The organism is Halopenitus salinus (genome assembly GCF_055397165.1).
Genome location: NZ_AP043853.1, coordinates 1,677,288 through 1,789,220, shown reverse-complemented (window position 1 = coordinate 1,789,220; position 111,933 = coordinate 1,677,288). Strand labels below are relative to the sequence as shown.

105 protein-coding genes, 3 tRNA genes and 1 pseudogene (2 of these 109 running past the window's edge) are annotated in these 111,933 nt (G+C 68.5%); 58 read left to right on the top strand and 51 right to left on the bottom strand.

Going from position 1 to position 111,933, the window contains the following annotated elements; translation table 11 throughout:
* Positions 1-72: the 3' portion of a hypothetical protein gene (locus ACZ5YD_RS10715; protein WP_379743260.1), read on the top strand. 150 nt of this gene lie to the left of the window's left edge; 72 of the gene's 222 nt are visible here — the last part of the coding sequence; the start codon falls outside the window, past its left edge; the stop codon is at positions 70-72.
* 1 nt (position 73) lies between these two features.
* On the opposite strand, the gene ACZ5YD_RS10710 is transcribed toward ACZ5YD_RS10715, so the two are convergent.
* From ACZ5YD_RS10710 to ACZ5YD_RS10700, 3 genes are all read right to left on the bottom strand, one after another.
* Positions 74-1,087: a 5,10-methylenetetrahydromethanopterin reductase gene (locus tag ACZ5YD_RS10710; protein ID WP_379743262.1), complete on the bottom strand. Its 1,014-nt coding sequence runs from the start codon at positions 1,085-1,087 to the stop codon at positions 74-76.
* Between the two features lie 41 nt (positions 1,088-1,128).
* The gene (locus tag ACZ5YD_RS10705; RefSeq protein WP_379743265.1) at positions 1,129-1,884 is read right to left on the bottom strand and encodes a coenzyme F420-0:L-glutamate ligase; all 756 of its coding nucleotides are present in this window, start codon (positions 1,882-1,884) and stop codon (positions 1,129-1,131) included.
* A gap of 529 nt (positions 1,885-2,413) precedes the next feature.
* Positions 2,414-3,475, bottom strand: a complete 1,062-nt coding sequence (locus ACZ5YD_RS10700) for an aldo/keto reductase (RefSeq protein ID WP_379743268.1) — start codon at positions 3,473-3,475, stop codon at positions 2,414-2,416.
* Between the two features lie 205 nt (positions 3,476-3,680).
* Here ACZ5YD_RS10700 and ACZ5YD_RS10695 point away from each other — a divergent pair, with 205 nt between their 5' ends.
* Entirely contained in the window at positions 3,681-4,592 is a 912-nt protein-coding gene (locus ACZ5YD_RS10695; RefSeq protein ID WP_379743272.1) for an acyltransferase, read from the top strand.
* Between the two features lie 303 nt (positions 4,593-4,895).
* On the opposite strand, the gene ACZ5YD_RS10690 is transcribed toward ACZ5YD_RS10695, so the two are convergent.
* The 11 genes and pseudogenes from ACZ5YD_RS10690 to ACZ5YD_RS10640 all read right to left on the bottom strand — a co-directional run bounded on the left by ACZ5YD_RS10690 (position 4,896) and on the right by ACZ5YD_RS10640 (position 11,995).
* A tRNA-Gly gene (locus tag ACZ5YD_RS10690) sits at positions 4,896-4,966 on the bottom strand.
* A 121-nt stretch (positions 4,967-5,087) separates the two neighbouring features.
* On the bottom strand, positions 5,088-5,978 hold the full coding sequence (locus tag ACZ5YD_RS10685; protein WP_379743276.1) for an NAD+ synthase: 891 nt from the start codon (positions 5,976-5,978) through the stop codon (positions 5,088-5,090).
* A gap of 187 nt (positions 5,979-6,165) precedes the next feature.
* Positions 6,166-7,092 (bottom strand): tRNA pseudouridine(38-40) synthase TruA, encoded by a 927-nt coding sequence (gene truA / locus ACZ5YD_RS10680; RefSeq protein ID WP_379743279.1) that lies wholly within the window; start codon positions 7,090-7,092, stop codon positions 6,166-6,168.
* Between the two features lie 83 nt (positions 7,093-7,175).
* Positions 7,176-7,622: a universal stress protein gene (locus ACZ5YD_RS10675; RefSeq protein ID WP_379743282.1), complete on the bottom strand. Its 447-nt coding sequence runs from the start codon at positions 7,620-7,622 to the stop codon at positions 7,176-7,178.
* A gap of 91 nt (positions 7,623-7,713) precedes the next feature.
* Positions 7,714-8,052 (bottom strand): AzlD domain-containing protein, encoded by a 339-nt coding sequence (locus ACZ5YD_RS10670; RefSeq protein ID WP_379743285.1) that lies wholly within the window; start codon positions 8,050-8,052, stop codon positions 7,714-7,716.
* Positions 8,049-8,726, bottom strand: coding sequence for an AzlC family ABC transporter permease (locus ACZ5YD_RS10665; protein WP_379743288.1), 678 nt, complete (start codon positions 8,724-8,726; stop codon positions 8,049-8,051). The genes ACZ5YD_RS10670 and ACZ5YD_RS10665 overlap by 4 nt, the downstream gene beginning before the upstream one ends.
* 115 nt (positions 8,727-8,841) lie before the next feature.
* A complete protein-coding gene (locus ACZ5YD_RS10660) occupies positions 8,842-9,210 on the bottom strand; it encodes a DUF8048 family protein (protein ID WP_379743291.1) in 369 nt (122 codons plus the stop codon).
* 11 nt (positions 9,211-9,221) lie between these two features.
* Positions 9,222-9,467 carry a MoaD-like domain-containing protein gene (locus ACZ5YD_RS10655; protein WP_464384472.1) on the bottom strand — a complete coding sequence of 82 codons (246 nt, stop codon included), beginning with the start codon at positions 9,465-9,467 and terminating at the stop codon, positions 9,222-9,224.
* 39 nt (positions 9,468-9,506) lie between these two features.
* A pseudogene (locus ACZ5YD_RS10650) lies at positions 9,507-9,782 on the bottom strand (ubiquitin-like small modifier protein 1); the annotation flags it as partial.
* A 120-nt stretch (positions 9,783-9,902) separates the two neighbouring features.
* Positions 9,903-10,286 (bottom strand): hypothetical protein, encoded by a 384-nt coding sequence (locus ACZ5YD_RS10645; RefSeq protein ID WP_379743294.1) that lies wholly within the window; start codon positions 10,284-10,286, stop codon positions 9,903-9,905.
* 341 nt (positions 10,287-10,627) lie between these two features.
* Positions 10,628-11,995: a tRNA pseudouridine(54/55) synthase Pus10 gene (locus tag ACZ5YD_RS10640; protein ID WP_379743297.1), complete on the bottom strand. Its 1,368-nt coding sequence runs from the start codon at positions 11,993-11,995 to the stop codon at positions 10,628-10,630.
* A gap of 123 nt (positions 11,996-12,118) precedes the next feature.
* Between ACZ5YD_RS10640 and ACZ5YD_RS10635 the strand changes: the two genes are divergently transcribed.
* Together ACZ5YD_RS10635 and ACZ5YD_RS10630 are read left to right on the top strand one after the other, a co-directional pair.
* Positions 12,119-13,225: an ABC transporter ATP-binding protein gene (locus tag ACZ5YD_RS10635; RefSeq protein ID WP_379743300.1), complete on the top strand. Its 1,107-nt coding sequence runs from the start codon at positions 12,119-12,121 to the stop codon at positions 13,223-13,225.
* The gene (locus ACZ5YD_RS10630; protein ID WP_379743303.1) at positions 13,225-14,034 is read left to right on the top strand and encodes an ABC transporter permease; all 810 of its coding nucleotides are present in this window, start codon (positions 13,225-13,227) and stop codon (positions 14,032-14,034) included. The genes ACZ5YD_RS10635 and ACZ5YD_RS10630 overlap by 1 nt, the downstream gene beginning before the upstream one ends.
* Before the next feature lie 248 nt (positions 14,035-14,282).
* Here ACZ5YD_RS10630 and ACZ5YD_RS10625 read toward each other — a convergent pair whose 3' ends face one another.
* Positions 14,283-15,041 carry a hypothetical protein gene (locus tag ACZ5YD_RS10625; protein ID WP_379743306.1) on the bottom strand — a complete coding sequence of 253 codons (759 nt, stop codon included), beginning with the start codon at positions 15,039-15,041 and terminating at the stop codon, positions 14,283-14,285.
* Between the two features lie 142 nt (positions 15,042-15,183).
* Here ACZ5YD_RS10625 and ACZ5YD_RS10620 point away from each other — a divergent pair, with 142 nt between their 5' ends.
* A complete protein-coding gene (locus ACZ5YD_RS10620) occupies positions 15,184-15,525 on the top strand; it encodes a ferredoxin (protein WP_379743309.1) in 342 nt (113 codons plus the stop codon).
* Between the two features lie 120 nt (positions 15,526-15,645).
* Positions 15,646-15,730, top strand: a tRNA-Leu gene (locus ACZ5YD_RS10615).
* Positions 15,731-15,867: 137 nt separating this feature from the next.
* Here ACZ5YD_RS10615 and larC read toward each other — a convergent pair.
* Positions 15,868-17,298: a nickel pincer cofactor biosynthesis protein LarC gene (larC, locus tag ACZ5YD_RS10610; RefSeq protein WP_379743312.1), complete on the bottom strand. Its 1,431-nt coding sequence runs from the start codon at positions 17,296-17,298 to the stop codon at positions 15,868-15,870.
* 281 nt (positions 17,299-17,579) lie between these two features.
* Here larC and ACZ5YD_RS10605 point away from each other — a divergent pair, with 281 nt between their 5' ends.
* Both ACZ5YD_RS10605 and ACZ5YD_RS10600 read left to right on the top strand, forming a co-directional pair.
* The gene (locus ACZ5YD_RS10605) at positions 17,580-19,805 is read left to right on the top strand and encodes a CDC48 family AAA ATPase (protein ID WP_379743315.1); all 2,226 of its coding nucleotides are present in this window, start codon (positions 17,580-17,582) and stop codon (positions 19,803-19,805) included.
* A gap of 296 nt (positions 19,806-20,101) precedes the next feature.
* The gene (locus ACZ5YD_RS10600) at positions 20,102-20,929 is read left to right on the top strand and encodes a COX15/CtaA family protein (protein ID WP_464384471.1); all 828 of its coding nucleotides are present in this window, start codon (positions 20,102-20,104) and stop codon (positions 20,927-20,929) included.
* Positions 20,930-20,960: 31 nt separating this feature from the next.
* Here ACZ5YD_RS10600 and ACZ5YD_RS10595 read toward each other — a convergent pair whose 3' ends face one another.
* From ACZ5YD_RS10595 to ACZ5YD_RS10560, 8 genes are all read right to left on the bottom strand, one after another.
* The gene (locus ACZ5YD_RS10595; protein ID WP_379743321.1) at positions 20,961-22,478 is read right to left on the bottom strand and encodes a replication factor C large subunit; all 1,518 of its coding nucleotides are present in this window, start codon (positions 22,476-22,478) and stop codon (positions 20,961-20,963) included.
* Positions 22,479-22,520: 42 nt separating this feature from the next.
* On the bottom strand, positions 22,521-22,814 hold the full coding sequence (locus ACZ5YD_RS10590) for a transcriptional regulator (RefSeq protein ID WP_379743324.1): 294 nt from the start codon (positions 22,812-22,814) through the stop codon (positions 22,521-22,523).
* A 20-nt stretch (positions 22,815-22,834) separates the two neighbouring features.
* A complete protein-coding gene (locus tag ACZ5YD_RS10585) occupies positions 22,835-25,087 on the bottom strand; it encodes an NADP-dependent malic enzyme (RefSeq protein WP_379743327.1) in 2,253 nt (750 codons plus the stop codon).
* A 75-nt stretch (positions 25,088-25,162) separates the two neighbouring features.
* The gene (locus ACZ5YD_RS10580) at positions 25,163-26,392 is read right to left on the bottom strand and encodes a cation:proton antiporter (RefSeq protein ID WP_379743330.1); all 1,230 of its coding nucleotides are present in this window, start codon (positions 26,390-26,392) and stop codon (positions 25,163-25,165) included.
* A gap of 48 nt (positions 26,393-26,440) precedes the next feature.
* Complete coding sequence (locus ACZ5YD_RS10575) at positions 26,441-26,941, bottom strand: cation:proton antiporter regulatory subunit (protein WP_379743333.1); 501 nt, start codon at positions 26,939-26,941, stop codon at positions 26,441-26,443.
* A gap of 120 nt (positions 26,942-27,061) precedes the next feature.
* Entirely contained in the window at positions 27,062-27,703 is a 642-nt protein-coding gene (locus ACZ5YD_RS10570) for a dolichol kinase (protein ID WP_379743335.1), read from the bottom strand.
* A gap of 10 nt (positions 27,704-27,713) precedes the next feature.
* A complete protein-coding gene (glyS, locus tag ACZ5YD_RS10565) occupies positions 27,714-29,507 on the bottom strand; it encodes a glycine--tRNA ligase (RefSeq protein ID WP_379743338.1) in 1,794 nt (597 codons plus the stop codon).
* Between the two features lie 3 nt (positions 29,508-29,510).
* Positions 29,511-30,359, bottom strand: coding sequence for a CBS domain-containing protein (locus ACZ5YD_RS10560; protein WP_379743341.1), 849 nt, complete (start codon positions 30,357-30,359; stop codon positions 29,511-29,513).
* A 260-nt stretch (positions 30,360-30,619) separates the two neighbouring features.
* Between ACZ5YD_RS10560 and ACZ5YD_RS10555 the strand changes: the two genes are divergently transcribed.
* The gene (locus ACZ5YD_RS10555; RefSeq protein WP_379743344.1) at positions 30,620-30,844 is read left to right on the top strand and encodes a DUF7556 family protein; all 225 of its coding nucleotides are present in this window, start codon (positions 30,620-30,622) and stop codon (positions 30,842-30,844) included.
* Positions 30,845-30,879: 35 nt separating this feature from the next.
* Here the strand turns inward: ACZ5YD_RS10555 and ACZ5YD_RS10550 are convergent, their stop codons facing one another.
* The 4 genes from ACZ5YD_RS10550 to ACZ5YD_RS10535 form a co-directional block, all read right to left on the bottom strand.
* The gene (locus ACZ5YD_RS10550) at positions 30,880-31,776 is read right to left on the bottom strand and encodes a ketopantoate reductase family protein (RefSeq protein ID WP_379743347.1); all 897 of its coding nucleotides are present in this window, start codon (positions 31,774-31,776) and stop codon (positions 30,880-30,882) included.
* A 76-nt stretch (positions 31,777-31,852) separates the two neighbouring features.
* Positions 31,853-32,143: a DUF7130 family rubredoxin-like protein gene (locus ACZ5YD_RS10545; RefSeq protein ID WP_379743350.1), complete on the bottom strand. Its 291-nt coding sequence runs from the start codon at positions 32,141-32,143 to the stop codon at positions 31,853-31,855.
* 68 nt (positions 32,144-32,211) lie between these two features.
* Positions 32,212-36,441: a DNA-directed DNA polymerase II large subunit gene (locus tag ACZ5YD_RS10540; RefSeq protein WP_379743740.1), complete on the bottom strand. Its 4,230-nt coding sequence runs from the start codon at positions 36,439-36,441 to the stop codon at positions 32,212-32,214.
* A gap of 28 nt (positions 36,442-36,469) precedes the next feature.
* On the bottom strand, positions 36,470-36,889 hold the full coding sequence (locus ACZ5YD_RS10535; protein ID WP_379743353.1) for a PPC domain-containing DNA-binding protein: 420 nt from the start codon (positions 36,887-36,889) through the stop codon (positions 36,470-36,472).
* A 603-nt stretch (positions 36,890-37,492) separates the two neighbouring features.
* On the opposite strand from ACZ5YD_RS10535, the gene ACZ5YD_RS10530 reads away from it, so the two are divergent.
* On the top strand, positions 37,493-38,668 hold the full coding sequence (locus ACZ5YD_RS10530; RefSeq protein ID WP_379743356.1) for a mandelate racemase/muconate lactonizing enzyme family protein: 1,176 nt from the start codon (positions 37,493-37,495) through the stop codon (positions 38,666-38,668).
* Between the two features lie 115 nt (positions 38,669-38,783).
* Positions 38,784-39,866 (top strand): D-xylose 1-dehydrogenase Gfo6, encoded by a 1,083-nt coding sequence (gene gfo6 / locus ACZ5YD_RS10525; protein ID WP_379743359.1) that lies wholly within the window; start codon positions 38,784-38,786, stop codon positions 39,864-39,866.
* Positions 39,867-39,954: 88 nt separating this feature from the next.
* On the opposite strand, the gene ACZ5YD_RS10520 is transcribed toward gfo6, so the two are convergent.
* A complete protein-coding gene (locus ACZ5YD_RS10520) occupies positions 39,955-40,722 on the bottom strand; it encodes an HpcH/HpaI aldolase family protein (RefSeq protein ID WP_379743362.1) in 768 nt (255 codons plus the stop codon).
* Positions 40,723-40,862: 140 nt separating this feature from the next.
* Here ACZ5YD_RS10520 and ACZ5YD_RS10515 point away from each other — a divergent pair, with 140 nt between their 5' ends.
* Together ACZ5YD_RS10515 and ACZ5YD_RS10510 are read left to right on the top strand one after the other, a co-directional pair.
* Positions 40,863-41,585, top strand: a complete 723-nt coding sequence (locus ACZ5YD_RS10515; RefSeq protein WP_379743365.1) for a fumarylacetoacetate hydrolase family protein — start codon at positions 40,863-40,865, stop codon at positions 41,583-41,585.
* A gap of 85 nt (positions 41,586-41,670) precedes the next feature.
* On the top strand, positions 41,671-42,702 hold the full coding sequence (locus ACZ5YD_RS10510) for a zinc-dependent alcohol dehydrogenase (protein ID WP_379743368.1): 1,032 nt from the start codon (positions 41,671-41,673) through the stop codon (positions 42,700-42,702).
* 33 nt (positions 42,703-42,735) lie between these two features.
* Here the strand turns inward: ACZ5YD_RS10510 and ACZ5YD_RS10505 are convergent, their stop codons facing one another.
* From ACZ5YD_RS10505 to proC, 4 genes are all read right to left on the bottom strand, one after another.
* Entirely contained in the window at positions 42,736-43,500 is a 765-nt protein-coding gene (locus ACZ5YD_RS10505) for an IclR family transcriptional regulator (RefSeq protein ID WP_379743372.1), read from the bottom strand.
* A gap of 565 nt (positions 43,501-44,065) precedes the next feature.
* Positions 44,066-45,397, bottom strand: coding sequence for a glutamate-5-semialdehyde dehydrogenase (locus tag ACZ5YD_RS10500; RefSeq protein WP_379743743.1), 1,332 nt, complete (start codon positions 45,395-45,397; stop codon positions 44,066-44,068).
* 19 nt (positions 45,398-45,416) lie between these two features.
* On the bottom strand, positions 45,417-46,250 hold the full coding sequence (gene proB, locus ACZ5YD_RS10495; RefSeq protein ID WP_379743375.1) for a glutamate 5-kinase: 834 nt from the start codon (positions 46,248-46,250) through the stop codon (positions 45,417-45,419).
* Complete coding sequence (gene proC, locus ACZ5YD_RS10490; protein WP_379743378.1) at positions 46,243-47,019, bottom strand: pyrroline-5-carboxylate reductase; 777 nt, start codon at positions 47,017-47,019, stop codon at positions 46,243-46,245. Before proC ends, proB begins: the two co-directional genes overlap by 8 nt.
* An 808-nt stretch (positions 47,020-47,827) precedes the next feature.
* Here proC and ACZ5YD_RS10485 point away from each other — a divergent pair.
* From ACZ5YD_RS10485 to ACZ5YD_RS10470, 4 genes are all read left to right on the top strand, one after another.
* Positions 47,828-48,229 carry an ArsR/SmtB family transcription factor gene (locus ACZ5YD_RS10485; protein WP_379743381.1) on the top strand — a complete coding sequence of 134 codons (402 nt, stop codon included), beginning with the start codon at positions 47,828-47,830 and terminating at the stop codon, positions 48,227-48,229.
* Positions 48,222-49,382 carry an ACR3 family arsenite efflux transporter gene (gene arsB, locus ACZ5YD_RS10480; RefSeq protein WP_379743384.1) on the top strand — a complete coding sequence of 387 codons (1,161 nt, stop codon included), beginning with the start codon at positions 48,222-48,224 and terminating at the stop codon, positions 49,380-49,382. The genes ACZ5YD_RS10485 and arsB overlap by 8 nt, the downstream gene beginning before the upstream one ends.
* A 119-nt stretch (positions 49,383-49,501) precedes the next feature.
* Complete coding sequence (locus tag ACZ5YD_RS10475) at positions 49,502-49,990, top strand: low molecular weight phosphatase family protein (protein WP_379743387.1); 489 nt, start codon at positions 49,502-49,504, stop codon at positions 49,988-49,990.
* Positions 49,991-50,063: 73 nt separating this feature from the next.
* Complete coding sequence (locus tag ACZ5YD_RS10470) at positions 50,064-50,765, top strand: TOBE domain-containing protein (protein ID WP_379743390.1); 702 nt, start codon at positions 50,064-50,066, stop codon at positions 50,763-50,765.
* 36 nt (positions 50,766-50,801) lie between these two features.
* Here ACZ5YD_RS10470 and ACZ5YD_RS10465 read toward each other — a convergent pair whose 3' ends face one another.
* Positions 50,802-51,101, bottom strand: coding sequence for a DUF424 domain-containing protein (locus ACZ5YD_RS10465; RefSeq protein WP_379743393.1), 300 nt, complete (start codon positions 51,099-51,101; stop codon positions 50,802-50,804).
* On the bottom strand, positions 51,102-51,920 hold the full coding sequence (locus tag ACZ5YD_RS10460) for a tetratricopeptide repeat protein (RefSeq protein WP_379743396.1): 819 nt from the start codon (positions 51,918-51,920) through the stop codon (positions 51,102-51,104).
* A gap of 147 nt (positions 51,921-52,067) precedes the next feature.
* Between ACZ5YD_RS10460 and thpR the strand changes: the two genes are divergently transcribed.
* Together thpR and serA are read left to right on the top strand one after the other, a co-directional pair.
* Complete coding sequence (gene thpR / locus ACZ5YD_RS10455) at positions 52,068-52,676, top strand: RNA 2',3'-cyclic phosphodiesterase (protein WP_379743399.1); 609 nt, start codon at positions 52,068-52,070, stop codon at positions 52,674-52,676.
* A 132-nt stretch (positions 52,677-52,808) separates the two neighbouring features.
* Positions 52,809-54,416 carry a phosphoglycerate dehydrogenase gene (gene serA / locus ACZ5YD_RS10450; protein ID WP_379743402.1) on the top strand — a complete coding sequence of 536 codons (1,608 nt, stop codon included), beginning with the start codon at positions 52,809-52,811 and terminating at the stop codon, positions 54,414-54,416.
* Positions 54,417-54,515: 99 nt separating this feature from the next.
* Here the strand turns inward: serA and thrC are convergent, their stop codons facing one another.
* Both thrC and ACZ5YD_RS10440 read right to left on the bottom strand, forming a co-directional pair.
* On the bottom strand, positions 54,516-55,793 hold the full coding sequence (gene thrC, locus ACZ5YD_RS10445) for a threonine synthase (protein WP_379743405.1): 1,278 nt from the start codon (positions 55,791-55,793) through the stop codon (positions 54,516-54,518).
* 105 nt (positions 55,794-55,898) lie between these two features.
* Complete coding sequence (locus tag ACZ5YD_RS10440) at positions 55,899-56,585, bottom strand: DUF5828 family protein (protein WP_379743408.1); 687 nt, start codon at positions 56,583-56,585, stop codon at positions 55,899-55,901.
* A gap of 137 nt (positions 56,586-56,722) precedes the next feature.
* On the opposite strand from ACZ5YD_RS10440, the gene ACZ5YD_RS10435 reads away from it, so the two are divergent.
* Positions 56,723-57,109 carry a cupin domain-containing protein gene (locus tag ACZ5YD_RS10435; protein WP_379743411.1) on the top strand — a complete coding sequence of 129 codons (387 nt, stop codon included), beginning with the start codon at positions 56,723-56,725 and terminating at the stop codon, positions 57,107-57,109.
* A gap of 38 nt (positions 57,110-57,147) precedes the next feature.
* Here the strand turns inward: ACZ5YD_RS10435 and ACZ5YD_RS10430 are convergent, their stop codons facing one another.
* Positions 57,148-57,312: a hypothetical protein gene (locus ACZ5YD_RS10430; RefSeq protein WP_379743414.1), complete on the bottom strand. Its 165-nt coding sequence runs from the start codon at positions 57,310-57,312 to the stop codon at positions 57,148-57,150.
* Positions 57,313-57,395: 83 nt separating this feature from the next.
* Between ACZ5YD_RS10430 and ACZ5YD_RS10425 the strand changes: the two genes are divergently transcribed.
* Both ACZ5YD_RS10425 and ACZ5YD_RS10420 read left to right on the top strand, forming a co-directional pair.
* On the top strand, positions 57,396-58,451 hold the full coding sequence (locus ACZ5YD_RS10425; protein ID WP_379743417.1) for a quinone-dependent dihydroorotate dehydrogenase: 1,056 nt from the start codon (positions 57,396-57,398) through the stop codon (positions 58,449-58,451).
* A 123-nt stretch (positions 58,452-58,574) separates the two neighbouring features.
* Entirely contained in the window at positions 58,575-59,513 is a 939-nt protein-coding gene (locus ACZ5YD_RS10420; protein WP_379743420.1) for an acetamidase/formamidase family protein, read from the top strand.
* Between the two features lie 81 nt (positions 59,514-59,594).
* Here the strand turns inward: ACZ5YD_RS10420 and ACZ5YD_RS10415 are convergent, their stop codons facing one another.
* The 9 genes from ACZ5YD_RS10415 to nikR all read right to left on the bottom strand — a co-directional run bounded on the left by ACZ5YD_RS10415 (position 59,595) and on the right by nikR (position 72,188).
* A complete protein-coding gene (locus ACZ5YD_RS10415; RefSeq protein WP_379743423.1) occupies positions 59,595-62,273 on the bottom strand; it encodes a valine--tRNA ligase in 2,679 nt (892 codons plus the stop codon).
* A gap of 144 nt (positions 62,274-62,417) precedes the next feature.
* A complete protein-coding gene (locus ACZ5YD_RS10410) occupies positions 62,418-64,373 on the bottom strand; it encodes a phenylalanine--tRNA ligase subunit beta (protein WP_379743426.1) in 1,956 nt (651 codons plus the stop codon).
* Positions 64,373-65,911, bottom strand: a complete 1,539-nt coding sequence (gene pheS / locus ACZ5YD_RS10405; RefSeq protein ID WP_379743429.1) for a phenylalanine--tRNA ligase subunit alpha — start codon at positions 65,909-65,911, stop codon at positions 64,373-64,375. The genes ACZ5YD_RS10410 and pheS overlap by 1 nt, the downstream gene beginning before the upstream one ends.
* A gap of 477 nt (positions 65,912-66,388) precedes the next feature.
* On the bottom strand, positions 66,389-67,093 hold the full coding sequence (locus ACZ5YD_RS10400; protein ID WP_379743432.1) for an ABC transporter ATP-binding protein: 705 nt from the start codon (positions 67,091-67,093) through the stop codon (positions 66,389-66,391).
* Positions 67,093-67,908 (bottom strand): ABC transporter ATP-binding protein, encoded by an 816-nt coding sequence (locus ACZ5YD_RS10395; protein WP_379743435.1) that lies wholly within the window; start codon positions 67,906-67,908, stop codon positions 67,093-67,095. Before ACZ5YD_RS10395 ends, ACZ5YD_RS10400 begins: the two co-directional genes overlap by 1 nt.
* The gene (locus ACZ5YD_RS10390) at positions 67,905-69,071 is read right to left on the bottom strand and encodes an ABC transporter permease subunit (RefSeq protein WP_379743438.1); all 1,167 of its coding nucleotides are present in this window, start codon (positions 69,069-69,071) and stop codon (positions 67,905-67,907) included. The genes ACZ5YD_RS10395 and ACZ5YD_RS10390 overlap by 4 nt, the downstream gene beginning before the upstream one ends.
* Positions 69,072-70,010: an urea ABC transporter, permease protein UrtB gene (gene urtB, locus ACZ5YD_RS10385; protein ID WP_379743441.1), complete on the bottom strand. Its 939-nt coding sequence runs from the start codon at positions 70,008-70,010 to the stop codon at positions 69,072-69,074.
* Positions 70,011-70,012: 2 nt separating this feature from the next.
* The gene (locus ACZ5YD_RS10380) at positions 70,013-71,350 is read right to left on the bottom strand and encodes an urea ABC transporter substrate-binding protein (protein WP_379743444.1); all 1,338 of its coding nucleotides are present in this window, start codon (positions 71,348-71,350) and stop codon (positions 70,013-70,015) included.
* A gap of 427 nt (positions 71,351-71,777) precedes the next feature.
* The gene (gene nikR, locus ACZ5YD_RS10375; protein ID WP_379743447.1) at positions 71,778-72,188 is read right to left on the bottom strand and encodes a nickel-responsive transcriptional regulator NikR; all 411 of its coding nucleotides are present in this window, start codon (positions 72,186-72,188) and stop codon (positions 71,778-71,780) included.
* Positions 72,189-72,337: 149 nt separating this feature from the next.
* Between nikR and ACZ5YD_RS10370 the strand changes: the two genes are divergently transcribed.
* The 29 genes from ACZ5YD_RS10370 (at position 72,338) to ACZ5YD_RS10230 (ending at position 102,627) form a co-directional block, all read left to right on the top strand.
* Positions 72,338-72,982 carry an energy-coupling factor ABC transporter permease gene (locus ACZ5YD_RS10370; protein ID WP_379743450.1) on the top strand — a complete coding sequence of 215 codons (645 nt, stop codon included), beginning with the start codon at positions 72,338-72,340 and terminating at the stop codon, positions 72,980-72,982.
* Positions 72,983-73,043: 61 nt separating this feature from the next.
* Entirely contained in the window at positions 73,044-73,316 is a 273-nt protein-coding gene (locus tag ACZ5YD_RS10365; protein WP_379801210.1) for a PDGLE domain-containing protein, read from the top strand.
* Positions 73,303-74,178, top strand: a complete 876-nt coding sequence (gene cbiQ, locus ACZ5YD_RS10360; RefSeq protein WP_379743453.1) for a cobalt ECF transporter T component CbiQ — start codon at positions 73,303-73,305, stop codon at positions 74,176-74,178. Before ACZ5YD_RS10365 ends, cbiQ begins: the two co-directional genes overlap by 14 nt.
* On the top strand, positions 74,175-74,984 hold the full coding sequence (locus tag ACZ5YD_RS10355; protein WP_379743456.1) for an energy-coupling factor ABC transporter ATP-binding protein: 810 nt from the start codon (positions 74,175-74,177) through the stop codon (positions 74,982-74,984). Before cbiQ ends, ACZ5YD_RS10355 begins: the two co-directional genes overlap by 4 nt.
* A gap of 191 nt (positions 74,985-75,175) precedes the next feature.
* Positions 75,176-75,607 (top strand): urease subunit beta, encoded by a 432-nt coding sequence (locus ACZ5YD_RS10350; protein ID WP_379743459.1) that lies wholly within the window; start codon positions 75,176-75,178, stop codon positions 75,605-75,607.
* On the top strand, positions 75,604-77,310 hold the full coding sequence (gene ureC, locus ACZ5YD_RS10345) for an urease subunit alpha (RefSeq protein ID WP_379743462.1): 1,707 nt from the start codon (positions 75,604-75,606) through the stop codon (positions 77,308-77,310). The genes ACZ5YD_RS10350 and ureC (ACZ5YD_RS10345) overlap by 4 nt, the downstream gene beginning before the upstream one ends.
* Before the next feature lie 202 nt (positions 77,311-77,512).
* Positions 77,513-77,911 carry an urease subunit beta gene (locus ACZ5YD_RS10340; protein WP_379743465.1) on the top strand — a complete coding sequence of 133 codons (399 nt, stop codon included), beginning with the start codon at positions 77,513-77,515 and terminating at the stop codon, positions 77,909-77,911.
* 2 nt (positions 77,912-77,913) lie between these two features.
* The gene (gene ureC, locus ACZ5YD_RS10335; protein WP_379743468.1) at positions 77,914-79,626 is read left to right on the top strand and encodes an urease subunit alpha; all 1,713 of its coding nucleotides are present in this window, start codon (positions 77,914-77,916) and stop codon (positions 79,624-79,626) included.
* 4 nt (positions 79,627-79,630) lie between these two features.
* A complete protein-coding gene (locus ACZ5YD_RS10330) occupies positions 79,631-80,029 on the top strand; it encodes an urease subunit gamma (protein WP_379743471.1) in 399 nt (132 codons plus the stop codon).
* Positions 80,026-80,649: an urease accessory protein UreG gene (ureG, locus tag ACZ5YD_RS10325; protein WP_379743474.1), complete on the top strand. Its 624-nt coding sequence runs from the start codon at positions 80,026-80,028 to the stop codon at positions 80,647-80,649. Before ACZ5YD_RS10330 ends, ureG begins: the two co-directional genes overlap by 4 nt.
* Positions 80,649-81,737 carry an urease accessory protein UreD gene (locus ACZ5YD_RS10320; protein WP_379743477.1) on the top strand — a complete coding sequence of 363 codons (1,089 nt, stop codon included), beginning with the start codon at positions 80,649-80,651 and terminating at the stop codon, positions 81,735-81,737. The genes ureG and ACZ5YD_RS10320 overlap by 1 nt, the downstream gene beginning before the upstream one ends.
* On the top strand, positions 81,737-82,453 hold the full coding sequence (locus tag ACZ5YD_RS10315; RefSeq protein WP_379743480.1) for an urease accessory protein UreE: 717 nt from the start codon (positions 81,737-81,739) through the stop codon (positions 82,451-82,453). The genes ACZ5YD_RS10320 and ACZ5YD_RS10315 overlap by 1 nt, the downstream gene beginning before the upstream one ends.
* Positions 82,450-83,169, top strand: a complete 720-nt coding sequence (locus ACZ5YD_RS10310) for an urease accessory protein UreF (RefSeq protein WP_379743483.1) — start codon at positions 82,450-82,452, stop codon at positions 83,167-83,169. The genes ACZ5YD_RS10315 and ACZ5YD_RS10310 overlap by 4 nt, the downstream gene beginning before the upstream one ends.
* A 98-nt stretch (positions 83,170-83,267) precedes the next feature.
* Entirely contained in the window at positions 83,268-84,008 is a 741-nt protein-coding gene (hisA, locus tag ACZ5YD_RS10305; protein WP_379743486.1) for a 1-(5-phosphoribosyl)-5-[(5-phosphoribosylamino)methylideneamino]imidazole-4-carboxamide isomerase, read from the top strand.
* 90 nt (positions 84,009-84,098) lie between these two features.
* A complete protein-coding gene (hisB, locus tag ACZ5YD_RS10300; protein WP_379743489.1) occupies positions 84,099-84,689 on the top strand; it encodes an imidazoleglycerol-phosphate dehydratase HisB in 591 nt (196 codons plus the stop codon).
* Between the two features lie 3 nt (positions 84,690-84,692).
* A complete protein-coding gene (locus tag ACZ5YD_RS10295; protein ID WP_379743493.1) occupies positions 84,693-85,193 on the top strand; it encodes an amino acid-binding protein in 501 nt (166 codons plus the stop codon).
* A gap of 58 nt (positions 85,194-85,251) precedes the next feature.
* On the top strand, positions 85,252-85,509 hold the full coding sequence (locus ACZ5YD_RS10290) for a DUF5789 family protein (RefSeq protein WP_379743496.1): 258 nt from the start codon (positions 85,252-85,254) through the stop codon (positions 85,507-85,509).
* 145 nt (positions 85,510-85,654) lie between these two features.
* Positions 85,655-86,686 carry a DNA repair and recombination protein RadA gene (gene radA, locus ACZ5YD_RS10285; RefSeq protein ID WP_379743499.1) on the top strand — a complete coding sequence of 344 codons (1,032 nt, stop codon included), beginning with the start codon at positions 85,655-85,657 and terminating at the stop codon, positions 86,684-86,686.
* A gap of 309 nt (positions 86,687-86,995) precedes the next feature.
* On the top strand, positions 86,996-88,666 hold the full coding sequence (locus ACZ5YD_RS10280) for an ammonium transporter (RefSeq protein WP_379743502.1): 1,671 nt from the start codon (positions 86,996-86,998) through the stop codon (positions 88,664-88,666).
* 113 nt (positions 88,667-88,779) lie between these two features.
* Complete coding sequence (locus tag ACZ5YD_RS10275; RefSeq protein WP_379743505.1) at positions 88,780-91,446, top strand: DUF2298 domain-containing protein; 2,667 nt, start codon at positions 88,780-88,782, stop codon at positions 91,444-91,446.
* Positions 91,447-91,558: 112 nt separating this feature from the next.
* Positions 91,559-92,902, top strand: a complete 1,344-nt coding sequence (gene hemL, locus ACZ5YD_RS10270; protein ID WP_379743508.1) for a glutamate-1-semialdehyde 2,1-aminomutase — start codon at positions 91,559-91,561, stop codon at positions 92,900-92,902.
* Between the two features lie 111 nt (positions 92,903-93,013).
* Positions 93,014-94,198: a hydroxymethylbilane synthase gene (hemC, locus tag ACZ5YD_RS10265; RefSeq protein WP_379743511.1), complete on the top strand. Its 1,185-nt coding sequence runs from the start codon at positions 93,014-93,016 to the stop codon at positions 94,196-94,198.
* On the top strand, positions 94,195-95,058 hold the full coding sequence (gene cobA, locus ACZ5YD_RS10260) for a uroporphyrinogen-III C-methyltransferase (protein WP_379743514.1): 864 nt from the start codon (positions 94,195-94,197) through the stop codon (positions 95,056-95,058). The genes hemC and cobA overlap by 4 nt, the downstream gene beginning before the upstream one ends.
* Positions 95,055-95,801 (top strand): uroporphyrinogen-III synthase, encoded by a 747-nt coding sequence (locus tag ACZ5YD_RS10255; protein WP_379743517.1) that lies wholly within the window; start codon positions 95,055-95,057, stop codon positions 95,799-95,801. Before cobA ends, ACZ5YD_RS10255 begins: the two co-directional genes overlap by 4 nt.
* Positions 95,802-95,881: 80 nt before the next feature.
* A complete protein-coding gene (gene ligA, locus ACZ5YD_RS10250) occupies positions 95,882-98,044 on the top strand; it encodes an NAD-dependent DNA ligase LigA (protein WP_379743520.1) in 2,163 nt (720 codons plus the stop codon).
* A 127-nt stretch (positions 98,045-98,171) separates the two neighbouring features.
* Entirely contained in the window at positions 98,172-99,086 is a 915-nt protein-coding gene (locus tag ACZ5YD_RS10245) for an ABC transporter ATP-binding protein (RefSeq protein ID WP_379743523.1), read from the top strand.
* Positions 99,083-99,976, top strand: coding sequence for an ABC transporter permease (locus ACZ5YD_RS10240; protein ID WP_379743526.1), 894 nt, complete (start codon positions 99,083-99,085; stop codon positions 99,974-99,976). The genes ACZ5YD_RS10245 and ACZ5YD_RS10240 overlap by 4 nt, the downstream gene beginning before the upstream one ends.
* Positions 99,977-100,079: 103 nt before the next feature.
* On the top strand, positions 100,080-100,727 hold the full coding sequence (locus ACZ5YD_RS10235; protein ID WP_379743529.1) for a DUF7474 family protein: 648 nt from the start codon (positions 100,080-100,082) through the stop codon (positions 100,725-100,727).
* Positions 100,728-100,833: 106 nt separating this feature from the next.
* Complete coding sequence (locus tag ACZ5YD_RS10230; RefSeq protein WP_379743531.1) at positions 100,834-102,627, top strand: histidine kinase N-terminal 7TM domain-containing protein; 1,794 nt, start codon at positions 100,834-100,836, stop codon at positions 102,625-102,627.
* 91 nt (positions 102,628-102,718) lie between these two features.
* Here ACZ5YD_RS10230 and ACZ5YD_RS10225 read toward each other — a convergent pair whose 3' ends face one another.
* Together ACZ5YD_RS10225 and ACZ5YD_RS10220 are read right to left on the bottom strand one after the other, a co-directional pair.
* Positions 102,719-103,462, bottom strand: a complete 744-nt coding sequence (locus tag ACZ5YD_RS10225; RefSeq protein ID WP_379743534.1) for a DNA polymerase sliding clamp — start codon at positions 103,460-103,462, stop codon at positions 102,719-102,721.
* Positions 103,463-103,607: 145 nt separating this feature from the next.
* Positions 103,608-104,996: a phosphoglucomutase/phosphomannomutase family protein gene (locus ACZ5YD_RS10220; RefSeq protein ID WP_379743536.1), complete on the bottom strand. Its 1,389-nt coding sequence runs from the start codon at positions 104,994-104,996 to the stop codon at positions 103,608-103,610.
* A 118-nt stretch (positions 104,997-105,114) separates the two neighbouring features.
* Here ACZ5YD_RS10220 and ACZ5YD_RS10215 point away from each other — a divergent pair, with 118 nt between their 5' ends.
* The gene (locus tag ACZ5YD_RS10215) at positions 105,115-105,360 is read left to right on the top strand and encodes a ferredoxin (RefSeq protein WP_379743538.1); all 246 of its coding nucleotides are present in this window, start codon (positions 105,115-105,117) and stop codon (positions 105,358-105,360) included.
* 93 nt (positions 105,361-105,453) lie between these two features.
* On the opposite strand, the gene hemB is transcribed toward ACZ5YD_RS10215, so the two are convergent.
* Positions 105,454-106,434: a porphobilinogen synthase gene (gene hemB / locus ACZ5YD_RS10210; protein WP_379743541.1), complete on the bottom strand. Its 981-nt coding sequence runs from the start codon at positions 106,432-106,434 to the stop codon at positions 105,454-105,456.
* A gap of 125 nt (positions 106,435-106,559) precedes the next feature.
* Between hemB and ACZ5YD_RS10205 the strand changes: the two genes are divergently transcribed.
* The 6 genes from ACZ5YD_RS10205 to ACZ5YD_RS10180 all read left to right on the top strand — a co-directional run bounded on the left by ACZ5YD_RS10205 (position 106,560) and on the right by ACZ5YD_RS10180 (position 110,613).
* Positions 106,560-107,171 carry a VOC family protein gene (locus ACZ5YD_RS10205; RefSeq protein WP_379743544.1) on the top strand — a complete coding sequence of 204 codons (612 nt, stop codon included), beginning with the start codon at positions 106,560-106,562 and terminating at the stop codon, positions 107,169-107,171.
* A 77-nt stretch (positions 107,172-107,248) separates the two neighbouring features.
* Entirely contained in the window at positions 107,249-108,151 is a 903-nt protein-coding gene (gene pyrF / locus ACZ5YD_RS10200; protein WP_379743547.1) for an orotidine-5'-phosphate decarboxylase, read from the top strand.
* A gap of 6 nt (positions 108,152-108,157) precedes the next feature.
* Complete coding sequence (gene trmY / locus ACZ5YD_RS10195) at positions 108,158-108,751, top strand: tRNA (pseudouridine(54)-N(1))-methyltransferase TrmY (RefSeq protein ID WP_379743550.1); 594 nt, start codon at positions 108,158-108,160, stop codon at positions 108,749-108,751.
* Positions 108,752-108,761: 10 nt separating this feature from the next.
* Positions 108,762-109,217, top strand: a complete 456-nt coding sequence (locus tag ACZ5YD_RS10190; RefSeq protein WP_379743553.1) for a CHY zinc finger protein — start codon at positions 108,762-108,764, stop codon at positions 109,215-109,217.
* 88 nt (positions 109,218-109,305) lie between these two features.
* Positions 109,306-109,378, top strand: a tRNA-Pro gene (locus ACZ5YD_RS10185).
* Positions 109,379-109,635: 257 nt separating this feature from the next.
* A complete protein-coding gene (locus ACZ5YD_RS10180) occupies positions 109,636-110,613 on the top strand; it encodes a Gfo/Idh/MocA family protein (RefSeq protein WP_379743556.1) in 978 nt (325 codons plus the stop codon).
* Between the two features lie 27 nt (positions 110,614-110,640).
* Here ACZ5YD_RS10180 and ppc read toward each other — a convergent pair whose 3' ends face one another.
* On the bottom strand, positions 110,641-111,933 hold the final stretch of the coding sequence (gene ppc, locus ACZ5YD_RS10175; protein ID WP_379743559.1) for a phosphoenolpyruvate carboxylase. It continues 1,395 nt past the right edge of the window; only the last 1,293 of its 2,688 coding nucleotides appear in the window; its start codon lies off the right edge, out of view; it ends in the stop codon at positions 110,641-110,643.

Genomic DNA, 111,933 nt, shown 5'->3' with positions numbered 1-111,933 from the left:
GCCATCGCCTACCTGGCCGTCGGCGCGCTGGCGAACGAGGTCGGCATCCAGTTCCCGTCGCTCGGCGAGTGAACTAAGTCGGCGGTTCCGAACCGGACGAGCCATCCACGACGTCCCCGAGCGCCGTCGCCGCGAGATCGACGGCGTCCTCGAGGTCGGGACCGAGCGGCGATCCGACCACGATCCCGTCGGCGTGCTCGAGGATGGCCTCCCCGCGGTCCGCGACGTCCGCCGGCGTCCCCGCGATACAGAAGGCGTCGATCATCGCCGGGGTGACGGCCTCGAACGCCGCGGAGAACTCGCCGGCGCTGATTCGGTCGCCGATCGCCTCGGCCGTGTCGGCGTCGATCCCGTGGCGATCGAGGACGGGCGGCGCGGCGCCGGCGGCGATGAACGCCACGGCAGGACGGGCGGCCTCGCGGGCAGCATCCGCGTTCTCGGCGACGCTGACGCTCGCGTACGCCAGGAGATGGAACCCTCCGCGGGAGTCCGAGCGCTGTGAGAGTCCCTCTTCGACCCGGTCGCGCGCCCAGCCGAGGTCGGCCGGATGCGAACCGTTGAACAGGAGCCCGTCCGCGTGTTTGGCCGCCATCCGACACATGTGCGGTCCCTCCCCGCCGACGAGAACCGGGATGTCGGCTCCCTGTGGCGGCCGGTAATTGAGTCCGGCGTCGGCCGCCTCGAAGGTGCCATCGTGATCGACCCGGTCTCCGTCCCAGAGCCGTCTCGCGATCCGAAAGGCCTCGAGGACGGGACGAAGTCCCCGCCCGTCGGAGAGCCCGAGGTTCCGAAGCGTCGACGGGTCGCCGGGCCCGACCCCGAACAGGGCTCGACCCCCGGAAGCCTCATCCAGGGTCGCGACCCGGGAGGCGAGCGTCACGGGGTGGGTCTCCAGGGGATTCACCACCCCGGGTCCGACCCGCACCGTCTCCGTCTCGAGCGCGAGCCGGGAGAGGAACGCCCAGGGATCACGGTTGTTGTAGTGACACGTCGCGAAGACCGCGTCGTAGCCGGCCGCCTCGGCGGCGACGCCGAGGTCGACCAGTCGATCCAGCTCGTGTTCCGGGGTGAGTTCGATTCCGAACATGTCTGAAGTGTGTGAGTAGCGGTTTCAGCTGCCGCGGGAATTCACGCCTCGGTGGACCACTCGCGGATCGCCCGACGAACGAGGTCGCCGTCGACCTCACGGAAGTGCGCGTCGGATCCCTCGTGGTCGCCGAACTCGAACCCGCGAACGACGACGGCCGGCGTGCCGGCGTCGCCCTCGCCGGCGACCAGGTTCGTGGCCGCGGCCAGCTCGTCTATCACGTTCTCGACCGTGGCACCGAGTTCCCTGCCGTCGCGGTCGGCTTCGCCTCGCCAGTCGCGGCTGGCCGGAAGTCCCGACCACCCGATCGCGACCCCGCGTTGGCCGTGGCGAAACGGTCGCCCGCAGGTGTCCGTGACGATGACGCGGTCCGCGTCGATCCCCGATCGGATCCGTGCCGCGCTCTCGGAGGGACGCTCCGGAAGCAACAGGAGATCGCCGTCCGGGACGTTGGACCGGTCGATCCCGGCGTTGACGCCGACGTGGCCGAAGCGCGTGGCCGTCAGCAGAAACGGCGACTCGAGGAGGATCTCGACCGACTCCTCGAGGACCGCCTGGGCGAAGCGCGGGTCCTTCGGCTCGCCGGTGACCTCCTCCAGGCTCGCCGCGATCTCGCGAGCGCGAGGTCCGGCCGGAAACGCGTCGTAGTCGCAGACGCGTCCCTCGGCCTTCGAGACGACCGTGCTCGCCACACACACGACGTCGTCGGGACGCAGATCGACCCGGTCGGCGATCATGCCGGCGAGGTCGTCGCCCTCGCGGACCTCGGGGAGATCCGGAACCGCGAACAGTTCCATACGGTCCGGTTTCGAGTGCGCGGTCAAAACCCCGACGGTAGCGGAGACGGGAGACGAACACGATCGCGTCAACGGAGACGAGTTCCGAACTCGGTCTCCGACGGATCGGTCGACTGAAGGTCCGCGGATCCCTATCACCACCGGGCGGCGGTGACGAGGGGTTACCCCCACCGAGCCCCGTGTGACGATGGGTTTTTTCCGAGCCGCCCGTTTCCGGTTGGACCGTCGCGAAACGCCGTCATCGAAGAGCGGAGCGAAAGTGGGTTCTCTCCGAGACGATGGACTTCAGTCGTCGGGTTTCGACGGGAACCGGAAAGGTCGACGATCGGACGGAGGGATCCGCGATTCGACGACGGGAGAGCCGGGATCGGACGACGCGAGGTCGACGACTTGACGAAGGTATATATCGGAAGCCAGCACCACTCCCGTCGAGTGATCTGAGCGATCGCCCACGACGGCCGAGGCGGGTGTCCGGCGGCCCGTCGTGGATCGGAAGAAGCGCCGGCTGTTCGCCACTTCCGCCGAGCGGTCAGTACGAGGCGGCTCGCTTGTCCAGCCCCGCAGCCTCGATGTCCTCGCCGTCGACGGAGGTCCGAAGCGCGTCCATGCCGTCGAACCGGTCGATCTCGAAGTTCGAGGCGTACAGCTCCTGGACGCGGTCGTACTCCTGCGCGGAGAGCGGCGGCACCTCGCTGGCCTCGGCCCACTCGTCAATGTCGGCCGTCGTCCGGAACGTCGGCGTCACCGAGGCGACCTCGTCGTTGTGAAGCAACCACCGGATCGCCGCCTGGCCCATCGTGCGATCGCCGTCACGCTCGAGGAATCGGAGCGCTTCGACCTTCTCCCACCCGGTCTCGTACCACTCGGTCGGTCGATGGGACCGATGGTCGTCGTCGCCGAGTTCCGTCTCCGGCGTGACCTGCTCGTTGAGTAGCCCCGACGAGTGGGGAACCCGCGCCAGGATCGAGGTGTCGGAATCGAGCTCGCGAACCGTCTCGAGAAAGTGCATGCCGGGGTCCTGCTCGAGGAGGTTGAAGACCGTCTGGACGGCGTCGAAGACGTCGTCCTCGATCGCGGCGTCACCCTCGGCGAGCCAGCCGATCGACGGACCGAGCGCCCACCCGATCGCCTCGGCGCGCCCGTCGGCTTTGAACTCGCGGAGGACGTCGCGCACCTCGGGCGTCACCTCGTCGACGTTGGCGTTGTGTAGCTGGAGGAACTCGACGTGGTCGGTGCCGAGCCGATCGAGGGATCGATCGAGGGCCTCACGGAGGTATTCGGGGGTCAGCTCCTTCGGGAGTTCGCCGTGGCCGGCCTGCGGATTGTCGTAGAAGTCGTAGCCGATCTTCGTCGCGAGCGTGACCTCGTCGCGGTGTTCCGCCAGCGCCTTCCCGACGAGCTCCTCGGAGTCGCCGTGGCCGTAGACGTCGCCGGTATCGAAGTAGGTGATCCCTCGATCGAGGGCGTGACGCACCATGTCGATCGCCTGCTGCTCGCTGCGGTCGCCCCACCAATCGGTACCGACGACCCAGGCACCGAAGCCGACCTCGCTGACCTCGACGCCGGAGTCTCCGAGCTCGCGGTAGTGCATGCGCGTTCGTAGGGGATCGACCCACTTAGCGCGTGTGGTTCGATCGTGAGGAGCGACCGAAGCGTGGTGGATCACGAGAGGGCGACGCGAACCGCATCGGCCACGAGAGCACCGGGATTGCGGGTTCAAAAACACGCGAGTGATCGGTGTGTCGAGATCGTCGCACAACCGAATTCCTTTGTGGATCGGTGTCGAACAGTCGGCGATGACAAAGCGACACGTGTCCCTCCCCGACGCGGCCGAGGCCGGCGTTCAGGCCCTCATCGACGAGGTCGACGAACGCCTCTCCTCGGAGGAGGACACCTGTGAGGTCGTCAGGGACGTCCTGATCGATCTCCACGGGGATCGCGAGGCGTGGGAGGCGTGGCAGGCCGGCGAGCGCGTCTCCCCGGCCGAGCAGGTTCGCCTCCAGAGTTACGATCCCTGCAACGCCACGCTGGAGTCGGAGTACTACGCCGAAAAGGACGAGGAGGCGTTCCGCCGATCGAAGTACCTCCAGTGGCTCTGGCGGCAGTTCGACGCGACGCCCATGGCCGACAACATCCACTTCGCGTTGCGGTTCCGACAGATGCTCGGCAAACACCTCTTCGCCGAGTGCGGCGACGACTGTCGGTTCTTCAAGGGGATCACCTTCACCTACGGACACAACATCGAGATCGGCGACAACGTCGTGATCCACGACGACGTCCACCTCGACGACCGGGGCCGGCTGACGATCGGCGATCGGGTGTCGATCTCCGACGGCGCACACGTCTACAGCCACGACCACGACATCGTCGACCAGACCGCGATCCGGAACTTCCACACGGAGATCGGCGACGACGCGCGCGTCACCTACGACTCCATGGTCCGTGCAGGCTGTCGGATCGGGAAAAACAGCGTCGTCGGTGCGCGCGCCGTGGTCCAAGGCGACGTGCCGGACCACCACATCGTCGTCGGGATGCCCGCAAAGAGCATTCGGGTGAAGCCGGGATGGGAATCCGAGGCGAAGGACCTCGAGGACGGCCGACTGCAGAGCCGACAGGAGGAGCGGGAGATCGAGTTCGACCTTCCCGACGATCTGGACCCGTTCGACGAGTTCAAACGCGACCTCACCCGGCCCGACGAGCAGGACTGACCGAACGAGTTCGAGACGGGGACGCCGTCACGGGCAGATCGGCCGTTCCGGGCCCGCGTCTCCCGGGGTTCAGTTCCCGTTGGCGAATTTCCTCACTCCGTTCGGAAAATGCGCCGTCCGGGAGTCCCGTGAGCGAAGCGAGCGGGACGTCGGACGGGACACGACCGCAAGGAGTGCGCCGTCCGGGAATTGAACCAGAGGGAGGCGGTCCGGGCGTGCGGCCTCGCTCCGCTCAGCCGTTCCGGGACTGCGACTCCCAGGGTTCAATTCCCGTTGGCGAATTTCCTCACTCCGTTCGGAAAATGCGCCGTCCGGGAATTGAACCCGGGCTAGAGCCTTGGGAAGGCTCTGTCCTACCACTGGACCAACGGCGCGTGCATCGAGGTGTATCGACCGATCGCACTTGAACGTAGCGCTTCACCGGACGTTCGAGCCGATCGGGAACCGCGAGGTGAACGAGCGTCCGGGCGGCCGAGCGTCCGGGCGGCCGGGTAGCTACCGCGAGGGGATGGGCGGCGTCGACCGCTTGTGGTCGGTCGAGTCGTGGCGGTCGAGCAGTCTCGAGACGACCTCCTCGTTGACGTCGATCCGATCGGCGATCGCGTCCGCATCCATCCCGGCATCGACGGCGAGCGCCAACACCGCGTCGACCGTGTCGTAGGGGGCGCCGAGATCGTCGCGATCGTAGTGTCCCGGCAGGAATCCCGCCGTCGGACGCTTTTCGGTGACGAATTCGGGGACGTCGAGGGAGTCGGCAAGCGCACGAACGTCGGTCTTGTAGAGGTGGCCGATCGGCAGCAGATCGGCGGCGCCGTCGCCGTGTTTCGTGAGGTACCCGAGGAGCCGTTCGCTCCGGTTCGTCGTACCGATCACGAGACGATCCGTCGCGTTGGCGGCGAGGTAGGCCATCGACATCCGGAGTCGAGCGATGAGGTTTCCCGTGAGCGCCGGCTCGTCGTGCAGATCGAATCGGTCGGGAACGAGGCTTCCGAACTGGGCGAAAAGCGGCTGGAGGTGTACGGTGTCGTGCTCGATCCCGAGCGCCTCGGCGAGGCCCTCCGCGTCCCGAGCGTTGACCGCACCGGTCTTGTTACAGGGGAAGATCAGCCCGTAGACGTGCTCGGGCCCGAGCGCGGCCGTCGCGAGCGCCGCGGTCACCGTGGAGTCGAGTCCGCCGCTCATGTTCACGACGACGCCGTCGGCGTTCGCCTCCCGAACCCGATCGGCGATGAAGCCGACGATCAGGTCACGTTGGGCGTCGGGAGCGTCGAGGGTCGCGACGTCGAGGACGTCGCCAACCCTCCCGGGGTCCGCGAGTTCGGAGCGTCCTCCGCGGCCATCCCCGATCGGAACGGGACCGGCGTCCGTCATCCTGAAGTCACCCATCCGGGACCTCCGATGAGTCCGCGTGTTCTGGATCGCCAATCACCGACTTGGACGAGAATATAACGAACATACACAGTATTTTTAGTCGTTTCTGGATCTTATTGAACATGAATAAGGAAGTATCTCGGACGAACGTATAAAGAATCTTCGTGGAAAGTGTATAAGGAGATCCCGGATCCGCGCCCGGTCACGTGTCGACGAGGTCCCCGTCGATCCGGTCGCGAACCGAATCGAGCGCCGCCGCAGTCCGGCGGGCCTCGAGGGATTCCTCGCGAAAGGCGGTGAATGCGCTCTCCGCGGCTTCCTGATCGACCTCGAATCGAACGGTCCCGTCGAGATCGGCCGTCTCGCAGTCGTACTCCACGTTCCACAACACGAGGGGCGTCGCCGGCGCGGGGGCGATACCGCGAGGACCATCGAGCGGTTCCGAAGCGAGCACGCGGTCGATGCGTGAGGGCGGGGCGTCACCGATTCCGATGGCGCGAACGAGCGTGACGAGGCGACGAACGAACTCGCGAGGGAATCCGTCGGCGCGCGCGCGGACGACGAGCAGATCGCCCTCGCGCCGTGCGGACGCATCGAGCGTCCGTTCCGTTCCCCCGTCGTCGGGCGTGAGGTTGTGGAAGTCGTGGGTGCCGGAGAGACGTTCGAGCGCGTCGTGAACTCGACCGTCGTCGAGGGACGAGACCGCCGCGGGCGAGTCGTCGATCGCCGCCGTCGGAGCGTAGAGGTGGTAGCGGTAGGTCCGGGCGCTCGCGTCGTGTCTCGCGTGAAAATCGTCGGGGACATCGGCGGCCGCCCACGCCCGGACGTGTTTCGGGAGCTGACCGTTGAACGCCCGCGGCGTGAGCCAGTCGGGCACATCGAGGGCGATCGTCTGGGCCGCGGCGGAGACGCCGGCGTCGGTTCGGCCGGCGGCGGCGTACCCCGGCGGTCGAGGACGGCCCCCGTCCGGGGTGCGAGGGAGATCCGCGACGCCGAGGGCCTCGAGCGCGTCGAAGATCGCGTCCTCGACGGTCGGCACGTCCGGCTGCCGCTGGAACCCGGAGAACGGACGACCGTCGTAGGCGATCCGGAACGCGCGCACGGACGGGTCTGGTCGGGGAAGGTACATATCCCCGTCGGCCGGGAACGATCGTCGGGGCGGTAGGTCCAGGGGGACGATCGTCGTCGCGTTCGATCCTCGAGGACGGTCGATCAGTCGTCGTTGTCGTCGTCCATCGGAACCGAGATCACGGGAACCGGCGACTCCCGGATGACGCGTTCGGTGATCGAGCCGAGCAGCACGCGCTCGAGTCCCTGTCGCGTGTGCGTCGGCATCACCACGAGGTCGGCGTCGATGGACTCGACGACCGAACGGATGGTCTCGTGGGGCGTTCCGCGCTCGACGTGGGTGACGACATCGATGTCGGCGTCGGTCGCCTCGAGCGCCTCGGCCACGTCGTGAACGCGGTCGTAGGCCGCCGTCTCGAGGCGGTCCGCGAGCGTGCCGATTCGGGGGTCGTTGAGCACCTCCTCCATCGAGTCGACCACGGAGAGAACGTGAACCGTCGCGCCGTATCGCTCGGCCAGGGTCGCGACGTGGGGGACCGCTCGCATCGTGTCGCCATCGGGAGCGACGGGCAACAGGATCCGATCGTACATGCGTGTCCGTTCGAGCGAAGGGACCAAAACGATGGTGGGTGGCGAAGGAGACGACGGCGGACTCCGGTCGACCGGCTCGACGGGGACCCGTTCAAAGGATCAGGAACCGAAGGAGCCACAACACGCCCATCCCCGCGGCGATCGTCGCGAGGACGTTCCCGGTTCGCCAGGCCACGACGCCCGCGGCGAGCCCGGCGATCAGACGCGCGTCGAGGAGGGTCGCCCGGGCGGTCGCCTCGATCGAGACGAGCTGGGGCACGACGAGGGCGGCGAGCACCGCGGGCGGGACGTACCGGAGCGTCCGCTCCAGCTTCGGCGGCACGTCGTCGATCCGGCCGAACAGGTGGATGAACGAGAACCGGAGGCCGTAGGTTGCGATCCCTATCGCGACGGTGGCGAGCCAGATCGCGGGGGCGCCGTACTCCGTCATCGGTTCCCCACCGCCTCGGAGACGAGTCCGGCCGCGACCCCGGCGACCGCGCCGATCGGGAGCGAGAGGTTGAACGGCGCGCCCGCGGCGAGGACCGCGACCGCGCCGCCGACCAGGGCGGCCACGATCCGGGGACGATCCGTCATCACGGGGACGAGGATCGCGAGAAAGACGAGCGGGACGGCGAAGGAGAGTCCCCACTCCTGGGGGACGCTGGTGCCGACGACGACGCCGAGGGCGGTACAGACGATCCACGTGATCCAGAGGGTCAACGCGACGCCGAGGTAGTACGACCGGATGTCGTCGACCTCGCCGGTCTCCTGTTTCGTGAGCGAGAGCGCGTACGCCTGGTCGGTGAGCAGATACGCGAGCGCGGCGCGGGTCCGCCGCGAGTAGTCGGCGAGGTGTGGAGCGATGGAGGCCGAGTACATGAGCAGCCGGAGGTTGATCACGACCGCGGTGAAGACGACCACCGCGAGCGGCGCGGTCTCGCCGAGCAGGTCGACCGCGGCGATCTGGGAGGCGCCCGCGTAGACGACCGCCGACATGCCGACCGCCTGAACGGGCGTCAAGCCGGCGTCGATCGCCGCGATTCCGGTCACCATCGCGAAGGGAACGACGCCGAGGAGAAGCGGAAGGCAGTCGCGAACGCCCGAGCGGAGATCCGCGTTCATACCTCCGAGTGAGCGGGGGGTGCATCAAAGCGGTATCGGAGTCGCGGCGATGGACACGGACCCACGCCGGGACACGCCAACCGACGGTGGGACACCTCAGTCGATGGCGGAGACATCAGGCGACGCCGATCACGACCGCGGATCGGATCTCCAGGGCGGACTCGAACTCCTCGCGGCGGTCGTGGGCGGAGCCGGAGCGTTCGAGCTGCGTCTCGTGGGTCCGTCGGACGGCCTTTCGGGTCCGATCGTCGAACCCGAGCGCGTCGCCGATCTCGAGCCAGTGGTCGGATTCGACGAGAAACACCTCCCGATCGGCCTCCACGAGGACGCGTTCGTACTCGCGGCGGTATTCCCCGGTCCGAGCCGAGAGATGGCGTTGAACGGCCGACAACGCGTCCGGAAGCGTGGAGAGGGGAACGCTCGCGAGCGCGCCGGCGGTCACAAGGACCGGGCCGTCGAACGGGAGGTCGACGTCGGCGTCCATCCGCCCGGGCGCTATCCGCCGGCGCGCATCGCTTTTTGTGCGAAGCGATCGATGAGGTCGTCGAGAACGCCCGGCTCCCCCGTGAACGCGATCCGGACCTCGGTCAGCTGCAGCGACCCTCCAACCGTCACCTTTCCGGCGTCGAGGTCGGCGGCCCAGCCGTCGCCCTCGATCCGGGTCGCGTCCTCGGGGTCGTCGGCGTCGACGAACGAGCCGCCGAGGTTGCGGAGGTAGTGGGCGGCGAGCCGCCTCGAGATCCCGCGGTAGGATCGCTCGCGGCGGTCGGTGTCCGTAGCTCCGCCGGCGACGGGCGGGAAGATGGAGAGGGTGTCTCCCGGCGAAAGCGCCGTGTCGAGGCCCTCCATGTGCAACACCTCGCGGCCGTTCAAGAGGACGTTGATCTGGGGGGCGAGCCCGCCGTCCTCGATCAGGTTGCCGCGGAGTCCGTCGTATTCGTCCTCGAGCGCCGAGAGCACGTCCTCGACGGCGGCGTCGGAGGCGACCTCGATGGAGGTCGTCTTCGACCCCACGGCCTCCCGAAAGGTGGCGAAAAAGCGCAACTCGATCTCCATACGCCAGCAAGGGGCGGGGGACGCTTAAATGCGGTCGGTGAGAGATCGGTAACCGGTCCGCGACGGACGGAAGCCGGTCAGTCGTCGAACCGGGCCCCGTCCTCGACAAGCGGAAACCGTTTACCCGCCGAACCGTATCCCGTCCTCGACGATCCGGTAGTTGCGCTCCCGGTCGAGCTCCTCGGCGAGCCACTCGTGATCGTACAGCTGGGCGATCAGTTCGGCATAGAGGTTCCGCCAGGTGATCGCGTAGATCGGCGACTGCCCCCACGCGCGCAGCTCCGGGACGAACTCGTCGTATCGCTCCATGCGCTCCTCGAGGAACTCGATGGCGTCAACGACGATCTCCGCCGCCTGGGAAACGCCGTCCGCCTCGTCGATCTCGCGGTTGATCCGCGACTCGATACCGGCGACCGCGCGTTCGACGTCGCGTTTCGTCGTCTCGCCATCGTCGGGTAGCCCGTCCACGACGCCCTGGGGGATCGCCAGTGAGATCTCGCTCATACGCGGAGTGGTGGCCGCAGCCGAAAAAACGTCTCGACGATCGGCGAGTCCATGTGTGCCGACGTCCAACGGAATCCAGAACAGATTCCATCGGTTCGATGGACCCACACGCGGAGACCCGAGAGATGGTCGACCGCGGGACGGGGGAGTCGTTGCACCTGGTGGGACGAACCGCCAAGTGGACACCCTGCTCGATGACGGATGAAAGCTGATCGCTCACTGGGGGCGCTGGCGTTCGAGGAGGACGAGTGGCGATCACCGAGTGAAGCTGGAGGACCGAGGACGGGCCGTCGATTCGGAGGGAACCACGAGGCGACGAGGATCGAACGAACGATCGGGAGCTACTCGTCGGGATCGAGGAAGTACGACTCGTCCTCGAACAGTTCGTCCTCGCCCTCGACGGAGCGAACGTCGAGGTGGATGACGGTCGCATCGACGCCCAACAGCCCGGCGAGGCTCGGCTCCGTCCGTCCCTCGTCGCTCGAGACGAGCTCCTTGATGTAGAGGCCCCCCTCTCCGTGGACGTCGACGATCACGTGACGCGGATCGTCCGGATCGAAGTCGGGTGCTGTGTCCGCGAGAGTCATCTCGGCCGACGACGCATCCTCCGACGCCACTTCCACCGACTCGACGATCGCCGCGTCGTACACCTCGCGCTCGCGCGTGAGGTTCGCGCGCCGGTGATCGACGCGGTTCGGCGTGTACTGTTCGATCGTCGCCCCCTCGAGCTCCTCGACCGCGTCCCGCAGGTCGTCGCGGTCCACGGCCTCGGCGAGCTCGACGAACGCCCGGTACCGCTTGGATGCGTCGAGCCGCTTGACGCGCTCGACCATCTCGTGGGTCGCGAGGCGGAGCCCCTCGACCTCGACGGCTCCGTCGGCGAGCGCGTTGACGTCGGCCTCGAGGCGCTCGACGTCCACTCGACGGCGGCGTGGCTCCTCGACCTCGACGACGAACGGCCGGCCGGTCCCGAGCATCCGCGCGTCGACGTCCTCGCGGCCGGCCCCGTGGAAGACGCTCTCGGTGCCGTCCATCACGTCCTCGACCACGGGCGCGACGAACCCCTCGACGCTGTCCTCATAGAGGTAGCCGGTCCCCCCACAGTGGTCACACGGCTCCCGGCCGTCGCGACCGGATCCGTGACACTCCCGACAGGGCCACTCGGTCTGCGGGATGTCGCGTTCGATCTTCCGGTAGCGTCCGTAGACGAACGCCGAGTTCACCTTGGCGTCGATCCGCTCCTCGGCGAGGTCGATCGTGAACTGGACGTGCGGGCGGTCGAAGGAGACCTCCGTGCCGGTGAGCCGGCCGACGCGCTTTCCGACCTCGCGGTTGAACTCGGATTTGAACGCCTCGCCGGCGTCGGGATCGAGTCCGCACTCCTCGCGCAGTAGCCGCCCGTTTTCCTCGATGAGCGGCGGCGGTCGCGTGCCGACGTTGTAGGTGTCGAAGTCGACGTCCGCGACCGCCGCGGCGGCGCGTTCGGCCCACTCGTCGAACTCGGTGCACCGACCCTCACACACCCAGCAGTCGGCCGGCTCGGGAGGTTCGAAGGGCTCGTCGCGGGAGAGCGTGAGCGTGGTTCGCATGGATCGACCGCGTTCCGCGTTCGAGAGCCCGAAGCTCCGGTCGGCGACGAGCCGGCCGAGGCAGGGATCACACACCGGCCCGGTCGCGATCGCGTCCGCGGCGACCTCGAGTACGTCCATGGGCGAGCCAGGCGCCGCCGCCGCTAAAGCGTGCGGATCCGCGCCGTCGTGTCGGGTGTCGTCCATCGACACGGGGTTCGCCCTTCGCGGCGTTTAACCACGCGCGCGGCGTCGATACGAAACATGACGAACGCGCTGGAGATCCGCGATCTCCGCAAACGCTACGGGGACGTGGAGGCGCTGAAGGGGGTGTCGCTTTCCGTCCCGGAGGGGTCGTTCTTCGGGCTGTTGGGTCCCAACGGGGCCGGGAAGACGACGTTCATCAACGTCCTCGTCGGGCTGGTTCGCGCCTCGGGAGGATCGGCGTCCGTCTTCGGGTACGACGTCGAGGACGACTACCGGGAGGCGCGAGACCGGATCGGGCTCGCCCCCCAGGAGTTCAACGTCGACCGCTTTTTCCCGATCCGCGAGGTCCTCGAGCACAAGGCGGGCTACCACGGCGTCCCGCCCGAGGAGGCGAGCCGGCGGGCCGACGAGGCGCTGAAACAGGTCGGGATCTGGGAGAAACGCGACACGCGATTCGACTGGCTCTCCGGCGGGATGAAACGCCGGTTCATGCTCGCTCGCGCGCTCGTCACCGACCCGGACCTGCTCATCCTCGACGAGCCGACCGCGGGCGTCGACGTCCAGTTGCGCCGGGACCTGTGGGAGCTCGTCACCGATCTCAACGACCGGGGGACGACGATCCTGCTCACCACCCACTACATCGAGGAGGCCGAACGGCTGTGCGACGAGGTCGCCATCCTCGATTCGGGGGAGATCGTGACGGTCGCTTCCCCGGAGGATCTGATGGACCAGGGCAGCGACCGGATCGTGGTCACCCTCCGAGACGACGACGCGGACGCGGCCACGATCGCCGAGTCGATCCGCGACGGGGACGACCGCGTCGAATCGGTGACGGGCGAGGGCGACCGCCTCGTCGTGACCGCGCGCCAGGGCGGACTCGTGGCCCCCGATCTGGTCCGCGAGCTGGACCGGGCGGGCCACGCCATCCTCGATCTGGAGATCAAGCGGACGTCCTTGGAGGAGGTGTTCGTCGACCTCACCCGGCGCGAGGAGACGACGGACGGCGAAAACGGCGAGGCTGGCCGGGAGGAGACGGAGCGCGAGGACGAGGAGCCGACCGACGACGCGGCGGCGGCGGACGAACTCGAGGCGATGGCCACGGACGGCGGCACCCGCGGGACGGGTTCACATTACGGGGACGATCGTACGCAGGGAGGCCGATGATGGGTACCGACGAGTCGAACACGAGCACGTCGGTGGATCTCACCGGGTTCCTCACCCTGACGAAACGCGAGATCCTCCGGTTCGTGCGCCGGCCGCGCAACACGTTCGCGCCGCCGTTCATCACGAACGTGCTCTACTTCTCCGTCTTCGGGGTCATCCTCGGCCAGCGTGTGGGAACGATCGCCGACGTGCCCTACATCCTCTTCATCCTCCCGGGGCTGATCGTCCTCGGAGCGGTCTCGAACAGCTTCGAGAACGCGTCGTTTTCGATCTTCCACGGGCGCTGGAACGAGTACATCCACGAGGTACTCACCTCGCCGCTGTCCTACACGGGGATGGTCTGGGCGTACATCCTCTCGGCGGCGACCCGCGGGCTGCTCGTCGGCGGGCTGATCGCGGTCATCGGCTGGGGGATCATCTCCGGGCTGTATCGGCCCGTGCCGGTCGAGGAGCCCGTCTACCTCCTCGCGTTCATGATCACCATCACGCTGTTGTTCGCGAGCTTCGGCGTGATCGGCGGACTGCTCGCGACCGACTTCGACGACCTGACCGTGATGAACCAGTTCATCCTCCGTCCGCTCGTCTTCTTCGGCGCGGTCTTCTACTCGCTCGAGGACCTCACGCCGCTTTTGCGCGACGTCTCGCTTCTCAACCCGATGGTCTACATGGTCAACGGCGTCCGGTACGGCTTCCTCGGGACCGCGGAGGTCGATCCGCGGTTCTCCCTCGTCGTTCTCGTCGGGTTGACGGCGGTCGTCGCGCTGATCGACGTGGCCCTGTTCCGACGCGGCTACGGGCTGACCGATTGACCGGCCGGACAGGGGATTGCTGCCGTCCCCGGCACGCTTAAGTTGACGTAGCCATTGCGTTCAGGTGACGCTTCGCTTGGAGGGCCGAAGCGTCAGCGGGGACCTATTTAGGGCGGCACGCCCACGCCGTTTCGGCGTGGGCTCCCCTTTCGTTTTCACGAACCACGAGCCGCGGCGTTCGATCGAGTTCCGGAGCGTTCAGTTCGGAGGGGTCGCTCCCGCTCGGAGCGTTCGCGAGTAGCGCCGCCTCAGGAACCGTCCGTTCCGTCGCGGTGTTCCTCGAGCGCCTCCTCGAGGGTCAACTGGCCGACGGCCACCCGACGCGCGAGGGACTCGTCGATGGTCCGGTCGCCGGCGGAGCGCCGCCGAGATTCGTTCTTGATCCGTTGTATCTCACCCTCGGTCGGCTCGACGTGGCGACTCGAGATCGGTTCGCCCGCGATCCGAGCGATGTTGACGGCGGCGAGCACGTCCCCCATCCCGCGCGCGCCGGTTCCGAGATACGGCGACGTTCCCGTCTCGTCGACGAGTTCGACCTCGAGGTCCTCCGGGAGGTCGTTGACGATTCTGGCGCCCTTCAGACGGTCGCCGTCGCCGACGCGCACGAGCGGGTCCGGCTCCTCCTCGACCTCCGAGCGAATGGTCTCGACCGCCTCGGAGAGCGGGACCTGGAAGGCCGCGACGACCGTCCCGCCGACGAGGACCGCGATACCGGGTGAGGGCCCGGGATCGACGCCGACGATCGTCCGCCCGCCGCCGCCACGGAGCACGGCGAGTGCCTGATCGACGGCCGCACGCGGTCGATCCGGATCTGCCGTGACGAACTCGACGTCCGAGGGCGGCTCGTCGCCGGCCTCGGGACGATCGTCCGGAGCCGTGATGATCACGGTGGCGCCCTCGGGAAGCGGCTCGTCGGGCTCTACCGTCGTGAACACGACGCCGCGGTCGCGCAGCTCCTGGACGACGGCGTGATACAGCCGGAAGTCGTCGGTGGCGACGACGATCACTGGGGACGGCTACTCCCGGCGGGCGCCTAAGCGTGTCGGGGCGACGACCGGAACTCCAAGCGGGATGGTCGCGCCGACCGACCCGCGATCGCGAACTGCAGCGACCGACAGACGAAAGGCGACCGAACACGGACGGAGAGGTATGAGCGAGGAGCGCGACGACGTCGTTCGGCCCAGCGATCTCGGCGGGGAGGGACCTCCGATCGAGGAGAAGCCGTACAAGATCGTCTTCGAGGCGAACAAGTGCTTCGGGGCCGGACGCTGCGCGGAGGCGGCCGACAACTGGGAGATGGACCTCTCGACCGGGATGGCGCGTCCGCGGTCCTACTACGTGGGCGAGGACGAGCTCGAGGCGAACGTCGAGGCGGCGGAACTGTGTCCCGCCAAGAAGGGCGACGGCGTCATTCACGTCGTCGACCGACGAACCGACGAGGAGATCGCGCCGGATCCACACGGCGACGGGACGCTCTCCGTCGACTGGTAGCGACGGTCGTTCGGATCCGTCGACGGTCGCACGGCGGTCACCCGCCCGATCGGATGGCGAGGAGGATGGAAAACGCGTGCCGAAAGTTGTTTGTCCCCGCCCGGGGTACGCGGAGAACGCGCGGGGGTGGCTGAGCCTGGCCAAAAGCGGCGGACTTAAGATCCGCTCCCGTAGGGGTTCGAGGGTTCAAATCCCTTCTCCCGCATCCGCGGCGCGAACAGTTCGTGAGCGCCGTGGTTAGCCGAAGGAATTTGTACCAGGGAAGTCGCAGCGCCGAGCGGAGCGGGGCCACCGTCTTCACGGGGTTCAAATCCCTTCTCTCTGCTCCCGCATGTCCCTCCGTCAACTCCCGTCTTCCGCACCCGTGTCGCGAGCGTCCTCACGAACACGTTCCTCCGCCCGGCACATCACCTCGCGGACCGGAAGGCCCGTCTCCCGGGCGACCGCGAGGGCGTCGTCGTACTCAGCGCTTCGGTCGTATACCTCGCCGTCGGCAGTGGCGGCGACCTTCACGTCGACGTCGTGGAGGTCGCCGGCGACGTCGATCGTCGCCGTCTCGATGGACCGCTCCGCGATCCACCGATGCCGGGCGCTCGACTCGCGAATTCCGAGCGTGCCCGTCTCGAGGGCGAGTCGCTCGACCACCGCATCGACGTCAGCGGGGTCACAGACGACCGTGACGAGGTGGCCCGGCCGCGACTTCTTCATCGTCGCGGGGACGACGCTCACGTCGAGCGCGCCCGCCGCGGCGAGCGTCTCCTGGAGCCCGCCGAGGACCTCCGGGGAGACGTCGTCGACGTTGGTCTCGAGGACCGCGACCTCGTCGCGAACGAGCCCGCCGCGGCTCGGGGAAAGACCCCCCCGGGAGCGCTCGTCGCGCGATCGGTCCGTCTCCTCCTCGATCGACCGGCCGATCAGGGCGCGTAGGACGTTCGGACGGTCGGGGAAGGACCGACGTCCGGCGCCGTAGCCGGCGGCCGTGACCGCGATCTCCGGGAGCGTCGGAACGCTCTCGGCGACGGCGCCGAGGATCGCGGCGCCCGTCGGCGTCAGGAGCTCCGCCTCGACGGGACCGCCGCGGAGCGTGAGCCCGGCACGGTCGGCGATCTCGACGACAGCCGGCGCGGGGATCGGATAGGTCCCGTGGTCCATCTCGAGTTCGCCGTCGCCGACCGAGAGGGGCCCGGTCACGACGCGGTCGACTTCGAGGTCCGCGAGCAGCAGGCAGGCGCCGACCACGTCCGCGATCGCGTCGTCCGCGCCCACCTCGTGGAAGTGCGTCTCCGCGAGGTCCGTCCCGTGGATCGAGGCCTCGGCCTCCCCGAGCAGTTCGAAGGCGACGAGGGCGTTCTCCTCGACGGAAGCGGGGAGGCCCATCCCCTCGACGATCGCCACGACCTCCGGGTACGTGCGATGAGCGCCCGAACCCTCGGCGTGGGAGTGATCATGGAAGTGGTCGTGGCCATGTGAATGATCGTCGTGTTCGTGCGGGTGGTCATCGTGGCCATGTGACTGGTCATCGTGGTCGTGCAAGTGATCGCCGTGACCGTGGTGGCCGTGTGGACGTTCGTCCTCGATCTCGTCCTCGAGGAGCCGGACGTCGACGGTCGTGGCGCGAATCCCGTTCTTCGTCGTCTCCCCGACGTCGAACCGGACCGGAAGCGCGTCCTCGATCGGGGCGAGAACGGCGGGGTCGCCGCCGGCCGCGATCAGGGCCGCACAGATCATGTCGCCGGCGGCACCCGTCCGCCCGTCGAACGCGAGGGTGTTCATGCCGGGGAATCGACCTCGCAGGTAAAGAGTCCCCAGTTTCGAGGTGCCGAGCGTGACCGGACGTGGAGTCGGAGGGATCGCGGCGACCTTCGCTTCGGGGCCGGAGCGAAAACCGACACGGGCGACGGGGTTTTGTATCCCCTCTCCCTACCGTGTGATATGATGACACGCGAACGGTTCCGCGAACGCGCGGAATCGCCGGAAGCGGGCGTACGATCGGCCGGAGCAACAGGCTTATCCTCGGGCCACGAGCAGGTAGTGGTACCCCCCGCGAGCCAACCATGAACGAAGTCCAACTCGAAGTGGCGAAGGCGTACCCGAACGACTCGGGACGCGGCATCGCCAGACTCGATCCCGACACGCTGTTGCACCTGAAGCTCTCCCCCGGCGACATCATCGAGATCGACGGCGCGGAGACGACGGCGGCGAAGGTGTGGCGCGCGGACCGGCAGGACTGGAACACAGACACCGTCCGCATCGACGGGTTCACCCGGCAGAACGCGGACGTCGGGATCGGCGAGCGCGTGACGATCCGGAAGGCGGAACCCGAGAAGGCGCGCAAGCTGGTCCTGGCCCCGCCCGAGGAGGCGTCCGTGCAGTTCGGCTCCGACGCCGCGGGAATGGTGAAACGCCAGATCCTCAAGCGGCCGGTCGTCGAACGCGACATCGTCCCCGTGATGAGCTCGACGAACCACCCGTTCATGCGCTCGCCCGGACAGGCGATCCCCCTCATCGCCGTCGAGACCGAGCCCGAGGGCGTCTGTTTGATCACGGAGGACACGGAGGTCGAGCTCCGCGAGGAGCCGATATCCGGGTTCGAGAAGGCCGGCGGCGGGATCACCTACGAGGACATCGGCGGCTTACAAAACGAGATCCAGCGCGTGCGGGAGATGGTCGAGCTCCCCATGAAGCACCCGCAGATCTTCAAGAAGCTCGGCATCGAGCCGCCACAGGGCGTGCTGTTGCACGGCCCGCCGGGCACCGGCAAGACGCTGCTCGCGAAGGCCGTCGCCAACGAGACGTCGGCGTCGTTCTTCTCCATCGCCGGCCCGGAGATCATCTCGAAGTACTACGGGGAGAGCGAACAGCAGCTCCGTGAGATCTTCGAGGACGCGAAGGAGGAGTCGCCCTCCATCGTCTTCATCGACGAGCTCGACTCGATCGCGCCCAAACGCGAGGACGTCACCGGCGAGGTCGAACGCCGGGTCGTCGCCCAGCTGCTCACGATGATGGACGGGCTGGAGACGCGCGGCCAGGTGATCGTCATCGCCGCGACGAACCGCGTCGACTCCGTCGATCCCGCCCTCCGCCGGCCCGGCCGGTTCGACCGCGAGATCGAGATCGGCGTCCCCGACGAGGTCGGCCGCAAGGAGATCCTCCAGATCCACACCCGCGGAATGCCGCTCTCCGACGACGTCGACCTCGACGGGCTCGCGGACGACACCCACGGCTTCGTCGGCGCGGACATCGAGAGCCTCACCAAGGAGGCCGCGATGAAGGCGCTGCGGCGGTACCTCCCGGAGATCGACCTCGACGAGGAGGACATCCCGCCGAGCCTCATCGACCGGATGATCGTCAAACGCGAGGACTTCTCGGGCGCGTTGAACGAGGTCGAGCCCTCGGCGATGCGCGAGGTGCTCGTCGAACTGCCGAAGATCTCCTGGGACCACGTCGGCGGACTCGACGACGCCAAACAGCAGATCGAGGAGGCGGTCGAGTGGCCGCTCACCGCCCCCGAGAAGTTCGACCGGATGGGCGTCGAGGCCCCGAAAGGGGTCCTGCTCTACGGTCCGCCGGGCACCGGCAAGACGCTGATGGCGAAAGCGGTCGCCAACGAGACGAACGCGAACTTCATCTCGGTTCGGGGGCCCCAGCTGCTCTCGAAGTGGGTCGGCGAGTCCGAGAAGGCGATCAGACAGACCTTCCGCAAGGCGCGACAGGTGTCGCCGACCATCGTCTTCTTCGACGAGCTCGACTCGCTGGCCCCCTCGCGCGGCCAGGAGATGGGCAACAACGTCTCCGAGCGCGTGGTCAACCAGCTCCTCACCGAGCTCGACGGCCTCGAGGAGATGGGCAACGTGATGGTGATCGGCGCCACCAACCGCCCCGACATGATCGACCCCGCGCTGTTGCGCTCGGGCCGGTTCGACCGGCTCGTGATGGTCGGCCAGCCGGACGAGGAGGGCCGCGAGCAGATCCTCCGGATCCACACCGACGACACGCCGCTGGCCCCGGACGTGAGCCTGCGTGAGATCGCCGAGATCACCGACGGCTACGTCGGCTCCGACCTCGAGGGGATCGCTCGCGAGGCCGCGATCGAGGCGCTGCGCGACGACGACGAGGCCACGGAGGTCGAGATGAAACACTTCCGTCGCGCCATGGAGTCGGTCCGCCCGACGATCACCGAGGACATCATGAGCTACTACGAGGACGTCGAACAGCAGTTCAAAGGCGGCGGTCAGGAGACGCTCGGCGAGCGGGGCAGCGGCCGGATCGGGTTCCAGTAACGGAGCCGATCCGACGGCTCGAGCAGCCGAGCCGATTCCGACGACGCCAGTCGGGACGGCACGAGGACGCGCGAACGACGTCCACCGGAGCGTGAACGACTGCCTCGAGGACACGAACGACGTCCACCGGAGCGTGAACGACTGCCTCGAGGACACGAACGACGTTCGCCGCCGTTCCCACGCGCGGGCAAGCGTCGAATCCCCTAAGTACGGGCGCGTCCGATTTTCGACCCATGAGTCACTCGTGGTGGCCGTCACGGCTCACCTTCCGACGGTACGCCGCCGTGACGACGGCGATGACGACGGTCCTCGTCGCGCTCGGCGTCTACACCTCCGGAACCGGCTCCGGGCTGGCCTGTCAGGCGCAGTGGCCGCTCTGTTCCGACCAGCTCATTCCGACGCTCACGCTCAACCCCGACTTCATCGAGTGGTTCCACCGCGTGTGGGCGATGGTGACCGGCTTTTTGATACTCGGCCTCGCCGCCTGGACGTGGCTCGGCGATAGATCCCGTCGGACCCGGATCGCCGCCACGCTCGCGGTCGCCATCCTCCCCGTGCAGATCCTCGTGGGCGCGATCACGGTGACGATCGGCGGGCTCGTTCCCGGCGGCTACACCCTCTCGACGCACGCCGCCCACCTGGTCGTCGCGTTGGCGATCGTCACCCTGCTCGGCGTGGTCCTGTTCGAGAGCGGCGACGGGGACGGTCCCACGTCGCCCCGAACGCTTCGATTCGCGATCGGTGCCGGCCTCGGCGGCGTCCTCCTCGGAGCCGTGTTCTCGCGGGCCGTGCCGTTGGTGACCTACTCGCCCGGGGCACAGGCCGTGTTCTACCTATGTACGCTGGTGGGATTCCTCGGGCTCCTCGCCGTCGTCCTCCGGGTCCCGAACGCGGGGATCCCCGATGATGCGCGCGGCCGCGTTCGCGTGTTGTCCGCGATCGCGCTCGTGGCGCTGTTCGTTACCCTCCTCCTCGGTCGGGATCTGGTGATCTATCCGGGGTTCTGGGAGACGGTCAACCGGGTCCTGCTCGCGGCGACCGTGCTGGCCACGGCGACCGCAGGGTGGGAACTGTCCGGGTCGGATACGGGAACGCTCGGCGCCGCCGCGTCACGGCGGGAGTGAGTGAAGCAGGAACGGTAGCCGAGGGGGACGGTCACGCGAAGTCGCCGAGCCCGAGCTGGTCGTCGTCGCCGTTTCCGCCGGTTCCGTCGGAGCTATCGTCGTCCCCGGACTCCACAGCGGGGTCCGCGGGTCCTCCACCGGAGTCGCCGGAGGGGGACGCTTCGGCGACCGCCTCGGTATCCGACGTCGACGCATCCGCTCCCTCCTCGTCGCCGTCCCGATCCGGGACGCCGGCGAACGCGCCGGCGGCGTGTTCCTCGAGGAGCTCCTCGCGACGCGCCCGTGCGTCCTCGACGATCGACTCGACCTTGTTCGTCGACTCGCCGGAGCCGGTGACGAAGGCCACCTCGGACTCGTCGAGGTCGTAGGCGGCGGCCATCCGGACGGTCAGATCCCGCGGGGAGCAGTGGTGGGTGATCGCGGCGAGGAACGGCAGTATCTCCCGGCGGGCGGTCGCCACGCTACAGCCCTCCGCGGCCGCGATCCGCTCGAGGACGGCCTCGGCCGTCGAGTCGGTGGCCGGCCAGAACTGCGGTCTGCCCCAGCGAGTCCATCCGCCCTTCGTCCCGTCGCGTGCGGCGGCGGCGCCGGCGGCCGCGTTGTCGGTGACGTACCGCCAGTAGGAGTAGTCCTGCGTGGCGCGAACCCGACCGAGCCAGACGTCGGCGTTGGCGAGGAACTCGTACGCGCGCGTGGCCTCCGAGGCGTCGTAGGCCTCGAGCATGTTGTCCTCGATCCACTTCGTGAGGTCGTCCGGCGTCTCGTCGACGGCGTAGGCCGACTGGAGCGCCTCGTTCGCGCTCTCCTCCTTCAAGACTGCGTCGAGGAAGGGAAAGATCCCGATCGTCCGGTCCCGGTCGCCGGTGACGACGTCCTCGAGTGCGAGGCGGTCGCGGCCCTCCGCGATCGCCTGGAGGTCGTTGACGGCGCCGCGAAGGTCGCCGGCGTTGCGTTCCGCGATCCGCTCGAGCGCGTCGCCGTCGTACTCGACCTCCTCGCGGCGACAGATGTCGCGGAGGACGGGCACGATGGAACGCGCCGAGACGTCGCGAAACTCGATGTCGCGGCAGGCGTTCCGGAGGCCGCGGGACATCCCGTAGTAGTCGTTGGCGATGAGGACGATGGGCTGGCCGGACTCCTTCACCAGATCCGTGATCGCGGAGGCCCCGCCGCGGTCGTAGTTCCCGTGGATGTTGTCGGCCTCGTCGACGATCACGAGCTGGCGGCTCTCGGTATCTCCGCCGGCGGCCCCGCCGCCGGAGGCGCTTCCCGCGAGCGTGGCGTTCTTCGCCGCCCGCCCCGCGAAGCGTTCGATCACGTCGGCGGTGCGCTTGTCGGAGGCGTTGAGCTCGACGGTCTCCCACCCGCGGTCGGCCGCGAGCGCGTGGGCAGCGCTCGTCTTGCCGATCCCGGGGCTGCCGTGGACGATCACGGCCTCGCGGTGGTCGTCCCACGTGTCGGCCCACTCGGCCAGCTTCGAGGCCGCCTTGTCGTTCCCGCGCAGCTCCGAGAGGCTTTGCGGGCGGTACGTCTCCGTCCAGTCGCTCATTGTGGAGAGAAGGCGGGAGGCGGGGTTAGTGGTTTCGGAGAGCTACTCCTCGACCGGTTCGGCCTCGGCGATCGCGCCCATCATCTCCCAGCCCTCCACGTCGGGGGCGCTGCGACCGAGCAGAACGCGCTCGTAGTCCTCGGAGGTGATCAGTCGGTAGTCGGCGTCCGCGTCCGCGTCCGCGTCGATCCGACGTCCCTCCCCGCGGAACTCGCGCTGGAAGAACTCGGTCGAGTCGAACCGATAGACGCCGGCGTCGCCGCTCTCGAGGACGATCCGGACGGGATCCGGCTGCACGTTGTGGATGCGCTTCGCGATCGGGTTCAGGTCGGCCATGGGGACGGAACGGAGCGAGGCTACTCCTGGGCGTCGACGACGGCCACGCCGGCGAGGTTCACGATGTCCTTGACCTCGTCTCCGCGCTGGAGGACGTGGACGGGCGCGTCCATGCCGACGAGCATCGGGCCGATCGCCTCGGCGCCGCCGAGCCGCTGGAGCAGCTTGTAGCCGATGTTGCCCGACTCGAGGTTCGGGAAGACGAGCACGTTCGCGGGCTCCTCGAGCTCGGCGAAGTCGTAGGTGTCCTCGAGGATGTCCTCGACGACGGCGGTGTCGGCCTGCATCTCGCCGTCGACCGGGAAGTCGACCTCCGGGTCCTCGTGGAGCAGCTCGACCGCCTTGCGCGGGGGCCGCGTCCCCGCGTCGTCGACGCTGCCGAAGTTCGAGTAGGACAACATCGCGGCGCGCGGCTCGACGTTGAACCGGCGGGCCAGCTCGGCGGTGTGTTTGGTCACCTCGGCGAGGACCTCCTCGTCGGGGTTCTGATTGACCGTGGTGTCCGCACAGAAGACCACCCGGTTTTTGAACGTGAGCAGGTAGACGCCCGCGACGTGGTCGGCGTCCTCGGCCGAGCCGACCACCTGCAGCGGCGGCCGAAGCGCCGACGGGTAGTGGTGGGTGAGACCGGTGAGCAGCGCGTCGGCGTCGCCGCGTTCGACCATCACGCTGCCGAGGTAGTTCGTGTCGCGACGGACCAGCTCGCCGGCCTCGGTGCGGGTGATCCCCTTGCGCTTTCGCAGCTCGTGGAGCCGGTCGGCGTACGACTCGAGGCTCCGCTCGCTCGGATCGACGATCTCCGGCTCGAAGGAGAGGCCGAGCCGCTGGGCGACGCGGTGTATCTCGTCGGCGTCGCCGAGCAACACCGGCTCCGCGATGCCCTGTTCTGCGATCTGGTAGGCCGCGCGGATCATCTTCTCGTCGGTCCCCTCCGCGAGCGCGACGCGTTTGGGGTCGCTTTTCGCCTTGTTCAACACGACGCGCATCATCTCGCGGGACTTTCCGAGGCGGGCCTCCAGCCGCTCGCGGTACTGCTCGGCGTCGACGTCGGTGCGGGCGGCGCCGGAGTCCATCGCGGCCTCGGCGACCGCCGGCGCGATCTCGAAGAGGACCCGCGGATCGACCGGCTTCGGGATGACGTACTCGGGCCCGAACTGGAGGGGCTCGTCGCCGTAGGCCTTCACGACCGCGTCGGGGACGTCCTGGCGGGCGAGTTCCGCGAGCGCCTCGGCGGCCGCACGCTTCATCTCCTCGTTGATCTCGGTCGCGCGGACGTCGAGGGCGCCACGGAAGAGGAACGGGAACCCGAGGACGTTGTTGACCTGGTTGGGGTAGTCCGATCGGCCGGTCGCCATGATGACCGTGTCCTCGCGGGCGTTCTTCGCCTCCTCGTAGGTGATCTCCGGATCGGGGTTGGCCATCGCGAAGATGATCGGGTTGTCGGCCATCGACCGGACCATCTCCGGCGAGACGATCCCGCCGACGGAGAGGCCGGCGAGGACGTCCGCGCCCTCCATGGCGTCGGCGAGGTCGCCGCCCTCGATGTCGCGGGCGAACTCGCGTTTGAACTCGTTGAGGTCGCCCGCCTCCGCGCGCTCCTCGGTGAGGATCCCCGAGGAGTCACACATCGTGATGTTCTCCTTTCGCGCGCCGAGGGAGACGTAGAACCGCGCGGTCGCGATCGCCGACGCGCCCGCACCCGAGAAGACGATCTCCAGGTCCTCGAGGTCCTTGTCGACGACCTCGGCCGCGTTGAGGAGCGCCGCGCCAGAGATGATGGCGGTGCCGTGCTGGTCGTCGTGGAAGACGGGGATGTCCATCCGGTCGCTGAGGCGACGCTCGATGGCGAAACACGCCGGCGCGCCGATGTCCTCCAGGTTGATGCCGCCGAAGGTCGGCTCCATCGCGGCGACCGTCTCGACGAAGGCGTCGACGTCCGTGAGATCGAGCTCGACGTCGAAGACGTCGATGTCGGCGAACCGCTTGAAGAGGACGCCCTTGCCCTCCATGACGGGTTTCGAGGCGGCCGGGCCGATGTCGCCGAGGCCGAGGACGGCCGAGCCGTTCGAGACCACGCCGACGAGGTTCCCCTTCGCCGTGTACTCGAAGACACGCTCCGGGTCCGCCTCGATGTCGAGACACGGCGCCGCCACGCCGGGCGAGTACGCCAGGCTCAAATCGCGTTGGGTGTTCGTCGGTTTGGTCGTCGAGATCTCGATCTTTCCGGAGGGCTCCTGTCGGTGGTACTCCCTCGCGTCGTCTTCCAGTCCCATGTACACCGATTCCGGGGACCGAAGTAAAAAGCTAACCATACCGTCGATATTGTACTTCGACGATCGTCGAAGTCATCACTCGCCGGCCGCGGGCTCCCCCAGCCGATCGACGAGGAGCCGCTCGAAGGGGGCCGAGTACTGCATGAGCATCGTCCCGAGGACGCTCATACAGAGGACGTAACCGACCGCGAACGCGTAGATCGTGTCCGCGACCGGGCCGGCGAGCCGCGAGCCTTCGACGATCGCAACGGCGGCGATGATGAGCGAGAACTCGCCGCGGGTGACCATCCCGAGTCCGACGCGGGTCGAGCGACGGACGCTCAGGTCGTAGACGCGCCCGCCGAGATAACCGGAGTAGAACTTCGCAGGCGCCGTGACGACGACCGCGAGCGCGACGAGCGCGGCGACCCCGGCGAAGAGGGACGGGTCGGTGACGAGGCCGATCCAGAAGAAGAAGACCGCGGCGAAGACGTCGCGGATCGGCTCGAGACGGTGTTCGAGCCGGTCGACGTGGGAGGTCGCAGAGAAGGTCATCCCGACGAAGAAGGCCGCGACGGCCTCGCTCACCCCGACGGCGAGCGCCGCGCCGGCGACGAAGACGGTGGCGCCGATCGCCCGGAGGAGAAAGAACTCGCTGGAGTCGGTCGCCAACAGCCGCTCGAAGGGATCGCTCCCGTAGACGACGAGCGCTAAGAGGAGGAGGATGAACCCGAGCGAGACGCCGACGGATCTCGCCGCCTCGCCGACGTCTCCGCCGCCGAGCACGAGCGCGGAGGCGACGGAGAGGTACACGGCGATGAAGAGATCCTCGTAGACGAGCGTCCCGAGGATCGGTCCGGCCTCGTCGTTTGCGATCCAGCCGCGATCGATGAGCGACTTCGTGATGATCGCGGACGAGGAGATGTAGACGATCCCCGCGAACAGGAAGGCGGGAAGAAACGAACGAAAGATCGCGTACCCGAGGACGAATCCCACACCGAAGTTGACGAGCAGATCGATCGTCCCGGCGCGGCCGATCCGGTCCTTGCTCTCGACCAGACGCTCGAGGTTGAACTCGAGCCCGAGGAAGAAGAGCAGAAAGACGATCCCGAGCTCCGCGCCCACGGTGACGAACGTCGTCTCCTGGACGTGCCACCCGCCGACGATCGGGAGCGGGGACGCCCCGAGGACGTGGGGATTCAACGCCATCCCGGCGAGGATGTAAAAGGGGATGACCGACTGTCCGAACCGGGTCGCAACGGCACCCACGAGCGCCACCGCCGCGAAGAGCACGCCGACCTCGAACAGCAGGCTCTCAGCCGCCATCGGACATCATCTCCGGGCGAAGGCGAAGAAGCATCGACACGACGACGATCACCGCTCGTCGATGGGACGCCCGAGGTGGTCGCCGAGCGCCTCGACGCTTTCGCGATCGCCCACGACGATGAGGGTGTCGCCGACCTCGAGAGCCGTGTCGGGGCCCGGGCTCGCGATGACGTCGCTCTCGCCGCGTTGGATCGTCACGACGGACGCCCCGGTCTCGGCGCGAAAGTCCATCTCGCCGAGCGTCTTGCCGACGACGGATGAACCCTCGATGACCTCGAACCACTCGATCATCGCTCCGCCCGGCAGCATCGCCTCCTGGGCGTCGTGTTCGACGGGCTGGAAGTAGGCGCCCTCGAGGATGGTTCCCACGGTTCGTGCGAGCTGGTCGGGGAGATCGAAGAGCTTCTCGGAGTCGGCGTCCGGGCTCGGCCGCTTGTAGACCTCGCGTCGGCCGCTGTTGTGTGTCAGTATCACGAGCGTCTCCCCGTCGCCGAGGTCGATCTCGTGTTTCTTCCCGACGCCGGGAAGTTCGGTTTCGGAGACCGGCATGTCCCTCCAGTAGGACGAACGGAGGGATAAATGGGGTTGGTCGGAGCCGGCGGCGCGACTGGACGTCAACGCGGGATGGCCCGGACGTCCCCACCGCCTCACCCGGGCGTCCCCACCGCCTCACCCGAGCACCGACACGACGGCCCAGATCCCGGCGGCGGCGAGGATCGGGATGGTGAGGTTGTCGTCGACCGCCCGACCGCGGATCATCGGCGGAAGCCCGTCGGCGACGGCCGCGGCGAACCCGCCGACCACGGCCGCGGTCGCGCCCGTGACCGGGCCGAAGGCCGGAACCGTGATCGGGAGCGCGACCGCCAGGCAGACGAGAAACGTCGCGATCCAGACGCGGGGACGCTTACACTCGTCGGCCGCGTTCCGCCCGAGCGCGCCGCTTACGGGGTCGCCGAGCGCCAGCATCCACATCGCGGGGATCGCGATCGCGGGCGCGAACCAGAGGCCGACGCAGGTCATGCTCGCCTGATAGAGCGCGTAGCCGGCCACGGTCTCGCGCTCGTAGGGGCGCGTGAGGGTGCGGTAGATCGCGTGATCGAGACCGATCACGAGCCGGAGAAACTCGAGGAGCGAGACGACGATCAGCCCCGCGACGAGCAGGGCTCGCGTCCCGTCCCACGAGAGCCAGCCGAGGAGGTACGGGGCCACGTAGAGCGCGCCGGCCGCGTGGACGATCCGGCGTTCGAACTCGACGCGCTCGCGCCAGCGGACCGCTGCCCCGCCGTCGTGGCGGGCGTGTCGATCGTCCATGTGTCCCGGGTTAGGCCGTCTCGACGTCGGTCTCGACGGGGTCGTGGCGTTCGAGGAGGTCCTCGAAGGCGGCGTCGTTCCCGCCCAACAGCGCGTCGAGCTCCTCGACGAGGTCGTCGACGGGAACGCGAACCTGGCGCGCGCCGTCGCGCTCGCGGACCGTCACGGAGTCCGGTCCCTCGCCCTCGATCCCGTCGCGGTCGACGGTGACACAAAATGGCGTGCCGATCTCGTCCTGTCTGCGGTAGCGACGACCGATCGATCCGGAGTCGTCGTAGGAGACGGCGAGTCCGCGATCACGGAGGTCGTCGGCGACGCGTTCGGAAAGCTCGACGAGCCGGTCGGCGTTGCTCACGAGCGGGAAGACCGCGACGTCGACCGGCGCGATCTCGGGGACTAAACCGAGATAGGTTCGGTCCTCGCCGTCGACCTCGTCCTCCGCGTACGCGTGTGCGAGGAGCGTCTGGACGGTCCGACCGACGCCGAAGGACGGCTCGACGACGTGCGGGGTGACGTGCTCGCCGGTCTCGGTCGTGTCCTCGATCGAGAAGTTCGCGAGGTCCGTCTCGACGGTGACGGTCTCGCCGTCGTCAAGCTCGAGGGTGACGGCGTCGGCCTCGAAGGCGTCGGGATCGCGTTCGACCAGCCGTTCGAGGGCCGCGGCGACCTCGCCGGCACGACCGCCGAACTCGGGCCCGAGAACGGACATGTCCGGGTCGACGGTCGCGCGCTCGACGGTTCGTGGCTCGTCGTAGCGTTTGAAGACGGTGAACGTGTCGTCGGCGTGTTCGGCGTGCTTCGAGAGGTCGTAGTCGCCCCGGTAGGCGAAGCCCGCGATCTCGATCCAGTCGCCGTCGATCTCGCTTTCGGCGTCCCAGCAGTCGGCGGCGTAGTGGGCCCGCTCGCCCGGCAGGTGCTGGCGGAAGCGGAACCGGTCCATGTCGACGCCGATCCGCTCGTACCACTCGTTCGCGAGCCCGAGGTAGTAGCCGACCCACGCGGAGCCGACGACGCCCTCCGCGACCGCCTCGCCGATCGGCATCTCGAGGTAGGTCTCGCCGTCCGTCCCCTGTTCGTCGGCGGGGTAGAGCCGGACCTCGACGTCGGCGACGCGATCGAGGGGCGGGTCGTCGTCCTCGGGGTCGATGAACTGCTCGAGTTCGGCCTGGGTGAACTCACGGAGCCGGAGCAGGCCGCCGCGCGGCGAGATCTCGTTGCGGTAGGCGGGGCCGATCTGGGTGACGCCGAAGGGAAGCTGGCCGCGAGCGTACTCCTTGAGCCGCGGGAACTCCACGAAGATCCCCTGGGCGGTCTCGGGTCGGAGATAGCCCGGCTTCGAATCGCCGGGGCCGATGTTCGTCGCGAACATGAGGTTGAAGTCCTCGACCTCCCGGCCCGCGAGCGGCGTCCCGCAGGCGGGACAGGCGATGTCGTGGTCGCGAATGAGCGTCTCGACCTCCGAGCCGGGAAGCGCCTCCGCGTCCTCGATGTCGGTCGCGTCCTCGACGAGGTGGTCGGCACGGTGGGAGACGCCGCACTCGCCGCACTCGACGAGCATGTCGTCGAACCCCTCGAGGTGGCCGGAGGCCTCGAAGACGGGCTCGGGCATCACCGTCGGGGCCTCGATCTCCTGGTTGCCTTCCTTGAGCGTGAACCGGTCGCGCCAGGCGTCCTCGAGGTTCCGCTTGAGCGCGGCGCCGCGCGGACCGAAGGTGTAGAACCCGGCGGTGCCGCCGTAGGCCCCGTTCGAGCCGAAGAAGAACCCGCGCCGTTTCGCCAGCTCGACCAGGTCGCTGCCGGCCATCGATCAGACGCCCTCCAGCAGGTCGATGTCGCGGACGATGCCCACGAGCTCGCCGCCGGCGACGAGGGGGATCTGCTCGACGTCGTGTTTGATCATCTCCTGGGCGGTCTCCGCGGCGGTGCGCCGGCTCGAGACCGTCACGACGTCCGCGGTCATGAACTCGCTCACCGGGCCGAGCGGGAGTTCGACGTTACGGGTCGGGAGATACCGGTTTCCGACCGCCTTGATCCCCTCCCAGGCCCACTCGTCGTCCTGGTTCGCGAAGCTGTCGCCGGTCCCCTCCTCGCCCTCGACGACGCGGGCGACCTCGAGCACGTCGACCTCCGTGAGGATCCCCGCCATGGTGGCCTCGTCGTCGAGGACGACCGCGTAGGGGACCTCGGAGAGTCCGATCTCGCGTTCCGCGACCGGAAGCGGCGTGTCGACGTGGGTCGCGTTGACCGCGCGCGTCGCGAGTTCGCCCACGGTCGCGTCGCCGTCGACCTCGTCGCGTGCGATCGCGTGGATCACGTCGGTGACGGTGAGGATGCCCTCCAGCGCGTCGCCGTCGACGACCGGGACCCGGCGAGCGGACTCCGCGACCATCAACTCGGCGGCGTCGCGGATGTCCGCGTCGGCGCCGATGGTCGGGACCTCGCGCATCAACATCGCGAGCTGGTCCTCGTCGGGCTGGTCGATCAGATCGTCACGCGAGATGATCCCGCGGTAGACTTCGCCGGCGTCGGTGGATTTGACGACCGGAACCGAGGAGAAGCCGTACTCCTGAATGTACTCGAGGACGTCGTCGCGCGTGCCCGGAATCTCGACGACCACGAGATCCGAGCGGGGCGTCATCGCGTCGGCTACCTTCATGGACCGCCTTTCGCCGTCACACCTCTTGTATACTGCGAAGGCGGGTCGTCGAGGGGCGAACCGCCGCCCGACGGCGTTCGCACATCGACTTCCGAACGGAACTGAATACTCCAATGATCACACAATATCGCTATATAGGACAACACACGGGGTAGTATTCGTCATATATGAACCCAAACGTCCACCACGATCGTGTATATTTCGGATTTCGATGATCTCGTTCCGATGGGTTTATATGTGGGTGTCAATTGATGACACGTATGTCACGGAGTTCCACTCCCTGGGACGAGCCGGACACCGACTCACGCGATCCGGTCCTGCCGCAGGCCCGGGACGCGCTCGATGGTGCATCCTCCCCGGACGTGATGGCGTCGGTGGACGCGACGCGGTCGCGCTCCGAGTTCGTCATCGCGGACGTCTCGCGGGAGGACGCGTGGATGTCGGTCGAGGAGACCGACGCCGCAGTCCTCGAGGAGTGGTGCTGAGCGGCCGATCGAATCCTCCGAAGCGAACCGCGTCGTCAGCCGTCACGCCCGTCGGACTCGGCCGCACGAATCAGGTCCCCGATCGTCCGACAGACGGGAACGTCGACGTCGTGAGCCGCGGCGCGGTCCACGACTGCGCCGTAGATCGCCTCCACCTCGGTTCGACGGCCGTTCGCGAGGTCCCGCCGCATCGACGAGTGGTTCCGCGCGGTGGCCTCCGCGACGCGTTCGAGCGCGCGGAGCGCGTCGGCGTTCGACAGGTCGATCCCCTCCGCGCGGGCCACGCGCGCGACTTCGCGAGCCGCCGCACAGCCGACGTCGCCGGCCGGCCCCGCGAGGACCGCGGCGTTGTCGACGTCCGCGAGCGCGGTCGGACCGTTGATGCCGGCGTTGACCGCGAGCTTCTCGAATCGCCGGCGGGGCATGTCCTCGGCGAGTGCGGCGCGCATGCCGGCGGATCGAAACGCCTCCGCGATCCGCTCGGCGTCCGGGTCGATCCCCCCCGAGAGCGACCCGATCGTCACCTCGCCGGTCCCGGTACACTCGACGGTCCCCGGATCGCGTAGGCGGGCGCCGTAGGTCGCGGTCCCGGCGAGCACCCGCGTGGAGAGCGCGGCGACGAGCCGCTCCTCCGTGAGCCCGTTCTGCAGCGAGAGGACGGTGTCGTACTCGCCGGTCGAGAGCACCCGTGCGGCCGCGTCCGTGTCGTACGCCTTGGTCGTGAGGATCGCCACGTCGGCGCGCTCGCCGGTCCCGTCGGTGAGCGCCCGAGGCCGTACGTGGGCCTCGATCGCTCCTTCGATCGCGAGGCCGTCCTCGCGGACGCGCCGCATGTGGGGATCACGACCCACGAGCGTGACCTCGTGGGCGCGCGCGAGCAGGCCGCCGACGAGGCTGCCGAGGCTGCCGGCGCCGAAAACGAGGACGTGCATGTCCGAAACTCGGGCGGCGGCGGAAAAATCGTTGGCGGTCGTCGGTCGTCGTCGAGAACGGGGATCGGCGTCCCGGTCAGTCCTCGGCCCAGTAGTAGAGGTCCTCGCGCGGCGCGCCGCAGCTCGGGCACTCGGCCGGGAGGTCGTCGGCGATCTCGCCCATCTCCCCGCAGTCCCAACAGCGCCACATGACGTAGGCGGTCCCGAACACGTCGCGCGCCTCGGTCAGCGTCAGATCGCCGTCCCCGGTCGCCACGTAGAATCCGTCGTCGTCGACGCCGCGAACCGAGCCGAGCTCGGTCCCGTCCTCGTCGTAGACGGTCTGACCGATGCTCACGTCCGCGAATACCGGTTCTTCGGAGGCCATGCGTAACGATACGCGTCCGCCTTGCTTAAGCATGACCCACGTTGACACGGAACGGTAACCGAACGCGGCTACATGAAGTCCGCGATGCCGGACTGCTTGTTGGTGTCGTCCTCGAAGACGGACTCGAGGGAGCGCTCGAGCACCTGGAGCCGCTGTTTGGTGTAGGGGCGGCAGTCGAAGCGCTCCGCGACCTCGATGGCGGTCTCCATGTACTTGTTCACCGAGCCCTCGTGGACCGTGAGGTTCACCCGGCCGCCGCACTCGCGGCACTCCTCGGTGAGCGGCATCCGTCGGTACTTCTCGCCGCAGTCGAGACACCGCGTCTCCTGTCTGGAGAACGCCCGCAGGTTGCCGATCAGGTCGGGCAGGAAGTGGTACTCGATGACGCGTTCGGCGACGTCGGTCTCGTCGACGGCCCGGATCTTGCGCGAGAGCTCCAGTTGGGCGTCCATCTTGTCCATCATCGACCCGAGGGTCTTGTACGCGGAGAGGTCGGGTCCGAGCGCCAGATCCGAGGTGTCGTGGGTGTGATCGAACCCGCGGTACTGCTCGGGCGTGCCGAGGGTGTCCTCGCCGATCCGGATGGCGTCCTCGACGTCGCCCGGGTCCGCCATCTCCAGGGTCGCCTCGTAGAACTCGCGGGGATATCGCCTGACGATGTCCATGTTGTGGGCCTCGTCGTCGATCTCCGACGGATCGATGCGCGAGGACATCACCAGGGGCGCGTCCATGCTACCGCCTCGCTTGTCGGGGAGGAACGACTTCGAGAAGTTCAACAGCCCGTCCATCAACAGCATGACGCAGTCCTCGTCGCCGTCGCACTGGCCGGCGTAGATCCCGTTACAGGTCAGCGAGTGCGTCTCGCTGACGGTGAGGCAGTATACGTAGTCCGAACCCGTCGTCACCGTCTCGACCGACGAAACGGCCACATATTCACGAGAATTCCGGTCCGAGACGGGGAGCTCCGTCGCGTCGCCGCCGAACGCTTCCGCCGCACCGCCGTCCGCTCGGGCCGGGGCTCGATCGGGTTGACGTCGAGAAGGATCATCGGAGACGGCGGCCGCCGGAACGCGGTCGCCGGGGGCCAGCTCGGTCGCGGGAACGCGTTCGATGGCGGAGCCGTCGTCGCCCCCCGAATTACGGTCGTCATCGGGGATTGAACGCCGCAACATCGTGTGATCCGGGGTGACGCGAAGCGTTCGCCCGTCCGCGGTCTCGACGCGGATCAGGTGATCCGGTGCGGGGTGTTTCGAGACGGCCTCCACCGGCCGTGCCGTTCGGGTCCCGTCGTCGTCGATCGACGGCACGCGGACCTCCCCGTCGAGGTCCGAAACGAGCGTCCCGAAGTCGTCCTCCTCCGCGGTGGCGGGATCGAGACGTTCCTCGACGAACGTGCCGATCGGATCCTCGTGGGCTCCCCCGTCGTCCACGTACCGGATCGTCGCCTCCGGGTGGAAGCAGTTGCGTCGTTTGGCGGCGTGGAAGTACGGGTGTGCGTACCCGACCGCCGCGGAGGTGAATCCGACGACGCGACCGACGGTCGCGGCGCTCGTGTGCGGCGCCATGCCGAAGACGAGCTCGCCGACGAGGTCGTCGCGCTCGTTGACGTTGTAGAAGGCGGGCAGGCCGTAGAACTGCTCGAGGAGGTCGTCGACGAAGTCGGCGGTCCGGAGCATGTGCTCTGCGGCACCGTCCGAAAGGACGATGTCCTGGACCTTCAGCTCGACCAGCTGATCGTCGTGGCGCAGCGGCTCGCCGTCGATGTCGGTCTCGTAACCGAGCTCGCGGAAGTGGTCGGCGGTCACGTCGAGCTCCGCCGGCCTGACCGAGGTCACGGGCAGGTCCGTCATGTCGTAGCGGACCGTGCCGTCCTTGAACGAGGTGACGCCGTTTTTCGCGCGCAGGACGCCCTTCTCGATCGGTTCGGGCGTCTTGTTCGTCGAGGTGAGCCCCTTTACGCCCTTGAGGATCTCGAAGGCGGACTCGCGTTCGCCCGCGGACTCGAGCGCGGAGCGATAGGCGTCGTTGAGGTCGATCTCCCGGCGGGAGACCGCCGTCACCTCGCGTTCACAGCGGGGACACTCGACGCGGCCCGCCTCGTCGGGCTCGCACTCCGTGCCGCAGTCGCGGCACTCGTAGTACGGCTCGGTGTGGGACGTACAGTCGGGACAGCGATTTCGGAAGGTGTGGGTTCCGCAGTCCGGACACTCGCGGTCCGCGACGTCGAGCTCGAGTCGGCCACGGTGGCCCGAGTCGTCCATGAGCCGGGCGGCATCCGTGACGTTTCGCTGGGAGCCGCCGGCCTCGCCGATGGGAAAGAGCGTGTGGACGGCCGGCGAGAGATCGCGGCTCTCCGACTTCTCCGGGCGGCCCATCCGGTTGCCGATCCGGGTCGGCGCCCGCTCGCGCACCTCGAAGGGCGCGACCTCGTTGACGGCCTTCACGGCGTTCTCGCCGCCGTCCCACGATCGCGCCTCCGCGGAGAGGTCCTCCCACGTCCGTCGAAGTCCGTCGTCGACCCCGAGCGATCGGGCGAGGGGACGCCACTTCGGGATCCGAAGCGCGTCCGGCGTCCGCGAGTGCTCGACGAGCAGCGACTCGAGCGCCCCCGTCGTCGCCTCGGTGTGCTCGATCGCCAGGACGCCCTCGACGACCTCGCCGTCGGCGACGGCTCGCGCGAGCGTCTCGAAGTCCTCGACCGAGACGTCGTGCCAGAGGTAGGTGTACTCGGGGTGGAGGGGACAGTCGTACTCGGTGGCCCACGAGAGCGCCTCCTCGACGGTGGGGGACCCGAGGTCGACGTGCGGGTCGTCCGAGAGCGCCTGGACGTCGGCGCCGGCGGCCTCGAAGTCCTGTACCCACCACTCGAAGACGTAGGAAGCGGGCGCGAGCGGGTGGTTGTTCTCGACGAACTCGCCGTAGTTGACGAGATACTCGCCCAGATCGAGGACCTTCTCGACCCCGTTTCTGACCGCGAGCGCCTCCTCGGGGTCGTCGATCCGCCGGACGTCGCCGTTGGCGAGCCGAACGGTCGGCCCCTCGATCGAGTCGACGGGCACGACGCCGGCGGCCTTGCCGGGGCGTTCGGTCTTGATCTGCGTGCCGGTCGCGAGGAAGTCGTCGACGAGGTGCATCGTCGCCGGGTGGACGCCCGCGGTCGCGAATCCGTGGTTCCTCGCTCGGCCGTACCGGAGTCGAAACCCGCCGGACTCGGAGGGGTGTGAGAACACCGGCCGTCCGGCTATCAGATCGCGCAGGTACTTCGTGGCCGGGTCGACGCGGGCGGGACCGTCGGGCTCGCCGGCCCGATCGTCGGCGTCCGATCCGGGCTCCGCGGAAGCGTCCCCATCCGATCCCTCGATCTCGTGGTCGTCAGCCGTTCCGTCGCCGACCTCGCCGTCGTTCCCGTCCGGCCCGCCGTCGTCGTCCGTCGCGTCATCGCCTTCCTCGTCATCCGCCTTGATCGTCCCGTCGATCAGGTCCTGGAGCCAGGGCCAGTCGACCTCCTCGAGCTCGCGGGTGTACCGCTGGATCTTCGGGGCCTTCAGGGCGATCCCCTCGGCCATGACCAGACACATCCCGCCGCGCGAGGAGTTGGTGTCGACGCGTTCGAGGTCGCGGAAGCCGGAGACCTCCTCGTCGCCGGTGGCCTCGCCGTCGAGCATGATCGGCATGTGGTCGGCGATGAACTTCGTCTCCGCGTCCTTCGGCGTGTACTGGAGTCCGGTCTCCTTGTCGTAGAGGGCGACCTCCTCGGCGTAGCGTTCGACCTCCTCCGTTCGCGGACGGAACTCGTCGATTCCAAGGAGCGACCGCGCGTAGTCGGCCACGAGCACCGAAAGCGCCTGGGCCGTCCCGCCGGCCGAGCGGATCGGCCCGGCGTAATAGACGTTGACGAACTCGCTGCCGTCGTCGTTCTCGAGCAGCTCGACGCGGTCGATCCCCTCGATCGGGGCCGCGACGACTCCCTCCGTGAGCAGCGCGACCGCGGTCCGAACCGCGCCCTCGACCTTGCCGGCGCGCGAGTCGTAGTCCCCGACGGTCCCCTCGACGAAGTCGGTGACGAGCTCGAGGGCGGCCTCCTCGCGGGACATCTTCCCGTCGAGCTCGCGGACACGCTCCGCGACGCCGTCGATCCCGAGGATGTTCTCGACGCGGTCGGCCATGTCGCGCGCGACCGGGATCTCGATCTCCGTCTCGGGGTCGCGACCCTGTTCGCGTGCGGCCTCCGCGCGATCGAACGCCTCGTCCAGCCGCTCCTCGATGCGGGCGAAGTACCGCTCGTCGTCGGGACGCATCTCGGTCATCGAGGTCGACCTCCGCGGGTCAAAGCCACAGGTCGAGTCCCGTCGCCTCGTCGTGTTCGCGCACCAGCGGTTCCTCGAAGGTTCGCAGATGGACCTCACCCGAAAGGACCGTCGCGGCGTCGAGGTGGCCCGCGAGGGCCTGGCCGCTCTCGCGCGAGAGGACGGCGTGGGTGTGGGCGAAGACGTCGCCCTCGAGGCGGGCGACGTTCCCGAGGCAAGCGGCGACCTCGAGCGGCTCCTCGAAGGTGACGGATCGGTACTCGGCGGCCGCCTGGTCGTAGTACCAGACGTCGGCGTCCCGCACGGCGCCCACCGCCTGGAACCAGCCCGCCTCCGCGTCGACCTCGCGGGCCAGGTCCTCGATCTCCGAGCGCCAGTCCGCGTCCGTCTCGAGGCGGGCGAGATACTCCCCCGTCGACTCGACGGCTCGGTAACGCATACACGCACGTGAGGCGAGTGGCGTGCAAAAAGCTTCGCGTCGCGTTCGGGACGGCATCGGCCGGCGGCCGACGACAAGCAGCCGGCGGCCGACGACAAGCAACCGACGACCGACGATCGACGACCGACGACCGATGACAAGCGACAGGCGGACGGCGACCGGTTCCCCGTTCGATCCGTCAGTAGCGGGAGATACTCCCCAAAATAACGAATGGACAGAATACAAAATAATCTGAGGAGACACAGGAAGTCACCCTTCGCTGTACCGGATCGGGAGTGGCGGTTGACGGTGGAGAAATGGCGAGTATCCACATATATCGGAGGAATATGTGGGGATTTCGGTACGCTCGATCCGATGGCCGTGAATACTCGATATGAATAGAGAATCATTCCGATGTATGTTTGAATACATAGCTCATCTGTTGTGAAAACGGTCGTCGCGATCCGCCGATCGGAGGCTCCCAAGCGGAGGCCAACAAGGCGATCGACGGCGCCCCTCGAGACGCCTCTCGGCCCGAATTTGTTCAATATTGTGGAACGATCGGACGAGTGAGTCGAACAGTATCAACAGGTTTAATACTCCGCTGGGAACCTTATCGATCGTATGTCAGACGTACGGATCACCGACGTTGAGACGTATATCGTCGCGAACCCGTGGAAGCCGTGGGTGTTCGTCGAGCTGGAGACGGACGCCGGCGTCACCGGGCTCGCGGAGGCGACGACCCACGACAAGCCCCGGACGGTCGCGGCGGCGATCGACGAGATGTCGAAGTACTTCATCGGCGAGGACCCCTTCGACACCGAGAAGATCTGGCTCGAGATGTACCGCGACGAGTGGTTCTCGCGGAACGTGGTCAACACGACCGTCTGTTCGGCGGTCGACATGGCCTGCTGGGACATCAAGGGCAAGCTGCTCGACGAGCCGGTCTACGACCTGCTCGGCGGGCAGGTTCACGGCGACGAGCTTCGCGCGTACGCGAACGGATGGTACACCGACACCGAGGGCGAGCCGGAGGGCTTCGCCGAGGCGGCGGAGCGGGTCGTCGACGACGGCTACGACGCCATGAAGTTCGACCCGTTCGGGACCGCCTGGCAGTCCATGTCCCGAAAGGACATGAACCACTCCGTCGACATCGTCCGGGCCGTCCGCGAGGCGGTCGGTCCCGACGTCGACCTCCTCATCGAGTGTCACGGCCGCTTCTCGGCCGGCCAGGCCGTCGACATCGCGCAGAAGCTCGACGAGTTCGACCCGACGTGGTTCGAGGAGCCGTGTCCCCCGGACTCCTTCAACAGCCTCGCCGAGGTCGCCGACAAGTCGCCGATCCCGGTCGCGACCGGCGAGCGGCACATGACGAAACACGACTTCTTCGAGCTCGTCACCCGGACGGACATCGACGTCTTCCAGCCCGACCTCATGAACACCGGCGGCATCACGGAGGGCAAGAAGATCGCCGGGCTCGCCGAGGCCGACCACGTCGACATCGCGCCGCACAACCCGCAGGGTCCGGTTGCCGGGGCGATCTACTCCCACTTCTGTACGTCCATCCCGAACTTCCGCATCCAGGAGATGTTCCAGACCTACGACGTCGACTGGGTCGACGATCTCCTCGTCGATCCCCTCGAGGTCGAGGACGGCTACGTGCAGGTCCCCGACGGTCCCGGCTTCGGCATCGAGCTGAACCACGACGTCGTCGAGGAGCACGCCTACACCGAGGACGCGGTCCACACGATCAACCTCTTCGAGAAGGACTGGGAAAAGCGCGAAGTCGACCGCCGATAGCGTCATCGGAGCGGCCTTCTCGACGCTCGACCGGAGGCTGATCTTCCAACGATCGAGGGAATGCGACCGTCGATCGCGTGGAAACCCTTTTGCGAACCGCCGGCGATCTGACGGTATGTCACTCGCCGACTGGATGCGCGGCTACGACGCCCGCGACTGGCAGACGACGACCGAGGGGACCGTCAGGTACGCCCTCGTCGGGCTCGGGTGGTGGACCACGGACGTCGCGATGCCGGCCATCGAGGAGTCGACGCTCGGCGAGACCACCGTGCTCGTAAGCGGCGACGCCGAGAAGGCCGACCGGCTGGCCGAGCGCCACGACGTCGCCCACGGGATCACCTACGACCAGTATCACGACGGGGTCGCCGTCGACGCCTACGACGCGGTCTACGTGGCGACGCCGAACGCCTTCCACCGCGAGTACGCCGAGACGGCCGCGGAGCTTGGCAAGGGCGTCCTCTGTGAGAAGCCGATGGAGGCGACGGTCGAGCGGGCCGAGGGACTCGTCGAGGCGTGCGAACGGGCCGACGTCCCGCTCATGATCGCCTACCGCATGCAGACCGAGCCGGCGGTCAGGCGCGCGCGCGAACTCATCGAGGAGGGACTCATCGGCGAGCCCGTCCAGGCGTACGGCGACAACACCCAGCCGCTCCTCGAGATGATCCCCGACGCCGACCAGTGGCGGCTCACCCCCGACCTGACCGGATACGGGACCTCGGTGATGGATCTCGGCATCTACTCGATCAACACGACGCGATACCTCCTCGATCGCGACCCGGTCTCCGTGCAGGCGAACATGGCGTCGAACCATCCGGCCTTCGAGGGGCTCGACGACGAGCGCTCCGCGTTCATCATGGCCTTCGAGGACGACGTGCAGTTCGTCTCGACCGCCTCACAGAACGCACATCAGGACACCCAGCTCAAGATCACGGGCACCGACGGGCAGATCGAGCTTCGTCCCGCGTTCCACGGCGAGGCGGCCCTCCACGTCGCCGCCGGCGACCTCGAACTCGACGTCGCCCACGGGACGAGCGACGAGGTCGACGAGATGCGCGAGGAGTTCGACTACTTCGCCGACCGCGTGCTCACGGGCGCCGAGATCGAACCCGACGGTCGCCACGGGCTCCGGGACCTGGAGATCGTCGAGGCGCTCCACCGGTCGGCGGCGAGCGGCGAGGCGATCGACGTCGAGCGGTAGTTCCCGTCGGTCGAACGCCGGGTCGCGGCCGTGTCGGCGAGCGGCCAGTCAGTTCGCGTCGGTATCGGCGATCAGCCCACGCCGACGATCAGTTCGCGTCCGTGTTCACGTCGTCGGCGAGCGACCCGAGGTGTTCCGTACAGAGGCCGACGTCGACGCCGAGGGTCACGTACTGGACGCCGGCGTCGATCCACCGGTTCGCGATCTCGGGGGTGTCGGCGAAGGCGCCGACCACGGTGTTCGCCTCGGCGGCGCGGTCACAGACCTCCGTCATCAGCGACTCGACCTTCTCGTGGGTCACCTGTCCGGGGATGCCGAGCGACTGCGAGAGGTCGTAGGGGCCGAGGAAGACGGCGTCGAGCCCCTCCACGGAGAGGATCTCCTCGATGTTCTCGACGCCGCGTTCGCCCTCGACTTGGACCATGAGGAAGACCTCCTCGTTCTGGTCGTCGGTGTAGGTCTCGCTGCCCCAGTAGTCGCCGGCCCGGACGTACTGCGAGAGGCCGCGGCTGCCGATGGGGTCGTACCGGGCGGCATCGACGGCGCGTTGGGCCTCCTCGCGCGTCTCCACCTGGGGGACCTGGACGCCGGCGGTGCCGATGTCGAGGGCGCGTTGGATCTCCGCCTCGCTGTTCGTCCGGACCCGAACCATGGGCGCGACGCCGCGGTTCTGTGCCGCCGCCGCGAGATCGAGGGTCGTCTCGGCGGTGAGCGGACCGTGTTCCTGGTCGTATATGACGTAGTCCATTCCGGCCACGCCGATCATCTCCGAGACCATCGCGGAATCGAGGAGCTGGAAGGTCCCCACGACCGTCTCCCCGTCGAGGAGCCGCTGTCGGAAGTTCGTCTTCGGCATACAACGAGGTGTCGCTCGTTGCTATAAAATTCTTCCCGTCCCGGGGAAAGGCGGGGCGAGGACGGGGATCCGGACCGGCGACGGAAACGAATTACGCCGCGATGGAAAGACATATTCAGATGGGTTCGAACCTTGAACGTATGGCACGAGTACGGTTCCGTGACCCGGCTGGAACGATCCGAAGCGGCACATGGAACGACGACGGCATCGAGTTCGGCGAGGAGACCTACGACCCCGAGGAGGTCGACGTCCTCTCGCCGACCGAACCCTCGAAGATCGTCTGTGTCGGCCTGAACTACGAGCGGCACGCCGAGGAGGAGGGCATGGACATCCCCGATCGCCCCCTGCTCTTCTTGAAGCCGCCGAACGCCGTCTCCGGCCACGGCGACACGATCACGCTTCCCGAGGGGAAGGAGGACGTCGAACACGAGGTCGAACTCGCCGTGGTCATCGGCGAGCAGTGTCGCAACGTGAGCGCCGACGACGCCGAGGACGTCATCGCGGGCTACACCATCGCGAACGACGTCTCCAACCGCGACGACCAGCACATCGAGCAGAACTGGATCCGCGGAAAGGCGTTCGACAACTCCTGTCCGCTCGGTCCCGTCCTGGCCGAGGACGTTCCCGAACACGCCGACGTCGAACTTCGCGTCAACGGGGAGGTCCGCCAGTCCTCGAACACCGAGGAGTTCATCTTCTCCGTCCCGGAGATCATCGAGGAGATCACCGAATACATGACCCTCGAGGAGGGCGACGTCATCATCACGGGCACCCCCGCCGGCGTCGACGACCTCGAGGACGGCGACCACGTGGAGATCGAGATCGAGGGCATCGGCACCCTCGAACACGACGTCGAGCGGTAATTCTGCCACCCCGAGAGCTATATATCGGCGCGAGATAGTACGAATCGACTCGGTCGGCCGACGGCCGGCCGCGACGGGAACCAGAATGAAGGCGATCGTACAAACCGGAGCCGAGACGGTCGAACTGCAGGACCGCGAGCGCCCGACGCCCGCCCCGGACGAGGTCCTGGTGCGCGTCCACACCGCCGGGATCTGCGGGAGCGACGCGCACGCGTACAAATACGACGAGGAGTACCACTGGGTGCCCATCCCCCGGGTCATGGGCCACGAGTACGCCGGCACCGTCGAGGCCGTCGGGGACGACGTCACGAGCTTCCGTCCGGGCGAAACGGTGACCGAGGAGCCGGTCCACGACTGCGGGGAGTGCTTCCAGTGTCGAAACGGGCAGTCGAACGTGTGTCAAAACTTCGACATTACCGGCATGCACCGGGACGGCGCGTACGCGGAGTACGTGTGCGTCCCGCCGGAGCACCTCCATCGCGTCCCGGAGACCGTTCCGCTTCGTGCGGCCGCGCTCACCGAGCCGACGAGCATCGCGGCGCGTGCCGTCCTCACGCGATCCTCGGTCGAACCGGGTGACGACGTTCTGGTCCAGGGCCCGGGTCCGATCGGCGTCCTGACCGCGGCGATCGCGGACTCGATCGGCGCGGACGTCGTCGTCTCCGGGCTCGGACGCGATACGGCGGCCCGCCTGCCGCTCGTTTCGGATCTGGGAATCGACACGGTCAACGTCGAGGAGACGTCGCTCGAGGGGGTCGCCGACGAGCGAACCAGAGGCGGCGGCTTCGACCGGATCTTCGATGCGACCGGGCACCGTTCGGGGATCGAGACCGGGATCGAGCACGTGCGCAAGGGCGGCGAGATCGTGATGGTCGGGATCCCGAACGGTCCGAGCACCGTCTCGCTCGCCGGGGCGGTCCGCGGGGAGGTGACCGTGGAGACCTCCTACGGGTCGACGTGGCGGAACTTCGAGCAGGCGCTTCGACTACTCGAGGACGGCTCGGTCGACGCCGAAGCGATCGTGGACGACGGCTTTTCGGTGGAGGACCCCACCGCCGCGTTCGAGGCGTTCCTCGCCTCCGAGACCTGCAAGCCCGTCTTCACCTTCGACGGGTAGCGCCGATCGCGATCGGTCGGAGCGTCGAGGGACCTACGAATAGGTCACGTTGAGCTCGATCACGTTGACCGTCTCGAGCACCTTGTTCGGGAGCGTCTCCCGGAATCGGTCGCCCTGGATCCGGTTCGAGGGGCCGGAGACGCTGATCGACCCGAGCACCCGGTCGTCGTTGCTGAGGATCGGGGCGGCGACGCATCGGAGCCCCTCGATCCGCTCCTCGTCGTCGAGGGCGTACCCGCACTCGCGAATGCGTTCGAGCTGCTCTTCGAGCTCCTCGCGACTCGTCACGGTGTTCGGCGTGACGGGCTCGAAGCCCGCCTCCTCGAGGATCGAGTCGACCCGGGACTCGGGGAGGTGTGCGAGGATGCACTTGCCGAGCGCGGTACAGTGAAGCGGGACGCTGGTGCCGACGTGCGCTTCGACCTGAACCGCTCGCGAGCCCTGTGCGCGCTGGAGGTAGGTCCCGGTGCCGTGCTCCTCGACGAGCAGGTTCGCGAGCTCCGTCGTCTCCTCGGCGAGCCGTTCGACCTCGGGTTTGGCGATCTCGTAGATCTTCCGTCTGTTCCGGACGTACGCGCCCAGTCCGAGGAATCGGACGCCGACGTGATACTGGCCGTCCTCCTTCGTGAGATAGCCCATCTCCTCGAGCGTACTGAGGTAGTTGTGCGCGGTGCTCTTTGGAACGTCGAGGTGGGAGGCGAGCTCCGAGACCCCGGCTCCGTCGAGGTCCTGCAGCGACTCGACGATGTCGAATGCCGTCCGAACCGAGCCGATCCGGTTTCGTGCCGTGTTTCCCATGACTCGACGTTACGGCGCGCCGGCAAAAATCTTACCACATTGTCGAACGGACGTCCGGACGAAGCGGATCCGCCAGCGACGACCACCGTCCGAGCCAAAGGGATCGACGGAGCGCTCATCGGGTCTCCATCACGGGATCACGGATCTGGACGGGGACGGAAGCGAACGAACTGGAGTTGGAACACGGACACCGCGGGATCCGATATCGTTCAGAACTACCGAACGCCACGACCGAACGTCGATCGCTACGCCGACCCGAACTTACATCCGTATTCGTGTAACTCGAATTGGAGCCCTCAAGCGATGGTCGATACAGGCGTCAATTGACAGTTTTGGATGAATGACGGAATTCGTAATTATCGAGATCCGAATCAGAGTGATTCCTACGGACGCGATCGGGACGGAATATCAGCGGTGGTCGAATACTCGGAGAATGGAACCAATGAACGGCGAATCGCCGATCGAACGTCGGACCGGTCCGGATCGAATCAATCGGAAGTCCGAAACGTAACGTTCCGATCGTTTTCTCGGAATAGACAGGTATCCGACAGTCTATCTACCGTGCTCACTCCCCGCGGAGGTGGCCGGGGTTCCACTCGCCCTCGAACTCCTCGTGGAGGAAGGGCTTCGCGTCGTCGCCGGCGTAGGTGCCGACGATCTGGCCGCTTCCCTCGAGGTGGTACTTGTAGGTGGTGAGTCCCTCGAGGCCCACCGGACCGCGGGCGTGGGTCTTGCCCGTGCTGATCCCGACCTCGGCTCCGAGTCCGAACCGGTAGCCGTCGCTAAAGCGCGTCGAGGCGTTGTGGAACACGCTCGCGGAGTCGATGCTCCGCATGAACGTGCTGGCGCGACCCGCGTCCTCGGTCACGATGGACTCCGTGTGTTTCGATCCGTAATCGTTGACGTGATCGATCGCCGCCTCGAGCGAGTCGACGACGCGGACGGACAACACGAGGTCCCCGTACTCGCTCGACCAGTCCGACTCGGTCGCGGCGTCCATCTCGACGATCGACCGGGCCGTCTCGTCGCCCCGGAGCTCGACGCCCGCCTCGCGGTAGCGTTCCGCGACGGCAGGCAGGAACTCCTCGGCCACCGCCTCGTGGACGAGAAGGGTCTCGACGGCGTTGCAGACGGCCGGATACTGGACCTTCGCGTCGTAGGCGATCTCCGTCGCCATCTCGAGGTCGGCCTCGCGGTCGACGAACACGTGACAGACGCCCTCGGTGTGGCCGAGGACCGGGATGCTCGTGTTGTCCTGGATGTAGCTCACGAACGCCGAGCTGCCCCGCGGCATGAGGAGGTCGATCTCGTCGTCCATCCCGAGCATCGTGTCGACGTCCTCGCGCGCCTCGACGAGCTGTGCCCAGCCGTCGGGGACTTCCGGGGTGGCCTCCCGGATGATCTCATAGAGCACGCGGTTCGACTCGCTCGCCTCGCTTCCGCCCTTCAGGATCACGGCGTTGCCCGACTTGAGACTCAACGCGGCGATCTGGACGAGCGCGTCCGGCCGGGACTCGAAGACGGTGCCGATGACGCCGATGGGGACGGAGACCTTGTACAGCTCCAGTCCGGAATCGAGCCGCCTCGACTCGAGGGTCCGATCGAGGGGGTCGTCCTGGCCGGCGACGCTTCGGACCATCTCCGCGATGTCCTCGAGCTTCGAGGGGGACAACTCGAGGCGGTCGACGAGCGCACGGGTGTACTCGCCCTCGGCAAGGCGCGCTTCGGCCTCCTCGACGTCGACCGCGTTGGCCTCGAGGATCCGATCGCGTTCGGACTCGATGGCGTCCGCGACGTCGTGAAGCGCCGCGTTCCGTTCGTCCTCGGACAGCTTCGCCAGCTCGAGGGCCGCGGACTGTGCCTCCGAAACCTTCGTCTCCGTTGATGTTCCGGTCACCATCGTTTCCGTGGATTTCTCAGTCATCGTGATCTCCGTTTACGGGGATGAATACGGTTCCGACGGGCTTGCCGGTGGCGATCCGATCGAGCACGTCCGGCTCGTCCGACCGGGCGATGATCGCCGGGATGCCGTGCTCGCTCGCGGTGCGGGCGCCCTGGACCTTGGTTCGGATGCCGCCGAAGCCGTCGGAGGCGCTCTCGTCGATGATCGACTCCACCTCGGCGTAGTTGCGGCCGACCGCCTCGATGCGTTCCGCCTCGGGGTCCTCCTTGGGGTTGCCCGTGTAGACGCCGCCGACGTCGGTGAGCGTGACGAGGAGATCGACGTCGACGCCGATGGCGATGGACGACGAGAGCATGTCGTTGTCGCCGATCCGGATCTCCTCGGTCGCGACCGCGTCGTTCTCGTTGATGATCGGGACGACGTCCCACTCGAGGAGCGTCTCGATCGTGTTGCGGAAGTTGGTGAACCGCTCCGGGTTTTCGAGGTCGTGTTCGGTGACGAGCAGCTGTGCCACCGTCTCGTCGTACCGCTCGAAGCTCTCGGTGTAGCGGCGCATGAGGTGGCTCTGGCCGATCGTCGACAGCGCCTGCGACTCCTCTATGGTTCCGCCGGTCCGGCCGATGCGGCCCTGTCCGGCGCCGATGGCGCCCGAGGAGACGACCACGACGTCCTTGTCGCGGTCGATCAGCGAGGCGATGCCGTCGACGAACGCGTCCAGCTTCTCGTCGTCGAGATTCGACTCGTCGTCGGTGAGCGAGTTCGTTCCGGCCTTGACGACGACGCGGTCGGCGTTCGCGGCGAGGCGTCGAGTTCGGTCGACCGCGTCGGTCTCTACCGCCTCAATCATGCTCGAACTCCTCGGCCAACTCCCTGGAGCGTCTGGCGGCCGCCGCGAGCGCGTCGCCGGTCTCCGCCTCGAGGTCGCTGTCCCAGAGGACCTCCATGCCCTCGATCGTCGTGCCGTTCGGCGAACAGACCGCGTCGATCAGCTCGTCGACGCTCCGGTCGGACCGGAGGACGGTCTCGGCGGCGCCCTTCACCGTCTGGGCCGCGAGCACCTCGGCGTCCTCGTCGTCGAGGCCCTCCTCGACGGCGGCGCGCTTCATGGCCTGCAAAAAGTAGAAGACGAAGGCGGGACCGCTCCCGTTGAGGGCGGTCGCCACGTCCATGTGCTCCTCGTCGATCTCGACGAACTCGCCGAGGTCCGCGAGGAGGGCACGCACGCCTTCGTCGACCTCGTCCCAGGCGACCGCGGCCGCCATGTCGGCGGTCTCGGCCGCGAGGTTCGGCATGATGCGAACCACGGTGGCGTCGGTGTGCGCGTTGACGAAGTCGATCGGCACGCCCGCGGCGACGGTGACGAGCGTCTGATCGGCGGACAGCTCGAGGGATTCGAGCACGGTTTCGACGATGTCCGGCTTGACCGCGACGACGACCACCTCGGAGGTCGCCGCCTCCTCGATGTCCGAGGTGGTCCGTTCACAGTACGAAGCGACCCGTTCGAGGGCGCTCTCGTCGATGTCGTAGGCCGTGACGTCGTGGTTCCCCGCCTTCGCCAGTCCGGTGATGAGGGCGCTTCCGAGGTTCCCGCATCCGATGATGGTTACGTCGACCATTGTTCCGTCTCTACCACGTAGATGTGGCGAGGGGGATATACAGACGTTGGTTTGACCCCGACGTCGCGCCCTCGAGCGCAACTCGGCGGTGGAGGACATCGAACGGTCACACGCCGAGCGAGGGACGGATCCATCGTCGACGTGTGTTGATATCGCGATATGTACTATAGAAGATCGGATCGATCGACGAGATCGGGAACAACGGGGACGACGGAACGAGAGGAGACGCGAAAGCGACGAGGGTTCCGATCGTCCCGGCGTTTCGACCGAACCGAGAAGGGTAGCAACCGACCGTGGATCCGGTGAGCGGTGGAGTTCGTTCGAACGGGCCGTGAGACGGGGCGATAGCGATACCTCCGCTTCAGCGCGGGAGGGTCACATGTCGTTGGAGTGGGTGAATCGCGATCGCTGAGGCCGACGATGCTCGCGATCGAAGAGTCGTCGTGAGGACCGAACCGTTCCACCGATCGCCGTATCACGAGTCGGCCGACGGTGCAAGCGAGCTCGCGGGACTGATCGCTCGCCCGTGAACGATGCCTCCCGATCACGGTGGATCGCCGCGATCGAGTTCGATCGGCATCGATAAACTGCATAGAACGATACAGAATGATCCGGGGACGGGGCGAGACGTGGCTCCCGCCGTCCTGTCCGCGAGCATGGTCGACCCCAGATCACTTTCACGACAGTTCAACTAGTGTACACCGTCCAACGAGAAATATCGGCCATTATCGCCATTGAATCGGTATCTGAAGAACGCAGTATTTCCTCCTCGAAGAGTTTAATTGAATAGTCGCTCAACTAATTCGTGATGGCACAAGCAACGAGGCGGCTTCGTCGGTACCTCGAGGACGAACTCGACGAGTGCCGTAGCGAGGACGTCGATCGGCGCCTCGACGAGCTCGAGACGTTGGAGACGGCGTTCGGATCCGATCGGGCGACCGCGGAGCTCGAGGTGCTCGCCGCGCTCGCCAACGAGACGCGCTACACGCTCGTGCGCGTGCTCGCGGCCGCGGACGAGGAACTGTGCGTGTGCGAGCTCCAGGCGTTCGTCGACGTCACCGAGAGCGGGCTCAGTCACGCGCTCTCGCGGCTGGTCGATGCGGGACTCGTCGACGCCAGGAAGGACGGCCGCTGGCGGATGTATCGGGCGACCAACCGCGCGGTCGCGATCGTGACGGTCCTGGAGGGAAGCGTGAGCGTCGATGAGTGAGCTCACACACGACCACGGGCCGAGCTGCGAGTGTCCGGACTGTGGGGACCCGCGCTCGATGGACGTTCTCGACAAGTATCTCACCGTCTGGATCTTCGGCGCGATGGCCGTCGGCATCGGACTCGGCACCGTCGCGCCGTCGGTGACCCGGCCGATCCGGGAGCTCCACCTCGTGGAGATCGGGCTCATCCTCATGATGTACCCGCCGCTGGCGAAGGTGGACTACGGCCGGCTCCCGGCCGTCTTCAGGAACGTGAGGGTGTTGGGGCTGAGTCTGGTTCAGAACTGGCTGATCGGGCCGACGGTGATGTTCGCCCTGGCGGTCGTGTTCTTCGGCGGTCTCGTCCCCGGCCTCCCCGCCCGCCCGGAGTTCTTCCTCGGACTGGTGTTCATCGGGATGGCCCGGTGTATCGCGATGGTGCTGGTCTGGAACGAGCTCGCCGACGGCTCCTCGGAGTACGCCGCGGGGCTCGTCGCGTTCAACAGCGTCTTCCAGATCGTCACCTACGGCGTGTACGTGTGGTTCTTCGCCCTGTTCCTCCCGCCGCTTTTCGGGATGGAGACGCTCGTCGCCGGGATCTCCGAGTTCGGCGTCACGCCGATGCAGGTCTTTCGGGCGATCGCCGTCTTCCTCGGCATTCCCTTCGCTGCCGGGATCCTCTCGCGATACGTCGGGACGCGAACGAAGGGCGTCGAGTGGTACGAGGAGTCCTTCGAGCCGCGGATCAGCCCGTTGACGCTCGTCGCGTTGCTGTTTACGGTGATCGTGATGTTCGCGATGCAGGGCGAACGCATCGTCGGCCAGCCCAGCGACATCCTGGAGATCGCCGTGCCGCTTGCGATCTACTTCGTCGTGATGTTCCTCGTCAGCTTCTGGATGGGCCGGGAGGTCGGCGCCGACTACTCGACGACGACCGCCATCGGCTTCACCGCCGCCTCGAACAACTTCGAGCTCGCGATCGCGGTCGCAGTCGCCGTCTTCGGCGTCGGCTCCGAGATCGCGTTCGCGACCGTCGTCGGGCCGCTCATCGAGGTGCCCGTCCTCCTGGGACTCGTGAACGTCGCGTTGTACTTCCAGGATCGATACGACTGGACCGGCCAGACGACCGGACGCCTCGACGGGTCGGCCGAATCGACGACGACCGACGACTGAACGACGACCGAGAACTGACGCAGATCGCCCACGACCATCGGACACACGACCGGATCGACCACCGAACACCCGACGATCGAACACCGAACACCCGGCGATCGAACACCCGACACGACACCATGTCCACCGACACCGAACCCACCGACACCGAACCGACGGAGACCGACACCGAACCGATCCGAATCGCCTTCATGTGCGTCCAGAACGCCGGGCGATCGCAGATGTCCACCGCCTTCGCCGAACGCGAGCGCGAGCGTCGCGGGCTCTCGGACCGCGTCGAGATCGTGACCGGCGGGACCGACCCGGCCGAATCGGTCCACGAGGAGGTGATCGAGGTCATGACCGAGGAGGGGTTCGACCTCTCGGATCGGACGCCGCGCGCGATCACCCTCGAGGAGCTCCGGTCGTGTGACTACGTCGCCACGATGGGCTGTTCGACGCTCGACGTCGGCGACGTCGGCGCGGACGTCGACGTTCGCGACTGGGCGCTTTCGGACCCCGAGGGAGAGGGGATCGACGGGGTGCGCGACATTCGCGAGGAGATCGAGGGGCGCGTGGCCGCCCTGTTCGACGAGATCGAGAACGCGATGGCGGCGAACGGGAGCTGAGGAGGACGCGAGCTGAGGCGGAGTGCGATCGGCGACCCCGCGATTCAAGAGCGTGGCCCGCGGATCGGCTCGCGTGAGAAACGAAACGACCGGCCGCGGCGAGGCGGTCCTCTCGGAGGACGGCGTCGAGTTCGACGCACGCGACGCCGCGCTGCTGCGGGCGATCGATCGGACCGGGTCGACCGCGAGCGCCGCCGCCGAACTGGAGCGCTCTCGGGCACGCGCGCTCACCCGTATCGAGACGCTCGAGTCGGCCTTCGGCGACCTCGTCGAGCGGACGCGGGGCGGCCGGGGCGGCGGCGGGAGCCGGTTGACCGAAACTGCAGACGCGCTGTTGGCCCGGTACGACCGGCTACACGCCGCGTTGACGGCGGCGGCACGGGCCCCGGAGACGGTGATCGAGGGTTCCGTGACCGGAACGGACGGCGAGATCCTCACGGTCGAGACGCCGATCGGCGAGGTTCGCGGCCTCGGCGCGGACGCGGCCGTGGACGACCGCGTCCAGTTGCGGATCGGCGCGGACGCGGTGACGCTTTCCGCGCTCGAGGAGACGCCGACGCCCGAGGCGACGAGCGCGAGAAACAGGATCGAGGGGACCGTGGCGGCCGTCGAGCGGGGAGAGACGATCCGGACGGTTCACGTCGACGCCGGGGAGGTCACGTTTCGGGTGCTCGTCACCGCAGAGAGCGTCTCGCGGCTGGATCTCTCGTCCGGACGGCGGATCGGGCTCACCTGGAAGGCGACGGCGACCCGCGTGGTTCCGCTTCGGCCGTGACTCCCGAGGAGGTGAACGGAGCGGAGAAGGGGGGAGTCACATCCGGAGCATCTGGGCGTGGCGCGTCCCCTCGAACTCGAGGACGGTCTCCTCGTCGACGAGGCCGGCCTCCACGGCCACGCCGACGGCCTCCTCGCCGACGAGGTTCGCGACCTGGGCGCGACGGAGTCCGGCGACGACCTCCTCGTCGGTCGCCTCGACGGCGTCGGGACCGCCGTAGAACTCCTCTTCGACCGTGAGCGTCGCGACTCCGTTCTCGAAGGTCTCGCCGAGACAGTCGGCATCACAGACGGAGACGAGAAGTCCCTTCGGCGTGTCGCGCTCGCGGAGGAGCATCTACAGGCCTCCGAACTCCGAGTCGAGTCCGCCCGCGCCGCCGCCACCTCGAGCGCCCTCTCCGGGGGCTCGCCCGCCGTGTTCGTCGACCATCTCCCGTTCGCGCTCCTCGCGCAGCTCCTCCGCCTGTTCGGCCACCTCCTCGGCCTCCTCGTGGTCGCCGGCCTTCTCGAGCGCGCGGGCCTTCTCCTCGAGGACGTCCGCGTTCCGGTGGCCGAGACGGATCGCGTTGTCGAAGGCGGTGACCGCGTCCTCGGCGAGCCCCCGCTCGAGCAGGAAGAATCCGCGGTTGTACCACCCCTGGGCGAACCGGGGATCGACCTCCACGGCGCGTTCGGCGTGTTCGAGCGCCTCCTCGTGGCGGCCGAACTCCCAGAGCGCGTACGCGAGGTTGGTCTCGGCCGTCGCCGCGTGCTCGGAGTCGTCGTCGATCCGTAACGCCTCCTCGTAGGCGCCGATCGCCCGGTCGTACTCCTCGAGTTCGGCGTGGGCGGCGCCCTTGTTGACGAGCGCCTCCTGGGCCTCGAGGGAGTCGTCCTCGGCGAACATCACGGCCCGCTCGAGGGTCTCCGTGGCCTCCTCGAAGCGGTTGATCCCCATGTAGGAGAGCCCGACGTCGACGAGCTGTTCGACGTCGACCTGGTCGTCGGCGATGTTCCGCCGGTCGAGCTCGTCGGTGATGACGCGTGTGTCGACGGGGTCGACCGCGGTCGGGTCGGCCTTCAGCTCGGGCGGATCGAGGGTGAACTCCTCGTAGTCCTCGTCGAGCCCCTGTCCCGAGGAGAACTCGTGGCCCTGATCGTCCGGCGTGTCGGTCATATGCTTCGATTTGGCGGTCGTCGCGGGTAAGGGTTACGTCCGCGGGGGAGTCGGCGTCTGAGACGACGAGGTCGGACGGGGGAGTACGGGAGCCGCAACGGCGGTCGGCGATCGATTTTTGCGGATTCGTCCCGACCGTCCGGACGAATGCGCGCGTTCTTCGCGATCGATCTTCCGGACGAGCTGGCCGACGGGATCTCGGACGTGCAAGACGGCCTTCGGGGTGCGGCGGGGTTACGATTCACGGATCCCGAACAGGCGCACGTGACGCTCGCGTTCCTCGGCGACGTGCCGGAGGAAACAACGGGGACGGAAACCGGCGCGAGCGACGAGCCGACCCCGAAGGGCGACGTCGACGCCGCGATCGAGGCCGGGCGTCGAGCGGTCGAGGAGGCGGACGTCGAGCCGTTCACGGTGGGGGTGGGCGGGCTCGGCGTCTTCCCGTCGATGGAGTACATCAGCGTCGTCTGGGCCGGAGTCGACGATGGGGCCGCCGAGCTGGCGCGGCTCCACGAGACGCTCGAGGAGCGAACCGCGGCGCTCGGCTACGAGCCGGACGACCACGAGTTCACCCCGCACGTCACCCTGGCGCGGATGAACGACGCGCGTGGGAAGGACCTGGTCCAGCGGGTCGTCCGAGAGCGCGATCCCGACGTCGGGACGTTCACCGCGGAGGCGGTGCGGCTGAAGCGGTCGCGACTCACGTCCGACGGGCCCGTCTACGAGACGGTCGAGTCGTTCCCGCTTTCGGGGTGACCGATCCTCGCTGACGGGACATCGACTCCCGCTCTCCGGGTGATCCCCCTGCTCTCGATCCGTGATATCACGGGACACGAACGCCGCGCTCGATGAAAAAGGATTAACCACGACCCGAGGAGTTCTACACGTATGAACGTCCTCGTGACGGATCCGATCGCGGACGCGGGCCTCGATCGACTCCGGGAGGCGGGCTATGAGGTACAGACGGCCTACGACGTCGACGGCGGCGAGGAGCTGTACGAGGCCATCGCCGACGCGAACGCGCTGATCGTTCGGTCCGGCACCGAGGTCACCCGCGAGGTCTTCGAGGCCGCGGAGGAGCTCGTCATCGTCGGGCGCGCGGGCATCGGCGTCGACAACATCGACATCGAGGCCGCGACCGATCACGGCGTCATCGTCGCCAACGCCCCGGAGGGGAACGTCCGGGCCGCCGCCGAACACACCGTGGCGATGACCTTCGCGGTCGCACGCTCCATCCCGCAGGCCCACGGCCGGCTGAAGGGCGGCGAGTGGGCGAAAGGCGAGTACCTCGGCGCGGAGGTCAACAACAAGACGCTCACCATCGTCGGGCTCGGCCGCGTCGGCCAGGAGGTCGCAAAGCGTCTCGACTCGCTCGGGATGGATCTCGTCGTCTACGACCCCTACATCTCCGAGGAGCGCGCGGACCGCCTCGGCGCCGAGCTGGTCGAGGACCTCCACGACGCGCTGGCCCGCGGCGACTTCGCGACGGTCCACACCCCGCTTTTGCCCGAGACCGAGGGCATGATCGGCGAGGAGGAGCTCGCCCAGCTCGAGGGAGGGTACCTCATCAACTGCGCCCGCGGCGGGATCGTCGACGAGGACGCCCTCGCGGTCGCGGTCTCGGACGGGACGCTCGCCGGCGCCGCGCTCGACTCGTTCGCGAGCGAGCCGCTTCCGGAGGACTCGCCGCTTTTGGACGTCGACGACGTCGTCTTGACCCCGCACCTCGGCGCCTCGACCGAGGCCGCCCAGGAGAACGTCGCGACCGACACCGCGGACGCCGTGATCGCGGCGTTCAACGACGAGCCGGTGCTCAACGCGCTGAACGCACCTTCTGTCGACGAGACCGCCTTCCCGCGCATCGAGCCGTACATCGACCTCGCGGAGACGGCCGGCAAGGTCGCAGCACAGCTGCTCGACCAGCGCATCGAGTCGGTCGAGGTGACCTACGAGGGTGACATCGCCGCCGAGGAGGTCGACCTCGTGACCGCCTCCGCGTTGAAGGGCGTCTTCGAGCCCCTCGAGTGGCAGGTCAACGCGGTCAACGCGCCACAGCTCGCCGAGGACCGCGGAATCGACGTCGTGGAGTCGAAGACGCGCCAGAGCGAGGACTTCCAGAGCCTCGTCCGCGTCACCGTGGCCGACGGCGACGAGGAGCTGTCCGTCGAGGGGACGCTCTTCGCCGGCGACGACCCGCGGATCGTTCGCATCGACGGCTATCGCGTCGACGCCGTCCCGTACGGCCACATGCTCGTCGCGCGAAACTACGACGAGCCGGGCGTGATCGGCCTCATCGGGACCGTCCTCGGCGACCACGACGTGAACATCGCCGGGATGTTCAACGCCCGCGAGGTGTACGGCGGCGAGGCGATCACCGTCTACAACCTCGACCAGGACGTCCCCGACGCGGCCGTCGAGGACCTCCTCGCGGACGACCGGATCATCGAGGTCACGGAGATCACCCTCGACGAGGCGAACGGTCGCGAGCAGGAGTAGGCGAAAGCGTCGTGTGGCCGGATCCGTGACGGTTCGGCCGAGCGATCCGCAGTCGCTGACCCGATCGAGAGCGGCGCCCGTCCGACGCGGCGATCAGCCTTACAACAGTTCGAGCACCGCGTCGACGTCGTTGGCCACGGGTTCCGGGTCGTTTCCGGCCTCGTAGGCCGCATCGGGGTCCTTCAGCAGGTGGCCGGTGGTGAGACAGACGACGTCCTCGTCGTCGTCGACGACGCCCTCGCGGCGGAGCTTCCGGAGTCCGGCGACGCTGGCCGCGGAGGCGGGTTCGACGCCGACGCCCTCGTTCGCGAGCGCGCGCTGGGCGTCGGTGATCTCCTCGTCCGCGACGGCGACGGCGGTGCCGTCGGTGTTTCGGATCCCGGGCAGCGCCTTCGGGGCGTTGACGGGGTTGCCGATCCGGATGGCGGTCGCGCGGGTCTCGACGTCCTCCCAGCGGCGAATCGAGTCGGCCCCATTCTCGATCGCCTCGACCATCGGCGCGGCGCCGGCGGCCTGTACCCCCGTGAGCTTCGGGACGTCCTCGACCGCGAGCGCGCCCGACTGAACGAGCTCGCGGAAGGCCTTGTACAACGCCGCGGTGTTGCCGGCGTTGCCGACCGGCAGGACGATCCGGTCGGGAAAGGTCCCGTGATCGGCGTGGAACGCCTCGAGGATCTCGAAGCCGATCGTCTTCTGGCCCTCCAGCCGGAAGGGGTTGAGCGAGTTGAGCAGGTAGGCCTCGCCGCGGGCGGCCAGCTCCTGAACGATGTCGAGGCAGGCGTCGAAGTTGCCGTCGACCTCGAGGATGCGGGCGCCGTGGAGGCTCGCCTGGGCGATCTTGCCGGCCGCGACCTTGCCCGACGGGAGGAGCACGAGCGTCTCGAGGTCGGCCCGGCCGCCGTAGGCGGCGAGCGCGGCCGAGGTGTTCCCCGTCGAGGCGCACGCGAGCGCGTCCACGCCGAGCTCCTCGGCGACGCGAACGCCGACGGTCATCCCCCGGTCCTTGAACGAGCCGGTCGGGTTCATCCCCTCGTGTTTGATCCGGAGGGTCGAGACGCCGACGTCGGCCTCCAGGCGCGGAACCTCGTGCAGCGGCGTGTCGCCCTCCGGCAGCGTGACGCCGGACTCGAAGGGAAGCCCCTCGCGGTACCGCCAGACGCCGCGGTCCGGTCCGTCGGTCGACGCTCCGGAGCCGAACTCCTCGAAGGTCGGAGGGTTCTCGTAGCGGACCTCGAGGAGGCCGTCGCAGTCGTCGCAGGTGTATCGGACGTCCTCGAAGGGGGCGAACGTCGAGCCGCACGCGATGCAGGCGAGCCACACCCCGTCGTCGGCGCAGGCCGGCGCGGACGGCGCGGGGGCGTCGATGTCGAGCGTCATCGTTCGAGAGTTACGGCCCCAACCTAAAAGGTGGGCGGTCCGGGCGGGAGCCGTGCCACCCGTTCGGACACGCGTCGGGCGGTCCGTCCGGATGCGCGTCGGGAATCACGTCGTCGTCGACTTCGATTCGTCCTCGGTCTCGGGGAGCTCGACGCCCTCGGCGGCCTCCAGGTTGGCCGTCTCCTTTTCGGTCGCGACGTGCCAGCGGTCGACGGTCGATTCGTACTCGGCGAGGATCTCCGAGACCTCCGCCTTCAGCTCGTCGTCGTTGACGTTCACCTCGAAGACGAACTCCTCGTCGGCGTCGCCGCGGCCGACCCGCTGGATGTTGGCGCTTATCAGCTCGTTGTCGAAGTAGTAGGGCGCGAGCTGGGTCATCACGTTGCGGTAGACCGTGTCCTCCACCTTCCGCAGGGCCTTGCGACCCGCGGAGTCCGCGGCACGGGCGACGTGTCCGATCGACTCGCCCCACCGATCGAGCGCGGCCTCGTTGTCGCCCTCCTCGACCTTCTCGTAGGACTCAGAGAGCTTCTCGCCGGCGGTCTGCATGTCCTCGCCCGCGGTCTTGCCGGCCTTTTCGCCCTCGCCCTCGTCGACGGAGGCCTGTCTTGCGGTCTTCTCCGAGACGTCCTCGTCGATGCGCTCGTGTGAGCGGGGTCGCCACTCGTCCCACTCGTGGAAGGCGTCGTTGTTCACCCCGGCCTCCCGCAGCGCCTGGGTGATCTTCTCGCCGTGTTCGACCATCTTCCCCCAGTCCCCGCGCACCTTGAACCCGGAGATGCTCTCTTCCATCGGTTGCCCGAGTGGTAGGACGCGAGCCCCTAAAGGCCCTCCGGCACCCGTCGTGTCGAAGCAGCTCCGAGACCCGTCGCGTCGAACCCCCTCCCGCACCCGTCGCGTTTTTGTTCGCGGCGGACAACGGGAGGGCCATGGGCTACCGCGTCGTCGACCCCGAGGAGATCGAACCCGCGCCGGATCGACCCTGCGAGCTGCGCCGGCTGAGCGAGGCGGCCGGCCTCGACCGGATGGCGATCAACCGCTATCGGGCGGCGCCTGGCGAACAGATCCCGCTCGCCTACCACTACCACGACGAACAGGAGGAGGCCTTCTACGTGTGCTCGGGGACCATGCACGTCGAGACGCCCGAGGGGACGATCGAAGTCCCGGCGGGCGGGCTGTTCGCCGTCGATCCCGGCGAGCCGCAGCGGGCGTACAATCCGGAGAACGAGGACGAGGATCTGACCGTGATCGCCGTGGGAGCCCCGCCCGTCGACGGCGACGCACACGCCTACGAACCCGCGGAGGACGGGACATAGCGGGGAGCCGGAGCGTGACGAACCGGGGCGGTACCGTTCTACGCGCCGTTTCCGTTTCCGCCGTTTCCGTCGGCGTCGTCGGTATCCGTGAGCGCGTGCGCCTCGTCGTCCATCGCGTCCCACACGAACCACAACATCGCGAGCGTCATCGCCGCGACCGCGATCCCCGCGGCGATCGCGACCGCCGTAATGGGTGCCACCATGTCGGGGAGTCCACCGCCTTCATAAATCAACGTGTCGTCTTCGATCGGGAGGGTTCTTGCCGATCGGGTCCGAGGATCCCCCAATGAGCGTCTACGAGCTGTGCAAGCCGGCGCTTTTCGCGCTGCCGCCGGAGACCGCACACCGCCTCACCCACCGGCTGTTGCGGGGTATCCAGGGAACGCCCGCGACCGACCTCCTCGCGCGCCGGTACGTCCGCGAGGACCCGCGCCTGCGGACGGAGGCGTTCGGACTCGAGTTCCCGAATCCCGTCGGGGTCGCCGCGGGGTTCGACAAGAACGCGGAAATCCCCCGCGCGCTCGCCGCGTTGGGGTTCGGACACGTCGAGGTCGGCGGGGTCACGGCGGAGGCCCAGCCCGGAAACCCCCGCCCGCGGATGTTCCGGCTGCGCGAGGACCGCGCGCTGATCAACCGGATGGGGTTCAACAACCAGGGAGCGGATCGGGTGGGAGCACGCCTCGATTCCGAACCCCTGCCGGACGTTCCGGTCGGTATCAACGTCGGGAAGTCGAAGTCCACGCCGCTTTCGGAGGCCCCGGACGACTACCTGTACACCTACGAGCGCGTCGCCGACGCCGGCGACTACTTCGTCGTGAACGTCTCGAGTCCCAACACGCCCGGGCTCCGCTCGCTGCAGGACCGCGACGCGCTGGAGTCGATCCTCGGAACGCTCGCGGACGCGGGCGCCGAACCGCTTTTGGTGAAGCTCTCTCCGGACCTGCCGCGGCCGGCGATCGAGGAGGCGCTCGGCGTCGTCGACGAGTTGGACCTCGACGGCGTCATCGCCACGAACACGACGACGGAGCGGCCGGACTCGCTCGAGAGCCCCCAGCGAGCCGAACGCGGGGGGCTCTCCGGCGAGCCGATAGAGGAGACCGCGACCGATCTGGTTCGATTCATCGCGGAGCGCACGGACGTTCCGGTCGTCGGCGTCGGGGGCGTCGACGACGCCTACGGGGCCTACGCCAAGATCCGCGCCGGCGCGTCGATCGTCCAGCTGTACACGGGACTCGTCTATCGCGGGCCGAGCGTCGCCCGCGAGATCAACGAGGGACTCCTCGACCTCCTCGAGCGCGACGGGTTCGAGTCGGTCGAGGAGGCCGTCGGCGCGGACCTGTAGCCGCGGCGCGCGAGCGAGGGGTGGTGAACGTCCGACGGCGGGCGGCGAACGATTTCGAAGGGTGAAACGACCGCCGCCCCGCCGGAACCGATAAGACGATCCTCGCCGATCCTCGAGGAAACCGTGCACGTCGATCACACGCTCAGCCACGAGTCCGCGCTGCACACGTCCTGGAACAACGACCACGAGCCGGCGCTTCGGGTCGAATCCGGCGACGTCGTCACCTTCGAGTGTCTGCCCGACAGCGGCACGCGAATCACGTCGGAGACCGAGTCGGCGGACCTCCCGGAGACCGAGTTCGTCGGCCACCACCTCACGGGGCCGGTCGCGATCGACGGCGCCGAGCCGGGCGACGTCCTCCAGATCGATCTCCTCGAGATCGAACACGGCGACTGGGGCTATACGCTGATACGGCCGGGCGAGACGGGCAAGGGACTGCTTCCGGAGGCGTTCCCCGACCCCTACATCTACCACTGGGACCTCGGCGAGGAGGTCGCCCCCTTCGAGGACGGCATCGAGGTCCCGATCGATCCCTTCCCCGGCGTGGTCGGCGTGGCGCCGGCGGCCGACGGGGAGCACTCGACGGGACCGCCGCGACACGTCGGGGGCAACGTGGACGTCAAGCACCTGACCGCGGGATCGACGGTGTACCTGCCGGTCGCGGTCGAGGACGCGCTCTTCAGCATCGGCGACGGCCACGCCGCACAGGGCGACGGCGAGGTCTGTGTCAGCGCCATCGAGACGCCGACGACGATCACCGCCCGGGTGACCCGTCGATCCGACCTGGCGATCGACGCCCCGCAGTTCGAGACGACGGGGCCGTTCACGCCCTCGGGACGCGACGAGCCAACGTACGCGACGACGGGGATCCGCGACGACCTCATGGACGCCACGAAGGACGCCGTCTCCGCGATGATCGGCCACCTCGTGGAGGGACGGGATCTGACCCGCGAGGAGGCCTACGTCCTCTGTTCGGTCGCCGTCGACCTCAAGATCAACGAGGTCGTGGACCGACCGAACTGGGTGGTCTCGGCGTATCTGGCCGAGAGCCTCCTCGAGTGAAGGTCGAATGAAGGATCGATCGAGGGGTCGACGGAAGCAGCGACCGTGGTCGCGAGAACGAATCGTCGCGAGAACGCGCGCTCACTCGGCGTTTTCCACGATCACGACCGCGTCGTCCGCGTCGAGGAGCGTGCCCTCGCCGCGATATTGGCGTTCGGTCTCGATCTCGAACTCGTCGGGAGCCAGCTCGACGCCGGCCACGTGGAGCTCGCCGTCGACGATCTCGTACTCGTCCGCGGAGATCCCCGCCTCGATGTCGCCGATCGCGTCGCCGTACTTCGGGCCGACCGTCGCGTACTCGAGGTCGATGCCGGTCGTGACCGTCTCGACGGGCGCGGCCTCGTCGGGGTGGACGCGCAGGTCCTCGACGTGCATCACGCCGGTGACGTCGTCCTCGAAGCCGCGGACGTCGCCGTAGACCTCGACGACGTCGAGGGGGGCGTTGAGGGGGAGCTGCTCGTCGCTTTTGTACTTGCGGAGGGCGCCGACGACCGCCATCGCGAGCTCGCCGGCGTCGTGGTCCGCCTCGAGGCCGAGCGGCTCGGGCCAGTCCGCGAGGTGGATCGACTCGGCGGCCTCGGCGCGCTCTCCGGCGTTCGCGGCGTTCGAGACGCCCTCGGCGTACTCGGCGTGCCAGATCTCCTCCGTGACGTGCGCGAGGAGGGGCGCGAACAGCTTCAGGAATCGCCGATGGGCCGTCCGGAGGGTGTATCGAGCCGAGGCGTCCTCGCGGCTTTTGGCGATCTCCAGGTAGTCGTCACAGAAGGTGCCCCAGAAGAACGTCCGGAGGCCGTCGCGGGCCTTCGAGAACTCGCGGTTCTCGAGGCGGGCCGTGAGCCGTTCGATCTCCCGGTCGATCTCCGCGAGCAGCCACCGGTCGAGCTCCTCGAGGTCGTCGGGCGCGTCCGGATACGGCTCGGGCGCCAGCGACTCGACGAGCTTCGAGGCGTTCCACAGCTTGCGGATGAGCTTCTCGCCGGCGCGAAGCCCCTTCTCCTGGTAGGGGAGGTCGTCGCCGATCGACGAGCCGGCGGCCCAAAAGCGGGCGGCGTCGACGGGGAACTGCTCCATCACGGCGTCGGGCTCGACGACGTTGCCCTTCGATTTCGACATCTTCTCGCGATTCTCGTCGAGGACCATCCCGTTGATCATCGTCGACTCGAAGGGCACCTCGCCGGTGTGTTCATAACACTTGATGACCGTATGGAAGAGCCAAAACGAGATGATGTCGTGGCCCTGCGGGCGGACGTCCATCGGGTAGATCTCCGGGCGATCCATCGTGAACTCGCCGGCCGCCGCGTCCCAATCCCAGCCGGCGTTGATGAGCGGGGTGAGCGAGGAGGTCGCCCACGTGTCGAGGACGTCGTCCTCGGGAACGAACTCGTCGTGGCCGCACTCGGGACAGGCGTCGACCGGCGGATCGTCGGAGAGGGGATCGACGGGCAGGTCGTCCTTCGCGGCGAGGACCTCGGCGTCACAGTCCGCACAGTACCACACCGGGAACGGGATGCCCGAGGAACGCTGTCTGGAGATGCACCAGTCCCACTGGAGCCCCTCCACCCAATGTTTGTACCGGGTGAACATCTTCTGGGGGAACCACTCCATCTCGCGGCCGGCCTCGAGGTACTCGTCGACCTTGTCGAGCACCTCGACGTACCACTGTTCGGTGACGAGGAACTCGACGCCAACGCCGCATCGCTCGTGGACGTTGACGGTGTGGGTGATGGCCCGGCGGTCGAGCAGCGCTCCCTCGTCGTCGAGATCGCTCACGATCGCCTCGCGCGCCTCCGAGGAGTGCATGCCCTCGTAGGGGCCGGCCTCCTCGGTCAGGTGGCCGGACTCGTCGATGGCGACCCGAAGCGGGAGGTCGTGGGCCTGATACCACTCGATGTCGGTCTGGTCGCCGAAGGTACAACACATCACGACGCCGGAGCCGGTCTCCATGTCGACGCGCTCGTCGTGGATGATCGGGACCTCCTGGCCGAAGATGGGGATCCGCGCGTGGTTTCCGACGAGGGCCTCGTTCTCCTCGTCGTCGGGGTGGACGAAGACGGCGACGCAGGCGGGCAACAGCTCCGGACGGGTCGTCGAGATGGTGAACTCGCCCGGAAGGCCGGGATCGACATCCGAGCGGTCCGAGTCCGCCTCGACGACCTCGAAGGCGATGTCGTGGAAGTGTGAGTCCTGCTCGTCGTCCTCGGTCTCGACCTGCGAGATGGCGGTCTCGCACTCGGGACACCAGATCGCGGGCGCCTTCTCGCGGTACTCGCGGCCCTTCTCGTAGAGGTCGATGAAGGAGAGCTGGGAGGTCCGCTGGACCTCGGGGGAGATGGTCCGGTAGGTGTTCGTCCAGTCGATGGAGAGGCCGACGCCCTGCATCTTCTCCGAGAAGTCGGCCTCGTACTCGCGACAGACCTCTCGGCACTTCCGCTGGAACTCGCGGCGCTCGAAGTCCTGGTGGCGGATCCCGAGCTCCCGCTCCGCGAGCCGCTCGGAGGCGATCCCGTTGTCGTCGTAGCCGAAGGGATAGAGGACGTCCCGGCCGTTCATCCGGTGAAACCGGGCGACGACGTCCTGGAGGATCGACCCGTAGACGTGCCCCCAGTGGAGGCTCCCGGACACGGTCGGCGGCGGCGTGTCGATCGCGAACGCGGTGTCGGGGTCGGCGGTCTCCTCCGGGTAGGCGAACGTCTCCTCGTCGACCCATCGCCGCTGCCAGCGCGCCTCGGCGGCGTCGGGGTCATACTCTCCGCTGGGCATTCTTGGGTGTCGATACCGCCGGTTGCCTGTTAAGCGCCTCGATCGGAGAGGGAACGGCGAAGGAGGACTGCGGATGAGGCTGTGGTGGATGAGGACGATAGATGAAGGACGACGAAGGGGGACTGCGGAGGGAGAACCGGCGTGCTACTCCAGCGCGTCGAGGCGGAACTCGAAGGCCGCGACCGGCAGCTCCAGGTCGTGCTCGACGAGGACGGCGGGGTGGACCTCGCCGATCACGCCGACCGTCTCGCCGTCGATCTCGACCGCGGCGGTGCGCCCGTCGATGAACGTCGGATGGTCGATCGCCGGCGTCGCGAGGTCGACGTCGAAGTCGCGACAGAGCGCCTGCAGCCGGGCCTTCGCGTCCTCGTAGCTCGCGTCGGTGCGGGCGAGGACGCCCGCGACGGTTCGGCGTTCGGCGACGCGCGTGTTCTCGGCGTCGTCACGCTCTGCCGCCAGGCCGATCTCGGCGAGGTCCTGGGGATACGCCCGGTGGGTGTTGCGCTCGAGGACCATGAGCAGCGAGGGGAGCGCCCACGTGCGAAGCTGCGTGTAGTCCTCGCTGTAGGGTTCGGTGATCTCGACCGGATCGCCGCCGCCGAGGACGTCGCTACCGGGGTCGACGCGCAGCCGGTCGTAGTTCTCCGGACCGCTGATCATGTGGAAGTTGAGCAGGTCCTCGAACCCGAGCCCGACGAGGCTCGCGCGGGCGGCGTCCTCGAGCCGCGACCGGTCGTGGCGGCCGCCGACGGTTCCGACGTCCGGGTAGCGCGGCTCGAGGTCGTTGAACCCGTATGCGCGCCCGACGTCGTCGACCAGGTCGTAGGGGTGGAGCACGTCGACGCGGTAGGGCGGGATCTCCACGTCGTAGACGACCTCGTCGCCGAGCGAGTAGGTCGCATCGAGCCCGGAACGCTCGAGGAGGTCGACGACCTCGTCCGGCTCGAACTCGACGCCGATGGTCGACTCGATGCGCTCGTGGGAGACGGACTTCTCCGTCACCTCGAGGTCCGGCCGAACGAGCGTCCGGCCGGCGCTCGGGTGGGACGCGATCGAGGAGTCGCTCCCGTCGCCGTCGATCGACTCGACGTCGGCCTCATCGGAGATCGACTCGATGTCGTCCTCATCGGAGATCGACTCGACGTCGTCCTCATCGGAGATCGACTCGACGTCGTCCTCATCGGAGATCGACTCGACGTCGTCCTCATCGGAGATCGACTCGACGTCGTCCTCATCGGAGATCGACTCGACGTCTCCGGGTCCGTCGGTATCACCGGCACCCGGGTAGACCACCTCGACGTCCTCGATCGTCGCCCCGCGGGCCGACAGCGCGTAACAGACGATCGCGAGCATCCGATCGATCGTCCACTGGTCAGTCCCCGTCATCTCGACGAGCAGCTCGCGGCTGCCGGTCGTCACCTCGGTCCGGCGGCCGTTGATGACCGGCGGGAACGAGAAGAGCCCGAGGTCGTCGTAGATGGCCGGGTACCGGTCGTAGTCGGCGACGAGGTCGGCGTAGGTCCGCCCGGTGTCGTGCTCCTCGAGGACCTCGGCGGGCGTCATCTCGGCGTCGGAATCGAGCGGGACGAACGTGTCGCCGTCGGGAGCGATCCCGCGATAGGTGATCGTGTTGGCCTCGCCGTCGGTGCCGGCGCGGCCCTTGATCATCGCGAGGTCGTGGATCCCGATGGCGCCCTTGGCGCGCTTTCGACCCATCGTCGCGTGGAGCTTCTCCTGCAGCTGGATGAGCGAGTCGAGGGCGGCGTCGTCGAGGTCCACCCCGCGAACGATCGCGCCCGTGACGTAGGGGCGCTCCTCGGGGACGGACTCCGCGACCTCGAGCGTCCAGTCCGCATCGTTGGTGTCGGGGACGTGGACCCCGCGGGCGTCGCCGTAGTGGTACCGCAGGGATCTCGCGACCCCCTCGACCGAGAGGCGATCGAGGCGGTCGGGGGCGAACTCGAGCTGAAGGTCGCCGTCGTCGGTCTCGCCCTCGAACTCCAAGCCGAGGGCGAAGAGGTCGTCGATGAACTCCTCGTCTGACTTCTCGTGGCCGGTCAGCTCGCGCAGCTCGTCGGGGTCGACGTCGACGACGGGCATTACCGAACCACCTCCGTCTCCCGCAGCAGTTCCAGGTCACAGAGCGTCCCGTGTACGTCGCGGATGTCGTCGAATCCGTACATCAACATGAGCAGTCGCTCCAGGGCGAGCCCCCAGGCCATCACGTCGCACTCGACGCCGAGCGGGCCGAGGACCTCCTCGCGGAACATCCCCGAGTTGCCGATCTCGATGAGCTCGTCCGTCTCGGGGTGGCGGCCGAACAGCTCGAAGGACGGTTCCGTATAGGGGTTGTAGTGCGGTTTGAACTGCACGTCGGTGATCCCGAACTGCCGGTAGAACTCCTCGAAGGTGCCCATCAGGTCGCGCACCGAGAGGTCCTCGGCCATCACCCACCCCTCGATCTGGAAGAACTCCAGCAGGTGCGTCGGGTCGAGCGTGTCGTTCCGGTAGACCTTCTCGACGGAGAAGAACCGCCGTGGCGGCTCGAGGTCGCCGAGGGCGAACCCGGAGAGGTGTCGCATCGACAGCGAGGTGGTGTGACCACGTAGATCGATCGCGCGCGCGACGTCCTCGGTCCACGGCGAGTGGTAGCCGTCGCCGTCCTCGCCCCAGCCCTCGCGGTGGGCGCGCTCGACGCGCTCGAGCAGGTCCGGAGGAATCTGCTCCATGGGGGGGAGATCGAGGGCGAACTGGTCCCAGTGGGTCCGCGCGGGGTGGTCCTGGGGCATGAACAGACAGTCGTTGATCCAGAACTCCGAGTCGGCGTGTGGGCCCTCCATCTCGCGAAATCCCATCCCGACGAGGACGTCCTTCACGCGGTCGGCCGTCTGTCGGAGGATGTGCTTTCTGCCGCCCGTCGCGGTCTCGGCGTCCGCCTCGACGTTGTACTCGGCGAACTCGACGTCCGCCCACTCGCCGCTCGTGAGCAGCTCCGGGGTGAGACGGTCGACCGTCTCCGCGGTCTCTATCCCCTCCATCAGTGCGGTGACGCCCGCATCGGAGAGGGCCACGGAGCGGACGGTCGACTCGCTGCGATCGACGAGCCCGCGGCGTTCGAGGCTCTCGAGGACGTCGCCGTCCACCCCCTCGGGCGGATCGACTCGGTCCTCGTCGGCGTCAGCGGTCGCGTCGACGACCGCTTCCAGGGCGAGTCGCTCGGGATCCGCGTCCGGATCCGCGTCCGGGTCGGCCGTGATCTCGCCGGCGTCGATCGTGCCGTATCCCTTGCGGGCGTAGTTCGACAGGGCGATGTCGACCGCCGGCCCCTCGAGTCCCGAGCGGCCGATGACCGCGCCCATCGAGGCCGGTTCCTCGTCCGCGCCGGCCTCGATCGCGGCGCGGTGGAGACGGACCTCCGGCAGGCCGGCGTCGGCGTACTCGCGGCCCTCCTCGGTGGCGGCGAGCGTGACGGCCTCCGACTCGGAGACCTCGAGGAGGCCCTCCTCCTCCAGTTCGAAGACGATCCGGGTGACGGTCTCGGGTTTCTCGCCGAGATCGGCGGCCAGGTCGTCGATCGGTCGTTCGTCGGTCGCGCTCGCGGCCTCGAGGACCGCGAGTTGGGCTTCCGTGAGTCGCATATGGTGGGTTGGTGTTCGTGGATTCGCGTCGGGCGTCGGGTCGTCTCTCGTCCGTACGTTCGGAGGCCGACACGTCGTAAGCGTTCCGTGTTCGGGCGACGATCGGCGTTCGGCGTTGGGCGTCCGATCGGCGGAAGTCGGCATTCGGCGTCCGACGGCCGGAAGTCGACGTTCGGCGTCCGACGGCCGGAAATCGGCGAGCGGCGGCCAGGAGTCGTGATCGGCCATCGACGGACGAGGATCGTCGCGGCGATCGTCGTGTCGATCGCGGGGTTTCACCGCCCCGAGACGGGACGGATCCGCCACGCGAATTCAGCGAAAAACGAACCCGAACCCGTCGCGGCCGCGGTCGCGAGCGATTCCATCGATGGCGGGTTCGAGTGCCATGATCGGGTGTGACACGGCAGGAAACAAATAGGTTGCGCGACGTCGCCGGAGGACGTCGTCAGCGAGGGGCGAATGGGGCCGAAGGGCGCCTCAGACGGCGAGGTACTCGGCGACGGCGTTCTCCTCGGCGAGCATCTCGCCGTCGATCTCGTCGACGATCTCGCCGCGCTCCATCGCATAACACCGGTCGGCCATCCCGCGGATGACCCCGAGGTTCTGCTCGACGAAGAGGATGGTCGTCCCGAGCTCGTCGTTTATCGTCCGCATGTCCTCGCTGATGCGGTCGACGATGGAGGGCTGGACGCCCTCGCTTGGCTCGTCGAGCAACAGCAGGTCGGGGTCGGCCACGAGCGCGCGGGCGATCGCGAGCATCTGCTGTTGGCCGCCCGAGAGCGTGCCGCCGGACTGGCTCGCCCGCTCCTCGAGGACCGGGAACAGGTCGTATATCTCGTCGTATCGCGTGCGATCGGCGCCGGCGTTGACGTGTTCGCCCATCCGGAGGTTCTGCTCGACGGTGAGCTCCGGGAAGACGTCGCGTCCCTGTGGAATGTAACCGATCCCCGCGCGTGCGCGCTCGTCAGCCGAGGCGTCGGTGAGGTCCTCCTCCCGGTAGCGCACGCTCCCGCTCGAGGGATCGAGGAGCCCCATCACGGTCCGCATCAGGGTGGTCTTGCCCACGCCGTTCTTCCCCACCACCCCGACGATCTCGCCGGCGTCGACGGAGAGATCGACGTCGCGAAGTACCGGCGTTGCGCCGTATCCGGCGGTCACGCCGGACATCTCGAGGAGCGCCATCACTCCTCACCCCCCTCGCCGAGGTAGATGCGGCGGACCTCCGGGTCCGCCTCGATCTCCGAGATCGACCCCTCGCGGAAGACGTCGCCGCGGTGGAGCACGGTGACGGCGTCCGCGATCTCCGCGACGAAGTCGGTGTCGTGTTCGATGACGACGAAGGCGATCCCGCGCTCCTCGTTGAGCGCGGTCACGCGGTCCGCGATCCCCCGCCGCTCCTCGACGGAGAGGCCGGCGACGGGCTCGTCGAGCAGGAGGAGGTCGGGCTGTAGCGACGCCGCCATGCCGATCTCGAGCTGCTGTTGTTGGCCGTGTGAGAGGTCGCTCGCGGGCACGTCCTCGTATCCCTCGAGGCCCGCCGCGGCGATCGTCTCCTCGATCCGGCGGTTGCGATCGTCGCCGGTCACCAGCCGCTGGATCGGGAGCTGTGCGTTCTCGCGGACCGTGAGGTCGCCGTAGACGGAGGGGACCTGGAACTTCATGCTGATCCCCCGCTTGACGCGCTCGTGGGGCGGCAGGTCGGTGATGTCGTCGCCGTCGTAGTAGATGCTTCCGGCGGTCGGCTCGTGGGTGCCGGTGATGAGCTTGAGCAGGGTGCTCTTGCCGGCGCCGTTCGGACCGATCAGACAGCGAAGCTCCCCCTCCTCGACCGCGAATCCGGGCTCGTCGGTCGCGGTGAAGCCGCCGAACTGCTTGATCAGCCCGTCGGTCTGGAGCAGGGTGTCGCTGCGGTCGCCGGTCGCGAGCCCGGCGGCGGTCTCGCGGACGTCCGGATCGATGTTCTGCGGGTCGTCGGCCGAGGAGCGGCTCCCGCTCACGAGTCGCTCACCTCCGCGGCCGCCTCCGGCGCGTCCGGAGCGTCGATCTCCGTCGGATCGGGACGGTTACGCACGAACGTCTCGTGGATCCACGGGACGATGCCGCCGGGCAGCGCGAGGATCGTGACCACGAGCAGGCTCCCCAGGATGACGAGCGCGAGCTCGCCCTGCATCGACACGCGCACGTACTCGACGGCGATCGTCGCGACGATCGCCCCGAGCAGGCTCTTTCGACCCCCGATGCTCACCCAGATGACCGGCAGGGTGGCAAAGAGCAGCGAGAAGACGGTCGGGTCGATGTAGACGTTGCGGGCGGCGTACAACACGCCCGAGAGGCCCGCCAGCGCGCCGCCGAGGGTGAACGCGACGAGCTTCGTGCGCTCGACGTCGTACCCGAACATGCGGGTGCGGTCCTCGTCCTCGCGGACGGCCACCATCACGCGGCCGAAATCGGAGTTGACGAGCGCGCGTAATCCGAGGTAGCTCGCCACGAGCACGGCGAGCGCGAGGTAGTAGAACGGGTCGATCTCCGCGACTCCGACGACGGGGAGGACCACCTCGAACTCGTTGTAGACGAACTGGTAGGAGGCGCCCTCGACGCCCAACGCGAGAAGCGGGATCTGTGGCATCCCGTTGAACCCGCCGAGCGCGGCCTCGCCGATCGTCCACTCCGAGCCCGCGGTCTGGGCCATGAACGTGTGCAACACCATCGTCGAGACGAGCGTGATGATGGTGACGTAGACGTCACGGACCCCGCCGTAGAACATGAAGTAGCCGAGCAGCGCCGCGCCGACCGCGCCGCCGATCACGCCGATCACGAGCGCGGCGGTGATGCCCTGAGGGGTGGCGAAGTTGATCGACACCACGCCGAACGCGTAGCCGCCGAGCCCGAAGAAGACCACCTGGCCGAAGCTCAACACGCCCGCGTAGCCCCACACGAGCGACAGCGAGAGCCCGAGCAGCCCCAACACGAGGAACAGCGAGAGCTGTCCGCCCCCGCCGACGAGCGGATAGGCGACGAGCGCACACACGACGAGCAGGAACCCGACCCAGAAGCCGGTCGAGTTGCCGATCGTGTTGGGTCCCTCGAGGCGGCGGCGAAGTCGGTCAAAGACGGAACGACTGGAGGCGGGACCGGAACCGACGTCGGCGTCGGCGGCCATCTACGCCCCCTCCCGTCTGCGGGCCCGAACCCGCTTTATGAACCCGGTGATCCCCTCCGGCAGGAACCGGAGCGCCAGAAGCGCCGCCACGAGCAGCGCGATCCGACCGATGAACGTGCCGTAGAGGTTCGAGAACGTCGCCTCGATGATCCCGAGGACGCCCCCGGAAAGCGCCGTGCCGAGAACGACGCTCGACCCGCCGACGACGACCGCGACGAACGCCTCGACGAGGAACTGGTCGCCGAGGGTCGGCTGCATCGAGATTATCGGCGCGAAGAGCGCGCCGGTGAACCCGGCGAGTCCCGACCCGATCGCGAACGTCGCCATGTAGATGCGTTCCGTGTCGACGCCGAGCGCGCGGGCGGTCCGCTCGTCCTGAATGGTCGCGCGGGCGCGCATTCCGAAGTCGGTGTGGGTGAAGACGTAGTACACCGCGACGAGCACGGCGATGCTGACGCCGGCGAGCACGATCCGGTAGGTCGAGTACGAGAAGGTCCCGTAGGCGACGTTTCCGAGCGGCGTCGAGACCTGATCGATCGAGTTGCCGAAGACGATTCGGGCTCCCTGGACCATGACGAGGCTGAGCCCGAAGGTCGCGACCATCGAGTCGGCGAGCCGGTCGTAGAGGGGTTCGACGAGATCGCGTCCGAGGAACCGACGACCGAGCGCGTTCGGAACGGCGCCGGAGATGATCGTGCGTTCGACGACGACGCCGAAGACCGCCGTGGCGAGCGCGCCGACGATCATCGCGAGCGGAAGCGGCAGGCCCGCTCCGGTCACGGCGAGCGTCGTCGCGTAGGCCCCGACGAGGATGAACTCCCCGTGTGCGAGATTGATGACGCCCATGATGCCGAAGATGATCGCCAACCCCACCGCCGCCAGCACGATGAACGCGAAGCTATCGAGGAACTGGAAGACGAGGTTGAGGGCGTTTACCATCCCTATTCGGCCTCCTCGAAGTAGTCGACCGGGGTGTACTGGGTCTGTTCGTCGGTCTCGCGGAGGTCACAGCCGACCGTCTCGGTGAGGAACTGCTCGGGGATCTTGCGGTCGGCGACGGCCTCGATGTTGTGCTCCTCGTCGGCGCGCATGATCCACATGTGGTGGTCGACGTGGTGGGTGGCGCCGTCGAGTTCGATCGTCTCTCCCTCGGGCGCCTCCGGGGCGCGCTCCGTCCCGAGACTGATCCCCGATTCGAGCGCCTCGATGACCTCCGGCTGTTCGAGCGTTCCCGCCTGCTCGACGGCCTGTTTGTACATGTAGACGGAGAAGTAGTTGGTCTCCGCCTCCTCGTTGAGGTAGGGCGCGTCGGGGTACATGTCGAAGTAGCGGTCGACGAATCCCCCGTCGCCGGTGTTGCTCTCGGTGGGGACCTCCTGCATGTAGTTGACGCCGGCGTAGATGTTCGCCATCGCCGGGGGGTCGATCCGCCGGTGCTCGTAGCCCTGTGCCATCGCCGTCGAGGTGCCGATCGGGACGTCGAGGCCGGAGGAGGCCTTCTGCTCGTAGAAGGCGGTGTGGTTCGCGCCGACGAGCATCGACATCACGAAGTCGGGGTCGGCCTCCTGGATGCGGTTGATCGTCGACCCGAAGGAGGACTCGCTGAGCGGGATGAACTCCTCGCCTATCACCTCGGCGTCGTTCTCGTCGGCGAGCACCCGCACCCAGTCGGCCGAGAGCTGTCCGAAGTTGTAGTCGGCCGCGATGGTGTAGATCTCCGGGCCGTACTCCTCGCGGAGGTACGGGAGGACCATCCCGAGCTGCTGGCGTGCGGTCGGGCCGACGGCGAAGGTCGTCGAGTCGCAGACGCCGCCCTCGTACTGGGTGGTGTAGAAGTAGAGCTGCTCGTTGCGGTTGATGATCGGCCGGATGGCCTCGCGGGTCGCCGAGGAGTAGCCCGCCCACAGGACGTCGACCTCGTTCTCGTTGATCATCTCGCGCGTGAGCTCCTGGTAGCGCTGGTTGTCCGACTGCGGGTCGCGGTCGTAGGTCTCGATCTGCTTGCCGTCGATCCCGCCGTCGTTGTTGATCTCCTCGATGGCGAGCATCGTCGCCTTGTGTTTCGGGTCACCGACGAGCGCGAAGTTACCCGACTGGTCCTCGAGGACGCCGATCTTCACGACGTCGGTGCTGCTTGCGGTGTCGGTGGTCGTGCCGCCGCCGTTTCCGCCGTTACCGTTGCCGGTTCCCTCGCCGCCCGAACAGCCGGCGAACGCCGAGACGCCCGCGGCGCCGGCAGCGGTCAGGAACGTCCGGCGATCGATGGGGTTCCGACTCATTGGGATCCCTCCATATTGGGATCGGGAACGACAAGCGAATTCGGGAATTCTACACGGTTCTTGGCAGCAAAGCGCCGAATAGACGTACGTTCGTCCATCATTTGGTGCACACTCCGTCGAATCCACAGTACACGTATAAACCTTTCCACACGAGTATTAAGACGGGTTAATATATGCATATCCATATAAGGTTATTCGATACGGTCGATCAGCAGTCGAGGACGACCGAAACGAGTCGAGTCCTCGTTTGGCTAATCAGTAGACGTATGATCACCGGGGAGACGGCCGGACGGATTCAAAATCGAAAAAGCGGGGCGAGGACGTCTCGGCTCCGAGCAGCGACGTCCCGTCCTCGAGCGACACCGACGGTCCGACGCCGGGTGCGACGACATCGCAACTCCAAGCGACGACGGGCCGAGAGCGCGGACTACTCGTCGACGACGACGACCTTCACCTGCTGGACGCCGCCGAGCGCGCGCAGGCGGTTCGCGAGCTCCGTGATGTCGCCCGCGGCCCCCTCCACGACGAGCGTCTCCATGCAGGTGTCGTGTGAGAGGTGGATGTGCTGGACGGAGGTGATCGCCTCCGCCATCTCGTGTTGGATCGTCTGGAGGTCGTCGGCGATGCCGTCGACGTGGTGGTCGTGAACCACGACGATCGTCCCGTGGTGGCCGCTCTCGCCGCCGGACTCCCACTCGTAGTCGGCGAAGAAGTCCCGCAGCGAGTCGCGGATCGCCGCCGATCGGCTGTCGTACTCCCAGTCGTCGACGATCCCGTCGAGCCGATCGACCATGGACGACGGCAGCGTGAGGCTGATGCGGTCGAGATCCTCGCTCATGTGCCACCCTACGCGTGAGGGGGCTAATACGGTTGGGAAGCGCGTCCCTCCGGGCCGACACCGACGCGTTCGGCGCGGCTCGTCGTCCGCGATGGAGTAATACTGTTCGAGAGGAAAGTATTATTACATCGGGCGAGGTTCGAACCGACATGCACATCCCGGACGGATTCCTCGACCTCCCGGTCGCGGCGGCGGCCGCCGCGATCGCGGTGACGGCGCTCGCGATCGCCGCTCGCCGCGTCGGGGGAGAGGTATCGGACGCGCGTGCTCCGCTCGTCGGCGTCGTCGCGGCGGGCGTATTCGCGGCACAGATGCTCAACTGGCCGATCCCGGGCGGGACGAGCGCCCACTTCGTCGGCGGGGCCTTCGCCGCGATCCTGCTCGGTCCGCATCTCGGGGCGCTCTGTGTCGCCACCGTCGTGACGATCCAGGCGCTCGTCTTCGGCGACGGCGGGCTCGTCGCGCTCGGCGCCAACGTCCTCAACATGGCCGTCGTCGAGGTGTACGTCGGCTACGCCGTCTACCGAGCCCTCTCGCGGTACGGGGAGTTCCGCGCCGCGTTCGCGGCCGGCTGGCTCGGCATTACCGCGGGCGCGCTCGCGGCGGCGGTCCAGCTCGGCCTCTCGTCGACCTTCGAGTACCAGCTCGTAACCACCCTCTCGATCATGGGCGTCGGCCACCTCGTCTTGGGCCTCGGCGAGGGCGCGATCACCGCCGTGGTCTACCGCTACCTGGTCCGCGCGCGCCCGGACCTGCGCCCGAGCGTCGCGCCGGAGGTGACGCCCGATGCCTGAGGCGGGGCGAAACGGCGGCGAAGCGGTCCACGCCCGCGAGTGGCTCCCGCGAGCGCTCGCGATCCTGCTGGTTCTCGCGCTGCTCGCCCCGGTCTTCGGCTGGGCGGCGGGACAGGTCGGCTACGCGGAGCCGCTCGAGAACGCCGCGGAGGTGACCGGCGCGAGCGAACACGCCGAGGCGGTCGACCTCGCGCCGTTCCCCGACTACGGGATCCCGGGTCTCGGTGGCGCCGCCGGAACCCTCGTGTCGGCGATCCTCGGGACCGGGGTGACGCTGCTCGTCGCGACCGGGATCGTCCGAGCGCTCGGAACCGACGCCGATGGGACGCGGTGACCCGGAAGGAGGACGCGGCCCCTCTCGTGGGGGACGCGGCTCCTCCCTATCGGAACGCGGCTCCTCCCTCGGGGGACGCGACCCCCTCGAGGGGACCATCGCGGCGATCGCGACCCACGCCCGGTGGTTCCTGCTGGCCGAGTCCGTCCCCGACCGCGAGGGCTTCCTCCAGTCGGTGACGCCGGGCGTGAAGCTGCTCGGCACGCTCGCGCTCGTCGCGGCCACGGTCGCCCAGCGGGACCCGCTTCCGGTCGCTTTGATGGGAGGACTGGCCGCGGTCCTCGCCGCCGCCTCGCGGATCCCCGCCCGGACGTTCCTCGGGCGCACGACCGGCGCGCCGGCGTTCGCGGCCGTGGCGGTCGCGCCCCAGGCGGTGCTCATGGGCGGTCCGACCGTCGCCTGGACCCCGCTTTCGGTCGACGGCGTGACCTACGTCGCCGTCTTCACGCTGCGGGTCGCCGCCTGCGTCGGCTTCCTGTCGGTGCTGTTGTTGACGACCCGGTTTGCGGACCTGCTCGCCGCGCTGCGGCGCTTTCGCGCGCCGACGATCGCGGTCTCGCTGCTCTCGATCACCTACCGGTATCTCCTCGTCTTCTTTTCCGAACTCGACCGGATGGTGCGGGCACGCCGCGGGCGACGGATCGGGAATCGGGGGCTGCGGGAGACCTGGCGCGACTCGGGGAACTTCCTCGGAACGTTCCTGCTCCGGAGCCTCGAGCGCGGCGAGCGCGTCCAGCGTGCCGCCCGCGCCCGCGGCGGAACGGGTTCGACGCCGGTCCGCAAGCGCGAGCGAGCGGGGGGTGGCGACCTGGTGTTCGCCCTGATCGTCGCGGCGACGATCGCCGGGGTGGCCCTCGCGTGAACGTCATCGAGGCGAGCGGACTCAGGTACGCCTATCCGGACGGCACGCTCGCGATCGACGGCGTCGACGTGACGATCGAGGCCGGCGAGCGGGTCGCGCTCGTGGGCCCGAACGGCGCCGGGAAGTCGACCCTGCTGCAGGTGCTCGGGGGCCTCGTCGAGCCGGATTCGGGGACGGTCCGGTACTTCGAGGAGACCGAGGACGCCGACGCGGTTCGAGACCGGCTGAGCGTGGCGACCCAGGACCCGTCCGACTACCTGTTCAACCCGACCGTCGAGGAGGACCTGGCGTACGGTCCCGGCCAGCTCTCGCTGCCGCGGTCGGAGATCGACCGCCGCGTCGACCGGATCGCGGAGCGTCTCGATCTGGCGGACCTCCGGTCGAAGCCGCCGTTCCGGCTCAGCGGGGGCGAAAAGCGTCGCGCCGCGCTGGCGAGCGCGCTGACGGTCGAGCCGGACGTCCTGCTCCTCGACGAGCCCGTGAGCAACGTCGACGCCGCGAACCGCGCCGCGATCGTGGAGCTACTTTCGGAACTATCGGCGGCGGGGACCACGCTCGTCATTTCGACCCCGGAGACCGAACTCGTCCCGCGGGTCGCCGATCGGGTGGTGCTGCTCGACGGGGACGGGATCGCCGCCGACGGTCCGACGCGCGAGGTGATGACCGACGCGGCGCTGCTGGCCGACTGCGATCTCCGACCGCCGCAGGTGGTCCGCCTGTTCGCCGACGAGGAGCCGGTCCCGCTGACCGTCGAGGAGGCGAAAGAGCGGCTTCGGTCCCCTGACGACATCTCGGACGGGGAGTGAGCCGACTTCACGGAGCGGAGTCGGCGAATAACTGGACGGACGATCGCATTCAGCCGCGTGAATGGCGGTATTTGCGCTAAGACGAACGGGCTTATCGGGAGGGTTCAAACCCTCCCGCGAATGTCGAACGAACGAGCCGAACGAACACCGCGAGGATCGACGGCGGATCGACGCGAGCGGGGGGACGTCCCGTGAGCGAGGGGATGGTGCCCGGCGAGGTCCGCGCCGGGGAGGGAACCGTGACGCTCAACGAGGGGCGCGAGACGGCGACGGTGACCGTCGCCAACACGGGCGACCGCCCCGTCCAGGTCGGCTCCCACTTCCACTTCTTCGAGGCCAACGCCGCCCTCGCCTTCGACCGCGAGGCCGCCTTCGGAAAACGGCTGAACGTCCCGGCCGGCACCGCCGTCCGCTTCGAGCCCGGCGACGAGCAGACGGTCGGGCTGGTCGCGATCGGCGGGAAACGACGCGCCCACGGCATGAACGGGATGGTGAACGGGAGCGTCGACGGCGATCCGACCGAAGCGTTAGAGCGCCTGCGTGCGGCCGGGTTCCGTGACACCGGGGCAGCCGCCGCCGGAGACGCCGAGGACGCGGACCCGAGCACGGAGGACGAACAGTGACCCGCGAGATCGGCCGCGAGGCGTACGCCGAGCTGTACGGCCCCACCGAGGGCGATCGGGTCCGGCTCGGCGACACGACGCTCTTCGCCGAGGTCGAGCGGGACCTGCGGACCCACGGCGACGAGGCGGTCTTCGGCGGCGGCAAGACCCTCCGCGACGGGCTCGGGATGGCCACGGGCGTGACCCAGGAGGAGGGCGCGCTCGATTGGGTCATCACGAACGCGACGATACTCGATCCGGTCATCGGGATCGTCGCCGCCGACATCGGGATCCGAAACGGGGAGATCGCCGGGATCGGCAAGGCTGGCAATCCCGACACGATGGACGGCGTCGACATGGTCGTCGGCCAGTCGACGGACGTCTACCCTGCCGAGGGGAAGATCGCCACGGCCGGGGCGCTGGACATCCACGTCCACTGGAACTCCGCACAGCTGCACGAGCACGCGCTGGCCTCGGGGATCACCACGATGCTCGGCGGGGGATACGGCGGCGGGGCGACGACGTGTACGACCGGCCCGGAGAACGTAAAGCGGTTCCTGCAGGCCGCGGAGGCCTGGCCGGTCAACGTCGGCTTCTACGGCAAGGGCAACGGGTCGGAGCCGGGGCCGCTCCGCGAGCAGGTCGAGGCGGGCGCGTGCGCGCTCAAGCTCCACGAGGACTGGGGGTCGATGCCGGCGGCGATCGACGTCGCGCTCGAGGTGGCCGAGGACGAGGACGTCCAGGTGTGCATGCACACGGACACGCTCAACGAGGCCGGGTTCGTCGAGAACACCTTCGCGGCGGTCGACGGCCGGACGATGCACCTCTTCCACATCGAGGGCGCCGGCGGCGGCCACGCCCCCGACATCATGGAGATGGTCGGGGAGCCGAACATGCTGCCCTCCTCGACGAACCCCTCGATGCCGTATACCGACAACACCTTCGACGAGCACCTCGACATGGTGATGGTCTGTCACCACCTCAACCCCGACGTCCCCGAGGACGTCGCCTTCGCCGAGTCCCGCGTCCGCGCCGAGACGATCGGGGCCGAGGACGTCCTCCACGACGTGGGAGCGATCTCGATGATGACCTCCGACTCGCAGGCGATGGGCCGGATGGCGGAGGTCGTCCCCCGGACGTGGCAGACCGCCTCGAAGATGAAACGCCAGCGCGGCCCGCTGCCCGAGGACGAGGGTACCGAGGCCGACAACGCCAGGATCGAACGCTACCTCGCCAAGTACACGATCAACCCCGCGATCGCGGCCGGCATCGACGCGCACGTCGGCACGCTCGAGCCCGGAAAGCTCGCCGACGTCGTGTTGTGGGACCCGGCCTTCTTCGGGATCAAGCCCGCGATGACGTTCAAGGGCGGCTTCCCGGTCCACTCGGAGATGGGCGAGGCCAACGGCTCGCTCATGACCTGCGAGCCGATCAAACAGCGCGAGCGGGCCGGCGCCGTCGGCAAGGCCAAACACGGGCTGTCGCTGACGTTCGTCTCGCCGGCGGCCGCGGAGCGCGGCGTCGGCGAGGAGTACGGCCTCGACTCGCGGGTCGTCCCGATCGAGGGGGCCCGAACGGTCGCGAAGGGCGACATGCTCCACAACGACTACTGCCCGGACGACATCGAGGTCGATCCGGAGACATTCGAGGTGCGGGTCGACGGCGAGCACGTGGCCTGTGAACCGTCCTCGGAGCTACCGCTCGCACAGCGGTACATGCTATGATCGGAACCGGGATCGGAGTGGGTGGACGATCAGGTCCATATTGTCCTATAAGGAGTATAATCACACTATACGGAACGGATATACCGACGATCAGGGAACCAAAATCCGTGATAAGTGATCTAACGCCGGTCGATATGAACGGCCAGGCGCCACGGCGATACCGCGACCACCGACGGCTGAACCGATGCCGCGGGGAACGACGATGAGCGACCGGCTCGTCCCCGGCGAGGTCACAGCACGCGGCGAGGACGTTCGGATAAACGAGGGACGCGAGACGGCGACGGTGACCGTCGCCAACACGGGCGACCGTCCCGTCCAGGTCGGCTCCCACTTCCACTTCTTCGAGGCCAACGCCGCCCTCGCCTTCGACCGCGAGGCCGCCTTCGGCATGCGCCTCGACGTTCCGGCCGGCACCGCCGTCCGCTTCGAGCCCGGCGACGAACGATCCGCCGACCTCGTGGGACTCGCCGGCGACCGCGTGGTCTCGGGGATGAACGCGCTCGTCGACGGAGCGATCGACGGGGAGGACGGAGCGATCGACGAGGAGACCAAGGCGGCCGCCATCGAGCGCGCCCGCGAGGGCGGATACGGGGGGCTTTGAGCGTGGCTCGCGATCTCCCGCCCGAGGAATACGCCTCGCTTTACGGGCCGACCGAGGGCGACCGGATCCGGCTCGCGGACACGGAGCTCGTCGCCGAGGTGGAGACGGACGAGATCACCCGCGGCGACGAGGCGGTCTTCGGCGGCGGCAAGACCCTCCGCGACGGGATGGGCCTGAAGCCGGGCTACACCGCCGAGGAGGGCGCGCTCGACTGGGTACTCACGAACCTCGTGATCCTCGATCCCGTCCTCGGAATCCGCAAGGCCGACGTCGGGATCCGCGACGGCTACATCGCGGGGGTCGGCAACGCCGGCAACCCCGAGACGATGGCGAGCGTCGACGACGAACTGATCGTCAGCGCGAACACGGAGGTGATCTCCGCGGAGGGACTGATCGCGACGCCGGGCGGGATCGACCTGCACGTCCACTTCAACTCCGCACAGCTGCCGCGCCACGCGCTGGCCTCGGGGGTCACCTCGATGCTCGGCGGCGGGGTCGGCCCCTCGACGGTCGGGATCATCACGAGCGGGAGGTGGAACCTGGAGATGATGATGCGGGCCGCGGAGGCCTGGCCGGTCAACGTCGGCTTCTACGGCAAGGGCAACTCCTCGCGGCCGGACGTGATCCGCGAACAGGTGGAGGCCGGGGCGGTCGCGCTCAAGATCCACGAGGACTGGGGCGCCACCCCGGGCGTCATCGACACCTGTCTGGACGTCGCCGACGAGACCGGCGTACAGGTGGCGATCCACACGGACACGCTCAACGAGTCGGGGTTCGTCGAGAACACCTTCGACGCCATCGACGGCCGGACGCTACACGCCTACCACGTGGAGGGCGCCGGCGGCGGCCACGCCCCCGACATCATCGAGCTCGTCGGGAAAAAACACATGCTGCCGTCCTCGACGAACCCCACCATGCCCTACACGGACAACACCTTCGAGGAGCACCTCGACATGGTGATGGTCTGTCACCACCTCAATCCCGACGTCCCCGAGGACGTCGCATTCGCCGAATCCCGCGTCCGCGCCGAGACGATCGCCGCCGAGGACGTCCTCCACGACCTGGGCGCAGTCTCGATGATGGGAACGGACTCGCAGGCGATGGGCCGAATGGCGGAACTCATCCCGCGAACCTGGCAGACTGCGGACAAGATGAAGCGCCAGCGCGGCCCGCTGGCGGCGGACGAGGGGTCCGGCAACGACAACCGCCGGATCGAACGCTACCTCGCCAAGTACACGATCAATCCGGCGATCACGGCGGGGATCGACGCCTACGTCGGCTCGCTCGAGCCCGGAAAGATAGCCGACATCGTGCTTTGGGATCCGGCCTTCTTCGGGATCAAGCCCGAGACCGTGATCAAGGGCGGGTTCCCGGCGTACTCGGCGATGGGCGAGGCCAACGGCTCGCTCATGACCTGCGAGCCGGTGTCGATGCGCCCGCAGTACGGCGCCTTCGGCTCCGCGCGGAACGCGACGAGCATCCAGTTCGTCAGCCGACAGGCCTACGAGGCCGACGTCGAGGCGGCCTACGACCTCTCGAAGGTCGTGGTTCCCATCGACGACACGCGCGATCTGTCGACCGACGACTTCGTGGCGAACACGTACAGCCCGTCGGTGGACGTCGATCCGGAGACGTTCACCGTCGAGATGAACGGCGAGCCGGTCACCTCAGACCCGGCCGGGGAGATCGCGCTCGCACAGCGGTACACGTTATGAAACGATGAAGCTCACACCCAAAGAGGAGGAACGCCTCACGGTATTCACCGCAGCGGAGATCGCGCGACGCCGCAAGGAGCGCGGCGTCCCGTTGAACCACCCCGAGACGGTCGCCTACATCAGCGACTGGTGCATCGAGCGGGCCCGCGAGGGGCAGTCGGTGGCGGAGATCCGCTCGGGCGCCTCACAGCTGCTCGGCCGCGAGGACGTCATGGAGGGGATCCCGGAGATGGTCGGGATGATCCAGGTCGAGCCGATGTTCCCCGACGGGACGAAGCTCGTCACGGTCCACGACCCGATCCGCTCGGACAGCGTCGGCGGGGCCGAGGGCGACGGAACCGGCGGCGGGACGGGTGAGTCCGCCGGCGAGTCCGGAGGGAGCGAGGGGGACGCCGGCCGATGAGCCTCACCCACCGCGACGTCGCCACGGTCGGCGTGGGCGGACCGGTCGGGTCCGGCAAGACGTCGCTGCTCTCGGAGGTCGTCCCGCGCCTCCGCGAGGAGGGCCTCGAGATCGGCGTGATCGCGAACGACATCCTCACCCGCGAGGACGCGAACCGCCTGCGGGAGCGCTTCGAGGGGATCGTCCCGCCGGATCTCGTCGCCGGCGTCGAGACCGGCGCGTGTCCGCACACGGGCATCCGCGAGGACCCCTCGATGAACCTCCAGCAGATCGACGAGTTCCTCGCCGACCACCCCGATCTCGACCTCGTGTTCGTCGAGAGCGGCGGCGACAACCTCGCCGCGACGTTCAACCCGGAGCTGGCCGACTACTCGCTGTACGTGATAAGCGTCGCCGAGGGCGAGGACATCCCGCGAAAGCGCGGGCCGGGCGTCGTCGACTGCGACCTCCTCGTGGTGAACAAGACCGACCTCGCCCCCCACGTCGGCGCCGACCTCGGGGTGATAGAACGCGACGCCCGCGAGGTGCGCGAGGGGCCCCACGTCCTCACCGACTGCAAGGCCGAGGAGGGCATCGACGAGGTGCTCGCACACGTCCGCGAGGGGGTGCTCTTCGCCTGATGGCCGCCGACGTCCCGGGGTCCGACTCCGGCGATCCCCCGAGCGATCGGGAGGAGGCGCCACACCCCTCCTTCGAGGACTACGCCGCCGAGCCGGTCCCGCAGGCGGCGGTCGGCTCGCCCGGCAAGGACGGGAACCTGGAGCTTCGCTTCGAGCGGGTCGACGGCGGGACGGCGCTCGTCCACGACTACGCGACGGTCCCGTTTCACGTCTCGGGAACCCTCGCGTCCGATCCGCACCCGAACGCGTCGACCGTCTTCCTGCAGTCGCCGACCGGCGGGATCGCCCAGGGCGACCGCCAGGACGTCGAGATCGCGGCGGGTCCGGAGGCGATCGCGCACGTGACCACCCAGAGCTCGACGAAGGTCCAATCGATGGAGCGCAACTACGCCGGCGCGGACCTGCGCCTGTCGGTCGGTACGGGGGGCTACCTCGAGTACGTGCCCGAGCCGACGATCCTCCACGCCAACTCGCGATACCACCAGGACCTCCGGATCGATCTCGCGGCCGGCGCGACCGCCGTCCTCGGCGACGTCGTCGTCCCCGGCCGGCTCGCCCGCGGGGAGCGGTTCGAGTTCGAACGGTATCTCTCGCGGGTGCGCGCGTACGGACCGGAGGCGATGCTCTTCGAGGACGCCGCCCATCTGGCGCCCGGCGACGCCGGATCGGTCGATCCGACCGATTCCGGGGTGCTCGGCGAGTTCACGGTCTACGGAACGCTCTACGTCGTGGACCCCGAGATGGACGCGCCCGCGATGAGCGACCGGCTTCACGCAGCGGCAACCGAGGCGGTTGAAGCGGCCGAAGCGGCGGAAGCGGCCGAATCGACAGGGGCGACGGAGGCGATCGAAGCAACCGAGTCGAACGCGGACGACGGAGGGACAGGAACCGGCGGCGGAGCGAGTGGCGAGGGACCGTCCGCCGAGACGGCGCGCGCCGGCGCGAGCGCGCTCCCGAACGGCGCGGGCGTCGCCGTGCGCGCGCTCGGCGACCGGGCCGAGACGGTTCAGGCGAGCCTCCACGCGGCGTGGGACGCGGCGCGCCGTGATCTGATCGACGCCCCCGCGCCGTCGGGGAGGAAGTACTGATGCTCGTCGCGAACGCGCACGTGGGCCACCGCGACGATCCCGACGTCGAGGCGCGCCTCGCGGACGAGGACGGGGGCGAAACCCCGGCCAGGGTCGTCCTCTCGAACGTCGAGCGGCGGCGGTCGCGTGTCCGAACGGAGACCGAGGACGGACGCGATCTCGGCATCGTGGTGAGCCGGGAGCTCGGCGACGGCGACGTGCTCGAGACCGAATCGGGAACGCTCGTCGTCGTCGAGCTCGCCGCGGTCGACGCGCTCGTGCTCGGGTTCGCGGACGCGGACGTGTCGGCGACGGCCGCCCTCGAGATCGGTCACGCGCTCGGCAACCGCCACCTCGATCTGGCGGTTCGCGGCGAGGAGGCGCTGTTTCCGGTTCCGGACACCCGCGAGCGCATGCGCGAGACGGTCGACGGCCTGCTGCCCGAGAGGGTGACCGTGCGGTTCGAAACGGTGCCGCCCACGACCTTCGGCGAGATCGGCGGACACGACGGGAGCGACCACGAGCACGGGCATAGACACGACCACGGCGGCGACGCTGACGGACACCATCACGACCACGAGCACGGCGGCGACGGTCACGACCACGGCGAGGACCATCACGAGCATGGTCACGATGGTCATGACCATGGTCACGATCATGGTTACGAACACACCCACCGGAACGGTCACGACGACCGCCCACGAGCCCCCGAGGCCAGCGACGGAGGCGATCGATGAGCGATCGAGCGGCGAGCGACCGGGGCGCGAGCGACGACGCCAGTCTCGAGTCGTTCCGACTCGCGGACTCCTTCCTGCCGGTCGGGACCTACACCGTCTCCTACGCGCTCGAGGGGTTCATCGCCGACGACCGGGTCGAGGACGTCACGGATCTCGAGGAGATCCTCGAGACGTACCTCCGGCGACAGGTCGGGCCCGCCGACCTGGTCGCGTTGCGGGCCGCCCACGCGGCCGCACGGGAGGGCGACCTCGAGGCGGCCCTCGCGGCCGACCGCCGGCTGACGGCGGCGACCCTGCCCGCGGAGTTCCGCGAGAGCGCCCGAAAATCGGGACGGCGCCTGTTGTCGCTCCAGCGGGATCTGCGCGAGGAGCCGCTCCTCGAACGATACGCGGAGCGGATCGAGGCCGAGGAGGCCGAGGGCACGTATCCGGTCGTGCTCGGGGTGGCGACCGGACTGGCCGGCGTCGACGAGCGCGAGGCGTGTCTGTTGAGCTGTCACGGGTTCGCAACCGGGATGCTCGGGGCGGCCCAGCGCCTGCTGTCGCTCGGCCACACCGACGCCCAGCGGGTACTCGACGGACTGCGGCCGGCGATGCGGGACGCCGTGGACGACTCGGCGAACCGGACGATCGAGGACATGACGCCGTTCGCCCCGCTCGTCGATGTCGTGTCGGCGGAACACGAGCGGGCGGACAGACGGCTGTTCGTGAGCTGAGGGGAAGGAGTCGCTCGAGAGTTGAGGAGGGACGTCTCCCCGATCTCGTGCGGTCCGACTCTCGATCCATTTAACCCCGGACCCGCCAACCTCGGGGTATGAGCGCGGACTCGGAGTTCGAGGTGATCCCCGCCGTCGACGTCCAGGACGGCGAGGTGGTCCAGCTGGTACAGGGCGAGCGGGGGACCGGCAAGCGGTACGGCGACCCGGTCGAGGCCGCCGAGCGCTGGATCGACGCGGGCGCGGGGACCCTGCACCTCGTCGACCTCGACGGGGCCTTCGAGGGCGAGCGGGTCAACGCGACCGCCTTCGAGGCCATCGTCGACGCGGTGGGTGACCGCGTCGATCTCCAGCTCGGCGGGGGGATCCGAACCGCCGAGGACGCGGCGGGGCTCCTCGATCTGGGGATCGATCGCGTGATCCTCGGGACCGCGGCGATCGAGAACCCGCCGATCGTCGAGGCGATCTCGGCCGAGTATCCCGGCACCGTGATGGTGAGCCTCGACGCGAAGGACGGGGAGGTCGTCGTCTCGGGGTGGACCGAATCGACCGGGCTCGACCCCGCGGAGGCCGCCGAACGCTACGAGGAACTCGGCGCCGGCGCGATCCTCTTTACGAACGTCGACGTCGAGGGGCAACTGGAGGGGATCGACCGGGGGGCCGTCGAGGCCGTCGTCGACGCCGTCGACATCCCCGTCGTGGCCTCCGGCGGCGTGGCGAGCATCGACGACGTGGTGGCGCTACAGCGGGCGGGCGCCGCCGCGGTCGTGATCGGAACCGCGCTCTACGAGGGCGAGTTCACGCTGCGTGAGGCCAAGCGAGCCGTCGAGTCGACGTGAGGGCACGGCGACCCACTCACACGGGATCGAGTCGCGGTCGAGGACGCAGCCGAGCGCAATCACCTTAAGAGTCGCGCCCGCAGGACGCGTATGAGCGACCGCACGGCTGCCGTCTCGCGCGAGACGGCGGAGACGGAGATCGACGTGACGCTCGCGATCGACGGCGACGGGGAAAGCGAGGTGGAGACCGGAATCGGGTTTCTCGACCACATGCTCGAGTCGTTCGCCAAACACGGGCTGTTCGACCTGACGGTCCGGTGTGACGGCGACACCCACATCGACGACCACCACACCGTAGAGGACGTCGCGATCTGTCTCGGCGAGGCGTTCGCGGAGGCGCTCGGCGACAAGCGCGGGATCAGCCGGTACGCCGACCGCCGCGTGCCGCTCGACGAGGCCGTCGCGTCCGTGGTCGTCGACGTCTCGGGGCGTCCCCACTACGAGTTCACCGGGGAGTTCTCCCAGGAGTCCGTCGGCGAGTTCACGAGCGTCATGGCCGACCACTTCGCGATGTCGCTCGCGCACAACGCGGAGATCACGCTCCACGCGGCGGTCGTTCGCGGCGAGAACGCCCACCACGAGGTGGAGGCGCTGTTCAAGGCGCTCGCTCGCGCGCTCGATGACGCGACCCGGCTCGACGACCGGCGCTCGGACACCCCGAGCACGAAGGGCGCGCTCTGAGGCATGTTCGATGAGATCCTCGGCAAGTTCGAGGGATCGCCGAGCCAGCAGGCGGTGATCCGGCTCCTGCTCGAGCGGGGGTTCTCCGTCAACGAGGAGGGACGGGTCGTCTCTGGGGGGATCGAGATCCCGTATACGGGGATCGCACGCGAGCTGGACGTCGACAGGCGGGTCGTCGACTCGACGACCGACGCGATCCTCGAGGACCCGGAGCTGCGGCGCATCTTCGCGAACATCTCGTCGATCCCGAGCCTCATGGATCTCGCGCCGGTCCTCGAGTTGACCGTGCTCACGGTCGAGGTCGCGGAGGCGGACGAGTCGGGGATCGTCGCCGAGGTGACGACGCTCATCGCCGAGGCGGGCCTCTCGATCCGGCAGGTGATAAGCGAGGACCCGGAGTTCACCGACGACCCGAAGCTCTACGTGATCCTCGACGCCGAGGTGCCCGGCGACCTGCTCGTGGCGATCCGCGAGCTGCCGTACGTGCGTCGCGTGGAGTTCTGACCGGTGGGGGACAACCGGTAACACGCACCGTTATACGGTTCGGTCGCGTACGAACCGTATGTCAACCGAGGTACGACTCAACCGGCTGCACACGGTCATCGACGCCCTCGAGTATCCGATCGAGCGGGAGACGGCACGCGAGGAGCTGTCCGACGTGACGCTCGTGTACGCCGACGGGAGGGAGCCGTTGGCCGCCGTCGTCGCCCGATCGAACGACGACGTCTTCGGGTCCGCCGAGGACCTCGAGGCGGAGGTCTACGGAAACGCCCCGGTCGAGGCGGTCGGCGAACCGGGGCAGTCGGAGGGCGACGCGTAGCTCCCCGGAACGATCCCAACCACCTTTATCCAGGACGCCACAGTCCCCTCGAACCGATCCCGATCGTGTCACCTCATCACGGTTTTTCACTTTCACTTGACTGTTAACGGGGGTTTATATGGGAGAGCGAACAAGCGGGACGTACATGCCCGAAGACGAACTCGAGGACCTCCCAGGCGTCGGACCCGCGACCGCGGACAAGCTCGTCGACACCGGTTACGAGAGCTACCAGAGCATCGCCGTTGCGAGCCCCGGCGAGCTGTCGAACACGGCGGACATCGGCGCCTCGACGGCGTCGGACATCATCAACGCGGCGCGCGAGGCCGCCGACGTCGGCGGCTTCGAGACCGGCGCGGCCGTCCTCGAACGGCGCGAGCAGATCGGCAAGCTCTCGTGGGGGATCGACGAGGTCGACGAGCTGCTCGGCGGCGGCGTCGAGACGCAGTCGATCACGGAGGTGTACGGCGAGTTCGGCGCCGGCAAGTCGCAGGTGACCCACCAGCTCGCGGTCAACGTCCAGCTGCTTCCGGAACACGGCGGCCTCGACGGCGCCGCCATCTTCGTCGACACGGAGGACACCTTCCGGCCCGAGCGGATCGACGACATGGTCCGGGGGCTCGACGACGAGGCCCTCGCGGCCGAGATGGAGCGTCGCGAGATCGAGGGAACCCCGAACGACGAGGAGGCGGTCGGCGAGCTCGTGGATGCGTTCCTCGACCGGATCCACGTCGCGAAGGCGTTCAACTCCAACCACCAGATCCTGCTGGCCGAGAAGGCCAAGGAGCTGGCCGGCGAACACGAGGAGAGCGAGTGGCCGATCCGGCTCGTCTGTGTGGACTCGCTGACCGCCCACTTCCGCGCGGAGTACGTCGGCCGCGGCGAGCTCGCCGAACGCCAACAGAAGCTGAACAAGCACCTCCACGACCTCATGCGGATCGGCGACCTCTACAACACGTCGATCCTCGTCACCAACCAGGTCGCCTCCAACCCCGACTCCTACTTCGGCGATCCGACCCAGCCGATCGGCGGCAACATCCTCGGCCACACCTCCACGTTCCGGATCTATCTGCGAAAGTCGAAGGGCGACAAGCGGATCGTCCGGCTCGTCGACGCGCCCAACCTCGCCGACGGCGAGGCCGTGATGCGCGTCCAGGACGGCGGCCTCAAACCCGAGTAACACCGCGCGGGACGGCGCGCGCGAGCCGTATCGGGCCTACTACTCCAAGATCTGACAAAACGATCGTTGGATTCTACGGCAACATTTGTGTCCCGATCGTCCGATTTACGTCCTTATATTGACCTTATTCGATCTAATATATGACGAATGTTGTTCTATTTCAAAATATATCCACATATTTTAACTCAAGGATTTATATACATCCAACTACCCCAGTCGAAACGTGATTCGCAACACGAACACGGACGAACCGATCGGAATAGTACCGGAACGTAAACCAAGCACCCGTCTCGGGGAGGGGATCACCGAATGAGCGGACTGCTCGCGCAGGTGGATCCCGCCGTGATCGCGGAGGGCGTGAACCTGATGTGGGTCGCGGTGGCGTGTTTCCTCATCTTCTTCATGCACGCCGGCTTCGCCATGCTGGAGGCCGGACAGGTGCGCGCGAAGAACGTCGCCAACCAGCTGACGAAGAACCTGCTCACCTGGAGCGTGGGGATCGTGGCCTACTTCTTCGTCGGCTTCGGCGTCGAGGCGATCACCGGCGGGCTCACCGGCGGCGGGTCCTACAGCCTGGGCGCGTTGACCGCGGCGATGACCGCGTCCGACGGCGCCTGGGTGAACAGCTGGCTGTTCGGCGCCGTCTTCGCGATGACGGCGGCGACGATCGTCTCCGGCGCGGTCGCCGGCCGCGCGAAGCTCCGCGCGTACGTCGGGTACACGGTCCTCCTCTCGGCGATCATCTACCCGGTCGTCGTCGGGTTCACCTGGGCCGGCGGCTTCCTCGCCGGGCTCGGGTTCCACGACTTCGCCGGCGGCATGATCGTCCACGGCATGGGCGGCATCGCCGGGCTCACGGCCGCCTACGTGTTGGGTCCGCGCCTGGACCGCTACGCGGAGGACGGCTCGACGAACGTCATTCCCGGCCACTCGCTGACCTTCGCCGTGCTCGGCACGCTCGTGTTGGCCTTCGGCTGGTACGGGTTCAACGTCGGCACGACCGCGACCGTCTTCGCGGTCGACAACGGCGAACTCGTCCTCGACGGCTACGCGGTCGTCGGACGCGTCGCGCTGGCGACCACGGTCGGCATGGCCTGCGGCGCCATCGGCTCGTCGATCGCCTCCATCGCGGTCAACGGGAAGGTCGACACGCTGTACGTGGCGAACGGGCTGCTCGCCGGGCTCGTCGCGGTCACCGGGATCGCCGACGTGGTCACCTGGTGGGGCGCCATGCTCGTCGCGCTGCTGGCGGGACTGCAGCTTCCGTTCGTCTTCGAGTTCGTCTCGGACACGTTGAAGATCGACGACGTCTGTGCGGTCTTTCCGGTACACGGCTCCGCCGGCGTGCTGGGCGTGCTCGCGCTGCCGTTCGTCCACGTGAACGGGTTCTCGATGAGCCTGCTCGTCGCGCAGATCGTCGGCGTGGCGGTCATCACGGTCTGGACGGTCGCCGCGACCGCGGTCGTCTTCGGCGCGTTCAAGGCGGCCGGCCAGGCCCGCGTGACGCCCGAACACGAGCGTGAGGGGCTCGACGTCAGCGAACACGGCGTCGACACCTACCCCGAGTTCGGCAAGCCGATGGCGGCCGACGGCGGCAACGCCGGCGTGCGCGCCGACGGCGGCGAGGAGGAGGGTTCGGAGATCAAGATGGTCACCGCCGTGGTCCGCCCCGAGAAGCTCGGCGCGGTAAAGAGCGCGCTCGCCGAGGTCGGCGCGCCCTCGCTCACGGTCACGAACGTCTCCGGTCGCGGCTCCCAGCCCGCAAAGAAGGGCCAGTGGCGCGGGGAGGAGTACGTCGTCGACCTCCACCAGAAGGTGAAGGTCGAGTGCGTCGTCGCCGACGTCCCGGCCGGCGAGGTCGCGGACGCGATCCGCGAGGCCGCAAGCACCGGCGAGCCCGGCGACGGCAAGGTGTTCATCATGCCCGTGGAGGACGCGCTGCAGGTGCGCACCGGCGACGTGGGTCCCGAGGCGGTCTGAGCCGCTTCGGACCGAACGCCGGCCGACCGAACGCTCGAACGTCCCATTTTTCGCCCGACGAGGGCCGCAGAGGAGAAAGCACTTAACTCCGCTGAGCGACGCGTCCGGATCGAATGGAGCTTCTCCAGATCGCCCGGTGGCTTCTCGTCTGTGCGGTCCTGTACGTGGCCGCGCTGCCGGTCTGTGCGCTCGTCTGGCCGACGCTGCCGGACAGGGGAGCGGCGTTCGCGCTTCCCCTCTCCATCGTGAGCGTCGGGCTGAGCGCGGTCTGGATCGGCCAGCTCCGATACGGACCCGCCGTCGCGGTCATCGTGGTTTCGATCCCGGTCGCCGCCGGCGCCGTCGCGTTCGCGCGGGGACACCGTCCCGCACCCCGGCGGGCGGCGGAGGTCGCCGGCGTGTTCGCGCTCGCGATGGGGTTCGCGCTCGCGTTGCGGACCGCGTCCCCGACGATAACTCCACAGGGAGGCGAGCAGTTCCTGCACTTCGGCGTGTTGAACGCCGTCTCGCGCGCCCCCGCGCTGCCGCCGGAGGACATGTGGTTCGCGGGCGAGCCGCTGCGGTACTACTACGGCGGCCACACCACGACCGCGACGATGGCGACGGTCGGCGGCGTCGAGCTGCGGTACGCGTACAACCTCGCGCTCGCCACGTACTTCGGCGTCCTGGCGACCACGGCCTACGGGCTCGCCGGCGCGATCGCCGACCGAAGCGGCGTCTCCAGACGGGGCGCCGGCGCGGCGAGCGCCTTCCTCGTCGCGCTCGCGGGAACCGTCACGACGCCGGTTCGGCTCGCGTACGGACTCCTCCCCGAGGAGACCGCGATCCGGTACGGCGCGCCGGTCTTCGGCGCGATCAGGGACGCCTACGAGGAGGCGGTTCTGGCGCAGTCGAATCCCTGGACGTGGACGTGGTGGGACGCACGATACGTGGTTCCCGGCACCCTCCAGGAGACGCCGCTGTACTCGTTCGTGAAGGGCGACCACCACGGCCACACGATCACGACCGGCTTCCTGCTTCTCGCCGCGGGGCTCGCGTACGCCTACTACCTGACGCCGGCCGAGGATCGGCGGCGGCGGTTGCTCCTCCTCGGCTGTGGCATCCCGCTCGTCGGCGGGTGGCTCGGCGTGACGAACACCTGGGCGCTGCCGACGGCGGTCGGGCTCGCCTGGCTGGGACTGATCACCGCGCCGGCACACCCGATCACGCTTCTCGCGCCGGGAGGTCGGATCCGGACGGCGCTGCCGGACGGGATCGACGAGGACGGAACGCCGCTCGGGGAGGTATCGAGGCTCCTGTTCGGGACGGCGACCGGGGCGGCAGTCGGCGGGCTCTCGATCGCTGCGGCGTCCCCGTTCCTGTTGGGCGGGACGCCGACGAACGACGGCATCGGGCTGTTCCCGCCGCGAACGGAACTGGTCGGCCTCCTGCTTTTGTACGGCGGGCCGTTCCTGCTTTTCGCCGCCTTCCTCGGGTGGCGGTGGCGGGCGGCGCCGACGCTCGATCTCGGGTCACGGTCGCGGACGGTCGCGGTCCTCGCCGCGGGAGCCGTCCTCGCGGGGCTGCTCGTCGGCCCGTTCGCGTTCCCGGCGCTCGCGGTCTGTGGCGGGCTCCTCCTCGCCGGCTACGCGGTCGTTCGCTTCGACGATGGATCCGGGTTCGAAACGACGCTGCTTCTGGCGGGCGTCGGGCTGGTGTTGTCGATGGAGCTGGTCCACGCGCGCGTGTGGCCCCCGGAGTTCGACCGCTGGAACACGACGCTCAAGGTCGCCATCCAGGCGTGGACGCTGTCGGCGATCGCCGCCGGGATCGTCGCCACCCGGCTGTTCGCGTGGGGACGCGAGCGGCTGCGTGTGGCGGGGGAGAAACGCAACGGGAGCCTCGGGGGCGGCACCCCGGCACGCGATCGCCTTCCGGGACTCGCGGCGGTTCTCGCGGTCGGGTGCGTGCTGATGGCGAGTGCAGTCTTCCCGGCGCTCGTGGTCGGCCAGGAGCTCGGCGACCCGCCGAGCGACCCGACGATCGACGGGTTCGATGGCCACGAGCGGTGGTACCCCGACCAGCTCGCGGCGCTCCAGTGGCTCGACGAGCGGGAGGGGACTCCGACCGTGCTCGAGGCCCCGACGCGTCAAAGCTACACGTGGGGATCCGTGGCCTCGACGTTCACCGGACTGCCGACCGTGGTCGGCTGGGATCACCAGCGCGGCTACCGGGGCGACGAGGCGTTCGAGCGGCGCGCCACACACGTCGACCGGATGTACACGGGCGACCCTGTCGTGGTCGGGACGCTACTCGAGAACTACGACGTCGAGTACGTCTGGGTCGGCCGCGCCGAGCGGGAGGCCTACGACCGGACCGTCGCGTTCGGGTCGATGGACGGGATGGAACGCGTCTTCGAGAACGAGGGGGTCCGGATATATCGGGTCGACCACGCGGAGACGCCGGGGTACGACCTCGAACTCGCCGAGGACTCGGAGAACCGGACCCTCTCCGTCGACGACTGGGAGTTCCGGGAGGACGAGTCGGGTCACCTCGTGATGGAACTCACGATCGTGAACGAGGCGGGGGAGAACGGAACGGACGGGAGCGCCGCGAGCGAACCACCGCGAATCCGATCCGGACTCGCGACGGTGGAGGCGACCGCGGGCGAGGAGCACGCGCGTGCTCACGAGCCGGTTCGCCTGGGTCCCGGCGATACCGTTCGGGTGCGGCTGGACCTCGGCGTTCCGATCGATCGGGTCCACGAGGACGGCGAGGTACAGATCGACCTGATCCAGTGACGAACCGAGACGGTGACGCCCGAAGCGCGGACACGAACGTATTCGGTCGGGGGGGCGGCGAGGCCACCGGACGAACGTAACGTCTTTTCTCCCCTCCCCCGAAGGGAGGGACATGAACCACGAGCGCTCGCGCGCGCTGTACGATCGCGCACTCTCGGTCATGCCGGGCGGCGTCAACTCCTCGGTCCGGGCGACGATCCCGTATCCCGTCTTCATAGAGCGGGGCGAGGGGGGCCACGTGATCGACGCCGACGGCAACCGGTACGTCGACTGGGTGATGGGCTATGGACCCCTGCTCTACGGCCACGACGTCCCGGAGTCCGTGACCGCCGCGATCCAGTCGGCCGCCGCCGACGGGCCGATGTACGGGGCGCCGACGGAGGTCGAGGTCGAACACGCGGAGTTCCTCGCCCGCCACGTCCCGAGCGTCGAGCAGGTCCGGTTCGTCAACTCCGGGACGGAGGCCACCGTCTCCGCGGTGCGGCTCGCGCGGGGCTACACCGGCCGCGACAAGGTCGTGATCATGCAGGGCGGCTACCACGGCGCCCAGGAGTCGACGCTCGTCGAGGGCGACGCCGACGACCCGAGCCCCTCGACCGCCGGCGTCCCCGAGGAGTTCGCGAAACACACGCTGCCGGTGCCGTTCAACGACCCAGAGGCCGCCCGAGAGGTGTTCGAGGAACACGGCGAGGACATCGCCGCCGTGCTCGTCGAGCCGATCCTCGCGAACATGGGGATCGTGATGCCGGTCGACGGCTACCACGAGACGCTCCGGGAGCTGTGTGACGAGCACGGCTCGCTCCTCGTCTTCGACGAGGTCATCACCGGCTTCCGGGTCGGCGGATTGAGCTGTGCCCAGGGGAAGTTCGGCGTGACCCCGGACGTCACGACCTTCGGCAAGATCGTCGGCGGGGGCTTCCCCGTCGGCGCCATCGGCGGCCGCGCGGAGATCATCGAGTCGTTCACCCCGTCCGGCGACGTCTTCCAGGCGGGAACCTTCTCCGGACACCCGGTGACGATGGCGGCCGGCAAGGCCTACCTCGAGTACGCGGCCGAACACGACGTCTACGAGCACGTGAACGATCTGGGCCGTCGACTCCGAAAGGGGATCACGGAGATCTGTGCGGACCAGGCGCCCTCCTACACGGTCGTCGGAACCGACTCGCTGTTCAAGACGATCTTCACCCGCGAGGGGCCGGCGCGGTCCGACCTCGGGGAGTGCTGTACGGCCGGGTGCAGACAGGATCCCGACTGTCCCCGCTACGAGTACTGCCCGAAGACGGGCGCCGACGTCGCCCGCGCGGGGACGGACCGATGGGAGCGGGTCTTCCGCCAGGAGATGAAGGAACGCGGGATCCTCCTTACGGGCAACCAGTTCGAGAGCCAGTTCGTCTCCTACGCCCACACCGACGAGGACGTCGAGGAGACGCTCGAGGCGTACAAGCACGCACTCTGACGAACACGCGCTCCAGATCGACGCGCTGCGGGCCGGGCGCGTCGACCGGAGACGGGCGCCCCGCGACCGGAAACTGGAGGCCTTTTCACGCCCGGGCGCCACCCTTCGGGTATGACCCAGACCCTTCGGCTCGCCACGCGCGGCTCCGATCTCGCCGTGAGGCAGGCGACGGCGGTGGAGGACGCGCTCGCGAGCCGGCGCCGCGAGGTCGAGATCCGGACGGTCGAGACCCGCGGCGACCGGATCCCGGACGCCCTCATCCACGAGCTGGGGCGGACCGGGGCGTTCGTCCGCTCGCTCGACGAGGAGGTGCTCTCCGGCGAGGCGGACCTCGCCGTCCACTCGCTGAAGGACGTCCCGACGGAGGGGATGGACGACCTCGTCGTCGCGGGCGTCCCGCGGCGCGCGCCGGCGGGGGATGTGCTCGTGACCGCGGACGGAAGCGATCTGTCGGATCTCGATCCCGGCTCCGTGGTCGGGACCGCATCGCTGCGCCGGACGGCCCAGATCCGCGCCGCGCGGCCGGATCTCGAGGTCGAGGCGATACGCGGCAACGTCGACACTCGACTCGAGAAGCTGCTCGCCCCCACGCTCCAGCGCGAGCACGAGGCGCGGATGGACGCGCGCGCGGAGGAGACGGCCGCGACCGCGGAGAGCGGGGGAGGCGGCGACGGAGGGGAAGAACACGCGTTCGACCGAACGATCGAGGAGTGGTTCGACTCGCTTTCGGACCTCGAGCGGGCGGCGATGGAGCGGGAGGTCGACCGCGAGTACGACGCGCTCGTGCTCGCGGAGGCCGGCCTCCGGCGGTCGAACCTGCTGCACTCGGTCCCGACCGTTCGGCTCGACCGCGAGGAGTTCGTGCCGGCGGCCGGCCAGGGTGCCATCGCGGTCGTCGCGTCCGACCCCGACGTGATCGAGACGGTCCGCGAGGCCGTCGACCACCCCCGGACCCGCGTGGAGACCACCGCGGAGCGGACGATCCTCGCGGAACTCGGCGGGGGGTGCATCGCGCCGATCGGGATCAACGCGATCGTTCAGGGCTCCTACGTCCGGACGAACGTCCGCGTGCTCTCGCCGGACGGCACGGAGGAGATCGCGGAGACGCGTGATCTCGACGTCGAACGATACACGAAGGACGCGGTGGCGTTTGCGCAGGATCTCGCCGAGCAGGGAGCGGCGGAGCTGATAGAGCGTGCCCGCGAGGCGGCCGAATCGGACGGAGACGAGGGATCCGTCCGGGAGAACCGCGAGGACGAACCGGGTCGAGCGGACCCCGAAAGCGAGGAGCGATGAGCGACGACTCGATACCCGCGGACGCCTCCGAGGACGCGTCCGGAAAGGTGTATCTCGTCGGCTCCGGACCGGGAGACCCGGAGCTGCTGACGGTTCGAGCCCGCGACCTGCTCGAGTCGGCCGACGTCGTCCTCCACGACAAGCTGCCGGGGCCGGAGATCCTCGAGGCGATCCCCGAGGAGAAACGCGAGGACGTCGGGAAGCGAGCCGGCGGCGAGTGGACGCCCCAGGAGTACACGAACCGGCGCATGGTCGAACTCGCGCGCGAGGGGAGACGGGTCGTCCGACTGAAGGGCGGCGACCCGTTCGTCTTCGGCCGCGGCGGCGAGGAGATGGAACATCTCGCCGCGTCGTCCGTCCCCTTCGAGGTGGTCCCGGGGATCACCTCGGCGATCGCCGGACCTGGCGTCGCAGGGATCCCGGTCACCCACCGCGATCACGCCTCCTCGGTCTCGTTCGTCACCGGCCACGAGGACCCGACGAAGCCCGAGTCGGCCGTCGACTGGGAGGCGCTTTCGGCCACCGGGGGCACCCTCGTCGTCCTCATGGGCGTGGGGAAGCTCCCCGAGTACGTCGACGCGCTCCTGGAGGCGGGGACGGACCCCGACACGCCGGTCGCGCTCGTCGAACGGGCGACCCGCCCCGGCATGCGGGTCGCGACGGGAACCCTCGAGACGATCGTCGAGGCGCGCGATTCCGCGGGTATCGAGCCGCCCGCGATCACCGTCATCGGCGAGGTGGCGGCGACCCGCTCGCGGGTCGTCGACTTCCTGGAGAACCCGACCGCGGCGCCGATCGACGGCGAGGGCGGGAACGATCAGGGACGCGGCGACGCGTCCACGGACGGTGACCGGGCGTGAGCCGACGGGTTCGCGTCGCGGTCTTCCGGCCGGACGACGAGCGGATCGACGACGCGGTCGAGCTGCTCTCCTCGCTGGGGGGCGATCCGGTCCCGGACCCGATGCTGGCGGTCGAGGCGACCGGACGGACTCCGGAGGACGCGCCGTACGTCGTTCTCACGAGCAAGACGGGCGTCGAACTGGCCGCCGATCGGGGCTGGAAACCCGATCCGGGGACCACGCTCGCCGCGATCGGGCCGGCGACCGCCGAGGCGGCCCGCGGGGTCGGCTGGGAGGTGGACCTGGTCCCCGAGGAGTACACCTCCGCCGGGCTCGTCACGGCGCTCGAGGGTTCCGTCGATGGGGTCCGGATCGAGGTGGCGCGATCGGACCACGGCAGCGACGTGCTCACCGACGGGCTGCGCGCGGCCGGCGCGGACGTCCACGAGACGGTGCTCTACCGGCTCGTCCGCCCCGCCGACGCCGGGCGGTCGACCGAGCTCGCCGCCGACGGCGAGCTGGAGGCGGCCGCGTTCACCTCCTCGCTCACCGTCGAACACTTCCTCGAGGCGGCCGCCGACCGCGGGATCGAGGAGGACGCACGGGAGGGACTCTCCGCGACCATCGTGGGCGCGATCGGCGATCCGACACGCGAGACGGCGGAATCGCACGGCATCGACGTCGACGTGGTTCCGGAGGAGGCGACCTTCGACGCGCTCGCGACGGCGGTCGTCGAGCGGGCGGCGCCGAGCTATCGCGAGTAGCGCGAGCGAACGGCCGGGACGAGCTGGGCAAGCCGGCCGAGCACGACCCCTTTTACACGATGGCGGTCACAGGTGGGATCATGAGCGAGGACGCAGCCGGAACGGGGGAGGCCGAACGGTACGCCGATCCCGCGGAGAACCCCTACGTGCTCGATCCGCCGACCGACTTCGAGCCCGTCGAGAATCTCTCGGAGTCGGCGGCGGAGGCACAGGCCGAGCAGCTTCGCGAGGCGATCCGAGAACACGACTACCGCTACTACGTCGAGGCGGAGCCGATCGTCTCGGATTCGACCTACGACGCCCTCTTCGAGCGCCTCCGGGATCTCGAGGACGCGTTCGATCTGCGAACGTCGGACTCCCCGACCCAGCGCGTCGGCGGGGCGCCGGTCGACGAGCTGGAGTCGGTCGAACACGCCGCGGCGATGTTGTCGATCGACCAGACCACGGACGCCGCGGACGTCCACGAGTTCGACGAGCGGGTCCGGCGGGAGTTGGATGAGTCCGGGTTCGACCCCGAGGCGGTCGAGTACGTCTGCGAGCCGAAGTTCGACGGCCTCTCGATCGAGGTGGTCTACGAGGACGGCGAGTACGTTCGGGCGGCGACGCGGGGGGACGGGACGACGGGCGACGACGTGACCGAACAGGTCCGAACGATCCGATCGGTGCCACAGCGGCTTCGCGGCGACCCCGACCGATTGCCGTCGTTTCTGGCCGTCCGCGGCGAGGTCTACATGCCGCGGGAGGCCTTCGCCGAGTACAACAAGGAGCTGCAAGAACGCGGGGAGGAACCGTTCGCGAACCCGCGAAACGCCGCCGCGGGAACGCTCAGACAGCTCGATCCAGACGTCGTGGCCGAGCGGCCGCTCGACGTCTTCTTCTTCGACGTGCTCGCCTGGGAGGACGGCTCCGATTCGGAACTCGCACGTCCGAAGAGCCAGTTCGAGGCGCTGTCGACGATCGAGTCGTTGGGGCTGCGGCGAAACGACCGGATCGAACTCACGGGGGAGATCGAGGACGCGATCGCCTACCGGAATCGACTACAGGAGGTGCGCGACGATCTCGACTACGAGATCGACGGGACGGTGATCAAGGTGAACGACCTCGACGCCCGGGAGGCGCTCGGAACGACCTCGCGGTCCTACCGGTGGGCGTTCGCCTACAAGTTCCCGCCGCGGACCGAGACCACCACGGTGGAGGACGTCGTGATCCAGGTCGGCCGAACCGGACGGTTGACCCCGGTGGCGCTGCTCGAACCGGTCGACGTCGGCGGCGTGACCGTCTCGCGGGCGACGCTGCACAACCCCGCGGAGATCGAGACGCTGAACGTGAACGTCGGGGACGTCGTTCGGATCTACCGGGCCGGAGACGTCATCCCTTACGTCCCCGCAGTCGTGGAGAAGCGATCCGAGGGGGCCTTCGAGTTCCCGGAGAGGTGTCCGGTCTGTGACTCGCCGGTGGAACGCGACGGCCCGATCGCCTACTGCACCGGCGGGCTCGGCTGTCCGGCACAGCTCGAACGCGCGGTCGAACACTGGGCGCGTCGCGACGCGCTCGACATCGAGGGGTTGGGTCCCGAGACCGTCACGCAGCTCCGGGAGGCGGGGCTCGTCGAGTCGCTCGCGGACCTCTACCGGCTCGATCGGGAGGCGCTCGCGGAACTGGAGGGGTGGGGAGAGACGAGCGCCGAGAACCTCCTCGAACAGCTCGAGGCGACGACGGAGCCGCCGCTTCCCGACTTCCTGGCGGCGCTCGGGATCCCCGACGTCGGGGCGACGACCGCCCGCAACCTGGCCGAGCACTTCGGCACGCTCGACGCGCTCCTTTCGGCCTCCGAGGAGGAGCTTCGATCGGTCGATGACGTCGGCGAGACCGTCGCGGCGGAGATCCGGGAGTTCCTCGACGGGGAGCGGAACCGCGAGACGATCGCCGAGCTTCGCGATCTCGGCGTCGACCCGAAACCGTACGGCGAGACGGGAGCGGCGGGCGGAACGGAACTCGAGGACGTGACGATCGTCTTCACGGGAAGCCTCTCCGTTCCCCGGGGCGAGGCCGAGGACCTCGTCGAGCGTCACGGCGGGAGCGCGACCGGCAGCGTCTCCGGCAACACCGACTACCTCGTGATCGGCGAGAGTCCCGGTACGAGCAAGCGACGGGACGCGGAGGCACACGGCGTGGAGACGATCGACGAGGAGGCGTTCGAGGGGCTGTTGGCCGAACGGGGGATCGAGTGGCCGCCGAAGTGATGGGGGATCGACCGGCCGTCGGAATGACGAATGATCGAGCGGCCGCCGCAGCGCCCCGAGAGTGCGTCCCGTCGACCCTCGAGTCGACACCCACAACCCTTTATCCGAACGGGAGGGATCCGGTGGTATGACAGCCATCGATCTCTCCGGCGTCACGAAGCGGTTCGGCGACGTGACCGCCGTCGAGGACCTCGATCTCGCGGTCCGGGAGGGCGAGATCTACGGCTTTCTGGGCCCGAACGGGGCCGGAAAGTCGACGACCATCAACGCCATCCTCGATTTCGTCCGCCCGAGCTCCGGGTCGGTTCGCGTGCTCGGCCACGACGCGCAGGCCGAAAGCGTCGCCGTCCGCCGCAAGACGGGCGTGCTTCCGGAGGGGTTCGGCGTCTACGACCGGCTGAGCGGACGACAGCACCTCGAGTTCGCGATCGACTCGAAGGAGGTCGACGCCGATCCGGAGGCGATCCTCGAGCGCGTCGGCATCGCGGGCGACGCCGACCGGCCGGCCGGCGGCTACTCGAAGGGGATGCGCCAGCGGCTCGCGCTCGGGATGGCGCTCGTCGGCGAGCCCGAGCTCCTCATCCTCGATGAGCCCTCCTCCGGGCTCGATCCCGCCGGCGCGAGGGAGATGCGCGAGATCGTCGAGGCCGAGGCCGACCGAGGAGCGACCGTCTTCTTCTCCTCGCACGTCCTCGGACAGGTCGAGGCGGTCTGTGACCGGGTCGGAATCCTGCGGGAGGGACGGCTCATCGCGGAGGACTCGATCGAGGGGCTCCGGGAGGCGGTCGGCGGCGACGAGACGCTCGCGATCACCGTCGACGCCGCGACGGAGTCGGACCTCGAGTCGGTCCGGGCGATCGAGGGCGTCGCGAGCGCGGAGACCGACGGCGAAACGGTCCGCGTGAGCTGTGAAAGCGGCGTGAAGACGGACGTGATCGCGGCCCTGGAGGACGCGGGCGTAGTCGTCCAGGACTTCGAGACCACGGAGGCGTCCCTGGAGGACCTCTTTCTCGCCTACACCGAGGGGGAGGTGGCCGAATGAGCTTCCGTGCCGTCGCGCGAAAGGACTTCCAGGACGCGGTGCGATCGCGGTGGATCTGGGTCCTCTCCGCGCTCTTCGTCGTGACGTTCGCCGGACCGGCGTTGATCCGGTACACGTTGGGAGTCGGGCTCGGCGACGCCGCGGAGGCGACGAGCATCGTCGTGTTGTTCGTCCAGTTCATGAAGGAGGGGACGGCGGTGCTCGTGCCGATCATCGCGATCGTCGTCGGCTACGCGTCGATCACCCGCGAGCGTGAAAGCGGAACGTTGAAGCTGTTGTTGTCGCTTCCCCACTCGCGCGCGGACGTCGTCCTCGGGAAGGTCATCGGACGGTCCGCGGTGGTCGCGTTGCCCATCGCCGTCGGCTTCCTGGCGGCCGGCCTCGTGTTGATCCCGGCCACGAGCGGACAGGCGATCGGGCAGTTCGTCGCCTTCGCGTTCCTGACGGTCCTCCTCGGCGTCGTCTTCGTCGGGCTGGCCGTCGGCATCTCCGCCGCCGCCGAAAGCGACAGACAGGCGATGGTCGGGTCGGTCGGGCTGTTCGTCCTGACGAACGTCTTCTGGGGGACCGCGGCCTCGCGGATCGCATCGGCGCTTCAGGAGTACGCGGGCGCGAGCGTCCAACAGCGCTATCTGATCGAGTTGGGCTTCAAGCTGCTCAACCCGACCGCGGCCTACAAGACGCTCGTCGACTCGCTGCTTTCGACACAGATGGAGGCTCGCCAGCAGCTGTTCGGGTTCTTCATCTTCTTCGATCCGGCGGCGGCGGAGGCGCTCGGCGACGAGCTCCCGGTCTACTTCACCGACCCGTTCGTCGCCGGGCTGCTCGCGCTGTGGTTCGTCGTCCCCGTCTACGTCGGGATGGTGTTGTTCGAGCGACAGGACCTCTGAGGGGTAGGTCCGGGGACCACGGGGCCCCGGGGCACGCGAGCCCCGACCGGGCTCGCGTCTCGCTCGCGAAAACCCTATTTCCGCCGGGACCAACGGTGGGGTAGTGGCGACGTTTCAGTACCCGTGTCCCGGCTGTCGGACCACGAACAGCCTCCACGAGGCCGACTGCGAGTTCGAGGGGGTCGACTGGCCGACGATCGAGCGGGCCTACACGGACCTGCTTGCGGTGTTGACGCGCGCTCCCGCGGGGATCGACGAGTCCGATCTCCGCGAGGCGGTTCCCGGCGAGTGGTCGGGGCTCCACCGGGCCGCGCTCGGAACGCTCGAACGCGGGAATCGCGTGGTTCGAGACGGCGGGGGCGAGGGGATCGATCGGGAGGTGGTGAACGAGTCCGAATCGGACGACGGTGGCGAGCTGCGGCTGCTCACGGCGGCGGAGTTCAAGGAACTCGTCTCCGAGCCGACCCGCGATCCGGTTCGGACGATCTACGAACACGGATCGGTTCCGGGGTGTCACGACAACGCCGTCTTCGCGATGGTCGCGTGGTACGAGATGGTCGGGCTCTCCTGGTCGGAGACGCGCGAGAACGTGATCGAGTGGCTCCACGAGTCGGGCGCGTGGGACCGCGGCGGCTTCGAGGAGTCGTCGCCGGGCGAGCTCGTCGACTCGAAACGCCACGTCTACGAGGCGGGCTACGGCTGGAAGGAGAAGGCCCAGGCCGCAAAGCGCGTCATCGAGCGTCACGGGTAGGAGAGAGGGAACGGCAGATCGGGAGCGAAACCGACGAGCCGCAGCGACGTCCGGATCCGATCGAGGCGCACGACACCTTTAGCAGGCCGCCCGTCCTCGCGAGGGTATGGTCGAGGTCGCGACGCTGCCGTGGCCCGCGATCGGGTCGATCGCCGCCGCCGTCGCGAGTCTCGCGCTCGTCGCGCGCGTCCTCGCCCACCGCGGGAAGCCGGGAGCGAACTGGTTCCTCGCCGTGTTGCTCGCGCAGGCGGGGTGGTGTCTCGCATACGGGGTCGGCCTCCTCGTCTACGATCCCGGCGTCCGTCTGGTTCTCGAGATGGTCTCGTGGGTCGGGATCGTCTGGACCGGGCTCACCTTCCTCGCGTTCGCGCTCGAGTACACCGGCCGCGGCGACGTGGTGTGGGGGCGGGGGTACGGGGCGTTCGTCGCCTTCGGCGTCGTCGCGTCGGTGCTCGTTCTCTCGAACCCCCTCCACGGGGCGATGTGGACCGGGTTCGAACTCGATCCGGTGCTTCGGTCGGCCACCGTCTCATACACGCTGGCGCCGGCCGCGGTTCTCACCCTCGGGATCGCGACCCTGGCGGTGGTCGTGGCCGTCGGGCTCCTCGTCGACACGGTGGCGAGTTACGGCCCGCTGTTCCGGCGGGAGGCCGCGGCCGTCGCCGTCAGCGCGCTGCCGCCCGGGCTGGCGCTCCTCGCGTGGGCCTTCGGCGTCGGCCCGGTTCCCCAGCTCAACCTCGCGCCGATCATGTTCATCCCGCACGTTGTGCTGGACGCCTACGCGTTCGGCCGCGGCGAGCTGTTCGCGCGCAACCCCACGACCGTTCGGGCGGCCGAGCGCACTGCGATCGACGACCTCGCCGACCCGCTCGCGGTGGTCGACCCGAACGGTCGGATCGCGAGGACGAACCGCGCGTTCGCGGACGCCTTCGGGTTCGACCCCGACGAGGGGATCGATCGGCCGATAGCGACGGTCGTCGGGGGCGATCTGCCGGACGTCGGCGAGGAGGCGACGATCGAGCGGCGAGTCGAGAGGGGTGGAGACGTCGGGGGCAGTTGGAACGGCGCGAGCGCCGGCGGACGAGCCACGTTCGCGGTCTCCGTGTCTCCGCTTTCGGATCCCGCCGGAACCCACGTCGGATACACCGCGATCTTCAGGGACGTGACGGAGCGCGAGCGGCGGCGCCAGCAGCTCGAGGTGCTCAACCGGATCCTGCGACACAACCTGCGAAACGACGCCGGGGTGGTGCGCGGCTACGGCGAGCTGCTCGCGGACCGCCTCGAGGGGGAGAACCACCGAATGGCGGACGCGATCGAACGTCGCGCGGGCGCGCTGACCGCGCTCGGCGAGAAGGCACGGACCGTGGAGACGCTGATCGAGGGTGAGCCGTCACGGCCGGTGGCGCTGTTGGCGCACCTCGAGCGAGCCGTCGCGGAGGCCGAAGAGGAGTTCCCGGACGCGACGGTGAACCTCGAGCGGGGACCGGGCGTCGACCCGGAGTCGGATCCGGTCGCGTCGGTGCCGGAGGAGGCCCTCTCGGCCGCCGTCTCGAACCTCCTCGAGAACGCGCTTCGCCACCACGACGGCGCGGGAACGGAACGACCGGACGGCGGTGCGTGGGCGCGGGTCGTCCTCGATCGATCGGACGGCGGGCCCGTCATCCGCGTCGTGGACGACGGCCCCGGAATCCCCGATCACGAGATCGAGGCGATCGAGGCGGGCCGGGAGACGGCGCTCGAACACGGGTCGGGACTCGGGCTGTGGATCGTCCACTGGGCGGCCGCGGCGATCGGCGCCGAGGCGACGTTCGCGGACCGCGATCCGCGGGGGACGGTCGCGACGCTGCGGCTACCGATGGAGGACGACACGTCGACGGATACGACGGATACGTCGGAATGACGGTCACCCGCCTCGAGGAACGAGCGGCGATCCGACGGATCGACGACCCGGGGTCGGTCGGCCACTCGTGAGTCGACCGCTCGTGAGCCGACTATTCGCTTTGGATCCGCGGCGCCAGCATGTAGGTCACGTTGCCCATCCCCTCGCCGAAGGAGTAGTGGAGCTTGACGGGGAACTCCTCGCCCAGCTCGACGACGACCTCGGCGTCCTTCGGGATCGCCTTGTTCATGTCCTTGAGGTAGTCGAGCGAGAACAGCGAGTCGGCGGGGCCGGCGGTGAGGTCGATGAGGTCGCCGCGCTCGAGCGCGAGGTCGACGTCGTCGGTGTCGCCCTCCGCCTCGATGTAGAAGGTCTCCGCGGCCTCGTCGACGCGCAGGCGGATGTGATCGGAGACCATGTCGGCGGCCGTGATGCCGCGGTCGATCTGGGCGCCCTCTAAGACGATCTCCGCGGGGAGGTCGAGGTCGGGGATGTCGGGCTCCTGGCGGATCGAGTCGGGGTCGATGAGCGCGAGGGTGTAGGAGAGCCCGTCGATCTGGATGTGGAGCTTTCGGGTCTCCTCGTCGAGTTCGAGGTGGACGAGGTCGCCCGAGTTGGCCATCCCGGCGATGTCCTGCAGCCGCGCGAGGTTGACGCCGATGACGCCGCCGTCCGCCTCGTAGGACTCGAAGGCCGCGGCCTCGAGCGAGAGGTCGACCATGCCGACGTTCGCGGGATCGACGGCCCGAATGGCGAGTTCCTCCTCGTTCAGGCGGACCTTACACTCGTCGACGAGCACGCTCACGGAGTCGAGCGCGTCCTGAAGCGTCGACGCACTCACGATGGCCTTGAACATATACGGACCGCTACGGCGTAATGGCCTAAAAAGACCCGCGATCCGATCTATTTCTCTTCGCGCGCGTCGCGTGTGAGATCACCTGTAGGGAGGCCCGTCACCCGTGGGTAGGGACGCCCATCACCCGTAGGGACGCCCCGGCGGCCTATAGCAACGGCTCGATCAGATCGCGGCCGGCCGCGAGCAGCGCCTCGACGCGCTCGGCCTTCTCGGCCTCGGCGTAGACGCGAAGCTTCGGCTCCGTCCCGGAGGGGCGCACGAGCAGCCAGGAACCGTCCTCCAAGAGGAGTTTGAACCCGTCCAGGGTCACGACGCGGTCGATCCCCCGGCCGAGGACGTCGTCGGGGATCCGCTCCGAGAGCCCCGCCATCACCGCGTCCTTTCGGTCGTTCGGACACGGCACGCTCGTCCGGTCCGTGTGGATCTCGCCGTACTCGGCGGCGATCCGGTCGAGACGGTCGTCGAGCGGCTCCTCGAGGGCCGCCGCGGCCGCGAGCAGCCCCACGAGGACGCCGTCCTTCTCGCGGACGTGACCGCGGATCGAGAAGCCGCCGGACTCCTCGCCGCCGACGAGCGCGTCGTGGTCGGCCATCTCCCTGGCGACCCACTTGAACCCGACCGGCGTCTCGTGGACGGTCTCGCCGTGGGCGTCGGCGATCCGGTCGATCAGGAACGTCGTGGGGACGCTGCGGACCGCGGCGCCGGTCTCGGACTCGAGGAGGGAGTCGTAGCACAAAGCGAACAGTCGGTTCGCGTCGACGACGCCGCGATCGGGCGTACAGACGGCGATCCGGTCGGCGTCGCCGTCGTTGGCGATCCCGAGGTCGGCGTCGCGTTCGCGGACTTCATCGGCGAGCGCGTGCAGGTTCTCCGCGCTCGGCTCGGGCGGAGTACCGCCGAAGGTCGGATCCCGGTCACAGCGGAGCCGAACGACCTCGGCGCCGGCGTCCGCAAGCAGCCGGTCCGTGACGCCGCGGCCGCTGCCGTGCATCGCGTCGTAGACGACGGTGAGCCCGGAGAGGTCGGTGCCGACCCGGTCCCGGACCGCCTCGGCGTGGGCGGCGGTCGGGTCACACCGGCGGATCGGCGCCCGTTCGTCCGCGGGGAGGAGGTCCGGCTCGCGGAGTCTCGACTCGACGTCCTCCGTCACCTCCGGCAGCGCCGGCGCGCCGTCGTGGGGGATGAACTTCACGCCGTTGTACTCCGGCGGGTTGTGCGACGCCGTCACCATGCAGGCGCCGGAGAGGCCGCGGTCGACGACGGCGTGGGCGACGACCGGGGTCGGGACGTCGCGGTCGGGAAGCAGGACCTCGAAGCCGTTGCCGGCGAGGACGGTCGCGATGTGCTCGGCGAACCCCTCGGAGCTCTCGCGGGCGTCGTAGCCGACGAACACCGGGTCCGACCGCCCGGCTGCCTCGAGGTGGTCCGCGACGGCCTGGGCGACGATCCGGACGCGATCGTCGGTGAAGACGTCGAGCGTCGCACGCCAGCCGTCGGTTCCGAAGGCGATCGGGTCTGCGTCCGTGGCGTCCATGGTCGATCCGACGGCCGGGGCGGTTTATAACTGATCGGTCAGGGATGCGTCCTCCGCACACAGCCCACCTCGGGAGACGGTCGCCACCGATATGTGTCCCTCCCGCGAACCACCGCGTATGAAGGTCGTCTTCGATCGCGACACCTGCATCGGGATGTATCAGTGCGTCGATGAGTGGGGGAAGTTCACGAAGAACATGGACGAGGGGAAGGCCGACCTCGAGGGGGGAGAGCGGCCGGACGAGGACGTCGAGGTCTACGAACTGGAGGTCCCCGAAGGCGAGGAGTTCGAGGCCGAGTTCGCGGCACGCGTCTGTCCGGTCGACGCGATCGAGGTGTACGACGACGGGGAGCAGGTCGTCTGAGAGGAGTGGGGATCGAGTCGGACGAGGTCGAGACGGAGGAGGGGGAGCGGGGGTCGGGTCGTCGACGAGAGGTGACGGCTGCGGCTCCGACGGTCACAGCCGCTCGGCGAGGTCCTCGGCGAAGTAGGTGACGATCAGGTCGGCGCCGGCGCGTTTGATCGCGGACAGCGACTCGAGGGCGACGGACTCGAGGTCGAGCCACCCGTTCTCCGCGGCCGCGTGCAACATGGCGTACTCGCCGGAGACGTTGTAGGCCGCGATCGGGTGATCGAACTCCCGGCGGAGGTCCGAGACGACGTCGAGGTAGGCGAGCGCGGGCTTCACCATCAACACGTCCGCGCCCTCCTCGGCGTCGAGGCGGGCCTCCCGAAGCGCCTCGCGGCGGTTTCCCGGATCCATCTGGTAGTGGCGTCGATCGCCGAAGGCCGGCGCGCCGTCGGCCGCCTCGCGGAAGGGGCCGTAGAAGGCGGACTCGTACTTCGCCGCGTAGCTCATGATCGGCACGTGCTCGAATCCGGCCGAGTCGAGCCCCTCGCGGATCGCGGCGACCATCCCGTCGGTCATCGAGGAGGGCGCGATCATGTCGACGCCGGCCTCGGCCTGCGAGACCGCCGTGCGGACGAGCAGATCGAGCGTCTCGTCGTTTCGAACGGTGAGGGTCGGGTCGGTCTCGGCCGTCTCCTCGAGGATGCCGCAGTGGCCGTGATCCGTGTACTCACACAGACAGACGTCGCCGACGAGGTAGGCGTCCGTCTCCGCGTCGATCCGGCGAGCGGCCCGCTGGACGACGCCGTCGTCCGCGTACGCCCGGGTGCCGGCGGCGTCCTTGGATTCGGGGATCCCGAAGAGGATGACCGCCTCGACGCCGGTCTCCTCGATCTCGGCGACTCGGTCGCCGGCCGCAGAGACCGGGACGCGCTCCTGGCCGGGCATCGAGTCGATCGGCACGCGCTCGTCCGTCGTGGCGTCGACGAACACCGGCGCGATCAGGTCGGTCGGCGAAAGCGACGTCTCGGCGACGAGCGGCCTGACGCCGTCGGTCCGCAGCCGGCGCGGCCGGTCGGTGAGGTCCATGGGCGGCGTTCGGCGCGCGCGGACTTCTAAGGATCGCTCGCGGCCGGAGCCGAAGGGAGGATGAACGAAGTGATAGCTCGCCGCGGGCGGTACAGGGAAGGCCCTCGGGGCCCAACGGAGCGAACATGGACCCGGAAGTCACCGCGGACCGGCCGGACAGCCCGATTCACACCCTCGGAACGGACCACATCACCGTCATCGGCAGCAACGTCGAGGACACGATCGAGTACTACCGCGACCTGCTCGGGATGCCCCTCGTGTTGCGCCAGCCCAACCTCGACCAGCCCGAGGTGACCCACCTCTTTTTCGACACCGGCGACGGGCGGATCCTCACCTTCTTCGTCACCGACGACCGGCCCTCGAACGCCAACCCCCAGCGGACCGGGGTCGGCGGCGTCCACCACCTCGCGTTCACGATCGAGGCCGACCGGCTCGAGGAGATAAAGGAGGCGCTGAACGAGGCGGGATACGGCTACAACGAGTTCGACCGCGGCGCGTTCCACTCGCTTTACACCCGCGACAACAACGGCCTCACGATCGAGCTCGCCGTCGACAAATACGAGATCCCGGACGACCGCCGCGGCGAGGTGCTCGCGCGCGCACAGCAGGCCCGCGTCGAGGCCGGCGCGGAGTACGTCGACGACGAGCACATGGAGGCGGCCATCGAGGCGCTCGGCATGGAGGTCGTCCGCAACGAGACGCCGGAGGCGTCGAGCGGCGTCGGCGGCGTGGAGTAGGGATCCCGGTCCGGACCCGGTCGATCGACTGCCACGGACGGAAACGCTTACTCGCCGGGGGCGTCCATCCCGATCCGATGAGCACCGACACGGACACGGATGGGGACGCGGGCGGTGATGCGGCCGGAGCCTTCTTCGACCGGCTCGCGGAGCGGATCGCGGCCGTCGACAGCGTCGTCTCGGTCGGCCTGGATCCGGATCCCGACCGGATCCCGGCGTTCCTCGCGGACGCGGACCTGCCGCGGTGGGCGTTCAACCGGCGGATCATCGACGCGACACACGAGCACGCGGCCTGCTACAAGCCGAACGCCGCCTTCTACGAGGACGCCGACGGCTGGCGGGCGCTCCGGGAGACGATCGCCTACGCACACGGCAAGGGCGTTCCGGTCCTGCTCGACGCCAAGCGCGCGGACATCGGGAACACGACCCGACGGTACGCGAGCGCGCTCGACGGGGAGGGCGATCTCGGCGCGGACGCGATCACGGTCAATCCCTACATGGGACGCGACTCGCTCCAGCCGTTTCTCGACCGGGAGACGGCGGGCGTCTTCGTCCTGTGTCGCACCTCGAATCCGGGCGGCAGCGACATCCAGGACCTGGAACTCGCGAGCGGCGAGCCGGTCTACGAGCGGATCGCGGCCCTGGCCGACCTGTGGAACGAGCACGGCAACGTCGGCCTCGTCGTCGGCGCGACCGCGCCCGATGAACTCGAGTCGCTCCGGGAGGCGGTTCCCTCGCTCCCGTTCCTCGTCCCCGGCGTCGGGGCCCAGGGCGGCGACGCCGAGGCCGCAGTCGAGTTCGGACTCGCCCCGCGGGACGGCCACGACGTCGACGTCGGGCTCGTGAACTCCTCGCGCGGGATCATCTTCGCGGGCGAGGAGGTCACGGCCGCACGCGACGGCGAGGTCGAGGGGCCCTACTTCCGGGCGGCCGGCGAGTCGGCAAAGCGTCTCAAACGCCGACTCAACGAGTTCCGGTGACCTCGTATGCGCCAGTTCGTGATCGTCGGCCACGAGGTCCCGACGACCCCCGACATCCCGCTGGACGACCTCCCCGGCGCGGGGCGGCTCGACCTGCTCTGCCGGAGCGTCGGCGCCGCCGTGTTCCTCTCACACGGGATCCGGGAGTCGGTGCGGGTCCACCTCGTCTGCGGCGACGCCTACACCGTGCGGTTCGACACGGCGAACCTGCGACACCTCCATCCGGACGAGCGGAACGTCGCCGCGCGCATCCGGGACGCGTTCGCGGAACGCGAGTCGGCCATCGGCCACCAGCCCGCCGACGTCTCGCCCGGCGTCGACATCCTCCGGATGGACTTCGAGGCCACCGTCGATCGGCTCGCTCGCGAGGGCCCGATCGTCCAGTTACACGAGGACGGCAGCCCGCTCGCCGATGAGACGCCGCCGGAGGACCCCGTCTTCGTTCTCTCGGACCACCGCGACTTCACCGACGCGGAACGCGAGGTGCTCGCTGACGTCGCGGACCGCCGGGTGCGCGTCGGCCCGGAGGTCCTCCACGCCGACCACGCGATCACGGTCGCACACAACTGGCTCGACACCGGCGGATACACGTCGTACTGATCCGCCGACGATGACCGGAAACGACGGCGACGGCGGCGGCGAAGGGGGAGATCGAACCCGAACCCGAACTCGAACTCGAACTCGAACCACGGTCGAGCCCGATCTCGACGAGCGTTTCGCCGTCCCGCTCCGTGGGATCGACGTCGATCCGGAGACGCGGTGTGCCCACTGGCACGAGGCCGTCGACGTGGTGGCGCTCCGGTTCGCGTGCTGTGGGACGTACTACCCGTGTTTTCGGTGTCACGAGGCGGCGACCGACCATGAGCCGGTCCGGTGGCCCCGCGACCGCTTCGACGAGCCGGCGGTGCTGTGTGGGGTCTGCGGCGAGGCGATGAGCGCCGCGGCCTACCTCGAGTGTGATGACCGCTGTCCGGCCTGCGGCGCCGCGTTCAATCCGGGGTGTCGCGCCCACCGCGATCGGTACTTCGAGCCGACGGAGCGTGCGGACGGCGAGTCGAGGAACTGACCGGAGTCCGGCGATCGTCGACGAGCGGGGACCCGAATCCGAGGCGGTTCGGAAGCGTTAAAGGACCGAGCGACGTGTCTTCGAACGCGGGCCGGTGGGGTAGCTTGGTATCCTTCGGCCTTCGGGTGGCCGTAACCGCGATTCGAATTCGCGCCGGCCCATTTTCACCCCACTTCGCAACGACGAGCGTTAGCGAGGAGTCCGTAGTGGGTGTGTCAATCACGCCGGCGCGAATTCGAGCCAGCAAGTCGCAGCGCGCGAAGGAAGCGAGCGCGACCGTCTTGCCCAGTTCGAATTTCGCGCCGGCCCACTACCCGCATTCTTTCGTGGTTAATCCCGGTCGTCGAGTGGTCGCAACCGCGTTTCGGAGTCCGGATGCCACGGTACCCTTATTAGCTCCCCATCAGTCACCGGACCCATGCGACTCGGCATCATCAGCACCGCGGCGATCGCGAGGGAGGACCTGATCCCGGCGGTCAGACGGGGCGAGCACACGGTACAGGCGATCGCTTCCCGGAGTGAAGATCGGGCGCGGACGGTCGCGGACGACCTGGGGATCCCCGACGCGTACGGCTCCTACGAGGCGCTCTTCGAGGCGCCGAACGTGGACGCGGTGTACAATCCGCTCCCGAACTCGATGCACGCGGAGTGGTCGAAGCGCGCGGCGGACCACGGGAAACACGTGCTCTGTGAGAAGCCGCTCGCGAGCGACGCCGCGGAGGCGAAGGACCTCATCGAGTACTGTCGCGAGCGCGACGTCGTCCTGATGGAGGCGTTCATGTACCGGTACCTCCCGCGGAACCTGCGCGCCCGCGAGCTGGCTCGGGATCTGCTCGAGGACGTCCACCACGTGAGCGGGACGTTGAAGTTCCCGCTCGAGGACCCCGACGACATCCGGCTCGACCCCGATCTGGCCGGCGGGAGCCTGATGGACCTCGGCTGTTACCCGGTCTCCGTCGCGCGGTGGATCCTCGGGGAGCCCGACCGGGCGTTCGCGTACGCCCACGACGCGCGCGACTGCGGCGTCGACACCCGAATGGACGGACTCCTCGAGTACGACTCCGGCGCCCTGGCCCAGTTCGACTGTTCGTTCGACGCCCAGGACGTCCAGCGCTACCGGATCGAGGGGGCAAACGGCTGGATCGAGGCGGAGCGGGAGGTGACCTACAACGCGCCCACCGACGTCTCGACGACGCTCGAGTACCACGTCGACGGCCGCCACGCCGTCGAGGAGTTCGATCCCGCGGACCAGTATCGCCACGAGGTCGACCACTTTTCCGAGTGTATCGAGTCGGGGGAGACGCCGAGGACGGGCGGGCAGGACTCGATCGACAACATGCGGGTGATCGACGCGCTCTACGAGAGCGTTGAGACCGGCGAGCAGGTCCCGCTGTGAGAGACTACCGGATAACCGGGGAACGGTCTACCCGGTGTTCTTCATGCCGGCCGCGATCCCCTTGACGGTCAACCGGAGGGTGCGCTCCTCGAGGTCGGTTCGGTCGTCGTGATCGAGGAGATGGACCTGCAGCAGGTTCAGGGGGTCGATGTAGGGGTTTCGAAGCTCGAGGTTCTCGCCGCGCTCGCGCGTTCGCGGGGAGTCCTGGCCGCTTATCTCCTCGAGGAGATCGGTCGCGCGCTCGTACTCCTCGCTCACGCGGGGGAAGAACCGATCTCGGAGGTCGGGGTCGGCGATGTCGGCGTACTGGCTCGCGATCTCGAGGTCGGTCCGGGACATCGAGGCCGCGGCGTTGTCGAGGGTGGTTCGGAAGAACGGCCACTCCTCGTACATCTCGCGGAGGACGTCCATCGACCCGCCGGCGTCGAGGTAGGCGTCGACGCCCGTCGCGATCGCATACCACCCGGGGAGGATACACCGAGACTGCGTCCACGAGAACACCCAGGGGATGGCCCGAAGGTCCTCGACGGTGCGCTCGTCCGATCGGGAGGCGGGCCGCGAGCCGAGGTTCAGGTTCTCGATGACGGTGATGGGGGTCGCCTGCTCGAAGTAGCTCACGAAGCCGTCGGTCTCGAGGAGGTCGCGGTACTCCGCGCGGGCGGCGTCGGCCATCTCGTCCATCGCGTCGATCCACTCCTCGCGGACCTCCTCCTCCGGCGTCTCGATGGCCTGCAGTCGCGCACGGAGCTGGGCGTTGAGCATCTGCTCGATGTTCCGTTCGGCGATCCGCGGGTTGGCGTACTTCTCGGCTATGGCCTCGCCCTGTTCGGTGAACTTCACCTGGCCGGAGACGGTGTCGTTCGGCAGCGCGAGCAGGGCCTCGTTCATCGGCCCGCCGCCGCGCGATATGGAGCCGCCGCGGCCGTGAAACAGCCGCATCGTGACGTCGTGGTCCGCACAGATCTCGCCGAGGCGCCGCTGGTTCTTGTACAGCGACCAGTTGGCGGCGAGAAAGCCGTTCTCCTTGTTCGAATCGGAGTAGCCGAGCATGATCTCCTGGGTGCCGCCGCGAGCCGAAAGCGCCTTCGCGTACGCCTCGTTCTCGAAGAGCGTCCCGATGATCCGCCGGGCGCCGGAGAGGGCGTATTCGGTCTCCAGGAGGGGAACGACGTCGATCCCCGCGTGCTCGGGAAGCGAGACGACGCCCGCCTGGTCGGCGAGGAACAGCACCTCGAGGACGTGGCTCGGCTCCTCGGTCATCGAGATGCAGTAGGTGTCGATCGCCTCGTTGCCGTACTCGCGTTGCCAGTCGGCGAGGTC

What these genes read in the sequence shown, in the direction of transcription:
- ACZ5YD_RS10710 (WP_379743262.1), bottom strand. Translation starts at nt 1,087, where the DNA reads ATGTTCGGAATCGAACTCACCCCGGAACACGAGCTGGATCGACTGGTC.
- ACZ5YD_RS10705 (WP_379743265.1), bottom strand. Translation starts at nt 1,884, where the DNA reads ATGGAACTGTTCGCGGTTCCGGATCTCCCCGAGGTCCGCGAGGGCGAC.
- ACZ5YD_RS10700 (WP_379743268.1), bottom strand. Translation starts at nt 3,475, where the DNA reads ATGCACTACCGCGAGCTCGGAGACTCCGGCGTCGAGGTCAGCGAGGTC.
- ACZ5YD_RS10695 (WP_379743272.1), top strand. Translation starts at nt 3,681, where the DNA reads ATGACAAAGCGACACGTGTCCCTCCCCGACGCGGCCGAGGCCGGCGTT.
- ACZ5YD_RS10685 (WP_379743276.1), bottom strand. Translation starts at nt 5,978, where the DNA reads ATGGGTGACTTCAGGATGACGGACGCCGGTCCCGTTCCGATCGGGGAT.
- truA (WP_379743279.1), bottom strand. Translation starts at nt 7,092, where the DNA reads ATGTACCTTCCCCGACCAGACCCGTCCGTGCGCGCGTTCCGGATCGCC.
- ACZ5YD_RS10675 (WP_379743282.1), bottom strand. Translation starts at nt 7,622, where the DNA reads ATGTACGATCGGATCCTGTTGCCCGTCGCTCCCGATGGCGACACGATG.
- ACZ5YD_RS10670 (WP_379743285.1), bottom strand. Translation starts at nt 8,052, where the DNA reads ATGACGGAGTACGGCGCCCCCGCGATCTGGCTCGCCACCGTCGCGATA.
- ACZ5YD_RS10665 (WP_379743288.1), bottom strand. Translation starts at nt 8,726, where the DNA reads ATGAACGCGGATCTCCGCTCGGGCGTTCGCGACTGCCTTCCGCTTCTC.
- ACZ5YD_RS10660 (WP_379743291.1), bottom strand. Translation starts at nt 9,210, where the DNA reads ATGGACGCCGACGTCGACCTCCCGTTCGACGGCCCGGTCCTTGTGACC.
- ACZ5YD_RS10645 (WP_379743294.1), bottom strand. Translation starts at nt 10,286, where the DNA reads ATGAGCGAGATCTCACTGGCGATCCCCCAGGGCGTCGTGGACGGGCTA.
- ACZ5YD_RS10640 (WP_379743297.1), bottom strand. Translation starts at nt 11,995, where the DNA reads ATGGACGTACTCGAGGTCGCCGCGGACGCGATCGCGACCGGGCCGGTG.
- ACZ5YD_RS10635 (WP_379743300.1), top strand. Translation starts at nt 12,119, where the DNA reads ATGACGAACGCGCTGGAGATCCGCGATCTCCGCAAACGCTACGGGGAC.
- ACZ5YD_RS10630 (WP_379743303.1), top strand. Translation starts at nt 13,225, where the DNA reads ATGGGTACCGACGAGTCGAACACGAGCACGTCGGTGGATCTCACCGGG.
- ACZ5YD_RS10620 (WP_379743309.1), top strand. Translation starts at nt 15,184, where the DNA reads ATGAGCGAGGAGCGCGACGACGTCGTTCGGCCCAGCGATCTCGGCGGG.
- larC (WP_379743312.1), bottom strand. Translation starts at nt 17,298, where the DNA reads ATGAACACCCTCGCGTTCGACGGGCGGACGGGTGCCGCCGGCGACATG.
- ACZ5YD_RS10605 (WP_379743315.1), top strand. Translation starts at nt 17,580, where the DNA reads ATGAACGAAGTCCAACTCGAAGTGGCGAAGGCGTACCCGAACGACTCG.
- ACZ5YD_RS10600 (WP_464384471.1), top strand. Translation starts at nt 20,102, where the DNA reads ATGACGACGGTCCTCGTCGCGCTCGGCGTCTACACCTCCGGAACCGGC.
- ACZ5YD_RS10595 (WP_379743321.1), bottom strand. Translation starts at nt 22,478, where the DNA reads ATGAGCGACTGGACGGAGACGTACCGCCCGCAAAGCCTCTCGGAGCTG.
- ACZ5YD_RS10590 (WP_379743324.1), bottom strand. Translation starts at nt 22,814, where the DNA reads ATGGCCGACCTGAACCCGATCGCGAAGCGCATCCACAACGTGCAGCCG.
- ACZ5YD_RS10585 (WP_379743327.1), bottom strand. Translation starts at nt 25,087, where the DNA reads ATGGGACTGGAAGACGACGCGAGGGAGTACCACCGACAGGAGCCCTCC.
- ACZ5YD_RS10580 (WP_379743330.1), bottom strand. Translation starts at nt 26,392, where the DNA reads ATGGCGGCTGAGAGCCTGCTGTTCGAGGTCGGCGTGCTCTTCGCGGCG.
- ACZ5YD_RS10575 (WP_379743333.1), bottom strand. Translation starts at nt 26,941, where the DNA reads ATGCCGGTCTCCGAAACCGAACTTCCCGGCGTCGGGAAGAAACACGAG.
- ACZ5YD_RS10570 (WP_379743335.1), bottom strand. Translation starts at nt 27,703, where the DNA reads ATGGACGATCGACACGCCCGCCACGACGGCGGGGCAGCGGTCCGCTGG.
- glyS (WP_379743338.1), bottom strand. Translation starts at nt 29,507, where the DNA reads ATGGCCGGCAGCGACCTGGTCGAGCTGGCGAAACGGCGCGGGTTCTTC.
- ACZ5YD_RS10560 (WP_379743341.1), bottom strand. Translation starts at nt 30,359, where the DNA reads ATGAAGGTAGCCGACGCGATGACGCCCCGCTCGGATCTCGTGGTCGTC.
- ACZ5YD_RS10555 (WP_379743344.1), top strand. Translation starts at nt 30,620, where the DNA reads ATGTCACGGAGTTCCACTCCCTGGGACGAGCCGGACACCGACTCACGC.
- ACZ5YD_RS10550 (WP_379743347.1), bottom strand. Translation starts at nt 31,776, where the DNA reads ATGCACGTCCTCGTTTTCGGCGCCGGCAGCCTCGGCAGCCTCGTCGGC.
- ACZ5YD_RS10545 (WP_379743350.1), bottom strand. Translation starts at nt 32,143, where the DNA reads ATGGCCTCCGAAGAACCGGTATTCGCGGACGTGAGCATCGGTCAGACC.
- ACZ5YD_RS10540 (WP_379743740.1), bottom strand. Translation starts at nt 36,441, where the DNA reads ATGCGTCCCGACGACGAGCGGTACTTCGCCCGCATCGAGGAGCGGCTG.
- ACZ5YD_RS10535 (WP_379743353.1), bottom strand. Translation starts at nt 36,889, where the DNA reads ATGCGTTACCGAGCCGTCGAGTCGACGGGGGAGTATCTCGCCCGCCTC.
- ACZ5YD_RS10530 (WP_379743356.1), top strand. Translation starts at nt 37,493, where the DNA reads ATGTCAGACGTACGGATCACCGACGTTGAGACGTATATCGTCGCGAAC.
- gfo6 (WP_379743359.1), top strand. Translation starts at nt 38,784, where the DNA reads ATGTCACTCGCCGACTGGATGCGCGGCTACGACGCCCGCGACTGGCAG.
- ACZ5YD_RS10520 (WP_379743362.1), bottom strand. Translation starts at nt 40,722, where the DNA reads ATGCCGAAGACGAACTTCCGACAGCGGCTCCTCGACGGGGAGACGGTC.
- ACZ5YD_RS10515 (WP_379743365.1), top strand. Translation starts at nt 40,863, where the DNA reads ATGGCACGAGTACGGTTCCGTGACCCGGCTGGAACGATCCGAAGCGGC.
- ACZ5YD_RS10510 (WP_379743368.1), top strand. Translation starts at nt 41,671, where the DNA reads ATGAAGGCGATCGTACAAACCGGAGCCGAGACGGTCGAACTGCAGGAC.
- ACZ5YD_RS10505 (WP_379743372.1), bottom strand. Translation starts at nt 43,500, where the DNA reads ATGGGAAACACGGCACGAAACCGGATCGGCTCGGTTCGGACGGCATTC.
- proB (WP_379743375.1), bottom strand. Translation starts at nt 46,250, where the DNA reads ATGATTGAGGCGGTAGAGACCGACGCGGTCGACCGAACTCGACGCCTC.
- proC (WP_379743378.1), bottom strand. Translation starts at nt 47,019, where the DNA reads ATGGTCGACGTAACCATCATCGGATGCGGGAACCTCGGAAGCGCCCTC.
- ACZ5YD_RS10485 (WP_379743381.1), top strand. Translation starts at nt 47,828, where the DNA reads ATGGCACAAGCAACGAGGCGGCTTCGTCGGTACCTCGAGGACGAACTC.
- arsB (WP_379743384.1), top strand. Translation starts at nt 48,222, where the DNA reads ATGAGTGAGCTCACACACGACCACGGGCCGAGCTGCGAGTGTCCGGAC.
- ACZ5YD_RS10475 (WP_379743387.1), top strand. Translation starts at nt 49,502, where the DNA reads ATGTCCACCGACACCGAACCCACCGACACCGAACCGACGGAGACCGAC.
- ACZ5YD_RS10465 (WP_379743393.1), bottom strand. Translation starts at nt 51,101, where the DNA reads ATGCTCCTCCGCGAGCGCGACACGCCGAAGGGACTTCTCGTCTCCGTC.
- ACZ5YD_RS10460 (WP_379743396.1), bottom strand. Translation starts at nt 51,920, where the DNA reads ATGACCGACACGCCGGACGATCAGGGCCACGAGTTCTCCTCGGGACAG.
- thpR (WP_379743399.1), top strand. Translation starts at nt 52,068, where the DNA reads ATGCGCGCGTTCTTCGCGATCGATCTTCCGGACGAGCTGGCCGACGGG.
- serA (WP_379743402.1), top strand. Translation starts at nt 52,809, where the DNA reads ATGAACGTCCTCGTGACGGATCCGATCGCGGACGCGGGCCTCGATCGA.
- thrC (WP_379743405.1), bottom strand. Translation starts at nt 55,793, where the DNA reads ATGACGCTCGACATCGACGCCCCCGCGCCGTCCGCGCCGGCCTGCGCC.
- ACZ5YD_RS10440 (WP_379743408.1), bottom strand. Translation starts at nt 56,585, where the DNA reads ATGGAAGAGAGCATCTCCGGGTTCAAGGTGCGCGGGGACTGGGGGAAG.
- ACZ5YD_RS10435 (WP_379743411.1), top strand. Translation starts at nt 56,723, where the DNA reads ATGGGCTACCGCGTCGTCGACCCCGAGGAGATCGAACCCGCGCCGGAT.
- ACZ5YD_RS10430 (WP_379743414.1), bottom strand. Translation starts at nt 57,312, where the DNA reads ATGGTGGCACCCATTACGGCGGTCGCGATCGCCGCGGGGATCGCGGTC.
- ACZ5YD_RS10425 (WP_379743417.1), top strand. Translation starts at nt 57,396, where the DNA reads ATGAGCGTCTACGAGCTGTGCAAGCCGGCGCTTTTCGCGCTGCCGCCG.
- ACZ5YD_RS10415 (WP_379743423.1), bottom strand. Translation starts at nt 62,273, where the DNA reads ATGCCCAGCGGAGAGTATGACCCCGACGCCGCCGAGGCGCGCTGGCAG.
- ACZ5YD_RS10410 (WP_379743426.1), bottom strand. Translation starts at nt 64,373, where the DNA reads ATGCCCGTCGTCGACGTCGACCCCGACGAGCTGCGCGAGCTGACCGGC.
- pheS (WP_379743429.1), bottom strand. Translation starts at nt 65,911, where the DNA reads ATGCGACTCACGGAAGCCCAACTCGCGGTCCTCGAGGCCGCGAGCGCG.
- ACZ5YD_RS10400 (WP_379743432.1), bottom strand. Translation starts at nt 67,093, where the DNA reads ATGGCGCTCCTCGAGATGTCCGGCGTGACCGCCGGATACGGCGCAACG.
- ACZ5YD_RS10390 (WP_379743438.1), bottom strand. Translation starts at nt 69,071, where the DNA reads ATGGCCGCCGACGCCGACGTCGGTTCCGGTCCCGCCTCCAGTCGTTCC.
- urtB (WP_379743441.1), bottom strand. Translation starts at nt 70,010, where the DNA reads ATGGTAAACGCCCTCAACCTCGTCTTCCAGTTCCTCGATAGCTTCGCG.
- ACZ5YD_RS10380 (WP_379743444.1), bottom strand. Translation starts at nt 71,350, where the DNA reads ATGAGTCGGAACCCCATCGATCGCCGGACGTTCCTGACCGCTGCCGGC.
- nikR (WP_379743447.1), bottom strand. Translation starts at nt 72,188, where the DNA reads ATGAGCGAGGATCTCGACCGCATCAGCCTCACGCTGCCGTCGTCCATG.
- ACZ5YD_RS10370 (WP_379743450.1), top strand. Translation starts at nt 72,338, where the DNA reads ATGCACATCCCGGACGGATTCCTCGACCTCCCGGTCGCGGCGGCGGCC.
- cbiQ (WP_379743453.1), top strand. Translation starts at nt 73,303, where the DNA reads ATGGGACGCGGTGACCCGGAAGGAGGACGCGGCCCCTCTCGTGGGGGA.
- ACZ5YD_RS10340 (WP_379743465.1), top strand. Translation starts at nt 77,513, where the DNA reads ATGAGCGACCGGCTCGTCCCCGGCGAGGTCACAGCACGCGGCGAGGAC.
- ACZ5YD_RS10330 (WP_379743471.1), top strand. Translation starts at nt 79,631, where the DNA reads ATGAAGCTCACACCCAAAGAGGAGGAACGCCTCACGGTATTCACCGCA.
- ureG (WP_379743474.1), top strand. Translation starts at nt 80,026, where the DNA reads ATGAGCCTCACCCACCGCGACGTCGCCACGGTCGGCGTGGGCGGACCG.
- ACZ5YD_RS10320 (WP_379743477.1), top strand. Translation starts at nt 80,649, where the DNA reads ATGGCCGCCGACGTCCCGGGGTCCGACTCCGGCGATCCCCCGAGCGAT.
- ACZ5YD_RS10315 (WP_379743480.1), top strand. Translation starts at nt 81,737, where the DNA reads ATGCTCGTCGCGAACGCGCACGTGGGCCACCGCGACGATCCCGACGTC.
- ACZ5YD_RS10310 (WP_379743483.1), top strand. Translation starts at nt 82,450, where the DNA reads ATGAGCGATCGAGCGGCGAGCGACCGGGGCGCGAGCGACGACGCCAGT.
- hisA (WP_379743486.1), top strand. Translation starts at nt 83,268, where the DNA reads ATGAGCGCGGACTCGGAGTTCGAGGTGATCCCCGCCGTCGACGTCCAG.
- hisB (WP_379743489.1), top strand. Translation starts at nt 84,099, where the DNA reads ATGAGCGACCGCACGGCTGCCGTCTCGCGCGAGACGGCGGAGACGGAG.
- ACZ5YD_RS10295 (WP_379743493.1), top strand. Translation starts at nt 84,693, where the DNA reads ATGTTCGATGAGATCCTCGGCAAGTTCGAGGGATCGCCGAGCCAGCAG.
- ACZ5YD_RS10290 (WP_379743496.1), top strand. Translation starts at nt 85,252, where the DNA reads ATGTCAACCGAGGTACGACTCAACCGGCTGCACACGGTCATCGACGCC.
- radA (WP_379743499.1), top strand. Translation starts at nt 85,655, where the DNA reads ATGCCCGAAGACGAACTCGAGGACCTCCCAGGCGTCGGACCCGCGACC.
- ACZ5YD_RS10280 (WP_379743502.1), top strand. Translation starts at nt 86,996, where the DNA reads ATGAGCGGACTGCTCGCGCAGGTGGATCCCGCCGTGATCGCGGAGGGC.
- ACZ5YD_RS10275 (WP_379743505.1), top strand. Translation starts at nt 88,780, where the DNA reads ATGGAGCTTCTCCAGATCGCCCGGTGGCTTCTCGTCTGTGCGGTCCTG.
- hemL (WP_379743508.1), top strand. Translation starts at nt 91,559, where the DNA reads ATGAACCACGAGCGCTCGCGCGCGCTGTACGATCGCGCACTCTCGGTC.
- hemC (WP_379743511.1), top strand. Translation starts at nt 93,014, where the DNA reads ATGACCCAGACCCTTCGGCTCGCCACGCGCGGCTCCGATCTCGCCGTG.
- cobA (WP_379743514.1), top strand. Translation starts at nt 94,195, where the DNA reads ATGAGCGACGACTCGATACCCGCGGACGCCTCCGAGGACGCGTCCGGA.
- ligA (WP_379743520.1), top strand. Translation starts at nt 95,882, where the DNA reads ATGAGCGAGGACGCAGCCGGAACGGGGGAGGCCGAACGGTACGCCGAT.
- ACZ5YD_RS10245 (WP_379743523.1), top strand. Translation starts at nt 98,172, where the DNA reads ATGACAGCCATCGATCTCTCCGGCGTCACGAAGCGGTTCGGCGACGTG.
- ACZ5YD_RS10240 (WP_379743526.1), top strand. Translation starts at nt 99,083, where the DNA reads ATGAGCTTCCGTGCCGTCGCGCGAAAGGACTTCCAGGACGCGGTGCGA.
- ACZ5YD_RS10230 (WP_379743531.1), top strand. Translation starts at nt 100,834, where the DNA reads ATGGTCGAGGTCGCGACGCTGCCGTGGCCCGCGATCGGGTCGATCGCC.
- ACZ5YD_RS10225 (WP_379743534.1), bottom strand. Translation starts at nt 103,462, where the DNA reads ATGTTCAAGGCCATCGTGAGTGCGTCGACGCTTCAGGACGCGCTCGAC.
- ACZ5YD_RS10220 (WP_379743536.1), bottom strand. Translation starts at nt 104,996, where the DNA reads ATGGACGCCACGGACGCAGACCCGATCGCCTTCGGAACCGACGGCTGG.
- ACZ5YD_RS10215 (WP_379743538.1), top strand. Translation starts at nt 105,115, where the DNA reads ATGAAGGTCGTCTTCGATCGCGACACCTGCATCGGGATGTATCAGTGC.
- hemB (WP_379743541.1), bottom strand. Translation starts at nt 106,434, where the DNA reads ATGGACCTCACCGACCGGCCGCGCCGGCTGCGGACCGACGGCGTCAGG.
- ACZ5YD_RS10205 (WP_379743544.1), top strand. Translation starts at nt 106,560, where the DNA reads ATGGACCCGGAAGTCACCGCGGACCGGCCGGACAGCCCGATTCACACC.
- pyrF (WP_379743547.1), top strand. Translation starts at nt 107,249, where the DNA reads ATGAGCACCGACACGGACACGGATGGGGACGCGGGCGGTGATGCGGCC.
- trmY (WP_379743550.1), top strand. Translation starts at nt 108,158, where the DNA reads ATGCGCCAGTTCGTGATCGTCGGCCACGAGGTCCCGACGACCCCCGAC.
- ACZ5YD_RS10190 (WP_379743553.1), top strand. Translation starts at nt 108,762, where the DNA reads ATGACCGGAAACGACGGCGACGGCGGCGGCGAAGGGGGAGATCGAACC.
- ACZ5YD_RS10180 (WP_379743556.1), top strand. Translation starts at nt 109,636, where the DNA reads ATGCGACTCGGCATCATCAGCACCGCGGCGATCGCGAGGGAGGACCTG.